99 protein-coding genes (1 of these 99 running past the window's edge) are annotated in these 115343 nt (G+C 40.4%); 53 read left to right on the top strand and 46 right to left on the bottom strand.

All coding sequences use genetic code 11. The features are described from left to right. From ABDW32_RS22095 to rsmA, 3 genes are all read right to left on the bottom strand, one after another. On the bottom strand, nucleotides 1–777 hold the 5' portion of the coding sequence (locus ABDW32_RS22095; protein WP_343565992.1) for an NAD(P)-dependent oxidoreductase. The gene continues 168 nt to the left of window position 1, outside the view; only the first 777 of its 945 coding nucleotides appear in the window; it begins with the start codon at nucleotides 775–777; its stop codon lies off the left edge, out of view. 127 nt (nucleotides 778–904) lie between these two features. Further along, on the bottom strand, nucleotides 905–2074 hold the full coding sequence (locus ABDW32_RS22090; RefSeq protein WP_343565991.1) for an FAD-dependent monooxygenase: 1170 nt from the start codon (nucleotides 2072–2074) through the stop codon (nucleotides 905–907). A gap of 1 nt (nucleotide 2075) precedes the next feature. Further along, on the bottom strand, nucleotides 2076–2855 hold the full coding sequence (gene rsmA, locus ABDW32_RS22085; protein ID WP_343565990.1) for a 16S rRNA (adenine(1518)-N(6)/adenine(1519)-N(6))-dimethyltransferase RsmA: 780 nt from the start codon (nucleotides 2853–2855) through the stop codon (nucleotides 2076–2078). Nucleotides 2856–3021: 166 nt separating this feature from the next. Here rsmA and pdxA point away from each other — a divergent pair, with 166 nt between their 5' ends. From pdxA to miaA, 4 genes are all read left to right on the top strand, one after another. Next, nucleotides 3022–4077, top strand: a complete 1056-nt coding sequence (gene pdxA / locus ABDW32_RS22080; RefSeq protein ID WP_343565989.1) for a 4-hydroxythreonine-4-phosphate dehydrogenase PdxA — start codon at nucleotides 3022–3024, stop codon at nucleotides 4075–4077. Between the two features lie 236 nt (nucleotides 4078–4313). Then, on the top strand, nucleotides 4314–5747 hold the full coding sequence (locus tag ABDW32_RS22075) for an HD domain-containing protein (protein WP_343565988.1): 1434 nt from the start codon (nucleotides 4314–4316) through the stop codon (nucleotides 5745–5747). A gap of 46 nt (nucleotides 5748–5793) precedes the next feature. Further along, nucleotides 5794–6384, top strand: a complete 591-nt coding sequence (locus ABDW32_RS22070; RefSeq protein WP_343565987.1) for a hypothetical protein — start codon at nucleotides 5794–5796, stop codon at nucleotides 6382–6384. A 46-nt stretch (nucleotides 6385–6430) separates the two neighbouring features. Beyond that, nucleotides 6431–7357 (top strand): tRNA (adenosine(37)-N6)-dimethylallyltransferase MiaA, encoded by a 927-nt coding sequence (miaA, locus tag ABDW32_RS22065; protein ID WP_343565986.1) that lies wholly within the window; start codon nucleotides 6431–6433, stop codon nucleotides 7355–7357. A gap of 160 nt (nucleotides 7358–7517) precedes the next feature. Here miaA and ABDW32_RS22060 read toward each other — a convergent pair whose 3' ends face one another. Next, on the bottom strand, nucleotides 7518–8588 hold the full coding sequence (locus tag ABDW32_RS22060; protein WP_077438819.1) for a branched-chain amino acid aminotransferase: 1071 nt from the start codon (nucleotides 8586–8588) through the stop codon (nucleotides 7518–7520). Nucleotides 8589–8906: 318 nt separating this feature from the next. Here ABDW32_RS22060 and ABDW32_RS22055 point away from each other — a divergent pair, with 318 nt between their 5' ends. Further along, a complete protein-coding gene (locus ABDW32_RS22055; RefSeq protein ID WP_167457296.1) occupies nucleotides 8907–9065 on the top strand; it encodes a hypothetical protein in 159 nt (52 codons plus the stop codon). A gap of 68 nt (nucleotides 9066–9133) precedes the next feature. On the opposite strand, the gene ABDW32_RS22050 is transcribed toward ABDW32_RS22055, so the two are convergent. The 3 genes from ABDW32_RS22050 to recJ form a co-directional block, all read right to left on the bottom strand. Next, nucleotides 9134–10648: a GH3 auxin-responsive promoter family protein gene (locus ABDW32_RS22050; RefSeq protein ID WP_343565985.1), complete on the bottom strand. Its 1515-nt coding sequence runs from the start codon at nucleotides 10646–10648 to the stop codon at nucleotides 9134–9136. 19 nt (nucleotides 10649–10667) lie between these two features. Beyond that, the gene (gene lptB, locus ABDW32_RS22045; RefSeq protein WP_104383903.1) at nucleotides 10668–11402 is read right to left on the bottom strand and encodes an LPS export ABC transporter ATP-binding protein; all 735 of its coding nucleotides are present in this window, start codon (nucleotides 11400–11402) and stop codon (nucleotides 10668–10670) included. A 239-nt stretch (nucleotides 11403–11641) separates the two neighbouring features. Beyond that, nucleotides 11642–13342 carry a single-stranded-DNA-specific exonuclease RecJ gene (gene recJ, locus ABDW32_RS22040; protein WP_343565984.1) on the bottom strand — a complete coding sequence of 567 codons (1701 nt, stop codon included), beginning with the start codon at nucleotides 13340–13342 and terminating at the stop codon, nucleotides 11642–11644. 114 nt (nucleotides 13343–13456) lie between these two features. On the opposite strand from recJ, the gene ABDW32_RS22035 reads away from it, so the two are divergent. The 3 genes from ABDW32_RS22035 (at nucleotide 13457) to ABDW32_RS22025 (ending at nucleotide 16136) form a co-directional block, all read left to right on the top strand. Next, on the top strand, nucleotides 13457–14236 hold the full coding sequence (locus ABDW32_RS22035) for an MBL fold metallo-hydrolase (RefSeq protein ID WP_343565983.1): 780 nt from the start codon (nucleotides 13457–13459) through the stop codon (nucleotides 14234–14236). A 175-nt stretch (nucleotides 14237–14411) separates the two neighbouring features. Then, nucleotides 14412–14891, top strand: a complete 480-nt coding sequence (locus ABDW32_RS22030; protein WP_077438826.1) for a cation:proton antiporter regulatory subunit — start codon at nucleotides 14412–14414, stop codon at nucleotides 14889–14891. 3 nt (nucleotides 14892–14894) lie between these two features. Then, nucleotides 14895–16136, top strand: coding sequence for a cation:proton antiporter (locus ABDW32_RS22025; RefSeq protein ID WP_343565982.1), 1242 nt, complete (start codon nucleotides 14895–14897; stop codon nucleotides 16134–16136). Nucleotides 16137–16250: 114 nt separating this feature from the next. Here the strand turns inward: ABDW32_RS22025 and ABDW32_RS22020 are convergent, their stop codons facing one another. Next, on the bottom strand, nucleotides 16251–16580 hold the full coding sequence (locus ABDW32_RS22020) for an iron-sulfur cluster assembly protein (protein WP_343565981.1): 330 nt from the start codon (nucleotides 16578–16580) through the stop codon (nucleotides 16251–16253). Beyond that, nucleotides 16577–17746, bottom strand: a complete 1170-nt coding sequence (locus ABDW32_RS22015) for a glycosyltransferase family 4 protein (protein ID WP_343565980.1) — start codon at nucleotides 17744–17746, stop codon at nucleotides 16577–16579. Before ABDW32_RS22015 ends, ABDW32_RS22020 begins: the two co-directional genes overlap by 4 nt. A gap of 111 nt (nucleotides 17747–17857) precedes the next feature. Here ABDW32_RS22015 and ABDW32_RS22010 point away from each other — a divergent pair, with 111 nt between their 5' ends. The 3 genes from ABDW32_RS22010 to ABDW32_RS22000 all read left to right on the top strand — a co-directional run bounded on the left by ABDW32_RS22010 (nucleotide 17858) and on the right by ABDW32_RS22000 (nucleotide 20411). After that, nucleotides 17858–18826 (top strand): polyprenyl synthetase family protein, encoded by a 969-nt coding sequence (locus ABDW32_RS22010; RefSeq protein ID WP_077438830.1) that lies wholly within the window; start codon nucleotides 17858–17860, stop codon nucleotides 18824–18826. Between the two features lie 82 nt (nucleotides 18827–18908). Beyond that, nucleotides 18909–19685 carry an amidohydrolase gene (locus tag ABDW32_RS22005; protein ID WP_343565979.1) on the top strand — a complete coding sequence of 259 codons (777 nt, stop codon included), beginning with the start codon at nucleotides 18909–18911 and terminating at the stop codon, nucleotides 19683–19685. Nucleotides 19686–19967: 282 nt separating this feature from the next. Beyond that, nucleotides 19968–20411, top strand: a complete 444-nt coding sequence (locus tag ABDW32_RS22000) for a MarR family transcriptional regulator (RefSeq protein WP_343565978.1) — start codon at nucleotides 19968–19970, stop codon at nucleotides 20409–20411. A 136-nt stretch (nucleotides 20412–20547) separates the two neighbouring features. Here ABDW32_RS22000 and ABDW32_RS21995 read toward each other — a convergent pair whose 3' ends face one another. The 4 genes from ABDW32_RS21995 to ABDW32_RS21980 form a co-directional block, all read right to left on the bottom strand. Further along, nucleotides 20548–22104: an FMN-binding glutamate synthase family protein gene (locus tag ABDW32_RS21995; protein WP_343565977.1), complete on the bottom strand. Its 1557-nt coding sequence runs from the start codon at nucleotides 22102–22104 to the stop codon at nucleotides 20548–20550. A gap of 186 nt (nucleotides 22105–22290) precedes the next feature. Continuing rightward, nucleotides 22291–23052 carry a Rossmann-like and DUF2520 domain-containing protein gene (locus ABDW32_RS21990; protein WP_343565976.1) on the bottom strand — a complete coding sequence of 254 codons (762 nt, stop codon included), beginning with the start codon at nucleotides 23050–23052 and terminating at the stop codon, nucleotides 22291–22293. Next, nucleotides 23052–25511, bottom strand: a complete 2460-nt coding sequence (gene ccsA, locus ABDW32_RS21985) for a cytochrome c biogenesis protein CcsA (RefSeq protein WP_343565975.1) — start codon at nucleotides 25509–25511, stop codon at nucleotides 23052–23054. Before ccsA ends, ABDW32_RS21990 begins: the two co-directional genes overlap by 1 nt. Nucleotides 25512–25531: 20 nt before the next feature. Then, nucleotides 25532–25939 carry a cytochrome c maturation protein CcmE gene (locus ABDW32_RS21980; RefSeq protein ID WP_077438836.1) on the bottom strand — a complete coding sequence of 136 codons (408 nt, stop codon included), beginning with the start codon at nucleotides 25937–25939 and terminating at the stop codon, nucleotides 25532–25534. A gap of 408 nt (nucleotides 25940–26347) precedes the next feature. Between ABDW32_RS21980 and ABDW32_RS21975 the strand changes: the two genes are divergently transcribed. Further along, nucleotides 26348–27307: a lipid A deacylase LpxR family protein gene (locus ABDW32_RS21975; RefSeq protein ID WP_343565974.1), complete on the top strand. Its 960-nt coding sequence runs from the start codon at nucleotides 26348–26350 to the stop codon at nucleotides 27305–27307. On the opposite strand, the gene ABDW32_RS21970 is transcribed toward ABDW32_RS21975, so the two are convergent. After that, the gene (locus tag ABDW32_RS21970) at nucleotides 27304–28563 is read right to left on the bottom strand and encodes a dicarboxylate/amino acid:cation symporter (protein WP_343565973.1); all 1260 of its coding nucleotides are present in this window, start codon (nucleotides 28561–28563) and stop codon (nucleotides 27304–27306) included. The genes ABDW32_RS21975 and ABDW32_RS21970 overlap by 4 nt on opposite strands. Nucleotides 28564–28825: 262 nt before the next feature. Between ABDW32_RS21970 and mnmD the strand changes: the two genes are divergently transcribed. Further along, nucleotides 28826–29494, top strand: coding sequence for a tRNA (5-methylaminomethyl-2-thiouridine)(34)-methyltransferase MnmD (gene mnmD / locus ABDW32_RS21965; protein WP_343565972.1), 669 nt, complete (start codon nucleotides 28826–28828; stop codon nucleotides 29492–29494). A 35-nt stretch (nucleotides 29495–29529) separates the two neighbouring features. Here the strand turns inward: mnmD and ABDW32_RS21960 are convergent, their stop codons facing one another. The 4 genes from ABDW32_RS21960 to ABDW32_RS21945 form a co-directional block, all read right to left on the bottom strand. Further along, nucleotides 29530–30264: a hypothetical protein gene (locus tag ABDW32_RS21960; RefSeq protein WP_343565971.1), complete on the bottom strand. Its 735-nt coding sequence runs from the start codon at nucleotides 30262–30264 to the stop codon at nucleotides 29530–29532. 644 nt (nucleotides 30265–30908) lie between these two features. Next, nucleotides 30909–31598, bottom strand: a complete 690-nt coding sequence (locus ABDW32_RS21955) for an SMUG2 DNA glycosylase family protein (RefSeq protein WP_343565970.1) — start codon at nucleotides 31596–31598, stop codon at nucleotides 30909–30911. Between the two features lie 92 nt (nucleotides 31599–31690). Then, entirely contained in the window at nucleotides 31691–32188 is a 498-nt protein-coding gene (locus ABDW32_RS21950) for a peptidylprolyl isomerase (RefSeq protein WP_077438840.1), read from the bottom strand. A 37-nt stretch (nucleotides 32189–32225) separates the two neighbouring features. Then, on the bottom strand, nucleotides 32226–34226 hold the full coding sequence (locus ABDW32_RS21945) for a thioredoxin domain-containing protein (protein WP_343565969.1): 2001 nt from the start codon (nucleotides 34224–34226) through the stop codon (nucleotides 32226–32228). Between the two features lie 235 nt (nucleotides 34227–34461). Between ABDW32_RS21945 and ABDW32_RS21940 the strand changes: the two genes are divergently transcribed. From ABDW32_RS21940 to ABDW32_RS21925, 4 genes are read left to right on the top strand one after another with little or no spacing between them, the layout of a single operon-like run. Next, nucleotides 34462–35076 (top strand): RNA polymerase sigma-70 factor, encoded by a 615-nt coding sequence (locus tag ABDW32_RS21940; RefSeq protein WP_343565968.1) that lies wholly within the window; start codon nucleotides 34462–34464, stop codon nucleotides 35074–35076. 2 nt (nucleotides 35077–35078) lie between these two features. Further along, on the top strand, nucleotides 35079–36092 hold the full coding sequence (locus ABDW32_RS21935; protein WP_343565967.1) for a FecR domain-containing protein: 1014 nt from the start codon (nucleotides 35079–35081) through the stop codon (nucleotides 36090–36092). A 30-nt stretch (nucleotides 36093–36122) separates the two neighbouring features. Continuing rightward, a complete protein-coding gene (locus ABDW32_RS21930) occupies nucleotides 36123–38681 on the top strand; it encodes a TonB-dependent receptor (RefSeq protein WP_343565966.1) in 2559 nt (852 codons plus the stop codon). Between the two features lies 1 nt (nucleotide 38682). Next, on the top strand, nucleotides 38683–39501 hold the full coding sequence (locus ABDW32_RS21925) for a DUF4249 family protein (RefSeq protein WP_343565965.1): 819 nt from the start codon (nucleotides 38683–38685) through the stop codon (nucleotides 39499–39501). A 293-nt stretch (nucleotides 39502–39794) separates the two neighbouring features. Here the strand turns inward: ABDW32_RS21925 and ABDW32_RS21920 are convergent, their stop codons facing one another. After that, nucleotides 39795–40286, bottom strand: coding sequence for a histidine phosphatase family protein (locus ABDW32_RS21920; protein ID WP_343565964.1), 492 nt, complete (start codon nucleotides 40284–40286; stop codon nucleotides 39795–39797). A 132-nt stretch (nucleotides 40287–40418) separates the two neighbouring features. On the opposite strand from ABDW32_RS21920, the gene ABDW32_RS21915 reads away from it, so the two are divergent. Genes ABDW32_RS21915 through ABDW32_RS21905 form a run of 3 tightly spaced genes read left to right on the top strand, consistent with a single transcriptional unit; the run spans nucleotide 40419 to nucleotide 42863 of the window. After that, entirely contained in the window at nucleotides 40419–41408 is a 990-nt protein-coding gene (locus tag ABDW32_RS21915) for a glycosyl transferase (RefSeq protein WP_343565963.1), read from the top strand. After that, entirely contained in the window at nucleotides 41408–41809 is a 402-nt protein-coding gene (locus ABDW32_RS21910) for an FdtA/QdtA family cupin domain-containing protein (protein WP_343565962.1), read from the top strand. The genes ABDW32_RS21915 and ABDW32_RS21910 overlap by 1 nt, the downstream gene beginning before the upstream one ends. Then, entirely contained in the window at nucleotides 41775–42863 is a 1089-nt protein-coding gene (locus tag ABDW32_RS21905; RefSeq protein WP_343565961.1) for a DegT/DnrJ/EryC1/StrS family aminotransferase, read from the top strand. Before ABDW32_RS21910 ends, ABDW32_RS21905 begins: the two co-directional genes overlap by 35 nt. Before the next feature lie 140 nt (nucleotides 42864–43003). On the opposite strand, the gene ABDW32_RS21900 is transcribed toward ABDW32_RS21905, so the two are convergent. Continuing rightward, nucleotides 43004–43267, bottom strand: coding sequence for a hypothetical protein (locus ABDW32_RS21900; protein ID WP_343565960.1), 264 nt, complete (start codon nucleotides 43265–43267; stop codon nucleotides 43004–43006). Nucleotides 43268–43647: 380 nt separating this feature from the next. On the opposite strand from ABDW32_RS21900, the gene ABDW32_RS21895 reads away from it, so the two are divergent. Then, nucleotides 43648–45081: an MAC/perforin domain-containing protein gene (locus ABDW32_RS21895; protein ID WP_343565959.1), complete on the top strand. Its 1434-nt coding sequence runs from the start codon at nucleotides 43648–43650 to the stop codon at nucleotides 45079–45081. Nucleotides 45082–45617: 536 nt separating this feature from the next. Continuing rightward, nucleotides 45618–46475 carry a glycosyltransferase family 2 protein gene (locus ABDW32_RS21890; protein ID WP_343565958.1) on the top strand — a complete coding sequence of 286 codons (858 nt, stop codon included), beginning with the start codon at nucleotides 45618–45620 and terminating at the stop codon, nucleotides 46473–46475. Here the strand turns inward: ABDW32_RS21890 and ABDW32_RS21885 are convergent, their stop codons facing one another. Continuing rightward, a complete protein-coding gene (locus ABDW32_RS21885; RefSeq protein ID WP_343565957.1) occupies nucleotides 46476–47486 on the bottom strand; it encodes a glycosyltransferase in 1011 nt (336 codons plus the stop codon). A gap of 123 nt (nucleotides 47487–47609) precedes the next feature. Beyond that, nucleotides 47610–48785, bottom strand: coding sequence for a glycosyltransferase family 4 protein (locus ABDW32_RS21880; protein ID WP_343565956.1), 1176 nt, complete (start codon nucleotides 48783–48785; stop codon nucleotides 47610–47612). A 473-nt stretch (nucleotides 48786–49258) separates the two neighbouring features. On the opposite strand from ABDW32_RS21880, the gene ABDW32_RS21875 reads away from it, so the two are divergent. The 4 genes from ABDW32_RS21875 to ABDW32_RS21860 all read left to right on the top strand — a co-directional run bounded on the left by ABDW32_RS21875 (nucleotide 49259) and on the right by ABDW32_RS21860 (nucleotide 53370). Continuing rightward, a complete protein-coding gene (locus tag ABDW32_RS21875) occupies nucleotides 49259–50074 on the top strand; it encodes a glycosyltransferase family A protein (protein ID WP_343565955.1) in 816 nt (271 codons plus the stop codon). Between the two features lie 277 nt (nucleotides 50075–50351). Further along, nucleotides 50352–51530 (top strand): glycosyltransferase, encoded by a 1179-nt coding sequence (locus ABDW32_RS21870; protein ID WP_343565954.1) that lies wholly within the window; start codon nucleotides 50352–50354, stop codon nucleotides 51528–51530. 102 nt (nucleotides 51531–51632) lie between these two features. Next, entirely contained in the window at nucleotides 51633–52700 is a 1068-nt protein-coding gene (locus ABDW32_RS21865; RefSeq protein ID WP_343565953.1) for a glycosyltransferase family 1 protein, read from the top strand. 4 nt (nucleotides 52701–52704) lie between these two features. Next, nucleotides 52705–53370, top strand: a complete 666-nt coding sequence (locus tag ABDW32_RS21860) for a glycosyltransferase (protein ID WP_343565952.1) — start codon at nucleotides 52705–52707, stop codon at nucleotides 53368–53370. Here the strand turns inward: ABDW32_RS21860 and ABDW32_RS21855 are convergent. From ABDW32_RS21855 to ABDW32_RS21790, 14 genes are all read right to left on the bottom strand, one after another. Then, entirely contained in the window at nucleotides 53367–54476 is a 1110-nt protein-coding gene (locus ABDW32_RS21855; protein ID WP_343565951.1) for a glycosyltransferase family 1 protein, read from the bottom strand. The two genes, ABDW32_RS21860 and ABDW32_RS21855, sit on opposite strands and share 4 nt — an antisense overlap. Continuing rightward, a complete protein-coding gene (locus ABDW32_RS21850) occupies nucleotides 54473–55498 on the bottom strand; it encodes a glycosyltransferase family 9 protein (RefSeq protein WP_343565950.1) in 1026 nt (341 codons plus the stop codon). Before ABDW32_RS21850 ends, ABDW32_RS21855 begins: the two co-directional genes overlap by 4 nt. A 4-nt stretch (nucleotides 55499–55502) precedes the next feature. Continuing rightward, nucleotides 55503–56108, bottom strand: coding sequence for a DUF4254 domain-containing protein (locus ABDW32_RS21845; protein WP_343565949.1), 606 nt, complete (start codon nucleotides 56106–56108; stop codon nucleotides 55503–55505). A gap of 109 nt (nucleotides 56109–56217) precedes the next feature. Then, the gene (locus ABDW32_RS21840; RefSeq protein ID WP_343565948.1) at nucleotides 56218–57699 is read right to left on the bottom strand and encodes an NADH-quinone oxidoreductase subunit N; all 1482 of its coding nucleotides are present in this window, start codon (nucleotides 57697–57699) and stop codon (nucleotides 56218–56220) included. A gap of 5 nt (nucleotides 57700–57704) precedes the next feature. Next, on the bottom strand, nucleotides 57705–59306 hold the full coding sequence (locus ABDW32_RS21835; RefSeq protein WP_343565947.1) for an NADH-quinone oxidoreductase subunit M: 1602 nt from the start codon (nucleotides 59304–59306) through the stop codon (nucleotides 57705–57707). Nucleotides 59307–59309: 3 nt separating this feature from the next. Next, the gene (locus ABDW32_RS21830) at nucleotides 59310–61364 is read right to left on the bottom strand and encodes an NADH-quinone oxidoreductase subunit L (protein ID WP_343565946.1); all 2055 of its coding nucleotides are present in this window, start codon (nucleotides 61362–61364) and stop codon (nucleotides 59310–59312) included. 3 nt (nucleotides 61365–61367) lie between these two features. After that, on the bottom strand, nucleotides 61368–61676 hold the full coding sequence (gene nuoK / locus ABDW32_RS21825; protein ID WP_343565945.1) for an NADH-quinone oxidoreductase subunit NuoK: 309 nt from the start codon (nucleotides 61674–61676) through the stop codon (nucleotides 61368–61370). Further along, nucleotides 61673–62215 (bottom strand): NADH-quinone oxidoreductase subunit J, encoded by a 543-nt coding sequence (locus ABDW32_RS21820; protein WP_343565944.1) that lies wholly within the window; start codon nucleotides 62213–62215, stop codon nucleotides 61673–61675. Before ABDW32_RS21820 ends, nuoK begins: the two co-directional genes overlap by 4 nt. Before the next feature lie 4 nt (nucleotides 62216–62219). Beyond that, complete coding sequence (locus tag ABDW32_RS21815) at nucleotides 62220–62783, bottom strand: NADH-quinone oxidoreductase subunit I (RefSeq protein WP_343565943.1); 564 nt, start codon at nucleotides 62781–62783, stop codon at nucleotides 62220–62222. A gap of 3 nt (nucleotides 62784–62786) precedes the next feature. Beyond that, the gene (nuoH, locus tag ABDW32_RS21810) at nucleotides 62787–63860 is read right to left on the bottom strand and encodes an NADH-quinone oxidoreductase subunit NuoH (RefSeq protein ID WP_343565942.1); all 1074 of its coding nucleotides are present in this window, start codon (nucleotides 63858–63860) and stop codon (nucleotides 62787–62789) included. 314 nt (nucleotides 63861–64174) lie between these two features. After that, the gene (locus tag ABDW32_RS21805; protein ID WP_343565941.1) at nucleotides 64175–65461 is read right to left on the bottom strand and encodes a citrate synthase; all 1287 of its coding nucleotides are present in this window, start codon (nucleotides 65459–65461) and stop codon (nucleotides 64175–64177) included. 191 nt (nucleotides 65462–65652) lie between these two features. Further along, nucleotides 65653–65898, bottom strand: a complete 246-nt coding sequence (locus ABDW32_RS21800) for a hypothetical protein (protein WP_343565940.1) — start codon at nucleotides 65896–65898, stop codon at nucleotides 65653–65655. Between the two features lie 6 nt (nucleotides 65899–65904). Further along, nucleotides 65905–66912, bottom strand: a complete 1008-nt coding sequence (locus ABDW32_RS21795) for an SPFH domain-containing protein (RefSeq protein ID WP_343565939.1) — start codon at nucleotides 66910–66912, stop codon at nucleotides 65905–65907. Between the two features lie 5 nt (nucleotides 66913–66917). Beyond that, entirely contained in the window at nucleotides 66918–68288 is a 1371-nt protein-coding gene (locus ABDW32_RS21790; RefSeq protein ID WP_343565938.1) for a hypothetical protein, read from the bottom strand. A 317-nt stretch (nucleotides 68289–68605) separates the two neighbouring features. Here ABDW32_RS21790 and ABDW32_RS21785 point away from each other — a divergent pair, with 317 nt between their 5' ends. Next, nucleotides 68606–68968, top strand: a complete 363-nt coding sequence (locus ABDW32_RS21785; RefSeq protein WP_343565937.1) for a BlaI/MecI/CopY family transcriptional regulator — start codon at nucleotides 68606–68608, stop codon at nucleotides 68966–68968. Between the two features lie 4 nt (nucleotides 68969–68972). Continuing rightward, nucleotides 68973–71210, top strand: coding sequence for a TonB-dependent receptor plug domain-containing protein (locus tag ABDW32_RS21780; RefSeq protein WP_343565936.1), 2238 nt, complete (start codon nucleotides 68973–68975; stop codon nucleotides 71208–71210). 47 nt (nucleotides 71211–71257) lie between these two features. Here the strand turns inward: ABDW32_RS21780 and pth are convergent, their stop codons facing one another. The 4 genes from pth to ABDW32_RS21760 form a co-directional block, all read right to left on the bottom strand. Continuing rightward, nucleotides 71258–71821: an aminoacyl-tRNA hydrolase gene (gene pth, locus ABDW32_RS21775; RefSeq protein WP_343565935.1), complete on the bottom strand. Its 564-nt coding sequence runs from the start codon at nucleotides 71819–71821 to the stop codon at nucleotides 71258–71260. An 81-nt stretch (nucleotides 71822–71902) separates the two neighbouring features. Then, nucleotides 71903–72499 carry a 50S ribosomal protein L25/general stress protein Ctc gene (locus ABDW32_RS21770; protein ID WP_077438866.1) on the bottom strand — a complete coding sequence of 199 codons (597 nt, stop codon included), beginning with the start codon at nucleotides 72497–72499 and terminating at the stop codon, nucleotides 71903–71905. Between the two features lie 101 nt (nucleotides 72500–72600). Further along, complete coding sequence (locus ABDW32_RS21765; RefSeq protein WP_343565934.1) at nucleotides 72601–73182, bottom strand: outer membrane beta-barrel protein; 582 nt, start codon at nucleotides 73180–73182, stop codon at nucleotides 72601–72603. A 253-nt stretch (nucleotides 73183–73435) separates the two neighbouring features. Beyond that, a complete protein-coding gene (locus ABDW32_RS21760) occupies nucleotides 73436–74392 on the bottom strand; it encodes a ribose-phosphate pyrophosphokinase (protein ID WP_108635065.1) in 957 nt (318 codons plus the stop codon). An 801-nt stretch (nucleotides 74393–75193) separates the two neighbouring features. Between ABDW32_RS21760 and ABDW32_RS21755 the strand changes: the two genes are divergently transcribed. From ABDW32_RS21755 to ABDW32_RS21705, 11 genes are all read left to right on the top strand, one after another. Continuing rightward, nucleotides 75194–78205 carry a DUF2723 domain-containing protein gene (locus ABDW32_RS21755; RefSeq protein ID WP_343565933.1) on the top strand — a complete coding sequence of 1004 codons (3012 nt, stop codon included), beginning with the start codon at nucleotides 75194–75196 and terminating at the stop codon, nucleotides 78203–78205. A gap of 143 nt (nucleotides 78206–78348) precedes the next feature. Further along, nucleotides 78349–79743 (top strand): amino acid permease, encoded by a 1395-nt coding sequence (locus ABDW32_RS21750; protein ID WP_343565932.1) that lies wholly within the window; start codon nucleotides 78349–78351, stop codon nucleotides 79741–79743. A gap of 354 nt (nucleotides 79744–80097) precedes the next feature. Further along, entirely contained in the window at nucleotides 80098–80661 is a 564-nt protein-coding gene (gene pyrR, locus ABDW32_RS21745) for a bifunctional pyr operon transcriptional regulator/uracil phosphoribosyltransferase PyrR (RefSeq protein WP_343565931.1), read from the top strand. A 97-nt stretch (nucleotides 80662–80758) separates the two neighbouring features. After that, complete coding sequence (locus ABDW32_RS21740) at nucleotides 80759–81697, top strand: aspartate carbamoyltransferase catalytic subunit (protein WP_077438871.1); 939 nt, start codon at nucleotides 80759–80761, stop codon at nucleotides 81695–81697. Between the two features lie 392 nt (nucleotides 81698–82089). Continuing rightward, the gene (locus ABDW32_RS21735; RefSeq protein WP_343565930.1) at nucleotides 82090–85128 is read left to right on the top strand and encodes a tetratricopeptide repeat protein; all 3039 of its coding nucleotides are present in this window, start codon (nucleotides 82090–82092) and stop codon (nucleotides 85126–85128) included. A gap of 6 nt (nucleotides 85129–85134) precedes the next feature. Further along, nucleotides 85135–86886 carry a hypothetical protein gene (locus ABDW32_RS21730; protein WP_343565929.1) on the top strand — a complete coding sequence of 584 codons (1752 nt, stop codon included), beginning with the start codon at nucleotides 85135–85137 and terminating at the stop codon, nucleotides 86884–86886. 40 nt (nucleotides 86887–86926) lie between these two features. Continuing rightward, the gene (locus ABDW32_RS21725; protein ID WP_343565928.1) at nucleotides 86927–88330 is read left to right on the top strand and encodes a hypothetical protein; all 1404 of its coding nucleotides are present in this window, start codon (nucleotides 86927–86929) and stop codon (nucleotides 88328–88330) included. 25 nt (nucleotides 88331–88355) lie between these two features. Next, on the top strand, nucleotides 88356–89063 hold the full coding sequence (locus ABDW32_RS21720; protein ID WP_077438875.1) for a MotA/TolQ/ExbB proton channel family protein: 708 nt from the start codon (nucleotides 88356–88358) through the stop codon (nucleotides 89061–89063). Further along, a complete protein-coding gene (locus ABDW32_RS21715) occupies nucleotides 89063–89473 on the top strand; it encodes a biopolymer transporter ExbD (protein WP_343565927.1) in 411 nt (136 codons plus the stop codon). Before ABDW32_RS21720 ends, ABDW32_RS21715 begins: the two co-directional genes overlap by 1 nt. Nucleotides 89474–89531: 58 nt before the next feature. Continuing rightward, nucleotides 89532–90359 carry an energy transducer TonB gene (locus tag ABDW32_RS21710; protein WP_077438877.1) on the top strand — a complete coding sequence of 276 codons (828 nt, stop codon included), beginning with the start codon at nucleotides 89532–89534 and terminating at the stop codon, nucleotides 90357–90359. Nucleotides 90360–90370: 11 nt separating this feature from the next. Next, entirely contained in the window at nucleotides 90371–91678 is a 1308-nt protein-coding gene (locus tag ABDW32_RS21705) for a folylpolyglutamate synthase/dihydrofolate synthase family protein (protein WP_343565926.1), read from the top strand. Nucleotides 91679–91794: 116 nt separating this feature from the next. On the opposite strand, the gene ABDW32_RS21700 is transcribed toward ABDW32_RS21705, so the two are convergent. Both ABDW32_RS21700 and ABDW32_RS21695 read right to left on the bottom strand, forming a co-directional pair. Continuing rightward, nucleotides 91795–92814, bottom strand: a complete 1020-nt coding sequence (locus tag ABDW32_RS21700; RefSeq protein ID WP_343565925.1) for a type I asparaginase — start codon at nucleotides 92812–92814, stop codon at nucleotides 91795–91797. A gap of 12 nt (nucleotides 92815–92826) precedes the next feature. Further along, nucleotides 92827–93594 carry a TatD family hydrolase gene (locus tag ABDW32_RS21695; RefSeq protein WP_343565924.1) on the bottom strand — a complete coding sequence of 256 codons (768 nt, stop codon included), beginning with the start codon at nucleotides 93592–93594 and terminating at the stop codon, nucleotides 92827–92829. Between the two features lie 319 nt (nucleotides 93595–93913). On the opposite strand from ABDW32_RS21695, the gene ABDW32_RS21690 reads away from it, so the two are divergent. The 3 genes from ABDW32_RS21690 to ABDW32_RS21680 are packed head-to-tail and all read left to right on the top strand — an operon-like array spanning nucleotide 93914 to nucleotide 97456. Next, entirely contained in the window at nucleotides 93914–95308 is a 1395-nt protein-coding gene (locus ABDW32_RS21690; protein ID WP_343565923.1) for a TolC family protein, read from the top strand. 1 nt (nucleotide 95309) lies between these two features. Further along, nucleotides 95310–96266, top strand: a complete 957-nt coding sequence (locus tag ABDW32_RS21685; protein WP_343565922.1) for an efflux RND transporter periplasmic adaptor subunit — start codon at nucleotides 95310–95312, stop codon at nucleotides 96264–96266. Nucleotides 96267–96271: 5 nt separating this feature from the next. Further along, nucleotides 96272–97456, top strand: coding sequence for an ABC transporter permease (locus ABDW32_RS21680; protein ID WP_343565921.1), 1185 nt, complete (start codon nucleotides 96272–96274; stop codon nucleotides 97454–97456). A gap of 81 nt (nucleotides 97457–97537) precedes the next feature. Here the strand turns inward: ABDW32_RS21680 and ABDW32_RS21675 are convergent, their stop codons facing one another. The 3 genes from ABDW32_RS21675 to ABDW32_RS21665 all read right to left on the bottom strand — a co-directional run bounded on the left by ABDW32_RS21675 (nucleotide 97538) and on the right by ABDW32_RS21665 (nucleotide 102333). Next, nucleotides 97538–98542, bottom strand: a complete 1005-nt coding sequence (locus tag ABDW32_RS21675) for an FKBP-type peptidyl-prolyl cis-trans isomerase (protein ID WP_077438883.1) — start codon at nucleotides 98540–98542, stop codon at nucleotides 97538–97540. A gap of 23 nt (nucleotides 98543–98565) precedes the next feature. After that, entirely contained in the window at nucleotides 98566–99576 is a 1011-nt protein-coding gene (locus tag ABDW32_RS21670) for a DHH family phosphoesterase (protein WP_343566016.1), read from the bottom strand. Between the two features lie 117 nt (nucleotides 99577–99693). Next, nucleotides 99694–102333 carry a hypothetical protein gene (locus ABDW32_RS21665; RefSeq protein ID WP_343565920.1) on the bottom strand — a complete coding sequence of 880 codons (2640 nt, stop codon included), beginning with the start codon at nucleotides 102331–102333 and terminating at the stop codon, nucleotides 99694–99696. Between the two features lie 268 nt (nucleotides 102334–102601). On the opposite strand from ABDW32_RS21665, the gene ABDW32_RS21660 reads away from it, so the two are divergent. The 5 genes from ABDW32_RS21660 to ABDW32_RS21640 all read left to right on the top strand — a co-directional run bounded on the left by ABDW32_RS21660 (nucleotide 102602) and on the right by ABDW32_RS21640 (nucleotide 108996). Beyond that, nucleotides 102602–102991 carry a DUF423 domain-containing protein gene (locus tag ABDW32_RS21660; RefSeq protein WP_077438886.1) on the top strand — a complete coding sequence of 130 codons (390 nt, stop codon included), beginning with the start codon at nucleotides 102602–102604 and terminating at the stop codon, nucleotides 102989–102991. Between the two features lie 150 nt (nucleotides 102992–103141). Then, nucleotides 103142–105625: a primosomal protein N' gene (priA, locus tag ABDW32_RS21655; protein WP_343565918.1), complete on the top strand. Its 2484-nt coding sequence runs from the start codon at nucleotides 103142–103144 to the stop codon at nucleotides 105623–105625. A 226-nt stretch (nucleotides 105626–105851) separates the two neighbouring features. Next, complete coding sequence (locus tag ABDW32_RS21650; RefSeq protein WP_343565917.1) at nucleotides 105852–106508, top strand: protein-L-isoaspartate(D-aspartate) O-methyltransferase; 657 nt, start codon at nucleotides 105852–105854, stop codon at nucleotides 106506–106508. A 196-nt stretch (nucleotides 106509–106704) separates the two neighbouring features. Next, nucleotides 106705–108528 (top strand): DNA mismatch repair protein MutS, encoded by a 1824-nt coding sequence (locus ABDW32_RS21645; RefSeq protein ID WP_343565916.1) that lies wholly within the window; start codon nucleotides 106705–106707, stop codon nucleotides 108526–108528. Between the two features lie 66 nt (nucleotides 108529–108594). Continuing rightward, entirely contained in the window at nucleotides 108595–108996 is a 402-nt protein-coding gene (locus ABDW32_RS21640) for an acyl-CoA thioesterase (protein WP_104383990.1), read from the top strand. 272 nt (nucleotides 108997–109268) lie between these two features. Here the strand turns inward: ABDW32_RS21640 and smpB are convergent, their stop codons facing one another. Next, on the bottom strand, nucleotides 109269–109724 hold the full coding sequence (gene smpB / locus ABDW32_RS21635; protein ID WP_077438891.1) for an SsrA-binding protein SmpB: 456 nt from the start codon (nucleotides 109722–109724) through the stop codon (nucleotides 109269–109271). Between the two features lie 410 nt (nucleotides 109725–110134). Between smpB and ABDW32_RS21630 the strand changes: the two genes are divergently transcribed. The 6 genes from ABDW32_RS21630 (at nucleotide 110135) to ABDW32_RS21605 (ending at nucleotide 115334) form a co-directional block, all read left to right on the top strand. Then, the gene (locus ABDW32_RS21630; protein ID WP_077438892.1) at nucleotides 110135–111334 is read left to right on the top strand and encodes a pyridoxal phosphate-dependent aminotransferase family protein; all 1200 of its coding nucleotides are present in this window, start codon (nucleotides 110135–110137) and stop codon (nucleotides 111332–111334) included. 13 nt (nucleotides 111335–111347) lie between these two features. Beyond that, nucleotides 111348–112469, top strand: coding sequence for a hypothetical protein (locus tag ABDW32_RS21625; RefSeq protein ID WP_343565915.1), 1122 nt, complete (start codon nucleotides 111348–111350; stop codon nucleotides 112467–112469). Continuing rightward, nucleotides 112466–113458, top strand: a complete 993-nt coding sequence (locus ABDW32_RS21620) for an NAD-dependent epimerase/dehydratase family protein (RefSeq protein WP_343565914.1) — start codon at nucleotides 112466–112468, stop codon at nucleotides 113456–113458. Before ABDW32_RS21625 ends, ABDW32_RS21620 begins: the two co-directional genes overlap by 4 nt. Nucleotides 113459–113467: 9 nt before the next feature. Beyond that, a complete protein-coding gene (locus tag ABDW32_RS21615; RefSeq protein WP_343565913.1) occupies nucleotides 113468–114160 on the top strand; it encodes a CDP-alcohol phosphatidyltransferase in 693 nt (230 codons plus the stop codon). Between the two features lie 2 nt (nucleotides 114161–114162). Next, complete coding sequence (locus ABDW32_RS21610) at nucleotides 114163–114558, top strand: GtrA family protein (RefSeq protein ID WP_343565912.1); 396 nt, start codon at nucleotides 114163–114165, stop codon at nucleotides 114556–114558. Nucleotides 114559–115082: 524 nt separating this feature from the next. After that, nucleotides 115083–115334, top strand: coding sequence for a hypothetical protein (locus tag ABDW32_RS21605; RefSeq protein ID WP_343565911.1), 252 nt, complete (start codon nucleotides 115083–115085; stop codon nucleotides 115332–115334). The last annotated feature ends 9 nt before the right edge of the window (nucleotides 115335–115343 follow it).

Here is a 115343-nt window from a genome sequence, read left to right as displayed (position 1 = left end):
TTCAATAGGAAGTACATCAAAGGCTGCCCCTAGGATGCTGCCCTTGTCAAGACCATTCAATACAGCGGGAACCTGTACAATACCACCCCTGGCCCCCAAGAGGAAAAAGATAGCTTTGTTAAACTTCGATAAATAGATGTCATCGATCATTCCTGTTGTCTCTGCGGTCAAGGGGATATGGAAACTAATAATATCAGCTCGCTCGTAAATAGTTTCCATACTGGCTTCAACGGCATATTGATCCGTATAGTTTGTCCGGTATTTATCATAAGCCAGTACCTCCACCTCAAAACCAGAAAGCTTTTTGGCCATTGCCATACCATTATGACCATAACCCACCAAACCAACTGTACGGCCTTTAAGTTCATAGCCACGGTTGGCTTCACGCAACCATTGGCCAGTCCTTACTTGTCGATCGCCACGGTTGAGATTGTTCATTAGGCTCAGTAACATTCCGATCATGTGTTCTCCTACGGCATCCCGGTTTCCTTCATTGGCAGGAATTAATGCAATCCCTTTCTGGGCCGCAATTTCATCATCGATATTATCCATTCCGGCTCCTGCACGTGCGATAAAGCGCAGATTCGGTGCTAGGTCAAAAAATGCTTTGTCTACCTGAAATTTGGAACGGATGACCATGCCTGAATAGTTTGCAATAATCTTTTCAGATTCCGCACGGTCAATATCTGGGCGGTAATCATAAGTGATGCCCGCCTGCTCAAATTTCTCCAACATAATTTCGTGGATGTCATCGACAATCAAAATATTAGTTTTCATTCCTTTAAATTTGCTTTTTTTTGTAATGAAGCGATCAGATTTATTTTTACCTCCTGTTATTTCCAAGAACTCAGCCGAATACTTCTGGCTCTGATCACCCTCGATTGATGGAATAGATCAGGATCGTTCAATTACGGTTTATTTGCATAAAATCTACTGACAATAGTTTGTTTAGCCGTTGTTGCTTGAGACTATTGGGTAGTATTCTCATCATAAAATTGCGCATACCGATCAAAAGAGGATTTTGCCATTGAGCGACTTTCCCGATCTGCCAGGACGTGTTACAGATATAGTTGACACGGTCCAGGCGACGTCTTTCAAATCGGGCAAATGCTTGTTGGATAGATGTGCTTGTTTTCAGTTCATCCAGTAATACAGCAATATCCTCAATCGCCTGACAGGCGCCTTGCCCTAAATTGGGCGTTGTAGCGTGGCCCGCATCTCCGATCAACAGAATATTATCAAAAGCGAGCTGTCTTAATGGCGCAATATCGATAATGTCATTCCTGATCAGTTCCGTATCCTTAGTCTCCGATAGAATCGTTGGAATTGGATCATGGTATTCTTTGAAGTTGTCTAATAGTTCTGCTGTCGTCCAGTTTTTTAGCGTCGGGTTCTGCTGTGTGCTATTGATGCAGGCGTACCAATAAATACGGTTGCCAACAAGCGGAGTCATGCCAAACCGTCCTTTTGCCCCCCAGGTTTCAGTGCCTTTTTTGAGCTGGATACTGCTATTATCTATTGTTGCCCGCCAGCAGGTATAACCTGAGTAACGGGGAGAAGACGCTGGGATTAGCTGTTGACGTAGCAATGAATGTACACCATCAGCAATAAGTAATGCTGCGCCAACAACTTGGCTTCCATCCGTAAAATGAATGCAGACTTTTTCCCCTAACCGTTCAAAAGAGGTCGCACGTTTGCCAAGGTGAACATGGCTTTCGGGGATTTTTGATAAAAGAAATCGGTGTAGGTCAGCTCGGTGTATGGCGAAGTTGTCCTGTTTGTATTTTTGGCTGATTGATCTGGTATTCGGCTCGACCAAAATATTTCCCTTTTGATCCAAGACATTATAAGAACCTAAATAATGTCCGATTTGACTGATTTCATCCTTTAATCCCAAGTGATCTAAAGCCTGCATGGCGTTGGCTGCAAGTCCAAAACCCGCTCCAATACCTTTAAGTTCAGCAACACTTTCGTAGACATGGGCTTCAATTCCTAATTTTTGGAGGCCTATTGCTGCGCACAGTCCGGCGATCCCACCGCCAATAATAATAAAAGTGTTATCTGTGAAATTCATGTCAGAGGCAATTTGCGATCTCGTCGGTCAGGCTGACAAAATCGTCGACCGTTAAACGTTCTGCCCTTAATTCATAAAGTGGATTATCGGACATCTTATCTTTCGGAACTACACCTGAAAGGGAGTTGCGTAAAGTTTTCCGGCGCTGGTTGAATCCCGCTTTAACGACCCGCCAAAATAACTTTTCATCGCATGCCAGTTGTTCGCGGTCATTTCGAGTCATGCGGATGACACCTGATAATACCTTGGGTGGAGGGTTAAATGCGCCGGCCTTTACCGTAAAGAGGTATTCAACCTTATAGTAGGCCTGTAAGAACACGCTCAGGATACCATATTCCTTGCTGCCCGCCTTCGCTGTACAGCGCTCAGCGACTTCTTTTTGAAACATACCGGCCATCTGAACAACACGTTGACGTTCGTCCAGAATTTTAAAGAGAATCTGAGAGGAAATATTGTAGGGGAAGTTGCCGATAACAGCCATCTTTTCACCGAAATAGTGTGAAAAATCAAGATTTAGAAAGTCGCCATGGATCAATCTTTTTCCCAATTGCGGGTATTTGTCGTCCAAATAGGCAATCGACTCATCATCGACATCGATCAGATAGGTCTCATATTCTTCTTTCTGTAATAAAAAATCAGAAAGGACACCCATTCCCGGACCAACTTCGAGTACCTGGCTGAAGCCCAATTTAGGATCCAATGCTTCTACTATACGTTGGGCCGCATTCTTATCGTTTAAGAAATGCTGTCCTAAATGTTTTTTTGCTCTAACTGTACTCATAGTGCAAAATTAGAAATTTAAAAGCTTTATAAAGTAAAAAGTCAAAATTAAAAAGCGGAGACAGTTTGTAAGCCATGGGCTTGTCTGACCAAAATCTCAATACTCAGATCTAACTGCGCAATACTAAAAAAAAATCCCTATTTTTGATTCAAAGCATTTAAAAAGGATGAGTGATAAACTAAAAATCGGAATTACCGTAGGGGATATTAACGGCATTGGACTTGAAGTAATTATTAAATCATTGGTAGATCAACGTATGTGTGATTTTTTCACGCCAATTGTTTATGGGAATACAAAAGTAGCCTCGTTTCACCGAAAAGCGATAGGAATTAACGATTTTAGTTTCAATGTCATCAATGATGCTGAACAGGCTCATCCAAAAAGGGCGAATATGATCAACTGCTGGCAGGAAGATGTCAAGATTTCTTTGGGCGAGGAGAACGAAATTGGCGGAAAATATGCTTTTCTGTCACTCGAGCGAGCGATTGAAGATTTGAAAGCCGGTAAAATTGACGCGTTGGTAACCGCCCCGATCAACAAGCACAATATTCAACAGGAAGGATTTCAATTTCCTGGTCATACCGAATATTTACAAGCCAAAGTTGAAGCTGACGAAGTGCTGATGTTTATGGTCTGTGACGAACTGCGCATTGGTGTGGTGACCGGGCATATTCCTTTACACGAAGTAGCTGCAAATATCACGGAAGAGGCAATACTGAAAAAACTGGTCCTCATGAACGAGTCTCTAAAAAAGGATTTCTGGATAGAGAAACCCACAATAGCCATTCTAGGATTAAATCCGCATGCTGGAGATCACGGAATTATCGGGACTGAAGACGACCAGATTATTCGACCAACAATAGAAAAAGCAAATGAGCAGGGCATTTTCTGTTTTGGTCCCTATCCAGCTGATGGTTTTTTTGCCAAAGGAGCTTATGAAAAATTTGATGCGGTATTGGCCATGTACCATGATCAGGGATTAATTCCATTTAAGCATATAGCCAAAGGTGGCGGAGTAAATTATACTGCCGGACTACCAATTGTGCGTACTTCACCGGATCACGGTACCGGCTACGATATCGCTGGTAAAAATATAGCCTCCCCAGGCTCATTTATGGAAGCAATTTTTACTGCAGTGCATATTGTCAAACGCCGTCGGGAACAAGCTGAGTTATTAAAAAATCCATTAGCCTTTCGCAAATTGTCCAAGGATCGGGATTAGGAGTCCAAGGATTGCTGATTTTTTAATGTATAGCTTATATAGGCCAAGTTGGGCAGCTAAGGTGAATCATATCCGTTATTAAGGATGATAATGAATCCAGAGTGACAAGATAAAACACGAATTGTATCTGCGTATAGCAGGTACGACCAAGGTCTCAATTCTAATATCTCCATACTTATTACTAAAAAAAGTATTACTTTTGCAAACTGTTTGGTTTTTTACCTGCTGTTCTAACTATGTGCGATAATTTACAACATCCAATATTTTCTATAATCAAAGAGCTCGCCGAGCAGACAAATACCGAGTGTTATGTCATTGGGGGGTATGTACGCGACTACATGATGAAGCGTCCATTTAAAAATGATGTAGATATTGTTGTTGTGGGAAGCGGTATTGAATTTGCAACCTTGTTGGGCGAAAGACTGCATACGAAAGTTGCTGTTTACAAAAATTTTGGAACAGCAATGCTCGTGTTTGAGGGGATAAATGTAGAGTTTGTGGGGGCGCGTCGCGAATCTTACCGCGCCAATTCGCGGAAACCAATTGTAGAGGATGGTACCTTGACCGACGATCAAAACCGCCGTGATTTTACCATCAATGCCATGGCTTTTTCATTGAATAAGACTGACTATGGGGCTTTGGTAGATCCATTTGATGGCCTAAGTGATCTTGAACATCGTATTATCCGAACACCGCTCGATCCAATTGAAACTTTCTCGGATGATCCCTTACGCATGATGCGGGCGATCCGTTTTGCGACCCAACTAAATTTTAAGATTGATATTGAGGCCATTAAAGCAATAACAGAGACAAAAGAACGCATCAAGATCATTTCGAAAGAGCGGATTATCGATGAAATCAATAAAATCATTCTTTCACCGAAACCCTCGCTAGGTTTTAAATATCTTTTTGATACAGGTTTATTGGAACTGATTTTCCCTGCCATGTACAACTTGCATGGCGTGGACATTATTGATGGAAAGGGGCACAAGGATAATTTCTACCATACATTGGAAGTATTGGATAACGTGTGTGAACTGTCCGGTGACCTGTGGTTGCGCTGGGCGGCTATTATGCACGATATCGCCAAACCGGCGACAAAACGTTTTGATAAGAAGATAGGCTGGACATTTCACGGGCATGAAGACCGTGGTGCACGTATGGTGCCGAAGCTTTTTGGCGAATTGAAACTGCCGCTGAATGAGAAGATGAAATTTGTACAGAAACTCGTGCAACTGCATCTTCGTCCGATAGTTTTGGCACAGGATATTGTGACGGATTCAGCTGTCAGACGTTTGTTGTTTGAAGCAGGTGATGACATTGATGCCCTGATGATGTTATGTCATGCCGATGTGACAACGAAGAATGAGTTTAAAAAGAAAAAGTACCGCCAGAATTTTGAGCTTGTCAAGCAGAAACTAAAAGATGTAGAGGAACGTGACAAGATCCGAAACTGGCAGCCTCCGATCAGTGGCGAAGATATTATGACACTTTTTGGATTAACACCGGGGCGTGTCGTCGGACAGTTGAAAAATCTGATCCGTGAAGCTATTCTGGAAGGTGAAATTCCAAATTCCAGGGTCGAAGCTTATCAATATCTGGTAAAAAAAGCTGGAGACATGGGCTTGGCGGTCAAACAAGAAATCCCGTTGGAAATTTCCAATTCTTAAAATATAGTATTAATTTTAAACTGCTAAAAAGAAGAATACATAGAAGATGGCAATTTATAGATTTAGAGTTACTTTTGAAGATTATGAAGATGTGTATCGTGAAATCGATATGCCTTCCAAAAGTACATTTTTAGACATGCACGAGGAAATCCATAAAACGACAGGTTATGCTGCGGATGCTTCTTCCTCTTTTTACGTGAGCAATGACCAATGGAAAAAAGGGACAGAAATCGCATTTAAGCCAATACAGCGAAAAAAAGATGCTGAGGTCCTGTTAATGGAGAATATTCGCCTGAGTAAGTTTATTGATGATCCACACCAAAAGTTTTATTATATCTATAATTTTGACCGTCCTTATGATTTTCAGGTTGAACTGATCAAGATCCTAAAAGAAGAAGCAGGCAAGGAGTACCCGGCATTATTTAAATCTGTTGGTCAGGTACCTAAAACAATGACTGCGGCTAATTTCCCTGTGTCGGATTCGGTCGAAGAAGATGAATATATTGAAGAAGATGACACGCAATATGGTGTGGATGACGAGGACGAATTAGATGGCTTTGACAGTGAAGACGAAGATGAGGAGGGCGAAGGCGAAGAAGAACGTGAAGGGTCCAACGGCTACGAAGACGAATATTAATTGAAAAATGCTTTCAATGCATCTTTGCGCATTTGAAGCAGATATTATGGCAAAAAAGAAAACACTGATAGCCATTGTAGGTCCGACTGCTGTTGGAAAAACTGCAATGGCTATTTCATTGGCTCAATATTTCAATACCGAAATTATTTCTGCCGATTCACGGCAGTTCTACCGGGAGATGAGCATTGGTACAGCAAAGCCAGATCCGGAAGAGCTGGCTAGTGCTCCGCACCATTTTATAAATTCACATTCCATTACCCAAGATTATTCCGCGGGGGATTTTGAACGGGAGGCTTTGCTCAAGTTGGACGAACTTTTCAAGCAACATGATGTGGTTATCATGGTTGGCGGGTCTGGGCTTTTTGTGCGTGCACTCTGTGAGGGACTGGATGACCTTCCGAAAGCTGGGGATGAGGTCCGTGAAAGGCTCAACAACGAAATGATCCAATTGGGACTTGAACAGATGAAGGAGCGGTTAAAAACAATTGATCCGGCCTATTATCAGATCGCCGATGTAGATAACCCACAGCGGGTGGTTCGTGCTTTGGAAGTATTTGAGGCAACAGGCAAACCCATGTCATTCTATCATAAAAAAGACATGGAGAAAAGACCATTTGATATCCTGACAATAGGCTTAAATATGGATCGTTCCCAATTGTATGCCCGGATCAATCTTCGGGTAGACCGGATGATGGAAACAGGATTGCTGGCCGAAGTAAAGTCATTGGCTCCTTATAGGAGTAAACCGGCTTTGTTGACGGTAGGGTATGCGGAGTTGTTCGACTACCTTGACGGAAATATCACCTTGGAAGAAGCTGTGGATAAGATCAAGCAAAATTCAAGGCGTTACGCAAAGCGGCAGATTACCTGGTTTAAAAAATATGGAGATACCTGTTGGTTTCAACCTACTGAGACTGCTGCGATTATTGAGTTTATAAACAGCAAGTTAGCTGATGACAAGGAAAAGAGCTAGTTGTATCTAATGACAATTTATCAAAGGACTTAAAGCCAATAAACTGGGATGGGATTGTGCGCTGATCCCTTAACGAAAAATGAGTCAATAAAAGACAAACAAGCGTAAAAAAAGGCAATTGGTGATTACCAACTGCCTTTTTTTATTGCGGATAACCTGTTTATTTTACCAGGTAGTTCCATCCAAATGGATCATCTACTTTGCCGTAGCGTAATTCATTCAGGTAATTTAATACTTTATTGGAGAACTCGCGGCCTTCTACTGGCGGCAGGTTATAATCTTGTCCTTCAAATCCAATGCGGCTAATGTGCGTAATCGTTGCAGCTGTTCCCGCAGCAAATGCTTCAGTCACTGTTCCTGCTTTGATGCCATCGATAAGCTCTTGTACGGATACCTTACGTTGTTCGGTTTTATAACCCCATTTCTCCGCCAATTCCATAATTGTACGACGGGTTACACCATGTAAGATGGTATCACCGTGAGGCGTAATGATCGTATCACCGATACGGAAAATTAAGTTTGCGGTACCGGCTTCTTCGATATACTTGTGTTCAGCGGCATCCGTCCACATGATTTGATCGTAGCCTTCATCGTTAGCCAATTGCGTTGGATAAAGCGATAATGCATAATTACCCGCATTTTTCGAGAAACCAACACCACCTTCAGCTGCACGGGTATAGTAAGTTTCAACTTTTAAACTGATTGGTTTACTATAGTAAGCACCTACCGGGCCAGTGATAATGATAAATTTGTATGATTTGGACGGATGCACACCTAAGGCACCTTCAGTACCAAACATAAATGGACGTATATATAAAGAAGAACCTTCTTTAGCCGGAACCCAATTGCGGTCAATATCCAATAGTTTGTTTAGACCATCCATAAAAATTTCCTCAGGAACCTCTGGCATCTGTAGACGAGCTGCAGATTTGTTAAATCTTTCCCAGTTTCTGTCGGGACGAAAGATACTCACTGTACCATCGGCAAATTTATAGGCCTTAATGCCTTCAAAGATTGCTTGACCATAATGTAAAGCAGACATCGAAGGACTGATGCTGATATCTCCGTAAGGGACGATGCTGACATCTTTCCATTCACCATCATCATAGTCTGCGACCAGCATGTGGTCGGATAATATCTTTCCGAATTTTAGATTGTCGAAATCTACTTGCGAGAGTCTTGAATTTTGAGTTGGCTCTACGCGAATTGAATAGTTCTCTGTCGCGTTCATCTTATTTTTTATATTACTTAGGCTAAGTTAGGAAAAATTGAAATATAAAACGCACTTTGCTATGATAATTTCCCGTTCAGAAAAATGCCTTTTATTTCGGACAGTCATTCTCCAATTTACTACACTTCTGCTATGAAATTGAAAAATAAATGGGGGGAATTTCCAAAAGAGGGCTGCTGTTGATTAAATGTATTAATTTTATGTTAATTAACGCTGTTTCTTTATTTATGGCATAAAGTTTGGCAATAAAGACTGCGATCATAGATGGGCAAAGGATCGCTAACGCTATAAAATCACTTATCATAAAATAAACTTAGTATGGAATTGACTCACCGTCTTAACAAAAGCAATGAAGTAACATCGGGTGAAACTCGCGAATTGTTACAGCGGGATGTTGAAATTCAAAAGAAAGGTATTTCTGTGAATTTTATCCTTGGTTTTTTTGTGTTTTTGTATAAAACTGCAATCAAACCCTAAAACAAAAAGAGATTAGCCAGGATGGTATTGTAAAATCCTGGCTAATCTCCCAAAGTATGACCTTCCGGTCAGCTCTCCAAAATTTTTAAAAGTGGGTCCAGATATTCTCTGTTATTGCTCAATCGAGGAACCTTATTCTGTCCACCTAATTTGCCTCTAGATTTCATCCACTTATAAAAAGTATCTGTCGGTGCATTATGAACGATTGGCGGTCGCAGTGCCATGTTCTTAAATCGTTTTGCATCGTAATCCGAATTGATTTCCCGTAGCTTAGCATCCAATATTTCACAAAAACGCTTAAAATCGTTGGGTTGCTGTTCAAATTCAATGACCCATTCGTGTGCTCCGGCTTCGGCATCTTTAAAATATACCGGACCTGCAGTATAATCTTTTATACGTGCATGTGTTAATTTGCTTGCTTCGGCCAATGCTTGTTCGGCATTGTCAACGATTACTTCTTCACCAAATGTATTGATAAATTGTTTTGTACGTCCGGATATCTGAAAACGATAGGGGGATAGGGAGGTGAATTTGATCGTATCACCTATTTTATAGCGCCATAGGCCAGCATTCGTAGAAATGATCAAAGCATAATTCTTGCCGATTTCTACCTGATCCAGGCGTAGCGTAGTCGGGTTTTCCTCATGCATGCGTTCCGTGGGAAGAAATTCGTAATAGATCCCATAATCCAACATGAGCAGGAGATCTTCAGAATCCGATTCATCCTGTAAACCAAAATACCCTTCAGAGGCGTTATAGTTTTCTAGATAGTACATCCTATCCGAAGGAATCAGCTTATGGAACTGCTCGCGGTAGGGTTTAAAGCTCACACCACCATGACCATAAAATTCCAGATTTGGCCATACTTCCAGGAGATTGTCCTTACCTGTGATTTCCAATATGCGTTTGGCCATCACGATATTCCAGGTGGGTACACCGGCCAGGCTGGTGACATTTTCTTTGATGGTGATCTGTGCGATTTGCTCTATTTTCTCTTCAAAATTCGGATTTAAAGTGACCTCCATATTGGGAGTCCGTTTGAATTCCGCCCAAAAAGGAAGATTGCGGATCAAGATTGAAGATAAATCGCCATAATAGGAGTCCGGACTAAAGTTGTTGATCTGCGAGGAACCGCCAATGACAACAGATTTTCCTGTAAAAACGCGGTTTTCAGGCCTATTGTGGCAGTATATTGTCAACATATCCTTGCCGCCTTGAAAGTGGCATTCTTCCAAGGCCTCCTCACTCACCGGTATAAATTTGCTGCGGTCAGAAGTTGTTCCAGAAGATTTTGCAAACCATTTGATGTCCGAAGGCCACAAAATATTCTGCTCCCCCTTGATCATTCGGTCGACATAACCTTTAATATCTTCATAGTCCTGTATAGGTACACGCTCTTTGAAGATTTCGGGTGTAAGTATACTGGTATAATCGTATTTTTTTCCCCATTCCGTAGCCTCGGCAGTGGAAATTAAACTCTGGAACCATTCTTCTTGTACATCGTGGGGATATTTCATGAAAAGCTCGATCTGATGAATCCTTTTTTTCATGAACCAAGTAAAAATGGAGTTTAATAGGGCCATAGAGGGTATTCGTTATGCTTTAAAATTTTTTCCTTCTTAATTCAAAATGACGACCGAGGTAGAATTTGCGTGCCAGCTCATTATCGGCAATTTCTTCCGGTGTGCCCGTAAGCATGATCTTTCCTTCGGTCAAAAGATAAGCTCTGTCCGTAATGGACAAGGTTTCCTGTACGTTGTGGTCGGTGATGAGAATACCAATATTACGTGTTTTGAGTTTCGCAACGATCGTTTGTATTTCCTCTACGGCAATCGGGTCAACCCCTGCAAAAGGCTCATCCAATAAGATAAACGATGGATTTGCCGCTAGGGCCCTGGCGATTTCCGTACGGCGGCGCTCCCCCCCGGACAAAAGATCACCCCTATTTTTACGGACACGGTGCAGACTGAATTCGGATAGCAGTTCTTCCAGCTTGGCCATGCGTTCTTCTTTGTTCGGGTAGTGGATCTCCAATACCGCAAGGATATTATTCTCCACAGATAATTTTCGGAAGACAGACGCCTCCTGAGCCAGATAGCCTATTCCACGTTGCGCACGCTGATACATCGCATCTTGTGTGATCTCTTGGTCATCCAGGAATACTTTACCCTCATTGGGCTTGATCAGTCCAACAATCATATAGAAGGATGTTGTCTTTCCGGCCCCATTTGGCCCCAATAATCCGACAATTTCTCCTTGCTCCACATGAAAGGAAACGTTGTTGACAACTGTACGTTGCTTATATTTTTTTATGAGATGTTCTGCCTTTAAAATCATCTTCTTGATTTATCTTTTCGCTATATTGTTCTTTCCTTGAGCATCTGTTCCCTCTCAGCTATCAAAAAATAGCTCACACTCACTCCGATAAGAGAATTGCTGTTGGAACATTTTCGTACAAATCTATGGTAAATATATTTAATATCTTTTTAGAATTAAGTATTTAGATGTTAGTATTTAGATCTGAAGAGTGCAGCTATTTTAAGAATCTCTCATATGCATTATCCAGATTAAAAAAACTAATATTGGATTCCTTTGATATTTAGCTGCAAGTTTCTTTTATTGCGCCACACGTTCTCTTCGATGCTATAACAGATATCGAAACTCTGTCCCGAATTGATATGGTCGATATGTTCTGCTAATCCAAAACCGATGCAATCAAAAGATGCGGAATCTTCCTGGACAACGGTCATTTTTAAATGATTTGTACCTACCGGGAAAGCCGGCCCCACTGAACTCACCTTTTTGCTCAGGAAAATTGGTGATTCATTTTGCGGACCGAAAGGTTCAAATTGTTGAAGTATACGGAAAAACTTGGCGTCTATATCTTTCAGATGAAGCTTAGCATCGATCTGAATTTCCTGTGTCAGCATTTCGGGGCTAATCCGTCGGGCGACAACCTCTTCAAAGCGATCCTGAAACAGACTGACATTGTCGAGTGACATCGTCAGTCCAGCCGCATATTTGTGGCCTCCAAACTGCTCGAGCAGGTCAGCGCATTCGCTCAGTGCTTCATACAAATCAAATCCGATCACCGATCGGCAGGAACCCGCGATATGACCATTTGTTTCCGTCAATATAATTGTGGGACGGTAATATTTTTCGGTCAATCGGGAAGCGACAATACCGATGACACCCTTATGCCAGTCGGATTTGTATAATACGGTAGATTTACGGCTCTTGAGAACTACGTTATCCTCAATCAGTGCCAGCGCCTCTTCGGTTATTTTGAGGTCAAAATCCTTGCGGACATTGTTTTGGTCATCAATGCTCGAACTAAAGTCTTTTGCTTCCTGTAAGGATTTTGAAATTAATAATTTGACAGCATCCTTGGCATGGTCAATGCGGCCGGCAGCGTTGATCCGTGGGCCGATCTGGAAGACAATATCATTGACCGTAAAGATCTTGGTTCTATTGTTGGATAAGTCAATCAAGGCTTTTAATCCCACACAGGGATTAGAGTTGAGCTTGATCAGTCCGAAATGGCTTAAGATCCTATTTTCCCCCGTAATTGGGACAATATCTGACGCAATACTGACGGCAACCAGATCCAAAAACTGATAACAGGCATTGATATCCATGCCATTGATCAGAATAAAAGCCTGGATGATCTTGAAGCCAATGCCACAGCCCGAAAGTTCCTTATAGGGATAATCACAATCTGCGCGTTTTGGATCCAATACGGCAAAAGCCTTCGGAAGTTCGTCGCCAGGGAGATGGTGGTCGCCAATGATAAAGTCTATTCCCTTTGTGTTGGCATAGTCGATTTTATCAATAGCCTTAATCCCGCAGTCCAATGCGATAATTAAAGAAAAACCATTGGCAGCGGCGTAATCAATGCCCTGGGTGGATATGCCATAACCTTCCGCGTAACGGTCGGGAATATAAAATTCCAATTGACTATGAAATTCTCTGAAAAAGCTATAGACTACGGCGACAGCGGTGGTACCATCCACATCGTAATCGCCATAGATCAGAATCTTTTCTTTGTTGCCGATAGCCTGAATGATTCTGGCAATGGCCTTTTCCATATCCTTCATCAAAAAAGGATCGTGCAGATCGGACAATTGAGGTCTAAAAAACTGTTTGGCTTCGTCAAAACTTCCAATTCCCCTGTTGACGAGCAACTCTGCTAACACAGCGTTGATATTTAATTCCTCGCGCAGTTTGTTGGTTATTTTGACATCAGTTTTAGATTTTAGTACCCACCTTTTTTGCATATCTTTGCACAATATTTTAAGTGTAAATATACGTTTTAAGGCTGGACTTACCTAATTCCTAAACCCGGTATTGGCCACCCGTCGCTTAACGTGCATATTCCCAATGTTTTAAATATGGTACAGGCATATTCTTTATATGAAGGTTCTTTTTCCGTTGATAAAAGTAGAAAATTTGTTCCCTTTGATCCTTCTGTGGATGACCCAAAAGATAGACCGGGTTCCATGTTTATTCATGTCCATCCTTTTTTGATCAAAACTGCCTCAGGTATTGTGCTCTGTGATACCGGCTTGGGGCATACCGATGACCGCGGTGTGCTGAAGTTGCACAACAATATCCGCAAATTGGGTTATGAACCCGATGATGTAAAATATGTGTTGATGTCACATTTGCATAAAGATCATGCCGGTGGTATGGTAAGTATGGAAAGTGGCTCCCCTCGCATTGCATTTCCAGAGGCTGAATATATTGTGCAGCGGGGAGAATGGGAGGATGCTTACTCCGGAATTTCCGCGTCATACCGTACCGAGATTTTTGATGTTGTCCAACGGAGTGGAAATCTGGTGTTGGTCGAAGGTGAGGGCCAGGTAAACGCAGAGATCAGCTATTCGCATAATGGCGGACACACGGCACATCATCAGGCCTTTCATATCTGTAGCGACGGACAGCATTATTTTTTCGGAGGTGACGTACTGCCTGAGCCAGAAGAAATTGTTCATAACTACGTTGCCAAATACGATTTTGACGGAAGACGCTCCAAAGAGCTGCGGCAAGCGTACTGGGAAGCGGGAGCTCCAGCGGGCTGGATCTTTCTGTTTTACCATTCGAAAGGGATTACTCTTGGACAGGGGCAGCAACGTCCAGATGGTAGCTACAAACTGATCGAGGCAAAGTAAGATCGCTTTAAGCTCGTTTTTCTGATCTTTTTTTAGTATTTTGGGGATATCTGCTTGTTCAATATCCTGATGCTACGTGTGGAGGATTCGTTTAAGATTAAATTTTTGGTTAAATTTGTTTTTGGTAAAACGGCGTTTTTGCCGTTATTATTGGTATTTATTTAAATAGAAGATTATGTCTATTGTAAGAGAGTCCGATCTGATTGGAATTGGTAAGAAATTTCAAATTGAAACCGATGCGGGAGACAATATGGTTGTTGTGATCCACGATGATGGTCGGCGGGAACTGTATCGCTATGATGACGAAGAGCATGAATCACGTTGCGTAATGACACTCAATGATGATGAATCCCGTCAGATAGCGGGTATTATAGGCGGTTTGTCCTATAAGCCGAAGGCTTTGGAAACAATTGAAGTCGCATTGGATGACTTACGTATTGAGTGGTACAAGCTGGAAGGCAAATGGGAAGGAGCAGGGAAAACAATCGGAGAGCTGGAGGTACGACAACGTACTGGAGCTTCCATTATTGCTGGGATTAGAGACGATGAAACGGTCATCAATCCAGGGCCTTCTTATCTGATTACGCCGGGCACCACCTTGGTCATTGCCGGAAAGAAAAACAACATCAAACTTTTAAAGGAAATTTTACTGTAATCTATGCTATCACATACCTTAATACTGGAAATTGGAATCGCTGTCGGACTTGTCGCTATTGTTGGATTGATTGCCAACAAGCTTAAGTTTTCCGTTATTCCCTTTTTCATTATTATTGGGATGGTATTGGGACAGCATGCCCCCCAGATCGGGTTGGTGGATCTGACATTTACCGAAAGCAAGCCCTTTATAGATTTTATGGGCAGGCTAGGGGTATTATTTCTTCTATTTTATCTGGGGCTGGAGTTTTCAGTCAATCGGCTTATTAAGTCTGGTAAAGCCATCGTAACGGGAGGAACAATCTATGTACTGCTCAATTTTACCTCGGGGCTGCTGATTGGCTGGCTAATGGATATGCCTTTTAAGGAGATGATGGTGCTTTGTGGTATTATGACCAGTTCTTCGACGGCAATTGTTGCTAAGGTGCTCACAGATCTCAAACGGACCGCAAATCCGGAGACTGAGGTCATCATGGGAATGATCATGTTTGACGATCTGTTTATTGCGATGCATATTTCCTTTTTATCAGGACTGATATTGACGGGGAGCAGCTCCTTTTGGACGGTAGCGGGGACTTCCCTGTTGGCATTGGGTTTTATCCTTGCCTTTTTGGTTTTGGGTCGTAAGCTGGTTCCGGCCATCGACCGTTTGTTGAAGGAGAAAACTTCTGAACTATTTATACTGGTCATTTTTGCGCTGCTTTTTATCGTTGCCGGATTTTCAGAAACCATCCATGTCGCGGAGGCCATTGGTGCATTGATGGCGGGATTGGTACTGGCTGATTCGCAGTATATCAAAAAAATTGAAGCCATGGTATTACCTTATAAAGACTTCTTTGGGGCAATGTTTTTCTTTAGCTTCGGGCTGTCGATAGATATTATGTCATTGGGAGGAGCAGTTTTTTGGGCTTCAATAGCTGCTTTGGTCACAGTGATGGGAAATCTTGCCTCGGGTTATTTTGCGGCTAAATTTTCCGGAATGAAACCGAAAACATCGTTTGACATTGGCTTTACCTTATCCGCACGTGGAGAGTTCTCCATTATTATGGCCAATATCGGTAAAGCAGGGGCTTTACTCCCTGTTATCCAGTCGTTCGTCGTGGTTTACGTGTTGATCCTTTCCATTGTGTCGCCCCTGTTGACCAAAGAGTCCCGTAAGCTATGGAAACTGCTGTTTGGAAGTGATGCCAATACAGCCAAACCGCTGAAGAAATTGAGCGATCTGGAAAATAACAGTACCGGGTAATTCCAATCTTTTTTGCGATACCTCTTTCAGCGTTGCGATATGTTTAAAATGGTATTATAATAAAAAATGCCTCCTAAATTAGTTTTTGGAGGCATTACATATTTTTAAGGATGACTATAAGAACCCAAGCTCAAGTTTTGCTTCTTCGGACATCATTTCTTTGGTCCAGGGTGGATCAAAAGTCAATTCGACCAAGGCTTCTTTGACTCCCTCGACTCCGGCAACTTTTTCCTGTACTTCGTTCATGATCTCTCCTGCCACGGGACAGCCCGGTGCTGTCAGTGTCATGACGATCTTTGCAGTGCCATCTTCCTTGGTGATAATTTCATAAACCAGCCCCAGGTCCACAATGTTGGCAGGCTTTAATTCGGGATCATAGATCGTCTCCAAAACAGCTTGGATTTGTGCTGCCAAACCCAGCTTATCCATTATTATAATGCTCATTTGTTCAGTTTTTTATCTTCGATAGCGTTTTTATAGACCGCTAATAGTTTGCTCTCATTTAGTTCAGGAGTAAAATTACTAAAATAATAGGCTATACAGGTCTTTCTTATCTCATCTTTTTCATCCATTGTTTTGTTATTCCATCGGGCGAGACAGGCTGCAATCTGGTCTTTATTGTGCGGGTCGAATGTCTCACCCGTTTTATTTGGGATAATCATTTCTGGCAGTGGCCCAAGGTTTGAACAGACGACCGGTGTTCCAACGGAATAGGCCTCAAGGATAGTGATCGGCATTCCCTCGAAACAGATGGAGGGAACGACTAGGGCCTGTGCGGCAGCAACCAATGGTAAAATCTCGCTCCGGGACTTAAAGCCTAGATAATGGATGTTGGCATGACCTGTTATCCGCTTTTTGACCTCTTCCTCGAGCGGACCGCCGCCGATAATGTGTAGCTCCAGTTCCTTGCCTTTCAGGGATTCAATCAGATTTAATATTCCCTTTTCGTCAGATAACCGGCCTACATAGATAAAATAAGGTTTTGGCTCTTCCGCCGGTAAAGTTGAAGGGAAAACAAAATTGGCTTTTACTTCAAATTTTTCGGCCGGTACCCCCAATGTGGAATCTACAAATATCGTCTTTGCAAAGCTGCTTAAATTAATATAGCGGTTAACTTTTTGCCAGGTGCCTATCTTGCGGTGAAACCAGTAGTTAAACGCAAGTAGAAATGTTTTGATGGCTGAATCATTAAATGCTTTTTCTTTGATGGCTGTCCAGGGAAAGTCCTCTTGGAGTGAATCAAGAAACAGGTGATTATGGTGGTATAGTGTTGCCGAGGGGCAAAGTAATCTAAAATTGTGCAGGGTCATCACCTGTGGAATACCTTGTTTGGCGATCGTGCGTATTAAAATTGGGCCAGCCGCATAATGTGTATTATGGAGATGGACGATATCCGGTCTAAATTCGCGTATTGCTTTTTTCACTCTATTTGCAGCGAAAATATTCCAGATCGAGCCCAAGGTCTGGAAAGCTCCGCGCCAGCCTTTTTTATTTTGAAAAGTCAGGGTCCTGACCTGATGGTCCTGTGCGAGAAGTGATGATTCCTGTTGAAAGACAGTATCTTCTCCACCCGGTGTTTGATAGTATGTATGGATAATCAGTATGCGCATAACAAAAGACTTATGCAAAGGTACGATTTTGACCGGAATGCTTTGAGCGGTACAAAATTGCCATTTCTATATGATTATTGCTATATTCGCATGATTCGATCGTAAAGATATATGCAACATTTACAACAGCTCGTGATAGCGGCGATAGAGACAAGTCAATTTCCCGAAACTCCAACAAATTTATATGATCCCATACGGTATATATTGACTTTGGGCGGTAAGAGAGTTAGGCCAGTGCTAACATTGATGGCAGCCGAGTTATTCGGTATGCAAGAGATGGACGAAATTATTCCAGCGGCAAAGGCTGTGGAATTTTTTCACAATTTTTCCTTGATACATGACGACCTGATGGATAAGGCACCTTTGCGACGGGGAAAAACCACTGTCCACGAAAAATGGGATGCAAATATTGCTATTCTGTCCGGGGATGGATTATTGGTCAAGGCTTACGAGGAAATATCCAAATGTAATCCGGTTTATCTGCCCGCAACCCTACGGATCCTCAGCAAAGTGGCGATGGAGGTCTGTGAAGGTCAACAGTTGGATATGGACTATGAAAGCCGTGCGTCACTGCTGATGGACGAATATTTGGAGATGATCCGTTTGAAAACATCTGTACTTCTGGGGGGCGCATTGCAGCTTGGTGCTATTCTTTCCGGAGCGAACGAGGAGCAGCAACAATTGATCTATGATTTTGGGGAGAATGTTGGCTTGGCTTTTCAGTTGCAGGATGATATATTGGATGCTTATGGTAATCCCGATACTTTTGGCAAAATCGTTGGCGGCGATATTATGATCAATAAAAAAACTTTTCTACTGGTCAAACTGATGGAGGTCATTGCAGCGGAGGATGTTCCGTTGATGCAGCGTTTGTTAAACGCAACGGTGGATGAGATTCCGACAAAAGTTGAAGCCATGCTTGGCTTATATGATAAGTATCAGGTCAGGAAATCGGCAGACGAATTAAAGGATATATATACACAGCGGGCATTCGAAAAAATGGATGCTTTGGATGTACCAAATGAACGTAAAGAAGCGTTACTACTGTTAGCAAACAATCTTTTGGTGAGACAGCAGTAGAGAGAATTTCTATTAAAATTCGTATTTTGCCAATAAATGGTTATTTTGTACTAAATAATTAAATAAATTTTAAATAACGTTCATGGATCCTTTAAAAATCACGGTATTTCAGGCATATTTATTCTGGGAAAATATTGAGAAAAATCTGAATAATCTGGCGTTGCGACTTTCATCGTTACGCGAGAAAACCGATTTGATCATTTTACCGGAGATGTTTAATACAGGGTTCACGAACAACGTTGAAAAATGTGCCGAACCGGCCAACGGCCCTACAACGAGATGGTTGTTTGAAATGGCAAGTTCATTAAACTGTGTGGTCGCGGGCTCCTTGATCATTGCGGAGGACGGAAAATATTACAACCGCTTTCTTTGGATGTTTCCTGATGGCAAATATGTGAAATACGATAAACGCCATCTTTTTGGCCTATCCAAGGAGAGTGAGTATTTTGAAGCAGGCAACGAACGTATTTTGGTCGATATTAAAGGCTGGAAAATATGCCCCATGATCTGTTATGACCTGCGGTTCCCGGTATGGTCCAAAAATCAAAATGCGGCCTACGATATTCTAGTTTATACGGCAAGCTGGCCGGACAAGCGTTCAGCACATTGGCGAGCACTAATCCCTGCACGTGCCATTGAAAACCAAGCTTATGTTATTGGCGTAAACCGTGTCGGACACGACGGCAATGACATCTATTACTCCGGGGGATCAATGTGTATATCACCTCTTGGGGATGTGGTTTATTATAAGCCTGAAGATGAAGATTTATATACCTTCACGTTAAATCCCAATGACTTACTGGAGGCCCGGGAGAAATTCCCATTTTTAAAAGATTCGGATTCATTTACAATCGGATAACACTTTCTTTCTAGGGGATTCCCGCTAGAATTAGGTATAAAGACAAGCAATTTATTTTGTTTGTCTCCTTTTTTATGCTTAAATTCAGTTTACTATAAATCGCTTATGATGATTTATTAACATCTATTTATTGCATGTTGATAAAATTTGTTTGACACAACTGTAGAAAAACGTAATTTAGGCTAAGTATTAGCCAAAATAAGTTTAGTTTTTTTTGTCTTGATTTGAGCATAATATTTATCAGCAACTTAAGTTGCGTAAACAACCATAACCATTATTTATATGTTAGACCAAGATTTAATATCGCAAGAGTATTTTTATAATTTCCTGACCGGAAAATATTCAATTGCTGTTATGCGGAGATTGCAGCGCAATCTCAAGGAGGCGGGGCTCAGTATTACTTCAGAGCAATGGAGTATTATGTACAATCTGTGGGTAGAGGAGGGGCTGACCCAACAGGAGCTGGCGATTCGGACATTCCGGGATAAACCCAGTGTCACACGCCTGATCAACAACCTGGAGCGGCTTAATCTGGTGATCCGTGTCAACGATAAAAACGATAGACGGTCGAATTTGATCTACTTGACCAAAATCGGAAGAAAGATGAAAGAAGAAGGTATGAAGCAAGCCAACAATACGATCGAACAGGCTTTGGGGGGATTGACCGAAGATCAGATTGCACTTTCGCATACCACGCTACATCGCGTATTATTCAATTTGAAATAGTACAGTGCGGTGGTTGTGAATCACACGTATTAAGAAATTATCTGGACCTAAAGTCCAATAGGGGAAAAGAAAAAAACAAGAAGCCCTCAGTCTTAGCAACGACTGAGGGCTTCTTGTTTTTTCTGCTATTAAGGAATTAATCTTCGAATAGCTTGCTTTCAAAGTCCGTATGGCTATTGACCAATTTTCCTTCTGTACCAAAATAGATTTCCTGGAAACTTAATGTGCGTATCGCATCTACTTTGCGGTAAAATTTATCTGCCGAAACATCGGATAAGGTTTTGAATCCACAGGCTTCCATAATCTCTACTGTAGCCCGTAACGTATTGCGGTGAAATTGCGCGACACGGACATACTTATCGTTTACATCCAGTCCTTTGTACAGGTGCGGTTGCTGTGTTGCAACACCTACAGGACAAACGTCTTCATTACATTTCAGGGCCTGAATACAACCTAAGGCGAACATCATTCCACGTGCACTATAACATGCGTCAGCACCCAATGCGATAACTTTTAGGATGTCGAAACCCGTAACAATACGGCTTGATACAATGACTTTAATGTGTTTTTTCAAACCAAATGCAATCAGGGTTTTGGTTACAAATGCCAATGCATCATATAGCGGCATTCCCAGGTTATCCGTAAATTCCAGCGGTGCAGCACCCGTACCGCCTTCAGATCCGTCGACCGAAATAAAGTCTGGGAAGATCTGTGTATTTTGCATGGCGTGACAGATGTCCATAAACTCGTTTTTGTCGCCGATACATATTTTAAATCCGATCGGTTTTCCACCTGACAGATCACGCATTTGTTGGATGAAATGCATCATTTCTGTTGGCGAAGAGAAAGCACTATGTGCTGGTGGGGACATAACATCCGTTCCGGGGATGACGTGACGTATCGCGGCAACTTCAGGTGTATTTTTGGCTGCCGGTAGGATACCACCGTGACCAGGTTTCGCACCCTGAGAGAGCTTGAGCTCGATCATTTTTACGTTCTCACGGTTTGATTTTTCACGGAAAAGTTCAGGGTCAAATTTACCTTCTGAATTACGGCATCCAAAATAACCGGTACCGACCTGCCAGATCAAATCACCGCCGTTGTTATGGTAATCACTGATACCACCTTCACCGGTATTGTGGGCAAAATTCTGCAGTGCGGCTCCCTTATTTAAGGCTGTAATCGCTGTTTTGCTCAATGCACCGTAACTCATTGCGGAGATATTGAAGACACTTAAGCTATAGGGTTTTTTACAGGCTTCATTTCCAACTTTCGTTCGTAAGTCGTGATTCTCAATATGACAGGGAAAAACAGAATGCGCAGCCCACTCATTACCCACGGCCTGCGGATCTGTTTGCATACCAAATGCAACTGTCTCGCGTTGGTTTTTTGCCCGTTGATAAACAATGGAACGCTGTCTTCGATTGAATGGGCGACCATCCATATCCGATTCCCAGAAGTATTGCCTTAATTCGGGACGAATGGATTCGAAAATATAACGAAAGTAGCCAACCAAAGGATAATTGCGTAGAATCGCATGTTTGGTTTGGAAACTGTGGTATAAGGCGATTAATAATAAAGGAAATGGAATGATCAATAACCAAAACCAGCTTGATGTAAATATAAAGCCAAATGATACAATGATTAAATTAATCACAATCATTATTGAAATAATGAGTTTTCTAACTTCCATAGAAAATACGATTGTTTAGTTTTAATTCGCTATTTTAATGTTTAGTCCAATTGAATAGATTACTGCTCAATTAGCATTCCAAAATGCGCTTTTGGACACAGCAAATGTACTAAAGTTCCCTAAGTAAATAGTTATATTTACTATGCCCGAATAAGTTTTGATAAGTTTATAAATGTTTCTAACAAACTATTTTCTTTTAGTAATCTGATGCGACAAAAGTTGATAGATTTGCTGTAAATCTGGTTTATTGCTAATAAATTTCAAATGTTTTTGCTGTGTGGTCTCGTCTCCCCGAATTGCCGGACCTGTCTGAACTGTTATTGGAATGTGGTTTTGAACCTTTTCTGCCGTTTCCAAAATAATAGGTTTGACCAGGTCAAAGGGAAGATTGTGCTCCGCTAACAGTTCATAGGCAAACTGGTATAGGATATTCGAGAAATTATTGACCAGCACGGAAGACAGATGGATGGCTAGCCGTTGCTGTGAATCGCAGTGGATACTTCGGGAGGAAAAGGTACGTGCTAGTCCAAGTAAAGCCTCCGTTGTGTTTGCATCATTGCCTTCTACACAAAATGGAATAAGCGAAAAGTCCACAATCTTGTTTTTGGAAAGCGATTGTGGTGGATAGACCACGCCATACTTCTTAAAACGGCTCAATATAGCCATATCGCTCGCGCCAGAACAATGTACAACAATTCCGTTAATGTCCTGTGGCATCCCGTCTACCACGGTAGGAATAGCCTGATCAGCTACCGCAATCAGATAGAGGTCAGCATGCGGTAGCAGTTGGGATAGATCGTCTGTACCTGGACATTGAAGTGCAAAGGCCAATGCATCCGCATTGGCCTTTGTTTTACTATAGATTTGAACGATCTGATGTCCTAGCTGTTGAAACGCTTTCCCGAAATGTGTTGCGGCATTTCCGCTTCCTAAGATAACAATGTTCATTATTTTGCTAGTTTTCGTTTTTCCTCTTTATTTCTTCTGACAATAGACATGATGAAACCAATGGTCATGACAATCGTTCCGCACCAAAAGAAGTTGATGTATGGGAATTTGATCGCCTTAAAGACCACCCATTTTTTCTCAGGCAAAGGTTTTTGATAAACCATGATTTCGAGTTTATCTTTATCCGGTTTGATACCTGTAAACCTAAATTTAAGACCTTGATCTGTGACATCTTTATTGAAATCATAAACTCCACCGTCTTTGATCAAATAAATAGGTTGTACTTCATATTGTTTGTTATCCGCTGAAAAAACCTTGATTTTTAGCCCCACCATCACATCATTAGGGCCTTTCGGGATTTTTTCCAGATGTGCATCCCTGTTAAGTCCTTCGATTACATAGTAACCATTGCGGTAACGTAGTGTATCGCCAATATTGACTTCGTATGTTGCAGGTTCTTCATAATCTTCAAAGCCTGTTTTCTCCTCGGCGGCCACTTTTGCATGTTGCGCCTGGCTTTCCGCTGCCGCTGCCGTGATCAGGGTATATACATCATGGGTAATGTAATGTTTGGTCGCCGGAGTACCGATCAAACCGCCCATTTTGGCGTTGTTTTGTGCGAAAGGCTGAAGGATAAATTCTTCTTTCACTTTACCCGTTTCCTCATCGACACGTTCGTATTTGATCTTGTAATAGGTATTCGGGGCAACGATACTATCACCGATGTAGGTGATTTTATATTCCCCCATCTGTACGGGCTGGCCTTCAGTTAAGAATAAGTTTTCCCCCGGTTTTTCAACTTTGTCAAAACCCGATACGGCAATGTATCCGGTATTGTTGACCGAGATAACCTCATTTGTCGCGGCGGCAACCATTGCGCCGATCAACAATAGGCCGAAGCCTATATGGGCTACCGAAGAACCTGCCAGTTTCCATTTACCTTTGACTGCGTCACCAAGCACCCGGATATTGGCCAGAATACAGAAGATACTGGCAAAGGTGATCAGGATGTAGATCAGGTTGCTGTAGGTTTTGGTAAAATAAGAAATAATTGCTGTCAGGATAATGGCAATAACCAGGGAAGCGACGGTAGACGCTAAAAACTTGCGGCTATCAGTGCGCTTGTATTTTAGAAACTGTGTAAATCCGGTCATGATCATGACAATAACCGCGAATCCGGATTGCCATTTATTATAATGTTGGATCGGTTCTAAAGGCGGAGCAACCTTGGTTCCAAAGATTTTGTTAAATACAGGAATAGAAGTAGAGGCAATAATCTGTGCGCAGGCAACAGTCAGCACCAACGCACCGATAAATAACCAGAATTCTCTGGAATAGATATCTTCATCTTTTTCTGTAATCGGCATTTCCTTCTTTTTTACAGCAAGAAAGACCACCATAATTGCCAAAAATGCGACATTGAAAAAGATCAATTGTCCGCTCATCCCCAAATCGGTGAAGGAGTGTACGGAGGTCTCGCCAAGGATACCACTACGCGTTAGGTAAGACGCATAGATGACCAGCACAAAGCTGATCATGGCTAGGAATGTAGCCGTAAAATACGAATGCCCAGAGTTTTTATAGGCAATCATAACGTGTACCGCTGCGATTAAGGTAAACCAAGGAATAATAGATGCATTTTCCACTGGATCCCAGGCCCAGAAACCACCGAAGTTGAGCGCTTCATAAGCCCAGAATGAACCCATAATGATACCGGCACCTAGAATCATGACCGCAAATAGGGCCCAAGGCAAAGCGGCATTGATCCATTCTTTATAACGTTTGGTCCATAATGCCCCGGTAGCGTAAGCGAAAGGTACAATCATGGAAGCAAAACCAAGGAATAGGGTTGGTGGGTGAATCACCATCCAATAATTTTGCAGGAGTGGATTTAAACCGTTACCGTCTGTAATCAACGAGAGGTAATTGGCTTGTTTTAAGATCGGAATATCCATCGCATCACGTAATAGGATAAATGGAGAACTGCCGATACGTAACCCAAAAAGTTCTACCCCCACGATCATAGATGCCAAAAATGCCTGACATAACATCACGAAGGTCATCACGGAATTTTCCCAGCTTTTGGCTTTGAATAGCAATATCGCGCCCAATACCGTTTGCCAGAACATCCAGAGCCAGAAACTTCCTTCCTGTCCCTCCCAAAAGCTGGAAATGATATAATATGTTGGTAAAGTCTTGGACGAGTGTGCCCAAGCATAGTTATACTCAAATAAATGATTGTAGATGATATAAAATAAGGTTGAACCAATGGCTACAACAGAAATCGCATTAATCCAGAATCCAATGCGGGCGATTTTTTTCCATGAAGTCTCTTCAGGGTTTTTAGTCGCGAAAAAATAGGCGATACAAGATAAAAGTGCGGCACCAAAGGAAAGAACAATAAAAAATTGTCCGATCTGCCCAGGAAGCAGGTGCTCACCAACGTAATTAACGTCCATTGAAAAATTGATTTTACAGATTAATTATTGAAAGCTGTGGCATTGATTTCCGTCACGACCGATTTATCGTTGTATTTCGATGGACACTTCATCAATATTTTACTTGCTCTAAACACATTCCCGTCCATTTTGCCAGTCAATACAATCTGTTCTGAACGCTCGATGTCCTGCGGTTTCGCGCCTCTGAATATAACTTCACATTCTGTACCGTCATTGTCGTACATGAAAAAGCTGAATTTGTTGGCATCTGTTTTCGGATCATAGTGAAGTGCCTTATCCTTATTGAGCTGGCCGACCACATATAGTTCTGTTTTCTTTTCTTTTGCCTCGGTAAATGTCGAGTAGGTACTTGAATCTGTATAGATCACAAGTATCATGGCAATAGCCACTGCAATAATAGCGATTAGAATGATGGAACTTTTTTTCATTAGTATTATTTGTTTTTATTCGGCGAAGAAACTATCCTAAGGAATTGCTCGATTATGATCTGAACAGGCTATGCCTTATGACAATTTCATTCGTATGATTTACTTTACGCTTTTGTGGCGACCTTCAATGCCACCTTTAAGTTTCCCTTCAAGGATTACGTATTCAACAACAACTAGTGCATTACTTACCACCGTTTGGCAATCACTGACACTTAATCGAATGCAAAATTACAAATAGATTTGCGAAGAAAGGAATAATGCAAGTTTTCGACATTATTTATATTTGTTCTAAATAGCTGGTTGTCCCCAAAAAAATAAGGGATATTTGGATGCTTTTGAATAATTTAAGTTGAGATTTAATATTTTATTGCAGTTTATATCGCATGAATTTTACAATTGCCTGTTAGTATGAAAGTTGCGTTGCGGTCTTTACTGCTCCTATATGGAGTTATATTTCCATTTTTTTTGGTTTTTGGCCAACTGCGCTTGCGCAACCAAGAAGTTTCCCTTCAAAATGACAATGATGTCTATCTATTGATCGGCCAGGATCGATATTATACCAACGGGATCAATGTCAATTACCGTATTGCATTACCCGCCGGTGGAGCATCAGCGATTTCGAATACTGTATTGGACTTTGAGGTTGGACAGCGCATCTACAATGGAATCAGTATAATAGATTATCGTAAACAGTATAAGAAATATGACCGGCCATTTGCAGGCTATCTGTATTTGAGTGCATCGGGAACGCGCTTTTTGAAAGCCGATCAAGTGCTTGAACTTAAGGTCGAATTGGGGCAGATCGGCTCCCGGTCTTATGGAGAGGAAGCGCAAAAGTTTATCCACCATCTTTTTGGAATGTATGAGGCAACAGGTTGGGATACCGCATTGCGCAATGCCTTTGGTGTGGATCTACAGGCGAAATACCTGAAAGGAATTTATCGGGATCAGGCTCGCACATTCGATCTCGGCATCATGGGTAGGGGAGCATTGGGAATGAACAATACCAATATCGAGGTTGGAGTTCCAATCCGTGCCGGTAAACTTAAGGCTTATCGAACCTCGACCTTCACCCATGGGCATTTAACAGAAGCTAGAGGGGAAGACGATAAAGAATGGTATTTTGTTTATCAACCCAGCCTGGCCCGGATATTTTATAACTCAACAATAGAGGGCGGACTGGGGAAAGACGATCCCGTTGCCGATTTATACCGTATAGAGCCCTGGATGATCAGTCATCGCGTAGGTTTCAGTTGGTCAAACCACAAGATCAATTACGGTATTAATTATATTTTCAATTCCAAAGAACTTAAGTCGGTATTTCATCGACACCAATATGGACAGTTATTTTTTGCGTATCGGTTTTAACCAAGGTCGGGAATATTTTCCGCTAAGGGATCCGAAAGTTTCTGTCCCATGAGCCTGGCGGTCAACATGGCTGCAACGGTATCGCCGGTTGCGTTGAGCATGGTGGCTAGGGGGTCTACCAATGTTGCGATGATCATAATGGAAGGAACGACTTCTGTAGGCATCTGATAAACGGAGATGATCAGCATTTCGCCGATATAGCCACCATTTGGAATGCCACCGGCCACGATACTGACCAAAAGGGTGATTCCAACAGCCATGACCAGATTGGTCGGATCAAAGAAATCTTTTCCACTTAGCAACAAAGCAATATAGATCTTAAAAATGCAAGAGATGGCGGAGCCATGTTTGTGCAGGGTCGTGCCCAGGGGGATGACTACGCTCGCGACGGTATCGGGTATGCCAATTTGTTTGGCGGCCAGTAAGTTGGCTGGCATAGTGGCGAGGCTGCTGCAGCTGCTAAGTGCGGTCAACGAAGGTAATATATTATTTTTCCAATAGCGTTTGACTCCTTTTAGCCCAAAGGCAAGAAAAGCAAATAAGCTAAACAGTGTAAAGAAATAGAAAAGGCCGAAGATATAATACAGACCAATGGGTTTTGCGTAAAAGCCAAAGAGCTGTGGGCCAAGTGTGCCAACCTGATAGGCAAAATAAGCCCCTAATCCAACAGGTGCCAGCTTCATCACCATTACCAATAAATTGCCCATGACAGCATTTCCAGCGTTGATAAATTTTCGGAACATATCCGCGGAGCTGCCAGATCTGCGCGTGGCGATACCCACTAAAAACGAGAATATAACAAAAGCCAACATATTCTGGCGCGACAATAAGCTTGAAAATTCACTAACGGTCAGGAAGCGGACCATTTTTTCACCCCAGGAATCCTGTGTAGCCGTGTCGATGATGTCCTTTGCTTGTTCGATAGGGAGGTCCGAGCTGACGGGGAACAGATAGAGGAAGATAATGCTTGTAACTCCGGCAACCACGATACCGACTACAAATACAAAGGACATCATGCCAATGATACGTCCCAGTACACTGTCACCTTCGATATTGGCGACAGACGAGGCTATTGCAAAAAAGACCAATGGAATGACACTCACAAAGAGCAGGTTCAGGAAGATATCCCCAATCGGTTTCAGGTTGTTCACCACATGTGGAAAAAATACTCCTATTAAACTTCCGATACTGATGCCAAGAAGCAGTAACAAGATGCTGCCATAGTTCCGTATAAAAGTTTTTGCTGAGTATTCCATTAGGTTTTCTGATTGTTTCGTGTTTATGACGCTAAAATAATCTATTTATCTATTATTTCCATTTAACCTTGGCATAAAGATTAATTGACATTTATTCAAGCTAGCTTTTTATCTTTGAGCGGATATGCGTACAAGTCCATCGCTATAGCTGAGGGTAGTTGAAATGTGCGCATCGTTTGTATCGCGGGAATCCATTATATTGTTTTATGCATCAGGTGCAGCGTAAAGCATATTTATTTTATCAGAATTTATTATGACGGAGATGGAATTTGTAACAACCGGAGATGGCTCGAAGACATTGTACAATGCGCAGATAGGAGAATGTTACCATTCTAAGCATGGTGCTGTTCAGGAAAGCAGGCATGTATTTATCAAAACGGGTCTAGATCATTACCTGCAGAAGTCAGGAGCTTCGGAAGTAGCTATATTGGAAATAGGATTTGGTACAGGGCTTAACTTTCTGCAGACAGCTGATTTCATTCGGGACAAGTCATTTCAGGTCGACTATGTTGGTATCGAGGGATTTCCGTTGCCCTTGGCAACTATAGCAGCAACAGGCTATCAGGAGAACGTGGATGCACGTGTTTGGGCGGCATATTTGCAGCATTACGAAACCGCATTGCGAGAGGAAGTTCAGATTCACGAGCGTTTACAGCTTAGCATTGCCCATACGCTATTGATGGATTTTCGAACTGAAAAACAATTTGATGTTGTTTATTTTGATGCATTTGCCGCTATACATCAACCTGAGATGTGGAGCGATGCTGCTTTGGCGCATGTCGCCCAGTTCGTTAAACCGGGTGGTGTTTTTGTGACTTATGCGATTACCGGCAATCTCAAACGCAGTATGAAATCTTTGGGCTTCTCTATTGAAAAGGCGCCCGGTGCACCTGGAAAAAGGGAAATGTTGCGGGCTACAAAACTATTGTAATTGCTATATATAACGTATCTTTTAATTCAATGGCATTAAATAATAAAAGCACTAACAATTGCGGCCGGATGAAAACTTTTATTATTTAATAATAGACGTTTCTGGCGATGGAAGCCATAATATTCGATGTTCATGCCAACAAGGATGCTTGTCGCATCTTTATAGTTTACATCAAAAGATAGCTGTTCTAATTCGACGATTTTGGGTCGCGTGTGCAGGTTGATGGGGACCTGGGGACTATGGACATGAATGTATTGTTGCTGTTCAAAGTTGAGCATGGCAATAGAGAGGTTAATGACGAGCAGGTCGCAATTTTTTGGCTGCCGGATCTCCTTTTGTTTATCAAATTTTGGAAACTGGATGGTAAGTTGTTTATTATCCAATAATCGGATCTCCGGATCGAAATGCATAAAGTCCTGCAGATGACATTTTTCGTTGAATTGAAAATTGACCAAGCGGTTTATCTTATTGCTGTGTATGGATTTTTCATTCGCTATATGTCCACCTGGGCCGCTTACTCGCTGCAGCTGAGTGACTAAGCGATTGTGCATGTCGCTATCATACAAACCTATATGCACTTCTGCCATCATACGCCGGATATAAGCACCTATTGCACTGGTCACTCCAAAGCCTGCTGAGGCAGCCTTTGTTCCTTTGGTCTGTTTTGGTTTCCGTCCTGCTTTTGTTTGGACGATTGTTGTTTCGTTCGATTGTCGAAAGACTACGTTTCCAACTAAGCCTTTCAGATTGCCATTTTCTATCCTTGCCATGTCGTAAATTTATGTATTTAATTTACTGAAAAACAAATAGTTGTTAACTTTTAATAGATTTGAAATTGGGCTTTGCCTCCCATTTTAAATATGGTAATCGTTGTCGAAGGCCAATTATTAAACTCATAACGAAAAAGTACTGCAGCATGTGCTGAACGATATTAGGTTGCGGGGAACCTCATTCGTATCTCGGTCGGGAAAGCTTCGTCATAGCGTCGGGTTGTGAGCACACTGTGAGCAGCATGAGTCCGTGGTGAGTCCGAGTCAAACTCGGAAATAGGGCGGTAACAGGTTGGTTGGAATATGCACTTACCTGCTTCCTGGTGCGAATAAGGGACGAAATTGACCCGAAGCAGTTCCGAAGGATTGTCAAATTGCTTGTTAACTCGGACTACGTTCTGAAAAACGATTCGTATATGTAGTATTAATTTATAAATGATTGAATATTATACTTATTTGTATTTAATTTCTATTAATTTAATTTGAATTATTTCGATAATTCTATTCTTTTGTTTAGATTTTAAATACACGTAGTTTGAGGCGTTTTATTTGTCTTGTTAGCGTAGTGTATACTATTGTTTGTAATTCATCTTATTAACATCATTGATGTTGGTTTTAAGTTAATTAACATGATTTTCCACATTTTACAAGCCGCTAAGTAACCGAATATAATTATCAATATACGATAGCTTATCTTTTGATTTATATTGCTGGATATACCGGGGGTGATCCAAAATGGTCATTTTTCCGAATAGTTTCTCTTTCTGATTGATTTTGGCCAAAAAGGAGGCATTCTTTTTTCCTAACACAAATACTTCCTCAGTTTCTAGTCCCATTGAAATATGCTGTTTTAGCGATTCGACCATAAATGGCTTTACCATGTCAAAAAGCTGTTTATCGTCGTAATAGTTTGCATTGATCCAGCTGTTGGGTTTAGTCTCCCGAACGATAGCGAGTGGAAAAGGAGAATTAATGTAAAATTGTTTGTAGAAGAGTTCGGCGCCACCAAAAGCCAGGATCATGTCATACATAAAGACGGAGGAGATTTCATGCGTATGGGCAGATTGCATTTTTATATCGCAGACACTGTATAGCCGTTTGGTATCTGTAAAAGGGACGCCCGTCACACCGGCGCCATGTCTACTTGGATTGATACCGATGATAAATTTACGTTTGAGATTGTCATTATAATACTTATTGTAAAATTGTTGCATAACGACCAATGTCTCAGGGTTGTCGAGGTAGGGGTTGATGACATTAAAATCGGAAGGAAGATTTCCCTGATATTGAAGTTGTTTGTTAAATGCGATTACTTTTTCAGCAAAGGTGGTCATAATGGAACTTTTGAGAGAAAGGTACAGATTGTAAATAGCTAGGAACAGAAAAAGGGCGTTAATTGACGCCCTTTTCTTGTTTTATATCCTGATTAGTGACCTTGTGTGCCATCTACCCCATGAGAATGTCCGTGAGACAATTCTTCTTCAGTAGCAGGGCGTACTGTTAAGATCTCAATATCAAAATTCAATGTTTTACCAGCCATTGGGTGGTTTAAGTCTGCGATAACAATCTCTGGAGTTACTTCTGCAACTACAGCACGGAATTGATTTCCTTGGTTATCTTGCAAAGGCAATACTTCTCCAACTGGAGGAAGGCCTGTTTCTTTGAACATGTCCACAGGTAGTTGAGCGAATGCTCTTTCGTCTTTTTCACCGTAAGCATCTTCCGGTGCCAATTCGAAAGAAATTTTGTCACCTACGTTTAAGTCAGCGATGTTCTCTTCAAATTTAGGCAACATCATACCTACACCATATAAGAAGTCTAAAGGTTGTTCTGCAGTTGTTTCTTCAACGAAAACTTTTTCACCGTTTTCTACTGTGTGAAGTCTGTACGTCAATGCTACGACGTCGTTTGCTTTTATAGCCATCTGATTTTGATTTTTGGGAGCCTAAGGCTACCGTTTATTAAATATAATTTATTAACGCTGTTATGGAATCTTGTGGAAGACTGCAGGTCTTATTCTTGCAAAGATATGCTTTTGTTTCCGTTCCGATTCTGTTCTCTAAGAGTGGAAGACTTTCTTCTGTACCGCCGAGAACAAGTTTGTTGGGGATATAATGTTGATCCAGTTCCTTACGGAAAGCAATTGCTCCCGAACCTGTCAACGCGATTTCATTGATCCCATATATTTCTTCTAGCAATAATATTGCCCAATTTGAATAGGCCGAGCCATAAGTTTTGATTTGAGGAAAAACATTCGCCAGTAATTGGTCGGCAATCGCGGTATAATTTTCATCATCAAAAAGTAAACCCAGGCGCTTCAGCTGACGAACCATTGTTGAGGAAGAGGAGGGAATGACGTTATCCATGATCTCACTTTTTCGGGCGATCAGCTCTTCTGCTTCAACCGAGGTATAATAAAATGTTTTTTGCTCGCCATCATAAAATAAGGCAATGGCTTTGTCAGCCAGCTGCCGGGCAATGGTAAGCCATTTTTGGTCAAATGTGGCTTCATAGAGGGCTATAAAGGCCTCTATGGTAAAAGCATAGTCATCTAAGAAACCTAATATTGCGCGGTTTCTATCCTGGGGCTGATGTAATATAGTACTGTTTTCCTGGATCAGTTCCGCACAAATAAACGCAGCATTGTTTAATGCGAGATCTAAAAAGTGTGCTGTCCCAAGGCTACGGTATGCGTCTACTAGCCCTTTCAACAGGAGCGCATTCCAGGTGGTCAATTGTTTGTGATCAAGGCCCGGTCGAACACGTTGCTCCCGATAATCAAATAGTTTTCTTTTGGAAGTTTTTAAAAACTCTGCCCATTCGTCAGCTGACATATTGACCTTTGTCGCCAATTGATCGGCATTAATGGCGCAAATGGGAATATTTGTATGTTCTTCTTCCCAATTGCCGCTGTCAGTAATGTTAAAATATTGATTGAATATGGCCGCATCTTCACCCAGAATTTCGTCAAATTCAGCTTTTGAAAACGAATAGTATTTTCCCTCGATGCCTTCACTATCGGCGTCCAAAGCACTGTAAAAACCATGATTGGGAGCAAGCATTTCACGTTCAGCCCAGGCAATAGTTTCCTCGATTATTCTTTTATAGAATGGATCTTTATTGTGTTGATAGGCTTCGGCATAGAGTGAAAGCAGCTGCCCATTGTCGTATAACATTTTTTCGAAATGGGGGATATGCCAGTAATGATCTACTGAATAGCGCGCAAAACCGCCGCCAATCTGATCATAGATTCCTCCGGAGCCTATTTTTTTTAAGGTAAAATGTACATGATCCAATATGGCTTGATCGCCAGAGAGTACAGCATATTTTAAAAAGAAAGACCAGTTGTTGGGAAGCGGAAATTTGGGTGCTCTTGTATAACCGCCTTCTTTCTTATCGAAGGTTTCGCTCCAGGGAATAATAATTTCTTCGAGATCTTTGTGTGTGTATTGTTCGGGAATGGGGTGGATAGGAAGTTTCTCGGCCCGCTGGATACCATTATTCAATTTATTGGCATAATCCAGCGCTACTTCAGGTTTTTCTTCCCACATCTGCGCAACCTGTAACAGGATATTTTGCCAGTCGTGTGGCTTGAAATAGGTACCTCCATAAATCGGGCGACCATCCGGCAGACAGATGCAGTTCAAAGGCCAGCCCCCCGAATTGGTCATCAACTGAACCGCAAGCATATAGACTTGATCGATATCTGGGCGTTCTTCGCGGTCAATTTTGATGGACACGAAAAATTTGTTCATGGTTTGGGCGATAGCTGTGTTTTCAAAACTCTCCCGCTCCATCACATGACACCAATGGCAGGCTGAATAGCCGATGCTGACAATAATAAGTTTATTTTCGTCTTTTGCCTTGTTTAAGGCTGCGGTCCCCCACGGCATCCAATCCACGGGATTGTGTGCGTGCTGTTTAAGGTAAGGGGAATTTTCAAACTGCAGTTGATTCGCCATAAGGCGAAGGTAGTGAAAAAGGAGGAAAGATAGCTGTTGTAGCGTAGCTTTCAGTTTTTTCGTTTAAGAAGTTAGTGTTCAGGGGAAGAAAACTTGTTGTAATTTAGTCTGTTGCCTGTAGAAAACCTTATTTCGATGGGTGAAGAACTTTATTTTTTCATGACCATATAAACAGGTTAATTTGAAGGAATTCATTACTTTTACATGCGATTATTATTAGCTTTACCGAAGTCCTATGTCAAACGACGTTGACCTGCTCAAAAAGATAGTTCAAAAAGATAGAGATGCTTTTGAAACTATCTATAAAGCCTATTTCCGTAAATTGTATACATTGTCTTTTCGGTACGTGAGAAATGAAGCGATCGCCGAAGAGCTGACCAACGATGTATTTATGATGTTATGGGAAAGTGCGGATAAGCTGGCTATTAATCAATCCCTTGGAGCTTATCTATCGCGTAGTATCATCAATCTTTCACTGACTTACCTTAAGAAGAATCAACGTCTGTTGGATCAAAGTAATGACTATGTCAGGGATTTGGACCTGGCAGAGGATGATGATCAAGCTGATCTAGCCGCACGATACGAGTCTAAACTGTTGTTGATCGAAAATATACTTGCTGGGCTGCCTCCACAATGTCGGAAAATTGTGCTGATGAGCAAGTATGATAGGATGAAACAGCAGGAAATCGCAGATCAATTGGGACTGTCAATCAAGACCGTTAAGAATCATTTGACCATCGCCTATGATAAAATCCGGGTTGCCTTAGCCAAACAAAAAGAAAATCTATTGTTCTTAATCGGCTTTTTATTTTTTTCATTGGGACTTTTTGTTCAGTTTATTATCTTATAGATATGGAAGAAAACAATACTTCAAGATTTATTCCTTATGACCTGATCCAGAAAGAATTGGATGGGGTTATTTCCGTAGCGGAAGGGCTGTTGCTTGAACGTTGGCTTTCTGAACATCCGGAGAACCGTAAGCTATACGATGAAGTCCGTATGATATCCGACGATCTTGTTGTCTTACAGCAGTACAAAAATGTAGATACCGATAGCCAATGGCAAAGATTCAGTCAACGGTTGGATAAAAAGACTACCGATAAAGCAGGGCAGCGGCCAGCTGTGGTAAAAACGATCTGGCCCTCCTGGGTGAAGCTTGTCGCGGCGGCGGTGTTGCTGTTTGCCGGGGCTATTAGCTATTTGAACTTTGACCGTTGGATGGGCTTTGAAATCCGATTATATGGTTCAACAGTACAGGAACGTATTGTATTGCCGGATAGTTCTGTGATGGTGCTACATGCAGGTGCCGAAGCTGTGTTCAATACACGTACGTTTGATCAGCAACGTGTCGTGAAACTAAAAAAAGGAAAAGCATTTTTTGATGTCAGGCATACGACGGCATCGCCCTTTATTGTCGATCTGGAAAATAATTATGTACGCGATATAGGAACTGCTTTTGAAGTCAATTTGATTGCCCAAGATGTAGAGGTTCTGGTGAAAGAAGGGCAGGTGGCCCTGAGTGGTGGAAAAGGACCTTCAGCAGCGGAACTAATTCTGCAAAAGAATGAAAAGGGGGTTTTTAGATCTCAGACCGGATCCCTGTCAAAAATTGATCTTGGAGCTGAGGGCAATGATCATAAGGTAGCGCAGAAACTGAGTTACTCCAATGAGCGGCTCGATAAAATCTGTTTGGATTTGGAGAAGCGTTTTCAGACCAATATCGTTGTGGTCGGCACGGATCTAAAAGCGCGGAAACTGAGTATGTATTTTGACGGGCAGACGCTCAATGAAATTGTACAGATTCTTTCCAAGACGTTAAATGTGAAATGGAAAGCTGGTAAAAAAGGATACAGTATCTACGAATAGCGGCTGGGGATTATTAATATGAAGGGTATTATGCAGTATCGTTTCCTCATCCTTTTTGGGCTGATTATTCTTTCGGGATCAAAATTGCTGGCGCAAAATAATCTATCTGATATTCAGGTCTCCATTGATACAAAAAATAAGGAGATTATTCAGATTTTGACGGAAATCCATAAAAACTATGGACTGTCAATGTCTTATGATGAACAGATCTTCAATAGAAATACAATTTATAGCCAAAATTTCTATAAGTCCAGTCTGGAAGATATTTTACATTATTTACTAAAGGATTCGAAAATCGGATTTACGATGATCAACCGGGCATTGATTTTCTATAGGGAAGATAAGGATTTTACCATCAAAGGAAGGGTTGTTGATAGTTTGAGTGGCGAAAGTTTGATTGGTGCCACCTTAATGATTCCGGAGAAAAATAAAAGTAGCCTAAGCAATAAATATGGATTTTATTCGCTTACACTCCCATGGGGAGATTACAGTTGTTTTGTCAGCTATCTGGGGTATAAAACCCGGGTGGTCCGATTAAATTCACAATTGGAGGATGGCTATTTACTTATTAAGCTTGCTCCTGCTGATTTAAGTCTCAATGAGGTTGTGGTCGATATAGACTCTTCCCTGACCGTGCAATATACAGGTCATTTTACCGATAAAATAAACTGGCACCGGGCGCGCAGGAATACATTTTATAAAGGTGAGGCTGATATTATGAAGGTCTTACAGATGCAAAATGGCATCAATGGATTGACGGAAGGTGGCAGCAATCTATTTGTCCGCGGGAGTGGCAAGGATCAGAACCTCATTCTTCTTGATGAGGCCGTAGTCTATAATCCCGCCCATCTCTTTGGTTTGACCTCTGTTTTTAATTCGGATATCTTAAAAAATACACAGGTGTATAAAGATGCAATTCCTGCAAATTTAGGTGGACGTCTTTCTTCGATTATGGATATGAGCAGCAGGGATGGGGATGCCAATAATTTCCATGTTTTTGGCGGAGCCAGTTTGCTCGTCGCACGGCTGGGAGCAGAGGGGCCATTCGTTAAAAAAGGGAAAGGCGCTTTTATAGCTACCGCAAGGACTAGCTTATCCAGTGCGCTGAATAATGATTATAGGCTGTTTAATGTGAAAGGAAACTATAGTGACTATAATGTGAAACTGAATTATACCCTTGACAATAGAAATCGCATCTATTTATCGGGGTATTATGGTCGGGACAAAGTTACCTCTCCCACTAAAAACACCAATCGCTGGGGCAATTGGACCTCTACCTTACGCTGGAACCACGTGCATAGCTCGCGATTGTTTATGAACCTTTCCGCAATATTCAGCGATTACCACAATAAATTGGATATCAGCAAGCCCGAATCTCCGGATACGCAAACTTGGCTGACGCGAATACGTGATATCAGTTTGAAGTCAGATTTCACCTATTTTATGGGTTTGGACCGCACCTTGGATTTTGGTCTTCAGGGAACATTACACCGTTTTAAACCGGGTGAGATATCGCCTATAACGAATAATAATGAGGATAATATTTTTAGAGCGCAGGCCTATGATTATGCAGGTTATATTTCATTCAACTGGAAGGTGGATTCTGCATTCCGTGTTATTGTAGGCACGCGGGTGAATGCTTTCTTTAATACATCTTTTGGCCGTTATTATCTACTTGGCGTCGGCCAGTCAAAACCATTGGCAAGTGATGCCGAAAAAAAGAAATCGTATTATGGGCTTGAGCCCCGTCTTTCGCTGCAATATAAGTTTGGAATAGACTATGCGTTGCGGTTGGGCTATAGTCGGAGTTATCAATATTTGCAGCTTCTGCAAAATGATGAACTTGCATTTTCATCTTTGGAGGCGTGGGTGCCGGCCGGGCCAAATATAAAACCGCAGTATGCGGATGTACTTTCTTTCCGCCTCAATCGATTATTGTATAAAGGAAATATTGGGCTGGAGGGCTATTGGAAAAAAATGGGAAACCAGGTCGAGCTGGTTGACCATGCGCAACTCATTCTCAATCCCTTTATCGAAACGCAGTTGCGCCAGGGCAGTGGTAGGGCATATGGACTGGAGCTGTCGGTCAACCAACGTTTTGGAGATTTATCAGCCACTTTACTATACAGTTGGTCTAGATCTTTCCGTAAGATAAATGGGATCAATAAGGGAAGGGAGTATGTGGCTAACTTTGATATCCCACATGTACTTAAGAGTAATTTGTCTTATGATCTGGGGCGCAATATCCATTTAAGTGCCTTCTATACGATTCACACAGGAAGGCCCCTGACTTATCCAATCGGATTTATGGAATATGAAGGAATTTATGTGCCGGTTTATTCCAGTCGTAACTCACAGCGTATGCCTACATTTAGCCGATTGGATCTGAATTGTTCAGTAGATTTGGAAACCAGAAAGCAAAGGCAAGCTGGTATACGGCATACATTGAATTTTGGTCTGTATAATGTTTTTGATCGGCGGAATCCGCTTTATTATAGTTTTTCGGAGGATGAAAATGGGAACTTGGCCATCACGAAAAATTCGTTCTCTGGAAGGGTACCATCGATCAGTTACGCAATGAGATTTTAATATGAGGCTATTTTTGATTTTTATCGGTTGTTGCCTGCTGCTTTCCTGCGAGAAGTCAGCGGTAGATGTAGGCCAATCCTATGATATGATTGTTGAAGGTGGAATCAATACGATGTATAAAGAGCAGTATATCCAACTGAAAAAACTAGATGGCCTGCAATCCAATGGGATGACTGTCGGGGTTACCGGGGCTACTGTTCGGATAGCTAATGGTCCAAATACGATCGAGTTCAAAGAATTGGGGGAAGGTTTGTATATGGGAGAGCTATTTGATCTGAAGGATACAGTAGGGAACATTTTTCAGTTGCGGATAACATTGAATGGTAAGGTTTATGAAGCACAGGACCAATTGGTGCCAACTGTACCCATTGAAAAGGCTTTTCTGCCGGTAGAAAAGCGTAGTTTTAATAGCAATTGGGAAGTCAAGGTCAGCAAACATCTATTTGGGATGAAAACTTCCAATAAATGGTTAATTGTGCCCCAGAAAAATTTTTCAAATGAAGATATCTCTACTTTTCGGTTGCCTTTTAGTTATAGTTACCGCTTAGGTGCTCCTAACGTACTGAATACATTGCTTGGACGTACTTATAACTATGAAATGTCAAAAAAGGACAGCTTGATGGTAGTTAAGTTATCCGTGTCACCACGTTATGCCCGATTTCTTTACAACCTCTTTCAGGAGACAGAATGGAAAGGCTTACTGTCTGCGGTTCCGGCCAATGTAGAAGGAAATGTCTCGGGTAATACGCTCGGTTTTTTCTATGTCATGGATGGTGTTCATAAGACAATCCCAGTAAAAGATATTAGAAACAGCAGGTAGACCGGATTATTATCTTTTATCTTGTTGACTATACTTTCGCAGCAGGAGATCACTTCTGCTTAAAACACTTCGACCTTCTCTATTATTTAATGATCTGAATAGCCTCTACTCCCCGTTTGAAGCTATTGTTACGACCATTATAGCCTATAAAAAAAATAAAAATTTCTAAAAAAAGTATTGGGACTATTTCCGCAAAAGGATGTCATTATTGAAACGTCTTATCAACTTCGCTGAATATCGTGAAGAGATAAGACGATTATCCTTTGGAGCTTATTTGTTCTTTGAATAGAATTTTAATCAACGATCTGTACAAGATCCGCACAATTGCCGCTGAGCATTTGAAAGGTAAAGCCGGCATCAAGTTTAATCTCTGCAAATGATGAAGTGCGGAGGTAAGCCGACTTTCGGGTTAGAAATTCAACCAGATCGGTCAAGGTTGGGTTGTGTCCAAATAGTAAAACATGATCGATATGATCGGGGATGGTATTGATGACTGAGAGTAAGTGCTTATAGGTGCATTCATAAATGGATTCTTCGATCTGAATATCAAATGAAGGGGATCCCATCACATCCAAAAAGACCCGGGCGGTTTGTAAGGCTCTATTGGCAGGAGAGCTGATAACGATACTGTTGTCGTTGAGCGTCAGTTTCGCTGCCAGCTTTTCTGCAACCTGTTTTGCATGCTGGATGCCTTCGGATGTCAATGCCCGGTCAAAGTCGTTTATCCCCGGAATGGTTTCAGCTTTGGCGTGTCGGATGATATAAAGTTTTTTAGTGTTGTCCATGATTAAAATTTTTGATTCTATACTAATAACGCTTTTGTGCCATGTTCATTGTGTTTTTTTGACATGAGGCACCTAACTATTGAATATGAATACAAATAATAGTAAACGAAGTTTTGAAAAAGCATATAATATATGAATAATTTTTGCACCTTATTTAATTCAATGTATCTGTCGAGGGGACTGGCCATGTACCGTTCTCTTGAAAAGTGTGCGCGGGACTTTCACCTTTATATTTTTGCATTTGATGATGAGTGCTACAGGATATTGACAAGATTACAACTCGCCAAAGCAACGATTATTTCATTGTCGGATTTTGAAGATGAGCATTTATTGGCCGTAAAACCTACTCGTACAGCAGGGGAATATTGCTGGACCTGTACACCTTCAATTATTTTATACAGCATTCGAAAGTTTGGCTTATCCAATTGTACATATTTGGATGCGGATTTATTTTTCTATGCTGATCCTGCAGTTCTGATCGAGGAGGCTAAAGGTGCATCAGTGATTATTACACCACATCGGTATACGCCAATGTACGAAGATAGTGAATCGGGTGGAACATACTGTGTTCAGTTTGTCTACTTTAAAAATTCGCCTGAAGGGATTGCCGTCTTGGAGTGGTGGCGCTCGGCGTGCATTGAGTGGTGTTATAATCGGAGGGAACCCGGAAGATTTGGGGATCAAAAATATCTGGATGTGTGGACATCGAAGTTTACTGGGATACATGTATTGGAGCACCTTGGTGGCGGAGTTGCGCCCTGGAATGTTCAGCAATATGAATTCGAACATAAGATTGGGCAAGTTTGGGGAAGGGAGCTTTCGAGTCAACAGTTGTTTCCGGTGATATTTTATCACTTTCATGCACTTAAATACGCTGAAAAGCACTCCTTCATACCTGCTGGAACTTACGTCATGACCGATAATGATATTGAAATACTTTACAAACCTTATATAAGAACATTGGTAAGTGCTGGACAAGAAATAAAATCCCTGTCAAGGACTGTTATTCCACATGAAATGAATGAAATTCCACGCATTAGAAAATCATTACGCCGTATGTTCAATTTATATATACTTGGCAAGTTTAGAGAATATTATCATCAATCCTATTTTTTAAGATAATGGCTTACCAGATCGACTTAAAGACTTTTACTGATGATCGTGGACATCTCACGGTAATTGAAAAAGTAATTCCTTTCGATGTGAAACGGATATTTTACATCTATGGGGTAGACGGATCTACCCGCGGCGGACATCGACATCATCAAACGATCCAAGCTGCGATCTGCCTAAAAGGGAGCTGCGCTATTTATAATCAGGACGCAATCGATGAGCGCGTTTTTGAATTGAATTCACCAGATCAATGCCTTATTTTGGAACCTAAAGATTGGCACCAGATGTTCGACTTTTCAGAAGATGCTATCCTGATGGTACTTGCTTCTGAATACTTTGATGCAACAGATTATATTTACGAACCTTATTTTATACATGATCGCTTACGAGAGCTTGCAGCAAGTCAATAAAGAATTTATGGATGAATATACCACGGCATTCCAGGAAGTATTGCATGGAGGTTGGTATATTTTGGGAAAACAGGTAGGGCAATTTGAGCAATCATTTGCAAACTACTGCGGTGTACAGCATTGTATCGGGGTAGCCTCTGGACTGGATGCGCTTGTACTATCCTTACGTTATTTTGGCTTTAAACCGGGGGATGAAGTGATTGTTCCTGCTAATACGTATATTGCATCGATACTCGCTGTTATGCAGGTTGGGTTAAAACCTGTTCTTGTAGAGCCCGATATACATACTTATAATATTGATCCCAAGAAAATTGAGTCGGCTATTACAACACGGACCAAAGCTATTTTAGTTGTCCATCTTTATGGAAAGATGTGTGACATGGATCCTATTCTTCAGTTAGCAACCCAATATGACCTGAAGATTGTTGAGGACTGTGCTCAAGCACATGGAGCTGATTATAAAGGTGGAAAAGCGGGGTCATTTGGTGATTTTGGGGCATTCAGCTTTTATCCGACTAAGAATCTGGGGGCTTTGGGAGATGCGGGAGCAATTACATGTCAGGGAGATGAGCTGAATAGTTCGATCCGTACACTTCGGAATTACGGTTCATCGGCTAAATATGTTTTCGATGAAGTGGGGTATAATTCACGGCTTGATGAAGTACAGGCGGCTTTCCTGTCCGTAAAATTAAAATATCTGGACAAGATTACAGCGCATAAGCAAAAGCTTGCGGGGATTTATCTACGTGAACTTAAATCTGATTTTATACGACCTACTGTGCAAACTGGATTTGAAGATGTTTACCATATTTTTGCGGTACGTCATCCTGAACGGGATAGATTGAAAAAATATCTATTAGAGCATGGGATCGGAACAGAAATTCACTATCCTATCGCCCCACATCAGCAAAAGGCGATGCAGGGAATTTTATCAGGCGTAGGATATCCGATTTCGGAGGAAATCCATCGGACGATATTGAGCCTTCCGATTTCGTATGGACATACCGAAGCGGATATCACTAAGGTTGTTGAGGTAATGAATAAGTTTTCCTAAAGTTTTTAGGAGTAATTTACGCAGAGATCCTGTCAATGGAAATTTTTTCAAGGAAAAAAATAAGGTAATACGTCTTTTGTTGGCTTTAATTTTTTTAGGATTGATATTTTCCCAGATTTCGAATGTTGCAAAGTGTAAACCTAGAGCCTCCAAAAATTGAGGTCTTTTGCATTTGGTAGCGTGCCCAAAATCATGCTGCCATTTCGAGTTGTATTTAATAATTCCGATTGTAAGCTTCGTAACCGAAAGTTGCTGGAACAGATTGAATTAAGGAAATTACCATAAGTTTCATATTCTGAGAATCCCGAAAGTGCCATATCTTTTGTCGCTATATTTTCAAGGACATAATATGGCCAAGCCTGATTGCCTGCTTTTTTGTTAAGCTCAATTAGCATTTTTTGCATCAGTTTTGTCTGGACCATGAAATGTTCAGATATAAACGAGTAATCAACTGTTTTTTTTAAACCGAGTATATTTTCCAATGTTTCAAAATAGGGGCGGTGATTTTCATCGCTCCTGTGAATTAAACCCTTGTTATCTTGGTCAAAGAAACGAATAGGTTTTAATGATATAGCCTCCTTTTTATCAATGTAGAAGTATTAAGTGCGTGTTTTCTGTATATGATGGTTTTGTTAAAAAAATCGTAAAAACAATGTTGTATTTAAATTTTCTAGTAATTTAAGTGTCTTTTATAATTAAAATTGAATAGTCATTTCCGTTTAGTTGAAAAAACAATTTATTCTGTGTGTTTTTTTATATTTTTGTGCAAAGTAAAATATTTTATATGAAAGTAATTAACCTATTTATTTTTTTTATTGTAACAGTCTTTTTTGTGGGATGTAAAAAAGAAGCAATAGAGTCAGATTTTGATCTTAGTGAGAAAATACAAAGCAAATCACAAAATTTACAAGCATTTAGTGCGGGAGACGGCCAATGGGATTTGCTTGGTTATGGTTACAATATATTGGGTGATTATGCCCATTCTAATTCGGCAACATTTCCGATTATTGATGTTGAGCGAATGAAAAGCGAACATCCAACTTATGTTATTCCATCCGGCGCAGAAACAGCTACATCTTTTTATGAAGCAGGACAAAATGCATTGGAATTTTCAAAAAAAATCACTGGTAAAATAGTTGCTAATGGTGGAGTCGACTTTCTATTTAAAGGAAATATTGACCTTCATTTCAATTCGACAGATAAGTGGTCTTCTAAATATATTTATGGTTCGTACAGTGCAATAGCTATCAAAAGACGTGTTAAAATAATAAATGACATAGCTTTGATGAGAAATTATCTTCACCAGGGATTTTTGAACCACCTAAATACATTGAGCCCAGCTGGATTGGTGAGCCTGTATGGTACTCACGTGCTAATCGATATCAAATTAGGCGGACGTATGGATGTTATATATAGAGCGGAAACTTATAATTCAGATAGAACCAAAGCTGCAACTGCGGGAGCTAAGTTTAGTTTCCTTAAGATATTTGGAACTGAAACTGAGGGTAGTTATGATGTTAACGAAGCGAAAACTAATTTTAATGAAAGTGCTTACGTCAGGACTGTAGGAGGTAGTTCAGCAGGCGCGCTATCAACTAATTTGACATATAACTCTAACTTAAATCCTGGATTTACATTTAATGCTTCCGCATGGGCCTCAGGTTTGACTGATGAAAATGCTGAGTTAATGGATATAGCTCCAAACGGGATTATTCCTCTTTATGAACTCATTTCTGACGCGACTAAACGCCAGCAATTAAAGGTTTACATCGATAATTACTTAGCGCAGAATAAAGTGGTTATTTCTTATGACAGGTTACCAGTATATCAGTATTATAATTCATCAGCAACAGGATATTTATTTTTTACAGATGTGAACAGGGGGAGTGCTTATTGGTCGCTTGAAGGAGAACAATTCAAAGCACCTTCACCGGGTACACCATTGGCTAGCCCAATACATGAATATTGGAATGAAGCTGAGTTAGATTGGATTTGGTCTTCAGAGGATATCCCTGAGATTAATGTTTCTTATGTGCCGAATAAAATTTACAAGAATGAAGGTTTGAGATTTTATGGGTTTAAGACTCAACAACCTGGTACAATTCCTATTTATTTGCATTGCAGATCCTCTAATGTCCATTTTCTTTCAACAACTAAACAATTTGCAACACCTATGAAATCAACAAAAATAGCTTTTTATGCATATCCAAAGGGATAGTTCAAATTGTTTGTTTTTGTCTATTCGATGAAATAGTGATGTTAGCATAATGTTAATCCATATATTCTGGCTAAAGTAGCAATGTGAATGAAACTCATTCACATTGCTACTTTAGCCAGAATGATTTTAGAATTAGTTCTTTGATGTCTACAGTGTTGTCGTCAGTACTTTTTTAGTGAATAACTGTTTTAGAATTATCTATTGAGAAACACCCAGCCAGTTAAAGCTGTTATCTGAAATAATAGGATGTTTTACATAGGATACCATTGAAGATCTTCAAAAACTATTACTATCACTGTTGTGCTCAATAAAGATGGTATCTAGGACTTGACATCTTGATTTGCCCAAGTTTATGTCATTCGAGACTACTATATTATAAATAGAGGTAATGAAAAAGTTTTCAGTTCATGCCTACTTAGACTATAAAGAGCTTGACTTTTATGTTTATATCTATTGTAATAAATAGATATTCTTTATTTTTGCTATAAATCTTATTGCAAGGGTTGCAGTATGGCATAAAAAGAAGAATAACGAGTTTGGATAAGAAATGTAAGAATATTAAATTTTCAGTAATTACAATTAATTATAATAATCGAAAAGGACTGGATTCGACTGTTCAAAGTGTTATAAATCAAACATACCAGGGATTTGAATTTATTGTTATTGATGGGGAAAGTGATGATGGATCTCAGGAGATTCTTGCAGCATATCATGGTCAAATAGATAAAGTTGTTTCTGAACCCGATGAGGGAGTTTATGATGCCATGAATAAAGGTATTATGCTTGCTACAGGGGACTATTTGATATTTATGAATAGTGGTGATACTTTTTATGATGATAGTACGCTCGCTATTTATGACGAGTGGGTTGATGGTAAAGGAGACGTTTACTATGGCAATACATTGGGTTTGTATGATTCGGGGAAAAGCTTGAATTTGATTCAACCTGCACAATTGACATTATCATTTTGGTTGTTTAGTTCCTTAAATCATCAGTCTACAGCTATTAGGAGGACCTTATTTTCTCAATATGGTTTTTATGCTCATCATTTTAAAATTACTTCGGACTGGCAATTTTTCATGAATTTATTTTTTCAGCATCAGCTTTCATTTATCTATATTGATAAGTTTTTGGCTAAATACGATTTACATGGAATCTCCTCCGACAGTTCGTACGCTGAGACACATACTCTTGAAAGGGAGGATTTTATTGAAAACTCCTATCCTCATTTTTGGCATGAATATATCGCTTTAAAAAAAATTAAATACCCGGAAAATAAATCTAAACGATTAATCCATTTTGAACATTTACAACAGTCTAAGATTTCGTTCCGCCTATTAAAATCCTTTATGGATGTACTATTGCTGTTTAATCCTTTAAAAAAGAAAAAGTGATTATTTTTGTTTAAATAGATTTTTAACAGAATTTTTAAACGCCCTTCGAAATTGTTTTACTGTAAAATACTTCCAGCCAAAAAATGGAGCGTTAAAGAAATAGAAGATAGTCATTTTTCCGCCGTTGTTCATAATTACTTCATACCATCGTTGGAAAATAAAACGCTTAGCACGGAGTGAAGGGGTAGAATGGGCTGGGTAAATTCGATTGAAAAGGTTAATATGGAGCTGTCTATATGAAGCGATATTGACTTCGCTCCAATTGATGGGATAAGTGATCATTTTTTGATAACTGATATCACAAGGTAGGCGGAGACTCCGTAGAATATTTTCTTTAATTGGTAAGATTTGATTTTCGAGCTCCTGTGCATATCTCTTTGATAATCCTAAAGTATGGTCACGGTAAAAAAGAAGGACTTTGTTGAGATTGGCAACAGGATATTTCGTTGAAATTCGTAAAAATAAATCATAATCCTCCGCAAGGGGAATGCGATACCCTTTAAATTCTCTAAATACTTCAGTTCTCATCATAACAGATGAATGGTTGAAATTGTTCTCTAAAAGCATACAATATCGGAGTAAACTTGGGTCTGTTTCGCTCGTAAATTGTCGTCCGGTTGGAACGTCTGCGGAATCTATGAGGTCAGCATGGCCGCCTATTAAAACATACTCTGGATGAGCTTCAAATTCATTTAATAAGGATTCCAGTCTATCATGGACAGCAATATCATCGCTGTCCATGATAGCGATAAATGTTCCCTTGGCCTCCTCTAATGCTCTATTTCTTGTGAAGACAACGCCTTGATTACGATCGTTTTGTAGTAATCTGATTCTGCTGTCCTCTATTTTTTTGATTTCATCCAAAGTGTTGTCTGTCGAACAATCGTCAATAATTAGCAGCTCAAAGTGTGGGTAAGTTTGGTTCAGAATGCTTTGTATTGCTGAGTAGATGTATTTTTCTGTATTATATGCGGCCATCAAGACCGTTACTAAAGGGCGTTGTGAATTCATTGTATGTTTACCTGATGAGGGAGGTATAGTAAAAATAATTTTGTAATTAGGAAACGTAAGTTTTGTTAAAAACGATACAATACTCCTTTTAGTAAGCTAAACTCGAGTATTTTGCAATACCGATTAATCCATTATTTTTTTTATCAATGATTGATAGTTATATTGAAAAGTTTCTTTGTTGAAATGTCTTCTAACCAATCTCTGTCCACATTCGGAGAATGTGGGTAGTATTGTACGATCTGCATCAATAGATTTTAACTTATCTATAAACTGATTTACTAATTTACTTTCGTCAATTGAATTATTTATTAAAAAACCTGTCTGAAAATCTTCGTTTATATAGCTTGGTATTTCTCCTACATTGGTAGTTAAAGGAATGGCACCTTGAGCCAATCCTTCCAGTAAAACCAAAGGCAATCCTTCAAATAATGATGTTAGCATAACGAAATGAGCTTTTGAATAAAATTCATTTAAAACGTGCTTATCTAAAATTTTCCCTATTAGTTCCACATTATCTCTAACTGAATCTTTATATTTTTCAAATTCACCAATCATAAAAAACTTAAAAGGTAATTTCAACTCATAACAGATTTTGGTGATTTCTATAAATAGTAGCGGTCTCTTTTCTTCAGAATCTCTACTAACGAACAGTATAGTCAAATCATTTTTATAATCTTTTTTGACAAATTCTGTTGGATAATCTACTTTATTTGGAATAACTTTTATACGATCCGCATAAACTGTTGGAATCCCCTTTTGACCATAAAATTCAATTTGTTTTTTGCGTTGAGATTCGCCCAAAACTACCCTAGCATCTAGTTTCGGAATATGTTCTAGTGAATAATTATCCATAGAGTAGTCATATTCTCCTAAGAAGGTGTGAATAAGGTCAATACATTTTACGCTTGTTGATAATAATGGAATTAAGTCATAAAAAAAACGTGAGTTACAGCCGAAAAGTATAACATTGTTCATGGCATTAATTTTTTTCGCAATGATTGGTAAGAATTTTTTTCGATATTTTGGTCTCGATCCCCAGATATACAATTCTACCAGCGTAGAAATCTGCTCAAATTCTTTTTTTAGATCAGTGTCTTGCGATTGCTCTGTAATATAACATGTCATATTGTACTCAGATAGCGACTTCATAATATCTAAATGCACGCGCTCGGCACCGCCAGTATTATAATGCGGAAAAAAGAAAATTATATCACTTGATAGATTTTTTGTTATTAATCTAATTTTAGGATAATTTATTAAAGATGTTAATTTTGTTTTCCATTTTTTTTGTTTCTTCATCAATTTTATTTGTTTAAAAAAGCACGGTCTTAGTATATTCGATTGTAAGATTGGCAGTTTTAAAGAAAAACACTATCTCTGCTAGACCTTAGCTTATATTAAATTTTACTAGCTATAACACCTAAATTTATGAGACTTTAAATTTATAAAAAAGAAATGAGTAATTTATCGAGTGGGCCTGCGACCTACTCTATGATACGATTTTTAGTTTGTAATATCTGTTTTCGTTTTAGGAAGTATGATTCGATAGTCATTGAAGGTGCTTGCTTGTCTTATGGTGTTGTCTAGTTGTCTATTTGCTCATAATTTTTCGGTTGGCATGATCAGGGGGCTATTGGGATTTTGTATTCATTGATAATGAAATATCAAGTTCTTTATCTAAATGTTTTATATTTACAGAATAGATACGCATCGTTATTTGTTAACAATAATAAGGTGGATTCTGTATTTTCATAAAAGTATATAAAAGTATAATGAGTCATTTAGTAAGTATTATAATACCATGTTATAATAATGCAGATACAATTCGAGAAACTTTAGATTCGGTTTATAATCAATCTTATAAAAATATAGAAGTTATTGTTGTGGATGATGGATCATTGGATAATTCTGGAGAGAGGATAAGGGAACGTCAAATACAGAATCCCAATTTGATTCTCCTTACTCAAGAAAATAGCGGGCCAGCGGCAGCAAGAAATTATGGTGCATCTATTTCTACGGGACATTACCTCGTTTTTTTGGATGGTGATGACAAAATACATACGGATTATATTTCGACTTGTGTAGGCTGTTTCGAGCAAGATCCCACATTAGATCTAGTATATCCTGTAACTGAATTGTTTGAAAATGAGGAGGGAATATTTAATTTGGCGGATTTTGATCCTCAAACCATATTAACACAAAATTGTTTTCCGATCGTCGCGATGATACGTAAAAAAGATTTCCTTGAAAATGGGCAATTTGATGAGAAGTTGAGAATTGCAGAGGATTGGGAAATGTGGATCAGGCATACGAGAAAGTTTCCCAACGTGAAAAAAATACAAAAAACATTATTTTTTTATCGGAAAAGGGCTACTATGAATTCGATTTCTGACCTCAATAAAATCAATAACATTATTGATGATGCTCATTTGTATGTTTACAATAAACACTATGCGCTATATCGGGAAGTTGGCTGGGATATCATCGATTTATTGTCTTCCAGAAGGGAATATTTGAAATACAAAAATAAATATTACAATCAATGGTTTAAGAAATTATTTCTTTTTTTTACTGGAAAAATGAAGTAATTCAAGTCATTAAAATCCAATCATAATCACAATATATGAATTATTCTGTATTTTCTTTTTAGTAGTCTTGTTGCATTTTTTATCTTATTTTCGTTTATATAACTGGTGTTAAATCGGACAAAAAAGCTTTTGTAAATGGTATTAAATGCTAGATTTTACTAAACACTACAATGATTTTAGGTACTATAATCGCATTTGATACTTTAGGAAAAGTAGTTTAATAATAATTTCGAAGATAAAAACCAGTATAACGTATTGATTTTTTAATACATTTTAAATGTCTAATAAAAAAAAGATCCTTTATTTTGTGCCAGATAATCCTTATCAAGGGCGGGCGGGTAATATCACTCGCTTCACTCAGATGCTTGATTATTTTAATCACAATAGCCAAGAATTTACAGTAGATTATGTGACAGAGCGACTCTGGGGAAATTGGGATGATGCCTCTATTGAAAAATTTAGGGTCGCTTATCCAGCAATCAACCTTAAAATAATTGACCGTAAAGTTCCGCGGTCAACTTTTCTTCAATACTTATTCAAATATAAAATACCCGAGGTATTATTCAACTACTTTAGACATAAAATAGATTTTACAACATGGTACCTGAAGAAAAATTTCAGGTCGATGACAAAGGATGAAACCTATGACTTTGCGATAATCAGCTATGTTCATTGGGGAAATCTGGTCAAAGAGCTGAAAAACTACAAAAAGGCGATTATTGACACGCACGATTTTATCACCGGCCAATATGCCACCTGCCATAAAGGAAATCATTTGAGAATATCCAATATTTTCAAAAACGAACTCAAGATTCTCAATCAATTTGATGAGATATGGACCTATTCGGTTGAGGAAAAATATATTTTTGAGCAATTTACCAGTCGTTCCGTACAGCAGCTTCCCATCTCATTTAAGCAAAATGTTTTGGAAGGACAAAAGGACAGTATCTCTTCTAAACTTATCTATATCGCCAGTAATAATCCACATAATGTTAGAGGAGCAGATTGGTTCCTGAAAAACGCTTTACCATATATCGACCCCAATATAAGGATAGTTGTTATTGGTAAAATATGTGAGCATTTTCCGGATACGGAGCAAATTGTAAAATTGGGAATGGTAGATGACTTGGATGCACAGTATCGTGATGCCAAAGTAGCAATATGTCCGATGATCAGCGGTACTGGAATAAAAATCAAGGTCGTTGAAGCGTTGTCCTATGGCTTGCCTGTCGTTACTAACCCGAGAGGAATAGATGGTTTATTTAATAAAAAACAAAACGGTTGTATTGTAACCGAATCTGGGAAAGAATTTGCTTCAGCGGTCAATCGTCTCTTTTTGGATGAGCCTTATTATCATACCATCCGTCAGGAAGGATTGGCATACTTTGCCGCCAATCACACCATAGCACAGGAAGAAGAGTTTTTAAACAGAACGTTTCTATCCAACAATGAATAAAATGATTCGCTAGGCAATTCGGCCTAGAAATTTCAATCATGATTTGGGGATAAAAAATATGAAAAACAAGCTGAACAGCCTATCTTTGTTTAACGATAGCGAATGAAGAAAAAACAGATCATATTTGATGCCGAACGGATGAAATATCCTCATACAGGTTTATTTCATTTTTGTAAGCAATTAGGTCAAGCTTTATTAAAGAAGACAACGGATCCCTATGAGATGGTGTTTTATACAAATAACCCCGCTAATGAGGATTTTGGAACAGAAGCAAACTATTATCAGCAAAAATCATTGCAGAAATTCTGGATGCCCCGATTTTCCAACAGTGATCTTTGGCATTCTACCTTCCAGCTTAGTTCATATTTTCCACGTAATCATAAAATCAAGGTTCTTTCTACCATTCATGACCTGAACTTCTTGAAAGAAAAGAAGTCAGTCGAAAAAGAAAAGAAGTATCTGAAAAACTTACAGACAAATTTAGATAAGGCGGATATTATTGTTGCCATATCAAATTATGTAAAGAAAGACCTCGAAGATTATTGTAATTTAAGGGGAAAACCACTTCACGTGATCTATAATGGAAATAATATTGATCAGAAATATTTAGATCAGCTAGATAAATCGCAGGATAATACCCTTAAACCCTTTATTTATTCTATCGGTACCATTAATCGTAAGAAAAATTTTCATACGTTGCTTTATTTATTGGTTGGGAATGATTTGGAATTGATTATTAGCGGTATTATCGCAGAACCGGATTATAATCAATATATTCTTGATTTAGCGGTTGAACTTGGAGTTGCGGGAAGAGTAAGGCTCACCGGGCCGATAACAGAAACAGAGAAATATAATTATTTAAAGAATTGTGCTTTATTTGCTTTCCCTTCGATAGCAGAGGGCTTTGGATTACCTGTTATTGAGGGGATGTCATTCGGTAAGAAGGTTCTGTTATCCACTTATACTTGTCTTCCTGAAATTGGAGGACCCGAAGCTTTCTTTTTAGAATCCACAGACCCGGAATATTTGATCGAATTTGGGAAATCCAACCTGATGGATATTATCCATGGGGAGGACCGTACTCCTGAAATTAAATCCTGGGCTGCCCAGTTTTCATGGGATAAAGCGGCAGGTGAATATTGGGAACTTTATAAGAAACTTTTGAAATAAGGGCATGGCTATACCAAAAGTAATCTACCAGACATTTAAAACGAACCAAATCCCTTGGTTAACAAAATTATATATCAAGCGCTTTAGACGTAAGAATAAGAATTACCGCTATGAGTTTTATGATGACCAGCGTGTAGACGCATTTATAAAGGAATCATTTGACAATGAAGTGTATAAAGCGTATTCTAGGCTGCAGATCGGAGCGGCAAAAGCCGATTTTTTTCGATATGCCGTCTTATATGTATATGGCGGAGTATACCTGGATCTGGACAGCGACATTCTCGTTAATCTTGATAAATACCTGCAAGAAGATGACCATGCTGTCATTACGCGTGAAAAGAACCACCAAAATCTTTTTGCACAATGGGCGCTGGTATTCGAAAAAGGACACCCTTTTCTGGAGCGGACAATAAAGTATATTGTTGAAAATATTCAGCAAAATAAATACCCAAATGACGTGCACGGCATGACCGGGCCAACCGTTTACACAAGGGCCGTCAATGATGTCATCAACGAAGACCCGACAGTCTCTTATCGCATTGTGCCCGATGATTATAAGGGGATAATGAAATTTAAATATAAGCTAGGCAAATTATTGATTTATGGCGATCGGTCACAACACTGGAAAAAACTACAGAAAGTGGTACCTGTTGTGAAATCGGAGGACTAAAGCGTCAAATATTGTTTTTCCCATTGTGCCGCCAGATTGTCATCATTAAACTGCTGTGCGTGGGCTAATCCTTTTACAGACATTTCCTGTTGTAAATTGCTGTCATTTAAAATAGATTCAATGGCATGCTTAATCTGCTCAATATCCTGTGACCGTACATATAGCGAAGCCGGGCCTCCGGCTTCTGGGAAAACTCCTGAATCCGTAGTAATTACAGGTGTACCCGAATATAACGCTTCAATGATAGGAATGCCGAAACCTTCGTAGATAGATGGATAGATAAATGCTAGTGCTGCGGAATAGAGAACTGAAAGTTCCTGCATATTCAGGCCACTAAGAAAGTATACTCTGTTTTCCATCTGATGCTTACGGATAAACTCTTGGAGCTGAAGCTGATATTTTGTGCTTCTGCCAACAATAACCAAGGGGATATCGATATGCTCAATCGCTTTTACGATGGACAGCGCATTTTTACGTTCCTCTATCGTCCCTACATTTAATAGAAATTCATCTGGGAGACCTAAACTATTCTTAAGCTGTTGCTTTTCCACATCGGTTTTTAGAATTTTAAAGGCCTCATGACAACCCTGATAAATGATATCTATTTTTTCTTTCGGAATATCGAAAAACTCAACAATATCATTTTTGGTCTGTTTACTAATCGCGACGATTTTATCTGCCCGTCGGCAGGCATGCGCAAATTTCTTTTTATAGATCCAGCGGTCTATCGGATGATAAAGCTCAGGGTAACGCATAAAGATTAAATCGTGCATACTAACAACGGATTTGATTTTCGCTGGAGCCAAGTCTACCGGAATTTCTCCAGAAAGACCATGAAAAATATTGACCTCATCTCTTTTCAAATCTGACACGATTCTCTTTGTTCGCCAAAGGTTTGGAAAATTTTGATTGATATATCCCTGTGGTTTTTTAATCTGTTCAGGATTGACAAGATTGGCATACCGCTCGAGAGATGTGCTGGGGGTATAAAGGATATAGTCATTTTGCGGAACAAACGTTGATAAAATGCGTATTAGATCCCGGCTGTAATTGCCTAAGCCTGAGGCGTTGTTGAAAAAACGCTTTGCATCAAATCCTATCCTCATCTTACCGCTGTTATTTGTTCGATCACCATTTCTGGCGTAATTAAATCAATTGCTTCTATGCCGTCACAGTCGCAGGGTTGGTTGCCATAGACAGAACTCGGTCGACTGGGATGCTCCACTTGGATACAGTCCCGGGATTCTTGGCCATAACCTGTAAATCCGGCGTAAGGATGTGTCGCCCCCCACAGCGATAGGCATCTTATGCCCATCAATGAAGCCATATGCAAGCCCGAGGAATCCATGCTGATCATCAGATCTAGATTTGATATAATGTCCAGTTCTTCTCTTAACGTAAATTTTCCAATGGTATTGTAGGTGTTTGGAAAACTCTCCGTCCAGTTTTGTGCAATTTGAAACTCTTCCTGTCCGCCGCCAAAAAGCAATACATCATAGCCATGATGTGTCAGATAGTCGATGATTTGGGCCATCTTTGCCAATGGGAGAATCTTATATCGGTGTTGGGCAAAGGCTGCAATGCCAATTTTTTTTCGTTCGAAGTTGCCAAATAGGCTAAAGGCTGTCTTGGGGACATCCTGCAAATTAGACAACAATTTGTGACTTAGTTCAAAGTGAAAGCCTAAAGCCCGGAATACATCTGCATAGCGCTCGACCGTCAGTTTCAACGGATGTTTAACCTTATTTTCCTTACGGGTCAGGGCTTTTTTTTCTGCACGACCTTTGTCCAGTTGTCTGACCTTCATTCCCGAAAGTGAGAATAAGAGAGCTAATACACGCGAACGCAAATTGAAATGCAGATCCGCCACAGCATCGGCATTGTACTGTGCCAGTTCCTTCTTTAGCCTGACTAAGCCCCAAAAACCTTTATGGCTTGTCTTAGGTTCAATTGCATGAAACTTGACATTCTTTATGCCATCAAAGAATGGGGCAAAAAAGGAACGGCTTACCATAATAATCTCGACGGAAGGGTATTGCAGGCAAAATTCCTTCAATACCGAAGCTACCATGGCGACATCGCCCATAGCTGAAAATCGAGTTACTATGATTCGCTGCGGTAAAGACATGGCCTTATTTTCCGGAAGTATAAAGTACTGGGTTTAATTCGGGATCATTGTACATTTTCATCTGTTTATAGACCTTCATGTATTTTTCACCCGATTCAATTGCTGCCAGCAATTCGTCGATGCTCTGTGAAAGATCTGTGCGTTGCTCCAACAAGATGTTCAATTTGTCCTGACAGGCAGAAATATGGGCTGCCGACGCATCTGAACGTAGTGTCTCCTGCTCCATATGATAGATCTTTAAAGCCAGTATCGATAGTCTATCGATGGCCCAGGCTGGACTTTCAGTATTGATTGTTGCTGAAGGCTGGGCCTTGATCGTTTGATATTTCTGTAAAAAATAGCTGTCTATATATTCCACCGTGTCCGTGCGGTACTGGTTAGACTCATCGATGCGCCGCTTCCAGTATAACCCATCCTTGGGATCAATGGAAGGATTACGTACAACATCTTCCATGTGCCATTGTACGGTGTCAATCCAGCACTTTAAGTACAGGAGATGTTCTAGGGATTGTTTATCGTACGGATTCTGGATTGGATGATCAATCTGATCGTATACGTGGTAATCCTGGATAGCACGTTGAAAAATGGGATTTGCTATTGCACTAATCATGTTACAAATATAAAATATATTATGGGGTTATCCTACACTTCAAATCCGGTATCAACAGGATGAAATTAGCGGGATACTGTAGTATGGAGGAAAGAATGGTATTGATTTTTTAAAAAATAGCAAGTAAAACATCCGGAAATAAACCCAGCAAGATGACGGCGATGGTACATAGCAAACCAATGCCCAGAAGTATGGGATTTGATTTGGACGTATACGGTTGCACACTGTCTTTTAAGAATGCGTTCAACGGAATTTTAAAGTAATAGAAAAGGGAAATCACGGATGTAAGCGCCCCTACAATCAATAGCGCAAGTAGGCCGAAGGATTGGAAGTTTTGATATTGTTCGAATACCTTTGAAAATATCAGTAACTTTCCGACAAATCCAGCAGTAGGAGGTAGGCCTATCAACGCAATTAGGACAATTGAAAATGAGGTAAATAACAACGGCGACTGTTTACCTAATCCCTTATAGGAGTCAATTGAAGTACTGCCCAGGCTAGCTTCCAAACTATCGATGAAAATAAAGACCGCTATATTCATCAATGCATAAATCGATAAATAGAACAGTAAAACGTTTGATTCATTGTTTTGATAAACCAGTACTGCCATCAATAATATCCCGGTGTGACCAATAGAAGAATAGGCCATCATCCGTTTGGCATCCTGCTGACGTAATGCGGCCAGATTACCGATCAACATGGTCGCAATGGCAATGATGATAATCACGTACGCTAGGAAATCACTAAAATAAAAGGATACTGCAAGCCAGGCCGCAAGTAGCTTAGACAGTAGTACGACAACAGCAATCTTCGGTACCGTTGCCAGGTAAGTCGTGATTACCGTGGGTGCGCCCTGGTAAACGTCAGGACTCCACACATGGAAAGGGAAGAAACTCAGTTTAAAACCGATACCAGTCAATAAAAATAGGAGGGCAATGCTGATCATCAGCTTAGGCGCCTCCATCAGCCCCGCAATATGGGCTGGCGCATCAAAATTCAAGTTTCCCGTGAAACCGTATAGCAAGGATAAACCATAGAGCATAACAGCAGCACATATCGACCCAAAGAGCACATATTTCATCGCAGCCTCAGATTGTGCTTTATTCGCTGAAAAATAACCGACCATAACATAGGAACTGATGGAAACGGTTTCGACGGAAATAAAGATCATCAGCCAGTTGCTCGACATGGTCAGGAGGTTGAGCCCTAAGGTGGCGGTCAGGATTACAGCATATAAATCGCCCAGAGGGCGCTCATGCTGGTGGCGTTGTTGGATAAAAATCGTAATCAGTAGGGTCGACAGCAGGATAATCATTCGTGCCGATATCGCGAATGTATCAATGTGGATCATGTCGAAGAATCCCGTCATCTCCACATGACTCAATCCCTGTCCTAATAGGTAGCAGCCACTTAATAAGAGTCCAGCGACCGTAAAGGTAAAAGATGCCTTGTCCCAATATCTATCCACGAAAAGACTCGCGATAATAGTGCCTATAAAAGTAATGATCAGTGTTAATTCCGGTTTGAAGTAGGGAATACTAACAATAATTTGATCAATAAATGAACTGATATATGGACTGAATGCGAGCATGCTGATTAGATAAATTGTTGGATAAAGCTGACAAGATTCAATACACTTGCGTTGAGGCTATTGAATACCAAAGATGGCATGACACCTAGTAAAAGCGCAAGAGTTAAGGTCGGAAATAGGATCAGCTGTTCACGGCTGTTTACATCGGTCAGTGCATTGGCCCAAGATTCACCACCTTTTAGTCTGATCTGTCCGAAAAACATCCGTTGAAGTGTCCATAAAAGATAGGCTGCACTTAAAAGAATCCCGATTGAGCCTGCTACTGCCATCCAGCGCGGAAGTCCAGTACCTACGCTAGCTGCATTGAATGAACCGATGATAACAAATGCTTCACCGATAAAAGCAGAGAATCCGGGGAGACCCAAAGAAGCGAAGAACGCAACAGCAACATAGCCTGTATATTTCGGCATAAGCTGCGCCAGTCCTCTGAAACTATAAATATTCCGGTCGTGTACGCGGTCATAGACCACACCCACGAGAAAGAAAAGCGCCGCCGATAGAAACCCATGGGAAATCATTTGGAACATGGCTCCTGAAATTCCCTCAGCTGTCAATGAAGCTATTCCGAGCAAGACAAAACCCATATGCGATACCGATGAATAAGCGATCATCCGTTTTAAATCTTTTTGAGCCAAAGCGTTTAACGCACCATAGATAATGGAGATTACCCCGATCAGCCCAAGCCACCAATTGGATAGCGCCGCCATGTCGGGGAAAATACTATAACAGATACGAATAATGCCATAGCCACCGATTTTCAATAGGATACCTGCTAAAATAATGGATACCGGTGTCGGGGCCTCTACGTGTGCATCAGGTAGCCAGGTGTGCAGTGGCACAATGGGTACTTTGATCGCAAAAGCAAAAAAGAGCACCACAAAGCCAATCAATCTGGCCGAAATACCCAATATTTCCTGATAGCCATCCCAGGCGAAAATCGAGTCTCCTAGATAATTCTGTGGATTCATCATATAGATCATATTGAAGGTATGTGCCCCCGTGACCGGATTAATAACCGAAAAATATAGACCAACAATGATCAATAGCATAAACACTGATCCAAAAAGGGTATAGAGAAAGAATTTTATGGCAGCATATTCACGTCTTGCTCCACCCCAAATACCGATCAGGAAGTAGAGTGGTAGGAGCATGACCTCATAGAATAAATAAAATAAAAAGAAATCCAATGCACAGAAAATGCCCATTACAGCCATGTTCAGTACCATAAGGAGGGCGAAATATCCCTTCGGACTCTTTTGTATATTCCAGGAGGCCCCGATTGCCATCAGCATCACAAAAGCACTGAGCAGTAGTAACGGCATTGAAATACCGTCTATCCCGATTAGGTAATCGATCTCTAATTTTCCAATGGAACCCAAGTCCAGACGGATCCAGGGAAGCTGTTCGACAAATTGGTATCCTGCCAAATCCTGTACACCGGTTTGGCTCGCGTCAAATTTTGCATAACATAGTCCAGCAAGTACAAATTGCACCGCTGTAATTGCTAAGGCAATATATTTGTAACTCGATTTATATCGTGTTGGTAAGGCGAGGATAAACGCCGTCGCCAGAAGCGGTAAAAATATCAGTAAGGATAAAATAGGCATTTCCTAAAAAAATATAAGATAAATTAAACCAAGTAAAACAAATAGAAAAACGGAGAACAATGCAGTCTGTAATTTGCCGTTCTGTACCAGACGAACCTGATTACCGGTCCAGTAGGCCACAGCGGCAACAGTATTGACAAAACCGTCTACAATATATTTGTCTATCCACACACTCAACCGGGAGAGGGACAGAACGATAAACTGAACAAAAGCAACCACCGAATCGACGATATAACGGTCAAACCAATAGCAGAACTGAGCTAGTTTTAGTGTTCCCTTAACAAACACGCGTTGATACAGCTCATTGATATACCCTTGATTGAATGATGCTTTTAGGGCAAAACCAGCTGTGTTGAGCGGATATTTGTTTTGTACGTACCATTTCCAACCGATAACCCAACTGATTGCCGAACCGATCAATAAAAGCAATGGAATAAGCAGATGGGCGCTATGGCTCGGTGCAAAGCTGTATTCATCCAATAATAAACCATCCATCAACCAGGAATCATGATAAGATAGCGGGTTGAGAGAGAATAATGGAAATAGACAGCAAAGCCCCAATAACATCATCGGAATCAACATGGTTTTGGAAGCCTCATGCAAAGGAGCACCATGTAGTTTGTCCTTAATCTGGTCCAGGATTCGAAGTTCACCTAAAAAGGCCTTAAAGATTAAGCGGCCAATGTAGAAGGCGGTCAGTATACTAACGATAATGAGACTCACAGGTATAATGAGGTAAAAATTACCTTTCGATAAAGCCCATTCAAAAGAAGAGATGATGATACTGTCTTTGGAAAGATAGCCTGATGTCAAAGGAAACCCTGCAAGTGCCAATGAAGCAATGCTCATCAGGATAAAGGTTTTGGGCATATACTTTTTCAGTCCACCCATATTCCGCAGATCCTGCGGATCAAAGTCGAGCTGGCTGTGCGCTTTGAGGTGGGCCATCTCATGGATAACAGCTCCTGCTGAGAGGAATAACAGACATTTAAAAAACGCGTGTGTTACCAAATGAAAAAGTGCTGCATCCCAGGTGCCAATTCCAATTCCGACCATCATAAAGCCCAGTTGTGAGATGGTTGAGAAAGCCAGGATGCGCTTAATATCGTATTGACCTAATGCAAAGTAAGCTGCGGAGGCCGCGGTGATTGTGCCTATGACCGCAATAAATAACAATGCACTTTCGTTGAATAACGGAAATACGCTTGCCAGCAAAAATACCCCTGCAGCGACCATAGTGGCGGCGTGAATCAGTGAAGATACCGAGGTCGGTCCTTCCATGGCATCAGGCAACCATACATGTAAAGGGAATTGAGCTGATTTGGCCATCGCAGCAAGGAAAAATGCCAGTCCGGCTACCGTAAGCCAGATCTGATCCATGCTGTTGACTGGAGAAACCCATAACCCACCTGTGATGCTGGATTGGTAAATCAGGCCCCCTTCACCAAAAAGATCGACGAGGTTGAGGGTGTTGAACTGCGTAAATATAATGGCTAGACCAATCAGAAAACCTAAGTCTCCGATGCGGTTGACGATAAAAGCTTTCTTGTTGGCCTGCACAGCCGTTTCCCGTGTGAACCAGAAACCAATAAGTAGATAAGAGGCGAAACCCACCAATTCCCAGAAGATATACATGAGCAGCAGGCTATCCATGACAACCAATCCCAGCATCGCAAAACAGAAGAGGCTTAGGTACATCCAATAGCGATGGATACCCGGATCGCCTTTCATATAAGCCCTGGAATAGATATGTACGGGAAGAGCAACTGTAGGAACCAGGAAAAGCATCAGTACGCTCAGGTTATTCAACAAAATACCCACTTTAAAAGTCGAAGTACCAATGGTGAACCAGTTCAATTGCGCCGATACAACCGGATGATTCCAGATGGCCAGCCAGGTCAGCCCGCCAAATATAAAACTACACACAATGCCAAGGAGGGCAGCGATGCCGGACTGATCACGCTTACCTATCATCGTTTGATATAAAAAGGCAATAAATGGTGCTGCTACTGCAAGCAGCGCGGCGTATATCGGTGATATGGAGGCAAGTGGGTTCAATTCTTACTTATCTTTTAATTCATTGATTTCATCCGGATTGATGGTTTTATAGTGTCTATAGACATTCAATACCAATGCTAATCCAACGGCTACTGCCGCAGCAGCCAGAACGATGGCGAATAAGGCAAAAATCTGCCCACCATAACTGACTTTATCGTATTTACCAAACGCCACAAAGTTCAGTATAGCCGAGTTAATCATCAGTTCGATACCTACCAGAATCATAATGGCATTTTTCTTCGAAAGAACGGTATACAGGCCGATACAGAAGATACAGGCACTGACTACCAAAAAATGCGTCAAGGTAATCATCTATTACGCTCCTTTCTGGATAAATGCGAGGCGCCGATAAGTGCCATCATCAAAAAGATGGAGATGACTTCAAATGGCAATACATAGAATGTCATAAATCGTAAGCCGATCTGTTGAATATTATTATCTGTTGGAACAATCTCCGTATTATTTTCTTTGGCTTGTTGGATCCAGGTAGGAATGGACTGATGCCATTCCCGTATGCCCAAAATCAGCAGTGTTAGAAAACCTAGGGCCAATACAATGGCCTGCCACCTCGGCATACTGAGAAATGAGCCACTGCTGTCTTGAAGATCTTTCAATAGTTCTTTGTTGGAAAGCATAAAGGCAAATAGCATCAGGATCAGCACACCACCTACATAGACCATAATCTGTGTGATGGCAACAAAATCTGCCAGCGCAAATAGGTATAGGCCGGCCATGGCAAACAACACAATAAAAAATAAAAATAGGGCGCGGGCAATATTTTTAAGATTGACCAGTAACAACGCAGATCCGATGGCCAATGTGGCAAAGGCATAAAATAAAATACTTTCCATCTTTTTATTTTTGCTTCGCTGCCTCCTTTTCAGCTTGAAATTGTGTCCATTCGGCCTTTCGTTGTGCAACCTGTTCGTCGGTCATATCTGAAAAACCGTAGATCAGGTCGGTCAATTTCTGTGTGCTACGGTCGTATTCATTGGTCATAACTATGCATTCCGTAGGGCAGACGACCGTACATAAGCCACAGTACATGCATTTGGCCATATCAATATTGAATTTGGCGGGATAGAGTCGTTTGACGCTACCATCTGACGTTTTTCCGATCGCCTCCGGAGATTTGATTGCTTCAATTTCAATGCAATCTACGGGACATGCTTTGGCACAGAGATCACAGACGATGCAATCTTCAATATCTACCTGCAACTGATAACGTGCCACTTCGGGCATCGGCATTTTTTCGGTAGGGTACTGTACCGTGACAATACCTTCCTGACGGTCAAAGTAATTGTCGTTTTTGATATTTAATTCCTGACGCGAGCGTCGGGCGCCAAACAAGTGCTTGACAGTCAAAGATAAGCCTTTGATTGCTGTACGAAATGCGTGGGAAGCCGTTTTAAATATCATATCTTATGCTATAATTAAAATTCTCCAAATGGCAGAAATAGCCATGCAAACAAAAGCCAAAGGGGTTAATACCTTCCAACAGAGACTCATTAATTGATCGGCCCGTAATCGGGGTAATGTCCAGCGTATCCACATTTGCACCCCGACGATCAATAATGATTTGGCCAAGGTCCAAAAAATCCCCCAGGCAAGGCCTGTAGTCCAATCTGCCAGCCGTATCGCACCAATATTTGGGAGCGGCGTGTTCCAGGCACCTAAAAAAAGGACTACGCCCAACATCGCTACCAAAAACATCATGGCATACTCCGCTAAGAAGATAAAGGCAAATTGTATGCCGCCATATTCCGTATGGAAACCACCGACCAATTCGGATTCCGCTTCCGGAATATCAAACGGGGCCCGGTTACATTCGGCAAGTGTAGCGATAAAGAAAATGAGATAAGTTACGATTAAATGTGGGGCCTGGAAAATATTCCAGGCGAAGAATCCACCAATCTCGTTGACTTCCCAAAAGCCTAAAAATTTGATGCTTCCGTTGGTCATAATGCCCTGACCGATGGCAATTTCATTGAGGTTTAACGTCTGAGTTAACATCACTACGGTGATCAACGAGAGCCCCACAGGTATTTCATAGGATACCATTTGGGCTATCGCACGCATGGATCCGAGCAGGGAGTATTTGTTGTTCGAGCCCCAGCCTGCCATCAGAATACCCAAGGCATCAATGGAAATAATGGCCATGATAAAGAATAATCCTGTGTGTGTATTGGCCGGAATAAAGTCTTTGGCCCAGGGAATAACGGCGAAACCGGTAAAAACAGCTACGAAGATAATAATCGGAGCTATTCTAAATAGAATTTTATCGGCTGATGTGGGGGTGATTAATTCCTTTTGAAGTAATTTGAGAATATCGGCTATCGTCTGGAGACTACCGTATTTCCCGGTTTCCATTGGTCCGAGACGATCTTGGACAAATCCGGCAATCTTGCGCTCGGCATATACTGCAAATAAGGTAAATGCTGCTATAAAAGTAAAAATAGCAATGGGAACCAAGATATGTAGTATTGTATCTATCAAGTCTTATTTATAATGATTTTTAATAAGCGTCCAATGAATACGCAAACTTAACGAAAAACAGGGAATTTAGAGAGGGAAAAATTAAAATATACTTAACAAGTAGATTATCGTGACATATTAGAGATGTTAGTATTTAGATTTGAGTATTTAGATTTTGGTGATGAAAGCCGTAAGCTGATGATATTGTCAAAAAGATAATAGGTTTTATGTTTACATAACGTGCTATAAAATAGTGTTTTTGAAAAAGGTGCTGTAACGGTATCTCCATAAAAAAAGCATCCCTTGGGATGCTTTTTTTATGGAGATCAATCGAATTAACGATTTGAAAATTCAACGTAATCGCGTTCTGTATGTCCGACATACACTTGTCTTGGACGGCCGATAGGCTCTTTGTTTTCACGCATTTCTTTCCATTGCGCGATCCATCCCGGAAGACGGCCCAAAGCAAATAATACAGTAAACATATCCGCTTTAAATCCTAAGGCACGGTAAATGATACCTGAATAGAAATCGACGTTTGGATAAAGTTTTCTGTCGATGAAGTATTGATCATTTAATGCTGCTTCTTCTAATTTCTTAGCAATATCCAATACCGGATCCTGAACGCCTAATTTGTCTAAAATATCGTCACATGCTTTTTTGATGATTTTAGCACGTGGATCGAAGTTTTTGTATACGCGGTGACCAAATCCCATTAAACGGAACGGATCATTTTTGTCTTTTGCTTTTGCAAGGTATTTTTCAGCATCACCACCATCATTTTTGATGGCTTCCAACATTTCGATTACCGCTTGATTGGCACCGCCATGTAATGGACCCCATAGTGCATTAATGCCTGAGGCTACAGAAGCGTACAGGTTGGCATTTGATGAGCCTACGATACGGACGGTAGATGTCGAACAATTCTGTTCGTGGTCAGCATGTAAAATAAGCAATTTGTGCATAGCGTCGATAACAACTGGATCGAATGTTTTTTCGTCGTTAACCTCGCCGAATAACATGTTTAAGAAGTTATCAATGTAACCCAGGTTGTTTTTAGGATAAACGACTGGATGACCTAAAGATTTCTTTTGAATCCATGAGACAATGGTAGGCATTTTAGCCAAAAGATTGATGATCGTTTGATCTTCTTCTTCGTCTGTTAAGTTTGGATTTAAAGATTCTGGGTAAAATGCAGATAACGCACCCACTAAACAAGAAAGTTGACCCATTGGGTGGGATTTGGAAGGAAACCCAGCAAAGAAATTCTTCATATCTTCGTGGATCATCATTTGCTTTTTTATGTCAGCTCTGAATTTTTCCAATACCTCTTTTTTGGGAAGCTCTCCGTAGATCAGTAAATAAGCAACTTCCAAGAAAGTGGATTTCTCTGCCAATTGCTCAATTGGATATCCTCTATATCTCAATATACCTGCCTCACCGTCAAGGAAAGTAATCGCACTTTTTGTTGCACCCGTGTTTTTGTATCCTGGGTCTAATGTAATAAATCCGCTTAGATCTCTTAATTTGGAAATATCAACTGCTTTTTCATTTTCGGTACCGACAATAACCGGAAGGTCATAAGAAGTACCGTCTAAATTTATAGATGCTTTATCTGACATGTTTATATGTTATCTTATATCTGATTTTGTATGCTAATCTCACAAATTTAACTATTTGATATTTAAAACTGAAAGTTCTTTTGGAATTTATATGACATCATTGCGTCATTTTGGATAATATTGAATAACTATTTACTCAAATAAGCAAATAGTTTATTCAAATTTAACACTATCTTATTATGCCCGAAATGCTAATCTATTTTTCGCTGGGCGACTTTACCTTTATCTTCGTATTTCCCGTTTTTGCCCGATCCAAAAAAAGGTAAGATAACCAAGCATACCAAAATAATGGATGTGATGGTAAGAATACCGGTTGTCCAAAGGATTTTACTGAAATTTTCAGCATCCAGGAAATGGATACCCCATAGCCCCAATAGAAAATAGGTGGCCACAAATAGAATAACCAAGGTGAATAATATACCAAAGATGTATTTCATAATGGGTTATATTTTGTTGAGAATCTGTTTTTTGAGCGTGTCGAATTCCTCCTGTGTAATAATGTTTTCGCGTAGCAGCAATTGTAATTTTTGCAATTTTTCGACAAAATCACCTTCCGTTTGTATATTGTCTTTGATCTCTTCTTTCTGAAGATCAAATTGCTTACCCAGTTCCATGCCGACACCCAATTGTGCACCGATACCAGCCAATCCGCCTTCATTTTTAGCGGCATCCCGGAGGGCGCGTAATTTTTCTAATTCCACATAGCTCAGACCTGCCTGCTGTGCAGCTTGATTTTGCGTCGTCAAATCAGCAATTTCACCAATTCTGCGTTGCGTGTTTGCGTCAAACTGGGTTCCTAGAATCTTAAAATCTGTAATTTCTAATCCTAGATCCGTAAAATCTTGTTCAACAGCTGTTTTTATATCAGTCGACAGGAATGGGAGCTGGCTGTCGATCTCATTATACCCCAATTTTTTCTGTGCAATCTGCGCAACGATCTGTTGGGGTATACGGTTGTTGATGACATCTTGAATAACTGCTGTACTGACCGTATTTTGATTGGCAACAATGTTTTTATAAAAATGTACCGGTTCCTTGATGATATAGGAAAAAGTACCGTTCAAACCGATTTCTACAGGAAGATTATACTGTGGATCAATGTATTTTATCGGATTTCCAGTTCCCCAAGCCTGATTGACAATAGCCGCTGTACGAAAGAAGTAGATATACAACTTGTGCTCAGACTCGAAGTTTTGCCTCAATCTCGCTAGTGTTGTGAAAAAAGGATGGTTATCCGTCTTTAAATTATAAGTTCCTGCCTCTGTGAGTAGGCTTTCACCTTTTCCTTCATAGATGAGGATACAGCCCTGTCCCGGCGCAAGAATAAGCTTACTGGAATTTTTAATTTCATTTCTTTCGGAAGGAAATTTATACCATAATATGCGGGGGTCTTGATTTGTCCACTCAATGACCTCGGATAGCTGGTTGTTAAAAAGATTGAATAGTCCCATAATGTTTAATTTAATGTGTCGAACTTGGGATTATACCCTTCGAATTTATTGATTTGTTTTCCGCTATTATCGAAATAATAGTAATCGCTTGAACTTTTGACAATGAAGCCGTCATTTAACAGATAACCATTTTTATAGATGGATTTGAGGTCTGTTGTGATCGTTTTTTGTATGGCACCCGTCGCAATATCCAACAGCTGGATTTGTAAAGGATCATCTTCCGCCGGTGTCGGTTTGTAAGCGATCAATAGCGTTTTGTTATTTTGAGCGATCACTACCGGCTGAAAATAGAGCCGTCCTGGGGTAAAGTCTTTAAAACTAATCAAACGGGCCCCTTTAAATTGCCATGAATTGATCAATACCTTTTTGTAAGGATCGCGGTCTGTAAAAATGCCTGACCTGCCATAATCTTTATCCCAGGAAAAGCGTGGACTATCTTTGGGAAATCCATATTGATATTGGTAACTGTATTGGATTAACTGAATTTTTTCCTCGGGGTAATAGCTGGATATACTTGAAAAAGTGAACTCAGTTTTTGTTGTTGGATTAGGAAGTTTTTTCCTTCTTTCATCGTAAAGTTGCTTATCCGGTATAGATTTATTGATTAAAGGGTAATAAGCAAGATTCTGCCCTTCATTATTTATGATTTGATAAGAAGATCCATAATCTTCGTACTTAAACTCAACTTTGGCAATGCCCGTGCTAAGTGAAGGTGCATCTTTGACATAATCTTCAAGGACACTTTTGTAGGTGAGGCTATTTCTGTCCAATTGATAGATATACTTGGATTTTACGATGATGTATAGGTTTTGGTCTTCAAACACCTGTAATTTAACGTCACTACTCGATAATTCGACAGGAGTATCCATCAATGGCTTTATCCATTCCTTTTTGCCCGTTTTGGGATCAAATAATCCGATATAGACTTTATTGTCTTTGGCTTCGTCAAATCTCGCTTTAGAATCCCGGACATTGCCCACCACGACAACGTGGGGGATATTGTTTTTGTCCAAAAATAATTCGTTTGAGGCGTAATTCCATTCCAGCGTAATGGCTTCTTCTTTTTTGTCAGCTGTGTTGGACGAAGTATAAGTCGAATAATTCGGTTCAGGTTTTTTGGAAAAAATGGCACTTAAAGCTCCGATTAAAAACATGAGCGCGATAAAACCAACAATGGCAAATAGTACAATACGTATTGCTTTATATTGATCTGGATTGCTGCGCGGATAGTTGTAATTGTGATTGATATTGATATCGTCGCTATCTAAAAAAAACTCGGTTCCACAACTGTCACATTTATAATAGTCGGGGCGTATGGTGCTGACTTTTATGCTGCCACAGTGGGGACATTTGATCGCTTTGATACTTTTGGCCATTTATCTTATTGTATTTGTTTTTAATCTCTGCTGTCTAAATTTCATTTCTGCCAAAATGGAATTCCTATGTTGGGAGAATATGATCTACAGCCGAAAGTTATAAATAAAAAATAAGGAATAGCAAATTTTTGACAGGTCAACTTATATTCGATGGGATTGATTTTAAATGCGTCGGGAATAGGAAACTATTGTAATGTTACAGAAAATACTGTCCCTATCACCTGTGGAGCAGGGATATAAGATAAATAATAATATATTTTTGGTATTTACGAATTATTCGTAGATTAGTAAAAGAATAGTAAAGAAAGATTTAAGACATGGAAAAGTTAACAGCACAAGAGGAGCAGGCAATGCAATCTATCTGGAGCCTAAACGGAGGTTTTATTAAAGAAATCTTAGATAATATCAAAGGCGAGAAAATGCCATATACGACCTTGGCATCAACAGTTAAGAATTTGGAGCGTAAGGATTTTGTGAAGGCTGTGCGGTATGCAAATGCCAAACGTTATGAACCGATGGTCAGTGAGCAGGATTATAAAGCCAAGTTTATGAACTCCTTTGTTGGCGATTATTTCAGGAATTCCTACAAAGAGATGGTTTCTTTTTTTGTGAAGGAGGAAAAACTGACCGCCGATGAGCTAAAAGAGATCATGGATATGATCAAGAACAATAAATCTTAATACGATGGAAAATCTACTTACCTATATCATACAGGCCAATCTGTTGTTGAGTATCATCTACTTGGGCTATGCGGGACTATTGAAAGGTTTGACATTCTATTCGTTAAATAGAGGTTATTTTTTAATAGGCGGATTATTTGCTTTTATGTATCCTTTTTTGGATTTAAAGTCCTTGTTCGTACAGCGTGGATTGGACATGGGGGTGGTTGGTGAGCAGATTTCATTTTATATGGAGGACCATGCCGCACAGGAAAAGCTTACTTTGGCCGGATTGGTCGGGATGGTTTTTATTTTGGGGGCAGCCTTATTGTTTTTAAAGTTTCTATTTCAGTTGTTGAGTTTACTGCGGATTCATTTTCATTCTACTGCGGATCAATGGAAAACATATTTTTTTCGCAATGTATTTATTCCTATTGTTCCCTTTTCTTTTCTGAACAAAATTTATGTCAACAAAGGACAGCATATGGATGCTGAACTGATCGATATTTTTAAGCATGAGGATATTCATGTGAAAGGCCTTCACAGTTTGGATATTTTATTGTTTGAAATGATATTGGTATGTTGTTGGTACAATCCTTTCGTTTGGTTCATGCGCAGGGCCATTCGCCAAAATTTGGAGTTTCTGACTGATCAACAGGTACTCAATAAAGGAATTGACAGACAGACGTACCAATATAGCCTGTTGAATGTGTCCAAAAAGGGCACTTCAATAGGATTGAGTAATCAATTTAATTTTAAACTATTAAAACGTCGTATCATGATGATGAATAAGAAAAGGTCATCCAAAATAGAACTGAGTAAATATGCCTTTCTTTTGCCTGTTTTCTTGCTTGCGGGCGCAGCATTTACGGTTACTAAAGCGGAGAATAGTATTGAGGGGGTAGTAGAGAAAGCTAAAGAAACGCCTATATTGACTTTGGATAAGCTTGAGAAAGCTGATGGCTCTGTAGCGGTGAAGGTGGCAGGCGAGGCGGGTGAGTTATTGCAGCAGGCTTTTGGAGCAAACGAGATTGCGATTGATACTGTGCCTAAGGTGAAAACTGGCAGGGCCAGTGAGTTTAAAAAAATCAAGAGATCGGATATTGATTTTTCTAAGAATCTGAAATATTTTATTGATAATAAACTTGTGTCTAAAGCAGACTTTTTGGCTTATCCCGAAGAAAAACTAGCGAACTATTGGGCTTCGAATGATAATGAGCTAATTAAATATCGAACCAAGTCATCAATTGATATTTCTCAAGGTGCAATTTTGGCCAACTCGGTTGTAATGCAGCAAAAACAAGATGCTGCACGAGCAAAAATGCGGTATTATGTCGATGGCGTTCTGCAAAGTCCAAGCTTTAATCTAACTGATTTTGATCCAACCTCAATTGCATCAATGACCGTACTAGAAGGGCCAGCTGCACTTGAATATGGTGATGTTGGGAAAGACGGTGTGGTTTTGGTGAAGATGAAGCCTGAGCGCAGGGACGAAATTCGAAAAAAAGGAATTACAATTGGTATTCGAATGGATGGTACTACAGATAGCGTACTATATGTAATTGATGGGGTAAAGATGAGTTCCGAGGATAGGAAGGGTGTTGATCCGAATAATATTGAAAGTATTAATGTCATAAAGGATGCCCTAGCTACGGTAAAACATGGACGCGAAGGGAAAAATGGTGTTATTGAAGTGACCACAAAAAAATGGGCCAGGGAAAATTCGGATAAGATCGGTAGGGGGACTAAAGAACTCAAATCTGGAAATAAAGTAGGGGAGAGGCTACCGGTTCTTTTTTACAAAAAGAACGAAGATAAGCCGACTGCTAAAACGATGACATTCTCGGGTAAATTCGAAACAGATGTGGAACAAGCGAAAGTAGCGCCATTTGGCGCAAGAAGAATGGCAGACGCCGTGAATTTAGAGCCATTAGGCAATAGAAAAACCGTTCGACTCCGTGGTGTATCGAAAGCTCCGTTATATGTCGTGGACGGTCAAGTACAGTCGATAGATCAGAATGATTTGAATGCCGCGGATATTGAATCGATATCAATCCTTAAAAATCAATCTGCAACCGCCTTGTATGGAGCAGCGGGAGAGAATGGTGTTATTATTGTCACCACAAAGAAGAAAGCGGCTGAGTCAAATGATAATGAAAAAAAAGATAATTCTTTTTTGGACGGTAAAATTAAGAAAATAATCAAGACAGAACTTGATGCCGAACGAAAACGTGCTGTAGCTGCTCGTGGCAACAGGGAGTAAAATAATTTGCTGTAGGGAATACAAAATAAGAGGGACTTTAATCCCTCTTATTTTGTATTTAGATTGGTCATGGTCAGCTCAATGCCGATATTGACAAAACTTTGGATCATCTTAACGGACTGGTCGATCAATGCCGGAAGTTCGGCTTGTTCGTCTTTGTCAAATGGGCCAAGGACATAGTCAACTTGTCTGCCTTTGGGGTAATTATCTCCGATACCAAAGCGTAGACGCGGATATACCTGTCCACCGCAAAGCTGCTCGATGGATTTAAGGCCATTATGTCCGGCGCTGCTGCCTTTGGGTTTCATCCGTAAAGAACCAAATGGAATCGCCAGATCATCAACAATCACCAATACGTTCTGAATCGGCACTTTACATTGCTGCATATAATAATTGACCGCTTTGCCGCTGAGGTTCATATAAGTGGTCGGTTTGATGACCGTCACATTATGCCCGCGCTGTTTAAACTCACTGTAGTAAGCTAATTTCAGCAATGAGAAACTTGCACCAGCTTGCTTAACAAGTTCATCAGCAACCATAAAACCAATGTTATGTCGTGTGTCGGCATATTCACTGCCGATATTGCCCAATCCAACGATAAGATAATTCATGACGCAAAAATAGAAATTTTAACAAACAAAAAAGCACCGAATTTCGGTGCTTTCTGTAGTATCTTAAGAATCTTGTTCAGATTATTTTTTACCACCTTTGGCTGCTTTAGCTGCTTCTTGTTCAGCTTGACGCAATGCACGGGACATGATAACTGAAACGATTGTATCGTCAGAGTTATTCAATACTTTTGCATTTTCCAATTGAACCTGAGCTACACGGTATGATTTACCAACTTCTAAAGATTCCATTGGTACTTCAATTTCTTGAGGCAAGTTAGCAGGTAATGCTTTTACGCGTAGTTTGCGTAATTTTTGAACTAATTTACCCCCCATTTTAACACCTGGAGAAGTTCCTGTTAATTTGATAGGGATATTCAATGATACTTCTTTATCATCAAATAACTCTAAAAAGTCAATGTGAGTAACTACGTCAGTCAATGGGTGGAATTGTGCGTCTTGAACGATAGCTCTTTTTGTTTGACCGTCAATGTTTAATTCTACGATTACAACATCTGCAGTGTAAAGAACTGGTTTCAAATCAGCTGCGGATACAGAAAGAGCAGTTTGTTCTTTTCCTCCGTAAAGTACCGCTGGTACTAAACCTTGGTAACGTAATTCTTTTGCATCTCTTTTCCCTACGTTCTGTCTTACAGAACCGCTAATAGCAATTGATTTCATCTTTTAATTTTTTATAAATTTTGAGGTGCAAAGATAATCTAATTTTTGGATTATTCAAATTTATTAATTGTCAATCCTGTTGATTTTGAATGGATAATCAGTTAAAATTTAAGTCCAACACTTAGATTGACCCCTAGGTTTTGTTGGGATTGATAGGAATTGGACGAAAAGGCAATCATCGACTGGCTATGGTAGTAAGGATTGAGCTTAATAATATACCGTTCTTTCTCTAGCTTGGCACCGAATGATGCCCAGAGGCCGACGCCGGATTTATTAATGTTATCTTCATTCTGTACCTGTACACTGACCGTCGGTCCAAGTTGGGCAAAAAGAACTTTTAAGAAATTATACTGCAGCAAGATCGGAAGATGTATATAGGAAGCCTTATAGTCGATGTCAAATTGCTTGCCCTCGCCATTGATGCCACTTTTATTCATGGCATCGAAACTGTAGCGTAGACCTGTTTCCAGTCCAAGATCATAAGAGAGATCTTGGTAGTAAAGCAACCCGATGGAATGACTATGTCCTTCCAGTGAAGCTGCTCCAGCAGATTCATTTGGGATGATCACAGTGCTTAATCCATATTGAATGGCTAAAGCATTGGAGCGCGATGTGCCTTCTTGTGCATGTGCACCAGGACCGATTGCAAGTAAAAATAAGAGGAATGAGAATACAGATTTCATATGACGAGCATGTTTAAGCTACTAATATAAAAGGTTTTTAGAAATACTCCCAATAAAATTTATTTGGCGGTCATCCTGTCTGGTTAGACGATAGTAGCCTGCTTATGGAAGCGATAAGCCCTAGACTAATGCAACCGGGATCTTTTATTTCTACCGCAAAAGACAGTACATAAAAAAGACTCTGGTATGTCAGCCGTCGGCTTAGCATACCAGAGTCTCCATACTACTTTCTCAATACTCAATACTAAAAAGACTATTCTACGTCAAATAGATCAGAGATTGATGTATGTTGGTTTACGCTTGTAATTGCTTTCGCAAATAGATCAGCAGTAGATAATACTTTAATTTTTGTGGATTGTTTTGCTTTTTCAGGATCCAATTGAATGGTGTCTGTTACGATCATTTCTGACAATACCGAGTTTTCAATTGTTTCATATGCTTTGCCTGATAATACTGCGTGTGTACAAACCGCTCTTACAGATCTTGCGCCATTTTCCATGATTAATGCTGCTGCTTTTGAAAGTGTTCCAGCTGTATCACAGATATCGTCGATTAATACAACATCCTGATCTGTTACATCCCCAATGATAGACATTGACTCGATTTCATTCGCACGTTTACGACGTTTGTCACAGATGATCACTTCGGCATTAAAGAATTTAGCGAAAGTACGCGCTCTGTATGATCCACCCATATCTGGTGAAGCAATTGTCAAGTTAGGAAGTTTTAGGGATTTGATGTAAGGAACAAAAATAATGGAGCCATCAAGGTGATCAACCGGGATATCGAAAAAACCTTGAATCTGTGCAGCGTGTAAGTCCATCGTCATGATGCGGTGAATTCCAGCTGCTGTTAACAGATTGGCAATCATTTTCGCGCCTATGGCAACTCTTGGTTTGTCTTTTCGATCTTGTCTTGCGAAACCGAAATAAGGGACAACCGCCGTAATATAATGTGCTGAAGCTCTCTTTGCAGCGTCAGTCATCAACAATAACTCAAAAAGATTGTCGGTAGGCTGGTTGGTAGATTGGATGATAAACACATCGGCTCCACGAACGGATTCATTGTAAAAAGGTTGAATCTCACCGTCGCTGAAACGCGATAATGTTTTGTCTCCTAGTGGTTTCCCGTAAGATTGTGCGATTTTTTCGGCCAGTTCTGTAGTGCCAGAACCTGCAAATAGTTTAACCGTGTTGAATTGCAAAGGCATGGTTTTGTATATTTATGTTGGGTTATTGTATTGTCGATTATTCAATATTTTTATTCCCTAATATTTTTTAAAGTTAAACATTAAAAAAAATGGATTGTTTGCACAATCCATATTCGCTTAACTTTAAAAGTTGTCCGACCTGGATTCGAACCAAGACAAACAGAACCAAAAACTGTCGTACTACCCTTATACTATCGGACAATGTCTCTAAAAAGTCAACGTTTCCGTTTTTTTCTTTTTGACGACGCAAAGATAGAGATTTGTTTTAAAAATCAAAATTCAAATTAAAAAAAATCTAAACCCTTTTAATAAATAATAAGCCTTGCATATAACGCAGAAAAGGCTTGCAATTGCAAGCCTTTTCTATTGTTTGTTGTCCGACCTGGATTCGAACCAAGACAAACAGAACCAAAAACTGTCGTACTACCCTTATACTATCGGACAAACAATTCAATTGTGTTCGTTATCGTGATGATGTCGTTCACATTTGATGATGCAAATATACGGACTATTCTTATTTCTGCAAATAAAAATGTGCTGTAAAGTGCATTGAGCTTGATTTTCAAAGAAATAATTTTTGTTTTGTCCCAAAACTATCTTTATGCATGCTGCTTTTTTGTACAGCTATTGGTCTAATGAAGCGCATGGGAACCTTTATTCGGCTTTCTTTACAGCCAATATTGCATCGCCTAATGAAATTTTTTCAATTAATATGTGTTAAAAAATCAGAATAAAGTTCATTTCTTATTAACTTATCCTTATTTTCGAGCCGTATTATAATACTTTTACAGTTATCATTTTATGAACTACACTAAAATCAACAATCTTTTAGGATGGATATGTGCGCTCATTGCAACAGTAGCATATGTCATGACTGCCGAACGATCGACGAGTTGGTGGGATTGTGGTGAATTTATCGCCTCAGCCTTCAAACTTCAAATTGTGCACCAGCCGGGAGCACCATTATTCTTAATGATTCAGAACATTTTCTCCAATCTTGCCGGAGGTGATGTCACTCGGATCGCTTTTTGGATGAATGTGGGATCTGCTGTATGTAGTGGTCTGACAATCTTATTTTTGTTCTGGACGATCACAGCGCTAGCAAAGAAGGTCGTTGCAAAAGGAGTCGGCGAGTCCTATACTTCAGCAGACTTGATCAAAATATTTGGCTCGGGTGCTGTTGGCGCGTTGGCTTATGCCTTCACGGATACATTTTGGTTTTCCGCTGTTGAATCTGAAGTATATGCCATGTCTTCGCTTTGTACGGCTGTTGTATTTTGGGGGATATTAAAATGGGAAAATCACGCCGATGAGGCCGGGTCTGACCGTTGGTTGATCTTTATCGCTTATGTGATGGGGCTTTCAATTGGGGTACACTTACTGAACTTACTTGTCATTCCGGCTATTGCCCTAGTGATTTATTTTAAACGTTCAAAAACGGTGACTTCTTCGGGTGCGACTAAAGCATTTTTGATTGGTGTGGTTGTGCTGGCCCTGATTTTATGGGGTATTATTCAGTATACCGTCAAAGCAGCCGCTTATTTCGATTTATTCTTTGTGAATAGTTTAGGTATGGGCTTCGGTACCGGATTTAATCTATTCTTGATCTTAGTGGTTGCTCTTTTTGTGTATGGTATCTGGTATTCGATCAAAAAAGCAAAACCGATGTTGAACCTGATCCTGATCAGTACCGCATTTATCATCTTCGGTTATAGCTCCTTCGCGATGATCATGGTACGCGCGAAAGCGAATCCTACCTTAAATAATAGTGATCCGGATAATGCCTTTTCTTTTGTCAGTTATTTGGGCCGTGAGCAATACGCGAGCGAACCGCTTTTAAGCGGACCTACATTTGATGCACAGGTTGTAGATGCCGTGCCAACCTATACTTATCGAAAGGACAAGGATAAATACACGAAAGTAGAAAACGGAATGGATTATAAATACGATAAGACGATGTTCTTCCCGCGTGTTTATAGCAACCGTGATGGGCATGATGGATATTATCGAGATTACCTAAAACTTCCGGAGGGGCAGTCCCCTACATTTGGTGATAACCTGAAATTTTTCTTCAGTTATCAGATCGGGCACATGTATGGCCGTTATTTCTTGTGGAACTTTGCCGGTCGTCAAAACGACCAACAAGGACAAGGATCCTTCACGGAGGGGAACTGGATTTCAGGGGCTAAACCTGTTGACCAGATGCATGTAGGTGGACAGAACGCTATCCCAGATTCATTAAAAACGGATCCTTCAAATAATAAATACTATTTCTTGCCTTTGATCATCGGTTTGATCGGTGCATTCTGGCATTTTGGTAAAAGACAGCGTGATGCCGGAATTGTGGGATTATTATTCTTCTTTACTGGTCTAGCGATTGTATTGTACTTAAATCAAAGTCCATTACAGCCACGTGAGCGTGATTATGCCTATGCAGGCTCATTCTACGCTTTTGCGATATGGATCGGCTTGGGCGTATTCGCTATTGCGGATTATCTAAGCAAAAAGGTTGATGGCAAGATGGCGGCGGGTATTGCTACGGGAGCTTGTTTATTAGGTGCACCCGTATTGCTCGGATTTCAAAACTGGGATGATCACGATCGCTCGGAGAAAACAACAGCCCGTGATTTAGCGAAAAACTACCTGGCTTCCTGTGCGCCAAATGCGATTTTATTTACCTATGGTGATAACGATACTTACCCATTATGGTATGTACAAGAAGTTGAAAACTATCGTCCCGACGTGCGGGTTGTCAACCTGAGCCTTCTAAGCTCTGACTGGTATATGCGCCAGATGAAGCAAAAGGTCAATCAGGCCGATGGATTACCAATCAATATTGATGACGAAAAGTTCAAAAAAGGTGTTCGTGAAGTACTTTATTATCAAGATATGAAGGTGCCGGGGCACGTGGATCTTGATCTGGTCATGCAGATCTTATTGTCTGATGACCAAAAAAATAAACTGGAATTGCGCGGTGGTAAATTTGAAAACTTTTTGCCGACCAAAAACTTTAGCCTTCCGGTGAATAAAGAATCTGTTCTGAAAAACAATGTTGTTCCAAAAGCATGGCAGGAATCCATCGTTGATACCATGACCTGGACGTACAATAGAAATTATATTTCTAGAGCGGAGTTGTCAATCTTAAACGTGTTGCTAAATAATGATTGGAAACGTCCGATTTATTTTGCGGCGACTGTTCCGAATGACAACTACCTTGGATTGGATAAATATCTGGTGCAGGAAGGCTTTGCGCTACGCTTAATGCCGATCGCGGCACCTGCGGGAGCTGAAGGGACTTTAGTGGATACACAGTCGGCCTTTAAAGATATTACCACCAAGTATCAATGGGGTAATATGGCGAATGCTTCTTATTTGGACCCTGAATCCTACCGCATGATCACCATGATCACCAATACCGTGATGGGCGGAACGGCGACACAGTTAATGATGGAAGGTCATAAAGATGAAGCCCGTAAAGTGGCTGTTGAAACGTACGAGAAGATGCCAAAACGTGTGTACCTGATGCGCGACGTGTTAGGCTATATTCCGATCATCAACGTATTATATGAAACCGGTGAAAATAAACGTGCTAATGAGATTGTCACTCGTAACCTGAAATTTATGACGCAAAATATGCGTTGGTACCAGGATATTGCACAAACGAAAGCGGAACTGGAATATTCCAATATCGGAACTGCCCTACGTGCTTTGGGTGCATATAAGAGTATTTTAGCTTCGACTTCCGAGAAACAATTGCTGCAACAGGTAACTGAACTCGAAAAATCGTATAAACAACAATATGGTGTAGAATAATCAGTCAACCAGTATTTAAAGTATAAGGAGCTGCTCTGGGCTGCACCTATTCAAAAAAAATAATCTTTTGAATAGGATGTCGCTGAGGGCAGCTCTTTTTTTGATTATTTTTTCTTAGCTTAACGGCATAAAACCAACCTGATATGATGATGAAACGTCAACTGAAATTGTGGGATGCGATTATGCTGGTCATGGGCTCGATGATCGGAAGTGGGATCTTTATTGTGTCGAGCGATATGATGCGGCAACTGGGCTCAGGATACTGGCTGGCAATCGTATGGTTGTTGACAGCCATTGCCACGGTAGCAGCTGCAATTTGTTATGGTGAGCTATCTTCCATGTATCCTAAGGCTGGTGGACAATATACCTATCTCACTGAGGTGTTCGGCAAGCCTGTAGGTTTTTTATATGGTTGGAGTTTATTTACCGTTATTCAGACTGGTACGATCGCGGCTGTCGCGGTTGCCTTTGGTAAATTTACCGCCTATCTGATTCCGCAATTGAATGATGCGGCACCGATATTTCAACGTGGAGACTTTAAGATTACCTGGATACAGATACTCGCTATGGGAGTGATCCTCCTGCTGACCTATATCAATACCCGTGGCATCAAGAGCGGCAAGTCGGTACAGTCTTTTTTTACCTCAGCAAAGATTATCGCTTTGGTTTTATTGATCATAGGTGGGTTGTTTCTGATTAAAGAAAATCATTTCTCCGAAAATATGGCTTACAGCTGGGATGCTTTTCAGAACTTGAAAGGCGAGGGCTGGATGGGGATTTCAGACGGCGCTTTAATGGGAGCACTGGCAGCAGCCATGGTAGGCTCGGTCTTTAGTAGTGTTGCCTGGGAAAACGTGACCTTCGTGTCAGGTGAGATTGTGAACCCGCAGCGTAACGTGGTGCGTGCGCTCGTGATCGGAACGAGCCTTGTTATGCTATTGTACATCTCTTGTAACTACATCTATCTTTCTGCTTTGAGCCGCGAAGAGATTGCTTTTGCGACAAATGACCGGGTGGCTATCGCGGCAGCCGAAAAGATGCTGGGGCATACCGGTACGATTGCAATGGCTATCTTAGTCATGATATCTACATTTGGCTGTGTCAATGGTCTCGCGCTGTCTGGAGCACGGGTTTTTCAAACGATGGCCAAAGACGGTCTGTTCTTAAAACAGGCCATCCCGAATAACAAATATGATGTGCCTGCCCGGTCACTATGGTTACAGGGCATTTGGGCTTCCTTACTCTGTTTGAGCGGTCAGTATGGCAATTTGCTGGATATGATCTCTTTCGTTATTGTCATCTTTTATATGATTACGGTATTAGGAGTTATTATTCAACGTGTCCGAAAACCAGAAATAGAACGTTCCTATAAGACGTTTTTATTCCCTATTACACCTATTATCTATCTGCTGATCGGTACTATATTTTGTGTGCTGTTGATCATTTATAAACCTCAGTATACCTGGCCCGGTTTTATACTGGTATTAATCGGAGTGCCGGTGTACTTCTTTGCACGTGGCAACAAGAAGAATGATTGAGGTAGGGATATGGTTGCGTCGATTTGTATCGGTATCAATTGCAATACCTGTTGTGTTTCCGGGTAGGATTCAAAGAGGTAAATAGAAAAGGTATACTGTCGGTCGGGCTTTCATACGGCTGCTGATTGCATAGCGTTTGTTTTATACAGGGTAACAAAAAACAGTGAGTAGGTTCTGCATGGGTGGAGTATATTATTGCTTAAAGGACGCTTCAAGTGTCGTTGAATTGCTTTGATAGCTTGTCGTTCTATACTGTGCTGACCTGTTTACATAGAAGTGAATTGTTGAAATTAATTGGCATACAAGCGGTAGTTTTTGTCAAAAAAAGTGTAGCTTTGCTCAAACATTCCCATAATGAAACAGTCGATTTTATTAGACGGACCAAAATTTCAAATCACCATTCAAAGACTATGTCGTCAATTGATTGAGAATCACGGTGATTTTTCAAATGCTGTCGTCATAGGTATTCAACCAAGAGGAACTTTCTTAGCTAAACGTATTGTCAAAGAACTTGAGCGCATGATCGAAAAACCGATCCTGATCGGTGATTTGGATATTACATTTTACCGCGATGATTTCCGTACGAAAGGTAATGCTGGTCCGTTGTTAGCAAATAGCACAAATATCAATTTTATTGTAGAAGGTAAAGATGTCATTTTTATTGATGATGTCTTGTGGACGGGACGAACCATTCGGGCAGCGATGGATGCTGTGCAGGCATTTGGAAGAGCAAGAAGAATTGAGTTGCTTGTTTTGGTCGATCGTCGGTTCTCCAGACAGATTCCGATTCAACCCGATTATATTGGCATACAGGTCGATTCTATAGATTCTCAGAAAGTGATTGTGAACTGGAAAGAGTCTGACGATCAGGATAGCATTATCCTGGTAACGGACAAAAAAACGTCGGGCAGTGATTAGCATTCAGCAGTTTAGCTAAAAATAGCTGTGGAATCTAAAGGACTGTGGGAACACTTCAATTAAAAAATGATTAGTAAATACTTGAATATACTATAAAATGTCATCTGCTGTAGAACAATTAAGTACTCGCCATTTGTTGGGAATCAAAGATCTAAATGAAAAAGATATCCAATTGATTCTGGATACAGCGAGTAATTTCAAAGAAGTCTTAAATAGACCGATCAAAAAGGTGCCTTCTTTACGCGATATCACCATTGCCAATGTGTTTTTTGAAAATTCAACACGGACGCGGCTTTCTTTTGAACTTGCTGAAAAAAGACTATCTGCAGATATCGTTAATTTCGCGGCTTCATCTTCATCCGTAAGTAAAGGTGAGACATTGATCGATACGGTCAATAATATCCTCGCGATGAAGGTCGATATGATCGTGATGCGTCATCCTTATGCTGGGGCTGGTGTGTTTTTGAGTAAACATGTAGATGCACAAATCGTCAATGCCGGTGATGGTGCACATGAGCATCCTACACAGGCCTTGTTGGATTCTTTTTCCATCCGAGAGCGCTTTGGTGATGTTGCTGGACGTAAAGTAGCCATTGTAGGTGATATAACACACTCCCGGGTTGCGCTATCCAATATTCTGTGCCTTCAAAAACAGGGTGCAGAGGTCATGGTCTGTGGGCCAACGACTCTTATTCCAAAACATATTACTTCCTTAGGGGTGAAGGTGGAGCATGACCTGAGAAAAGCATTGAATTGGTGTGATGTTGCAAATATGCTACGTATCCAACTGGAACGGCAGGATATCGCTTATTTCCCTTCTTTAAGAGAATACTCCATGTTATATGGTTTAAATAAGGAAATCCTGGACTCTTTGGAAAAACCGATCACCATTATGCACCCCGGACCGATCAACCGCGGGGTTGAAATCACTTCGGATGTGGCCGATAGTGAGCACTCCATTATCTTAGATCAGGTTGAAAACGGCGTTGCAGTCCGCATGGCCGTACTGTACCTCTTGGCTGGACAACGCGGTTAATTGGCATTTCCGTAACGGAACGAATAAGGCAGTGTGATCGATACAGGATAACCGAATTACAAGGTTCTTCAATCAACAATAGTATGCCTGACTTTATTTTTGGTCGGGCATATTTTTTGTGCAAAATTTCCGTTATAATACAGGGTTATGCACAGATGTTAATAACTTTTGTGTAAAATAGCTCAATTAAAGTATAATTTAGTAAAATGAATAAAACTATCTTCCAAAAGCGCGGGTATTTGAATTGATTTTCAATAAATTTTGACTTGTTTTAAAATAGTCAATCAGCGAAAAGAAGTCAATGGATTTGTGGTTCAAGGCAAATTTACCTCGGTTTGAAGGGAGATTCATTTACATTTGCAGATAAATAACATATTAAGGTTTCACATATTATGTATAAGAAGATTTACCAGGTGGGAGTTGCACTAACCGTTATAGCGACGCCGGCATTAGCGCAACAGACAGAATGGCAACAAATCAACAAGGCTTACAAAACTGGAATGGAATTGTATGAGCGCGGGAAATTCGGTTCTGCATCAGCACAATTTGATCGTGTTGAAGCCTTGCGAACAAAATCCAACCTACAATTGGATGAGACGGAGGAGCTATCTTTATTAAAGGAAAATGTGCGATATTATCAAGCTGTCTGTGCCTTGGAATTGGGCGAGTCGGATGCCGAGAATCGCTTTCTTAAATATATTAAAGATTTTCCCGTCAGCGCTAATTCTAAAGCTGCTTATTTTCAGATCGGTAAATCGTATTATGCCAAAAAGGATTATGTAAAGGCGATCGAATGGTTCACAAAGATCGATAGCAAAAATCTTGCGGGTAAAGAGAATGTGGAATATCGCTTTAAATTGGGGTATGCTTCTTTCATGACGAAAGATTATAAGACTGCAAAACCATTATTTGAAGGATTGAAAGATCAGAAAACTGAATTTCAGGAAGCGTCCATCTACTATTATGCTTACTTATGTTATTTAGATGCGGAATATAAAACTGCATTAAATGAATTTGAGCGTTTAAATGGCTCAAAACAATTTGAGAACAGCTATCCTTACTATATTACAGCCCTGTATTTCCTGGATAAACGTTACGATGATGTATTGGACTATGCATTGCCAATATTATCCCGCACCAAGCAGGAAAACGAGACCGAGATGTTCCGTATTATCGCGGCAACCTATTTTATCAATGGTGACCTAAAAACATCAAAAGATTACTACGATAAGTTCCAGGCACAGGACCAGGGCAAGACCCAAAATAACCAGGATAGCTATCAGATCGGTTATATTGCTTACAAACTGAAGGATTACGATAAAGCGATCACGGAACTGGAAAAAATGACAGAGCCTGATGCTTACTACCAATCCGCCATGATTACCCTAGGGGACAGCTTTCTGAAAAAAGGAAATAAGCAGTCCGCGCGTAACGCATTCTTCAGGGCATCAAAACTGGATTTTGATCCGGCGATGAAAGAGGAAGGTTTGTTTAACTATGCAAAGCTTTCCTACGAATTAGAGTTCCACCAAGTGGCTTTGGCTTCTACACAGGAGTATTTAAAAACCTATCCGAAATCCAAGCGTCAAGAAGAAGCAAAAACGTTGTTGGCAGAAGTCTTGTTGAGTACCAAAAATTATCGTGACGCGGTTGATATTCTGGAGTCTATTCCAACACGTGGTAAAGAAGCAAACGCCGCTTATCAAAAAGTAACTTACTATAGAGGGCTAGAGTTTTATAATGAGCGTGCTTTTGAAAATGCGATTTCTTTATTTATACGTTCGGAGCAACACCGTTATGATGAAGAAATTTATGCCCTGTCTACATACTGGAAGGCAGAAGCGATGTACGAAGTACGTAAGTACGGTGAAGCGGTAACAAATTTCAATAAATTCTTACGCTTGCCAGGAGCAAGTAAAACCGACGTATATGGCTACGCAAATTATGCCCTGGCCTACGCCGCTTTCCGTAATGGAAACTACAATACGGCGGCGAATTACTTTGAACGTTTCTTGGCTTCAGGTGGTTCAAAAGGTTTGGAGATCAATACCCGGAATGATGCCATCGCCCGTTTGGGAGACTCTTATTTCTCATCAAAAAACTATGGTAGAGCTTTGACCGAATATAATAAGCTGATTTCTTCAAAAGCTCCAAGTCAAGATTACGCCCTGTTTCAACGCGGTATTATTCAAGGTCTACAAGGAGACAATAATGGTAAGATCTCAACCTTAAACGCTGTCATTGCGCAGTTCCCAAATTCAAACTATGCAGATGATATTGCTTTTGAGATTCCATATACACGTTTCTTGATGGGCGAAAGCGATCAGGCAATTTCGGGACTTCAATCGATGGTGGAAAAATATCCACGCAGCAGTTATGTGCCTCGCGCGCTGGTAACCATTGGATTGGTTCAATACAATCAGGACAACAATGATGCGGCTTTAGCGACATTCCAACGTGTCGTTGATCAATATGCTGCTACAGATGAAGCGAGACAAGCCATGCGCTCCATCGAGAACATTTACCTGGATAAAGGGGATGCAACCGGATATATTAAATATGCAACAGGAACCAACTTGGGTGATCTTTCCAAATCGGAACAAGATTCGCGGACATTCTCAACAGCGACAACTTTGTTCTCCCGTGGAAATTACCAAGGTGCTGTAGAAGCTGTAAATGCGTATTTCGATAAATTCCCGAAACCGAACCAAGAAAAATATGCACGTTTTGTACGTGCAGAAAGTAATGCGGCCTTAGGTAATACAGAAGATGCATTGCATGATTATAATATTATCTTGAATGACTGGACATCTCCATATACGGAGCGTACATTGATTTCAGTTTCTAATTTATATTTGAAACAAAAGAAATATAATGAAGCGACGCAACTCTTGAAGAAACTGGAGCTGACTTCTGAATATAAAGCTAACTACGGTTTCGCAATCAATAACCTGATGGTTTCCTATTATGAAATCGGTGATTATAAAGAAGCGTTAAACTATACCAACGCTGTCAAAAACTATGAGAAATCCTCGGAAGAGGAGATCGCCAATGCCTTTTTATATGCTGGTAAGTGTTACGTAAAGCAAAACAAAAAAACGGAGGCAATGAAAGAGTTTAGCTTAGCTGCTTTGAAGAGCCGTACTGTATTTGGAGCTGAAGCAAAATATAATGTTGCGGTTATCCAATTGGAAAACAAACAGTACGATGCCTGTATCAAAACGGCTATGGATCTATCTGACAATTTCTCCTCTTATGAATATTGGGTAGCAAAAAGCTTTATTACAATGGCTGATGCTTATGCAGGTAAGGGGGATACATTCCAGGCGAAAGCGACATTGGAATCAATTGTGGATAACTACGATGCGAAAGATGATATTTTGCCTGCCGCAAAAGAACGTCTAAATAAATTGAACAACAAAAAGAAATAGGATACAATGAAGAAGTTGCAAAATAGAAATGTGAAGAAATATACCTTAGCAGCGCTTTTGATGGGCGTGGGATTGAATTCTTTTGCACAGGAAACAGGCAAGAAAAACGATCCTGAAAAACCGGTCACTATTGATTCTTTTGATGTTGTTCGTGATTACAAACCGATTCTTGCTGATGCTGTAAAAATTCGCCGTAGTCCTGATATGACCAACAAACGGGAATATCAGCCCAAATTAAACTATGGTAATATTATTGATAAAAAGTTGGATATCAACACTGGCCTGAAACAATTGAATGTGCAGGAGATACCATTTGCACAACCTTTTGAACACAGCAGCAACTATGTCAAATTTGGAATAGGTAATTATAACTCGATCCTGGGTGAGGCATACTTGGCCTCGGAGCAATTTGAAAATACGCGTTTTGGCTTATTTGCGAAACACTTGAGCCAAAAAGGAAATATCGATGGGCAGAAATTCAGTACACAGGATGTTGGTATTTTTGGACGCCGTGTGCTGGATGCCGTTACGGTAAAAGGTACCTTAGGCTACAACAGATATGGCACGAATTTCTATGGTCAGACATTTGACCAGCCAGGAACAACCTTACTGAATATTTCGCCGGACAAACAGACATTTACCGATATTTATTTAAACGGTGAACTGGCAAGCAATGTTGACCCAAAGAATGAGCAGGCCCTCAGTTATTCTGCGAAAGTAGATGGTTACCTGTTCAAGGATGCCTATAAAGCAAAGGAAAATTCTTTCGCTTTGTCCGGATACTTAAATAAACGCATGAGCGCGTTTAATGTCGGGGCCAACATGAGTGTGACCATGAACAATGTCAAAAACGAAAATGACACGGCGAATGTGAAAAACAATTTGGTTTTGATCAATCCATATATCCGATTTAAAGGAGATAACTATAACGTAACCTTGGGTGCCAACCTGACTTCGGAATTTGGTGACGAGTCCCGTTTCAATGTTTTTCCATCGGTGGAAGCTGATTTTTCTTTGGCTCCGGAATACATCTCTTTATTTGCCGGTGTTAATGGTAATGTGAGACAAGGTTCATTCCGTAACTTTGCAAAAGAAAATCCTTATTTGGCGCCAAATGTCAGAATCGCCAATTCCATTGAAAAATTGAATGTGTATGGTGGTTTAAAAGGCAACGCGGGTGCTACATTTGGTTATAAAGTAAAGGTGTTTTACAAACAGATCGAAGGATTACCTTTGTTTAAGAATAGCGCCTTTGGCGATAATCAAGGGGGCTATATTCCTTGGGCTTTTGATGTGGTTTATGATGGCCAGATCAATAAAGCGAAACATATGGGATTGGAAGGGGAGATCAATGTACGGCTGTCTCAGTTGGTTAATCTAGGCGGTAAAGTGTATATCGACGATTATAACTTGAGCGATGAAGAAGAGGCTTGGGGCTTACCTAAATTTAGGTTGCAGGCCAATGCACGTTTCAATATCTCAGATAAATTCTTTGTGGATGCCGAGCTTTCCAGCCAAGGCAATACTTATGCATATGTTTACGATTATAACACCGATGGTAGCCGTATAGCGGATAGCGGTCATAAAGTGACTATTGCGTCCTTTGCGGATCTAAATGCTGGTGCCGAATACCGAATTAAAAAACAATTTGGTGTTTTCGTGAAAGCAAATAATATCTTTGGTAAGGAATATCAACGTTACATGTATTACCCAAGATTGGGATTCAATGTAATTGGTGGTCTTAATTATTCGTTTTAACGAATTAAGATTATAAATTTGCACTTTAAATCATAAAACAATGAATCTAGGCAAAAACATCAACAGTTTATTAAGGCGCTATGCGGAAGTATACGTGCCCGGAATAGGTGTGTTCAAAAGAATTCATTCTCCGGCCCAATTTGATAAACAGAACAATGTGTTTTTGCCACCTATATCCTATGTCGAACTGGATTATTCTGCACAACATGGATTCAATATTGTGCATTATATCCAACAACAGGAGAATTTGAGTTTGGGGCAGGCGCAGCAAATTCTTGATGATACTGTCGGGGGATTAAGGAACGACTTAGGACAATTTGGACAGGTGAAACTTGATGATCTCGGTCTATTGATTAGTTATGGTTCGAGTTTGGTATTTAAGCCTTTGGACTTATCGGGTTTTAATTTTCAGCCGGTAGTCAATCTTGTTGGCCCGGAAATCGAAACCGTTATTCCGGTGCGGGAGGATGAGCATAGACTTGCTGAGCCAGATGAATCCATTACTCCAGCGCTTGTCCATGAAGAAAGCGATGAACCGATAGCTGACGCTAACAGCGACATTGAGATCGAGGAGGAAGCTGTGAATGAGCAGCCTGTATCGATACCGGCAGAAACTGAGGGGGGGGATACAAGGGCTGAACCAGTTACTGCACCGGTTGACCCTATTGCTCTGGCGCAAGAGGAACATATGGTGGATGAGGATTCCAGTGTTGAAGCTGAGCCTGAAGATACTACAGCTATATCAGTAGCAAATGACGATCACGATAGCCAGGTAGCCACAGAGACAGAGAAAATTGAGCAAAAAGAAATTGGTGCAATTGCCGCAGCAAATTCTGCTTATGCCCCTAATATTTACGAAGAGGAACCACGCAATTCAAATGCGATCTGGTACTGGCTAACAGCGGCTATTGTATTGGTCATGATTGCAGTGGGCGTCTTGTATACCAACCCGGGCTTGAAAAATTCACTGTTCGGGGGAACACAACCAGCTATAAAAGCTGGCACGGATACCATTGTTCAGAAGAATAATTTGCCGACCAAGGATACAACAGGCAATGCGCTTGCAGCGGATAGTTTAAAAGAGGTGGATTCTCTGGCAAAATCGAAAACAGATTCATTGAAAGGTACAGCAGTAGCTGTTGGTAACAAGACCCCTGAAAAGACGCCGGTTTTGCAGGCTGATCCAGTTATAAAAGAATCTATTCCTGTAGCACAACCAAAGTATCAGGTCGTTATTGGTTCTGCGCGTACAATGCTGCAGGCAGAGGAGGAGGCGAAACGACTCCGCGCGATGGGCTACAAGACTGCGCGCGCTGTGGAAGGAAAGTTTAAAAGGAATAGAAAGAAAATCATCTTGAATACCTACATGACAAAAACGGAGGCTGACCTCGCTAAGAAATCGGTAGAGAAAAAAATTGAAGGTGCTTGGGTAGAAACATTATAGAAACTATATAAAACTATTAATAATTATGTCATTAGTGCAAGATACAGCAAAGGCTGCTGTAGATACGTTTAATCAAGCTGCGCAACAACCATTACCTGCTGCTGCTAGTACAGAAAACATGAGTTTGATCGATATGATGATCAAAGGGGGATGGATAATGATTCCAATCCTATTATTGTTCTTTATTGGATTGGTGATCTTTTTTGAACGCTATCTGACTATTCGAAGAGCGGCCAAATATGATAATAGTTTGATGTCACAAGTGAAAGCAAATGTATTGTCGGGCAATTTGGACTCAGCCTTGGCTGTATGTCGTTCCAGTAATACGGCTTTAGGACGTATGTTGCAAAAGGGCCTATTGCGTGTCGGCAGACCGATCAAAGATATTGAAGGAGCGATTGAAAATGTTGGTAAACTGGAAGTTGCCAAATTGGAGAAAAATATCAATATCCTTGGTATTATCGCGGGTATAGCACCGATGCTTGGTTTCGTTGGTACTATCTTTGGGGTAATCAAGATTTTCCATGAGGTAGAATTGGCGGGTGGTATCGATATCGCGTCCGTATCCGGTGGTCTATATGTGAAAATGGTGTCTTCAGCTTCGGGTCTCGCTGTCGGTATTTTGGCTTATTTAGGCTATCATATTTTAAATATGATGGTTGAACGATTGATTTTACGTATGGAAACCGATGCAGTAGAATTTATTGATTTATTGGATGAACCAGGAAGATAATGAACATACGAAGTAGAAAAAATAGACCTTCTGCCGAAGTACATACTTCAGCGTTAAACGACATCATGTTTTTCCTGATGTTGTTTTTCCTGTTGGCATCGGCCGTTTCGAATCCGCAAGTAGTCAAGCTATTGTTGCCAAAGTCAAGCGCCGGCGAGCAATCTGTTGCGAAAAAAACAATTACCGTATCGATCACCAAGGAATTGGGCTATTTTATCGATAAATCCCCGGTTCCAATTGAAGGTTTGGAAGCGGCAATCCAATCACAGATGGCCAGCGGTGAAGAATTGACAATTATGCTGTATGTAGATAATACCGTTCCTATTCAGAACGTGATTTCGGTCATGGATGTAGCCAATCGTCTAAAAGTGAAAGTGGTATTGGCAACAGAACCCAAAAAAGATAAATAGGGGCAATTAAACTTTTTTGAAGTTTATTGTTCATATGTTAATATAGGAGATTTATACAATGAGATATCATCTTCAGCACGAAGAAAATAACTTCCCCAAAGCCTTGGGGATATCTACATTGGTCATGGCATCACTGCTGTTGATTGGCTTCTTTGTGGTTTTTAAGGCGCAGGCCCCAGATGAGTATGGAATGGGAGGCATGATTGTCAACTATGGTACCTCTCCGGAAGGGATGGGCGATGATTATATGAGTGTGGAAGAACCTTCGGTGGATCCCAATGCCAATAATGAGCGTCCGGATCGTATCGACCCTGTGGAGACCCCGACGCCTACCCCAACACAGCAAGTTGCCGAAAAAGCGGTTGTCACACAAGATCTGGAAGAAGCTCCAGCGGTAACCAAGACGGAGAAGAAAGTGGTGTCAAAAGCTCCCGAAACGACCAAGGAGACAAAGGCCGTAGCACCCCAAGCAAATGCGAAAGCGCTTTTCAAAGGGAATAAAAACAACGGTAAGGGCGCTGGTGATGGTACGGGTACAACGCCAGGAAATCAGGGCTCTAAGCTGGGGGATCCTTTGGCGAGCAATTACGGTGAGGGTGGTTCCGGTAATGGCAACATGATGTTATCCATTGAAAATCGTAGCTTCACCCAACGACCAAGTATCGATGACAATGGACAACAAGCCGGTAAGGTCGCCGTTGAATTCAGAGTCAACAAACAAGGGATTATTACCTATGCGCGTGCGGGCGTAAAAGGTACAACGATTACAGATCCTACATTGTTAGAGAAATGTGAACGTGCCGTCCGCGGTGCGCGGTTAAACCAACTGCCGAATGCGCCGGATTCCCAAACAGGACGGATTGTATTCAATTTTAGATTAAGATAAAAATCATTCAAATGAATGCTTATAAAGAGGCAATCGAGTATTTGTATACTCGATTGCCTATGTTTACAAGGGATGGTGCCTCAGCCTTCAAAAAAGACCTTGACAATACCATCAAACTTTGCAATGCGCTGGATAACCCGCAGCAAAAAATCAAAACCTTACATATCGCTGGAACCAACGGAAAGGGATCGACCTCTCATATGCTGGCGGCGATATTAACCCAGGCCGGTTATAAAACCGGACTCTATACTTCCCCTCATCTGCTGGACTTCAGAGAGCGCATCCGTGTCAATGGTGCCATGTGTGAACAGGAATTCGTGACGGATTTTGTGCAGCAACATAAGGCGCTGATCGAGGATGTGCAACCGTCTTTTTTCGAAATTACCGTAGCGATGGCTTTCGACTATTTTGAAAAAAACAAGGTCGATATTGCTGTTATTGAAGTAGGTCTCGGCGGGCGATTGGATAGTACGAATATTATCCAGCCTTTGCTGTCGGTCATTACCAACATCGGCTTTGACCACATGAATATGCTTGGAAATACATTGGCGGAAATTGCAGGAGAGAAAGCAGGCATTATTAAACGGCATACACCGGTGGTGATTTCGGAATATGCTGCCGAAACCGCAACCGTATTTTTGGACAAGGCCCAGGTAGAACAGGCTCCCATCCAATTTGCTTCCAAGATCTATCAAACGAAAATGCTGCATGTAGATCAGGATTACCTAAGTATCGAAGTGATCGATGCAAATGGTACTGAAGATCTTTATCAACTTGATCTCAAAGGATCTTATCAGGTGAAAAATCTCGCTGGCGTCCTTTTGGCAGTCGATGAATTACGTAAGCAAGGTTTTAAAATTAGCCCGCTTCATGTACATGAAGCGCTGAAGCATGTTCAGGCGAGCACAGGTATCCAGGGGCGTTGGCAACAGCTGTCCAAAGATCCTTTTGTCATATGCGATACGGGACATAATGAGGACGGCATTCATGAGGTTATAAAGAATTTAAATAACACAACTTATACTAAATTGCACTTTGTCATTGGAGCGATGCGTGATAAAGACTTAGCGCACATGTTACCTTATCTACCCAAAGATGCTGTTTATTATTTCTCCGCACCGGATATGCCTAGGGCGCTGCCTTCGGCCCTACTGCGTGAGGAGGCTGCAGCTTTTGATCTGGACGGCAAAGATTATGCTTCTGTACAGGAAGCTTTTGAAGCAGCGAAAGCAGCGTATGAAAATGGCGATCTGATTTTTGTGGGGGGGAGTAACTTTGTGGTGGCTGAAGTCTTGGCGGAGATAGCTGATAAGCCATAATATTAAGCGTTAGGAGTAAAGAAAAAGAACCGAAGACATCAGCGCTGTAAGCCTAAACTTATTCTGCATAGTCCATGATCCTTTTTCTTTATTTCCTATCTTTTGGACAGCTTTTTTTAATCGTTAACTGTCAGTTCCCCACGGATATCCTTTTCTACCCAGTAGGCAACTTCTTTTTGATCTTCGAGCTCGCCTTGAAGATACATTAATTTGGTGACAGCCGCTTCAAACGTAAGATCATACCCGTTGAGCACACCAATGGCTTTCAGACCCTGTGAGGTCTCGTACCGCCCAAGTTCGACCGAGCCAACTTTGCATTGTGAAATATTAAGGATATTCTTGCCCTGTTCTATAGCTTCTTTTAATAAATCCAGAAACCAGCTGTCTGTAGTGGTATTGCCGGATCCGAAAGTTTCCATCACAATAGACCTTACATCCGAATCAAGGACAGATTTGATTGTCTGTGCAGATATTCCCGGGAAAAGCTTTAATACAGCAACCCGGTTATCCAATTTGGTATGTAAGATAAATTCTTTGTCAATATTATTTAATAAGGCATCGGTATTGTATTTAAGATGGATGCCGGCCTCCACGAGTACAGGATAATTGGGAGACCGAAACGCCTCAAATTTAGCTGAGTTATATTTGAAAGAGCGATTTCCACGGAATAATTTGTTATCGAAAAGGATACAAACTTCCTGGATGATGGAAACACCGTCTTGTTTTGCTGAAGCAATTTCCAATGCAGTCATCATATTCTCCCGTGCATCCGTACGGATTTCTCCGATTGGCAGCTGCGAGCCAGAAAGGATCACCGGTTTTTGAAGTCCCTCTAACATAAAACTCAATACCGAAGCTGTAAATGCCATGGTATCTGAGCCATGTAGAATTACAAAGCCATCGTAGCTGGCATAATTATCTTTGATGATCTGGGCCATTTCGATCCAGATTTCCGGTTTCATGTTGGAAGAGTCAATGATCGGTTCGAAAGAATGTACGGTCAGTTTATAATCCAGACGGCTTAAATCGGGAAGGTTACGTTTAATCAGCTCAAAGTCAAAGGGAACAAAAGTACCCGTTTCGTCTTTGACCATTCCGATGGTTCCACCAGTGTAGATAATAAATATATTGTGCATGGGGTTCTATAATTATATACCAAAAATACGTTTTGAATTCGCTGTTGTAATTTCTGCGACCTGTTCAATAGACATCGCATGGAGGTCAGCGACCTTTTGGGCGACATAAATCAGGTAGCTGCTTTCATTTTCTTTACCGCGGTAGGGCACAGGGGCAAGGTAAGGGGCGTCTGTCTCCAATACGATATGTTTTAAATCGATCTCTTTGACGACGTTGTCCAATCCTGCCTTTTTAAAGGTCACAACACCACCGATGCCAAGTGCAAAACCCAGATCAATCGCATGCTGGGCCTGTTCTAATGTTCCTGTGAAACAATGCAGGATACCAAATAGCTTGTCGTCTTTAAGTTCTTCCAATAATTCGAACAATTCGGTGAAGGCCTCACGGCAATGAATGTCTATCGGTAAACCGAGTTCCTTAGCCCATTTCACCTGCGTTCGAAACGCATCTTTTTGGATGTTTAGCGTACTTTTGTCCCAGTAGAGATCCAATCCAATTTCACCTATGGCATGGACTTTGTTGTTCTCCAAGCTCTTTTGGATATTGTTTAATTCCTCCAGATAGTTTTCCTTGACATCGCAGGGATGTAGTCCCAGCATAGGAAAGCAGTACTTTGGGTACGCTGCTACCGTATCGAATACAAGTTGGATGGAAGCACTATTGACATTTGGCAAAAACAGTCTTTCGATATGGTTGTCTAAACAACGTTGTAAGTGTTCTTGTAGTTTATCGGTACCAGCATGGTAGTAAATGTGTGTATGTGTATCAGTAAGCAACATAGTTTTCTGCGTGGAGGCAAAAGCGGATTAGGGTAAAAACTTCTTTTTATTATTATCGAATAAAGAGGTAGGCTTCATTACCAAAATTTCAATTCGTTCTCCAAAGATAACTTATTAATTAACAAAATGAAAATTAATAACGGATTCTCTTATCATGGGATATTTATACTGGAAAAATGAAAAAGAGAATTTGAGTCATATATGGGCTATACATTTTTCTTATCTTGGAAAAAATCATGTGTGGTAAAACATACTTTATGATTTGCTGTTAAACAGTATAACGGTTGTTGCCCTATTTTTTAAAGAATAAATGAATCATATGATGAATAAGAAACTATGCATGGGGTTGTTCACCTTTGCGTCGGTTATATGTTTAAATAAGCTGCAAGCGCAATCGTTGGTGGATCCTTCGGTAAAGGAGGTTATTCAAAAGGCCTTTCAGACAAATAAGGAATTAAAACTGAAGGCCTATGAGGTTGATAAAGCGCGGTTGGAGGCCGAAGGGGTAAAAGCCAACAAACTACCACATGTGTCGGCCTTGGGATTATATGGCTATGTGCATAGTAATGGTAGTGTGGATATTCCTACGGTGAATGTTCCGCTTCTGAATTTAGGGCTTTTTGAAGGAGCGACCGGATTTAGTATGCACGGACAAGCTGCATATGCTGGTGTTTCGGTGAAACAGATTATCTTTTCGGGATTACAGATACCTAATGGAATAAAAGCGCTAAAGGAAAAGGCTGTTGCACAGCAATATCTGGAATCTGCCAGCCGGGAGACGCTGTCAAAAGATATTATTGCTTCTTTCGATCAGTTGATGCTTTTGGATGAAGTGGACAAACTTATCGCAGATTCGGAAAAGAGGTTGAAAAAGGAACAAGAAAAGGTCAACAAAGCCATTCAAAATGGACTGGCTATTCCCTATGATCGGGATAAACTCAAACTGGCGCTGCTTGAACTGGAAGAGAAGAAAGTTGAGGTCGCTGGAAACCGGGATCTCCTTTGTCAGAAAATTGAACAGGAAACAGGTGTTTCTTTTCAGGAGGTGGGTGAGATTCATTATGGGCTGAAGCCGATATTTTTGTCAGAAATACCAAATGATGTCGCACAACGATCGGAACTTAAAGCACTTGAAGCTTCATCAAAAGCGTATGAATACCTCTACAAAAAGGAAAAAGGGGGATCTTTGCCCGCTGTTTTTGCCTTTGGGTCAGCAAATTACTTAAATGTCTTCAATTCAAAATTAAGCATTAAAGACCAACCGTTATTGGGAACGGTCAACCTTCCACTAAATTCAATCAAGGGGAGTCCGAATCTCATGGTCGGGTTGGGCGTCAAATGGGACCTTTTTACCGGTGGAGAGCATCATAACAAAATTAAACAGGTCAAACTTGATCAAACCATTAACGCGACAAAAAAGGAGGATACAGAAGAAAAGCTAAACCTCTTATTGAGTAAAAATAAAGTTGGCTATAGCACCGGAAATCAAAAATTAAAGGTAGGGGAGCAGCAGTTAAAGGTTGCTGAAAACAATTTATCCATGGCCGTAAAACAATATCAGGCGGGATTGATAGACGTGACAGAATTGTTGGCTGCTGAAAACGATTGGTATAAGGTCAATCTGGGCTATTTTAATAACGTTTTGCAACAGCGGAATGCAGCGGTTGAATTATTACACACATCTGGAAAATTATTACAAACTATACATGAGTAACATGAAAAATTTATATGGGATACTATCCTTGTCTATTTTTGTTTCCTGTACAAATCAAGTGAAAGAAAAACCCATTGAGGGGAAGGTGGAGCGCGAGCAAGTGACAGTTGTCACAAAAGTACCTGGTAAAATCGCGAAGATCCTGGTTGCCGAGGGCGATTTTGTACATGCAGGGGACACCTTGGCTATTTTGAGTATTCCTGAGGTGGACGCAAAGGAGGAGCAGGCGAAAGGGGCGTTACAATCTGCCGATGCACAATATAATATGGCTGTCAAGGGAGCGACCAAAGGGCAGCTGGTCCAACTGCAGGCAAAGGTGGATGGGCTGAAGGAGCAATACGAGTTTGCAAAGAAATCAATTGGTAGGCTTGAGGCCTTACTGCAGGATAGTTTGATCCCTCAACAAAAGTATGATGAGACTTATGCAAAGTATCAAGGTGCTAAAAACCAATATCTGGCTGCACAGGCAGAAATGGCAGAAGCAAGAGGCGGAGCGAGACAAGAGCAACAGATTATGGCACTAGGACAAAAAGAAAGAGCACTTGGAGCCGTATCTGAGGTTAATGTTGCTGCACAGGAGAAATATGTGATTGCACCTCAGGATATGAGTGTTGAGACGATCAATCTCAAAGTGGGGGAACTCGCGATGGCAGGCTATCCGATTGTTAACGGTTCCCTGGACCGTTCGACTTATTTTAGATTTACATTACCCGAAAATCAGATTGCGAAGTTCCAAAAAGGGGCGACAGTGACAGTGGAGGTGCCCTATCTGAGCAATAAAAAAGTGTCCGCCAAGATTGCTAGCGTAAAAGCCTTGAATTCTTATGCCAATATCGCTTCTGCTTATCCGGATTTTGATCCGCAGCAAGCAGTTTTTGAATTGAAAGTCGTGCCTGAGGATATTGCCGGAACAAAAGATTTGTTAACAAAAACGCTGGTGGTCCTCCATGCGAATTAAAGGGAATGGTAGTGAAAAGATTTCTAGAATTAATCCAACGGGAGTTTAAGCTCTTTTTTAACAACAAGGTATTGTTGATGCTTTTTTTAGGTGCTCCGGTCTTATATGGTGTGCTGGTTGGTCATGTGTACCAACAGGGAAAGGTGACTGAAATGCCTGTCATTGTGGTAGACGAAGATAATAGCCCCTTAAGCGGTTCCTTTATCGATATGCTTTCAGACAACGAAAGTATACAGGTCGCAAAGGTATTGCCATCCTTGTTTGATTCAAAAGATATCGCCATTCAGCACGATGCAACAACAATAGTTCATATCCCCAAGGGCTTTGCTTCAGGCGTACAACAGAGCCGTTTGCCGGAGGTGACTGTATTTGTTGACGGCGCAAATACCTTGACCTCAAACACCGCTTTAATGGCCGTCAACGTTTGTGCGATGACCATGAAAGCGGGTATTCAGATTCAGGCACAAATGAAACGTGGCGTACCGGCAAAGGTCGCTGCTCAGCAGTATGAACCGTTTAAGACAACGATTGTAAAGCAAAATATCCGAAGTGGAAACTACCTGTACTTTATGTTGCCGGGGGTACTCATTACCGTGTTGCAACAGGTCCTGTTACTCGGCTTGGCCTTATCCTTTTCTTCGGAGTTTGAGGGGAACACATTCCCCGATCTTGTCAGAAAAATTTCGAACCCGGTTGGGCTTATTCTGGTCAAGATATTACCTTATGTTCTAATGTCGGTAGGGATATTGCTACTGTATTGGGGCTTTGGAAAATATTATCGAATGCCACTCCATGCTGACTTTGGCCGTTTTGTACTATGTACATTCGTGTTTTTGCTGGCGGTATGTTTTATAGGCGTGCTGGTGAGTATGCTGTTGCCCTCTCAACTGAAATCAACGGAAGTATTGATGGTGATTGCGACGCCAGCTTTTATCTTGAGTGGTTTTACATGGCCCTCAAGTCTGATGCCTGGTTGGGTGCAGGGTATAGCCAATGTAATTCCTTCAACACATTATCTTCGGATTTTTAGACTGCTATTTATCCAGCATGCGGAAAATTATCATACCAATAAAGCGCTGATGGCCTTGACGATCATTATGATTGTCTGTTTTGTACTTGCGGTTATTGTGTTATGGTGGAAGATCCGAAAATTAAAACAGGCTGATAAGCAAAAGCAGGTTCAGCCTTAATCGATATCTCACAAACAAAAGAGCCATTCCAAATTTTTGGAATGGCTCTTTTGTTTGTGTTAGCTGATTTTATTGGCTAACTTATTTTTTAGCTGCCGGAGCTTTTGTAGCAGGGGCAGTTGCTGTTGGAGCTACTGTACCCGGAGTTGTTGGCGCTGGCGCTGGAACTTTTCCTGGTTTGATATCCAATACCTCTACTTCAAACACCAACGGTGCATAAGGAGGAATCTTTCCGGATGGACGATCGCCATAAGCCAAAGAAGAAGGAATTACTAAAGTTGCTTTCGTACCTTTATTGAACAACTGGAATGCTTCTGTCCAACCTGGGATAACACCGTCAACACCCAATTGGAATTTCAATGCTTCATAAGGGCGTTGTGGCATGAAGATTTTCTCTTTCTTGGCAACATCTGGAAGGTTGGTATCAAATACTTTTCCGGTAGTCAAAGAACCTACATAATTTACATGGATAGAGTCTCCTACTTTAGCATTTGCGCCTGTTCCAGGTTTAGTAATTACATATTGAAGACCTGAAGCTGTTTTTGTTGTTTTCAAGTTTTTGTCCTTGATGTATTTTTCCAATTTTGCAGGTTCAGCAGCTTTGTGCTTGTTCAATTCTTCTTCAAAGTATTTTTGAACTTGCTCACCCAATTGTTGGTCTGTTAATTTTCCTTTTTTGAAGTGCTTTTTAACTCTGATTGAGAAAACTAAAAACTTGTCAGCAAATTCTGGTTTTGGTTGATGTGTTTTTGCGGCCATAGAATCCAAATTAATTTTGAAAACCAAGCTATCACCTTCACCAACATATTTGAATAGGCCTGTAGGATCTCCGGGATTTTTTGCAATAATACTGTCTGGATATAATTGAACGATCTGAGGAATTCCCATTTCGTAAGTGCTGCTCATCACAGAATCTCTGTCTGTTGATTGTACAATGTCAAGTGCTAATAAATCGCCTGATACTGCTTTCTCTTTTGCATTATCATCCACGATTTTATACTCAAGACCGCCTTCAGCCTTTTTGAATTTTTGGCATGACGTCATCAAAAGACCGGCAGCCGCGAAAAATAGAATTGCTTTCTTCATTTTCTAATGTATGTTACGATATCTTATTTTGTTAATATTTCTTTATAATCTGGTAAAATCGATTTGAATTTTGCGATCACAGCTGCAAGGCTATCTTTCGAATTTCCGCCTGAAGCATTGAGATGGCCGCCCCCATTGAAATGCAATTTACAGATTTCATTACAAGGAACTTCTCCAATCGATCGCAAAGATAGTTTAATTTGTTCATTTCTGTCAATAATTAACGCCGCTAATCGAATTCCTTTAATGGAAAGTGCATAATTGACCAAACCTTCGGTGTCTCCGGTGATAACCTGAAACTGATTAAGGTCTTCTTTGGTGACATGAATGACTGCCGTATTGTACTCTTGTATAACTTCAAGGCGATTGAGTAGACAAAATCCCAGAAATTTGAGCCGGCTTTCCGAAGAGCTATTGTATATTTCTTCATGAATCGCCCAATTTTGCGCACCACAATCAATCAAGGTCGCAATGATACGGTGAATTTCGGATGTCGTAGAGCGAAAACGGAAAGAACCTGTATCGGTCATAATCCCTGTATATAGACAAGTCGCCATATCCGCGCTGATATGATCCGCATCTTGCATCTCATTCACTAAAAAGCGATAGATTAATTGCGCAGTTGCCGCAGCAGATGGATCCCAAAATGCATAATCTTCAAACCCTTCCGGATCCAAATGATGATCGATCATACATTTGATCCCTTTTGCCTGACGGATAGGGTCGCCCATCTCATGAATACGAGCCAGCCCATTGAAGTCTAAACAGAATAATAAATCCGCAGCTTCAATCTGTTGATTATGTAAGTTGATATCCAGCGTATAAATCTGTACATTTTCCAAACCGGGCAACCAGTCTAGAAAAGCGGGGAAATCTGAAGGTACGATTAGATTGACCTGGTGTCCTTTTGCGGTTAACCAAAAATATAATCCCAATGATGAACCCAATGCATCGCCGTCCGGTTTGTAATGTGTGGTGATTACAATACGCTTTGGTTCAGCCAATAATTCTTTTAATTCTTCCGATTTTAGCATAGTCATATTAAGTCTGCAAACCTACTATAAAAAATTTGGATTAGACAAATTTTTTATAAACATCTTCTGCATCCTATTTCGTTTTGTTTTGGATTTAAAAATTTGATTTTCAATATTTTAAAATTTATATACATAAACCTTAAAATCCTTTTTCATGCAAATCAGATAATTCGCATTGTCGCCATAGTTAATCGGTCCATAATAGAATTTGGAGAACCCTTCCATCGGGAATCCTTCCTGTACCAGACCATCCGATCCAAAGACATAGATCATGCGATTGTCAGTACCAACTCCCAGTACATCGGATTTACCAATACGTTTAAAGAATAGTGGTCTATTACTCGTTTCCTCAATGAATTTATACTCGAAATAGGAAGATGAGTCCCTTGCGCTATAGGCATTCAATTTATTGTTGGCTAAAATGATAAAATCTCGGTCAGCGCCACCGCTAATATCTTCGAAATTAAAGAACGCATCCTTGCCCCAGGTACCCAATTTTATTTTTTTCGCTTCACCTTCAAAAGGCACCTTGAAAACACTTCCCCTATTGTCCGCTAGATAGACAAATGAATTTTTTTCATCTGAGGCAGCGACTAAACCGATGGGGTTCTTAATACTTTCACCTTCGGTATCCAATGTTTGCTTACGGATAATCTTGCCATTTTCATTGAAAAAATAAACCGAAGCTGTACTGGTACCGGCTATAATGTAATTGGTTTGCCCCAAAGTAGTTGTTTTGAGGTCAAACAGAATACGGCTGTCTACGGTATTATTCTCCATTCCTTCCACTTTCTTACCGTCTAATGTGTAAGCCAAAATGCGATCCGTGGCCGGGATATAGATGCGTTGTTCTTTATTGAAGTTGGTAATTGTAGCGCCATAACTTGCGTTGGAAGGTAACTCGACCGAAAAGCCAGCTATATTTTTCCCGTCGGGCATAATCCGGTAGAGCCGGCTTTTTGTGACCATGACGATACTGAGATCTTGTAATTGAATCGGTTCACCTAAAATCTCGCCTTGGAAAAGATTTTGCCAAAGCTCCTTTCCATCTGGCGAAAATGCATGTACGGTATGATCCTGTTCCTGGATCATAATAAACTTGTTTTTACCGTCCTGGTCCAGAATCCATGGCTTATTGATTATGCGATTTTCAAGTTGGACTGTCCATTCCGGTTTTCCGCCCAGACGTGTATCGCTTTTATAGAGTCCATATAGGCTGGAAGCGAATGTTCCTTGATTGCCACTCAACTGGTAAGACCAGGAATAGAAGTTCTGGAAACCAAATTGCTCTTCATCCTTGAAATTCTTCGCATAATCAGATTTTAGGTTATCCAAAATATTGCTTTTAGCAGCTTTGGGTTCCAAATAAAAGGTGACATTGCTCCGGCTATTTTGTAATGCTGCGTGGTTCTTGAAAATAGCAGTGCCCGATAGGAATTGCTTTTCACGGAATGACTCCCGATAATCCCGTAAAATTCCGGTTCTACTTGCAACTACCATAATATTGTCAACGATAGTAAAATAGGGTCTTGTGAAACTTTTGAACGGTTCCCCAAAGGAGGCATATAAGAGCTGGGAATATTTAAATTGATAAATTGAATCTCCAACAGCGGAACTGAACTTCTTAAAATTATTTGCAAATAGGCTGGAATCCGACAGACTGATTAAGCCCAGTACGTCTTGATTATCTAATTCAGCCAAGGCGAATTCGTCATTAAACAGCGGTGTGATCACACTGTCGAATGACACGTTGCTGTCCTCTTCAAAATTCTTAATACTCTTGCTGATACGCTCATATTCCTTTTGCTGAGTCAATAGTTCTTTTAATCCTGCATGAAAGCTGGCGGCATCTGAAATGCTGAAATCGATATAAGATGCCGCATTTTTAGGTAGATAGTTTCCTAATGCCTGCACTTGAGCAGTTTGGTTGGCAAATAATTGCAGATAGCTATTTTTGCTCCCCGTTAGATCTGTCTCACCCTTAAAGATCAGCGCATCCTGTTTGAAATTCATGTTCCAGGAAGTTTGTCCTTTTAATGAATCAATTAGATTAAGGTAAGTGCCAAACTTGGATTTCATCAATATCCGGGCAATTTGTGCTGACTGTTCATTGAAAAAATATAAACTGAGTGGCGTATTCTTATTGTTGTGATTGACGAAGAACTCAATTTGCTTGTTGTTTATTTTTTTTACGTTCTTATCGAAAATCTGTGCAAGAACCTGTTTTGAATAACTTGCAAAAATAATTTCGTGGGCATAAGCACAATAGAGTGTACTGTCTTTTATTCCTTTATTGAGCCCAAAGAACCGTTGGCCCAGGGTATCGAAGGGTTGAACTTTGTAATTGTTCCCCACCTGTCCCATCAGTTTTTCCAGTGTATTATTATCAAGGCTTTGTCCAACCTGCACACTATAAAGTGCTGTGATCTGATCTTTTTCTTGGTGAAAAGACAGCAATATCTGTTGGCCGGCGACAAAAGGTGTCAATTGTTCGTTTTGCAATAATTCTGCTTTTAACTGCTCTAGATTACTGAAATTTCCCCGACCCAGAACTGCTTTGAATAATTCGTAATCTTTAAATATTGTGTCTACAGCCTCGTTATTGGCAAAGGATGTAATGGCCAGGGTATTTTCTGGTAGGTATTGTAAGGCCTTGGAATCTTGTTTGTTATTTTTATTGAAATCTCCGAAAAGATAAATGGTTGCCACAATGACAGCTATGAACAGTAGAATAGTGATGATTATTGTTTTTTTCATCAGCGTAAATATTTATGAGTGTTCATCTTCAATGGTATAAGTGAACACGTTTCAATCAATTTGTTTTTTATGATAATGAAGCTATCATCAGCTTGTACGCATGATGGTTTCATATGTAAAACAAACCTAATAAAAATATGCGGGAAGCGCTAGAAAATCATGCTAATAATGGGCATTTGTAATATAAATTTAACAAAATATTCCTTATTTTGTTCGGTTTTTAATACATTTATCGAAGAAACACGTTTTCAGCATTCACTTTATAATAATGAATAAGAAAATCATTTTAGCCGCTTCGTTGTTGGGAGCATTAGCTGTAATATTAGGCGCCTTTGGGGCCCACGGTCTGGAAGGAAAGGTAAGTACATATCATCTTGAAACTTGGAAAACTGCAAATCAGTATCATTTCTATCATACCTTTGCGCTGTTATTTTTATCGACTTTCTCACGCGCAAAGACCTACTCGATCAAGGTGTCGTTTATCGCTTTTATCGTAGGCATTTTGTTTTTTTCGGGATCTTTATATTTGCTTAGCGTAAGAGAAATAACCGGTTTTGGAAACCCGGCTATCCTAGGTCCTATAACACCGTTGGGCGGTTTATCATTGATCATCGGTTGGATTGCCCTTTTTGTAGCTGCATTAAAAAATAAATCATAAGCTTCTGCCTAGATACAATAAAGCTTGCCAGCTTTTTAGATAGAGAGCCTTCCTGTGATCGAAAATCCGGGAAGGCTTTCCTTTTGATGGACCTAACTCAGCTATCCTTTGTGGCGCTTTTTTTGTATTTTTATCCCATAATAAAAAAATATGTCCAATCCGCAACCTTCGATTTTTAGTGAAAGAGATACTTTGTTTGTTGATGTGGTTCTGCCACTTGCCCTGGCGAGAACCTATACCTATCGAATTCCGGTTGACTGGAATGACCGGATAAAGATTGGGGTACGCGTTATTGTACAATTTGGAAGAAACAAAATTTATTCGGCTGTCGTCAAATCGGTCAGCAAAGAAGCTCCCCTGAAATACGAAGCAAAGTATATTTTAGATATCATTGATGACAGGCCTATTGTTAATTTGGCTCAATTTAAACTGTGGGATTGGCTGGCGGATTACTATATGTGCAGTTTGGGCGAAGTCATGCAGGCCGCACTTCCGGCGGCGTTGAAACTGGCTAGTGAAACCAAAGTGATCTCTTCTATAACCGAGGAATTTGATCGTTCGACACTTTCTGACAAAGAGTATTTGATCATAGAGGCTCTGGAGGTGGCAGGGGAACTTAAAGTCAATGATATTGTGAAGTTACTGGGGCAGAAAACTGTATTTCCGATATTAAAACAATTATTTGAAAAAGGGATCGTGCTGATCTCCGAGGAAATAACAGAACGGTATAAACCCAAAACAAAAGCATTCCTACGTTTTGCTCCGGATTTTAGAAATGAGGATGCGAAGCGGGAACTTTTGGACAGTCTCAACCGTGCGCCCAAGCAGCAGGATGCGGTTTTGGCATTTATGCAGCTTGTTAAAAAAACCGAGGAGATAACGCGGCCTATGCTTGCAGAGGCTTCCGGCTGCGGTAATGCAGCGATCACCGCATTAATTGACAAGGGGGTGTTTGAGATAAAGGAGAAGGTCGTGTCCAGATTTCAGGGAGAAGATATCGAACTGGATGCTAATTTTCAATTCAATGAAAATCAACAGCGTGCCTATGATGAAATCCAGCAGTCTTTTGAGGAAAAGGAGGTGACCTTATTACACGGCGTAACTGCATCAGGGAAAACGCAGCTCTATATACGTCTTATCGAACAGGCAATCGCTGAAGGAAAATCAGCGTTGTATCTTTTGCCTGAGATCGCATTGACAGCACAGATTACAGCACGATTAAAATTGCACTTTGGCGATAAATTGGGTGTTTATCACTCCAAATTCAATGATAATGAACGTGCTGAGGTGTGGCATAAAGTCATGAAAAATGAATTTCAGGTTGTTATAGGTGCACGTTCCTCAGTGTTTCTTCCATTTCAGGATCTGGGAATTATTATCGTTGATGAGGAGCACGAAAGTTCATATAAACAATTTGATCCAGCCCCCCGTTACCATGCTCGGGATACGGCCATTTACCTAGGATTTTTACATCAGACTAAGGTACTGTTGGGGTCCGCAACACCATCTTTGGAAAGTTATTATAACGCTAAGGCAAAGAAGTATGGGTTTGTGCAGCTGTTGGAACGTTATGGCAATGCACAGCTGCCAAGTATTGAGCTGGTCAATATTCCTGAAGAGGGGCGAAAAGAAAATATGTTTTCCTATTTTTCCGGAACGCTGTTAAAAGCTATTGAAGATGCGGTTAAAAATAAGGAGCAGGTTATTCTGTTTCAGAATCGACGTGGACACACCACGATGATCCAGTGTAATACCTGTGGTTTCGTCGCTAAATGTGTAAATTGTGATGTTAGTTTAACCTATCATAAAAGTTCCAATATGATGCATTGCCACTACTGTGGACATGCGGAGCCTCCGCTCCGGGTCTGTCCGGCCTGTGGAATGCCACATATTGAAAGCAAAGGCTTTGGAACCGAGCGGGTGGAGGAGGAACTGGAACTGCTGATGCCTGAGATTCGCATTGGACGATTGGATCTGGATTCCACCAAGGGAAAGTATGGCTTTGATAAGATTATTACCGCTTTTGATGAACATGAATTTGATGTACTGATCGGTACCCAGATGGTCGCCAAAGGACTGGATTTTGGACGGGTCAGTTTAATTGGTGTTGTGAATGCGGATACTATTATTAATTTTCCTGATTTTAGGGCTTATGAACGCTCTTTTTCTCTATTTTCCCAGGTCGCTGGCCGAGCCGGTCGTCGGGAAGCCGGTGGACGGGTGATTATTCAAAGTTATACGACAAATCATAGGGTATTGGAGCAAGTTGTTAACAATGATTATGAAGGGATGTTTATGACGGAAATCACTGAGCGGAAGAATTACCTGTATCCTCCTTTTTATCGGCTTATTCGTGTTGATATTAAACATATAGATTTTCAAAAATGTTACGATGCAGCGAATCGTTTCGCTGCCGCTTTACGTCCACAGCTCGGAGCCCGGGTATTAGGGCCTGAGCCCCCGCTGGTCTCCCGTGTCCGCAATAATTTTATCCAGACGATTACATTGAAGATCGAACGCACCAATATAAGTATTGCCAAAGTAAAGGAGTTGATTCGTTCGGTTTTATTGGATTTTGAACTGGATAAGGCCAATAGTGGAGTTCGTGTGCAGATCGATGTTGATCCTTATTAAAAAATACTGTGTGTTTGTTTAGTTTCCATACCGAAGGGGGCAATAATAATTGTTCTGAATGCGATATGATCCAGCTAATGTTGAGGTATTTATGATCTTGTGGTTAGTTTTTTTGTGCAGGGATGTTTTTTAATGATCAGTGTGTAATGTCTGTATTGGCTTGATGTTAAATGATTTGTGAATAGTTCGGCTAAATATCCCTTTTTAAAAGTAAATTTGAAACATCATGGCGTATAAGTTTATTGATAATTATCGGGAAAGAGGTGCACGCAAGAAATTGGTCGAGCATCTAAAAGGAAGAGGTATTGAAGATCAAAAAGTATTGGAAGCTATTGGGAAGGTACCACGTCATTTCTTTTTTGATGAAACGTTTTGGAATCAGGCTTATCGCGATATTGCGTTCCCAATAGGTGACGGACAAACGATCTCTCAACCATACACTGTCGCTTATCAATCCGAATTGCTCCACGTGAAAAAAGGGGATAAGGTATTGGAAATCGGAACGGGATCAGGTTACCAAACTTGTATTTTGCTCGAGCTTGGCGCCGATGTATATACGATAGAACGTCAGGAGAACCTTTATCAGCGAACGATCCAAGTATTGCCTTATATGGGATATAAAGCACATTTTTTTCTCGGAGATGGCTCCAAGGGTATTGAAGAACATGCGCCCTATGATAAGATTATTGTAACTGCGGGAGCTCCCTTTGTGCCTGAAATTATGTTGAAGCAGTTGAAAATAGGTGGGATTTTTGTCATTCCGGTGGGGGATGAGAAGTCTCAGAAAATGGTGACAATAATTCGTGTGGGTGAAAATGATTTTGATCGCATTGAATTAGACACTTTCCGTTTTGTGCCATTGGTTGGTGATCAGGCTTGGTAATCCATATTGTTTTGAAAAATTTAAGGGCACTTCGGTCCCTTATTTGTCTTTATGACAACATGTAAATGGAAATATATCGTTTTTTTTATTTTTCCTTGTGAATTCGCTCTATTTAAAAATTATAGTTTCTTACAGTTGTGATTTTGGATGGGGGCGCTTGTTGTCCAACTGATGGAATAAGAAAAAATATGTATCAATGAATCCAATAACGACATTATACGACCAAAAGCATCAAGAAATTGCCGCCACGGTCTTAAAATTAAATAAGCAGGTTAATACGTTAAGTTTAACACGACTCTTCGTCATTCTTGGTGGGGGAGCCTTGTTGTTTTATACTTTTCAGCTGGAAAGTCTTCCATTGGTTTTCTTCTGTTTCTTTGCACTGTTGTTCCTATTTGCCTATTTGGTACGCCGGCAGAGCCAGTTGGAACTTCAGAAGAACTATTTTGAAGCCTATTTGAAGGTACTCTCCAATGAGCAAAATATCGTTGATGGTAAGGCAAATATGTATGCTAATGGAGAAAATTTCGAAGATGGCAGTCATGCTTATAGTTCAGATATGGACGTATTTGGTGCACATTCCTTATTCGCCCAACTGAATCGGTCAACAACAAAACAGGGGATTGACCTATTGGCGTCCTGGTTTAATGCGCCTCTGGATAAAGAACAGATCCAACGGAATCAGGAAGCGTCAAAGGAACTGGAGAGTGAATCGGAATGGATCTGGGATTTTCAGGCTAAATTGCTTGCAAATCTTAATCATAAACTAGATATTAAGACATTTTTGTCCAATTATTTCCAGGACCGGAATTTTAATTTTGGGAATGCTTTCATGCGTATGTATGTCAAAGTTGGTCCAGTTTTATTTGTGCTAGCGCTTGTTGGAAGCTTTTTTATTTCCAAATTTGCTGCGGTTGCCACGATATTAGGTTTGTTTCATATCCTTTGGGCTTTCGCGAAAGCAGGTAGTGTCGGTTTATTTTCTTCAAGGATAGACAAGATTGGTGGAATACTGGCTTCCTATGCCGATGCGATACAAGCTATAGAAAGTCACCCATGGAAATCCGCTTCCTTACAGGAAATGGCTAATGAATTAAAGCAGGGGGGGCATGCTGAGCCTATTTCAAAAGCGTTTAAAAAACTCGCAGCGCTTATCAATAATCTTGATGCGCGAAACAATGTTTTTGTTGGCGTATTTCTGAATCTTTTCTTACTGTGGGATTTTAGACAGGTGCTGGCGATTATCGACTGGAAAAATAAGTATGAACAGGAGATTCTGAATTCGTTTGATACTTTGGCAAAAGTCGAAGCTGTAAATAGTCTTGCAATTTGGAAAAGAAACCATCCGGATTATAGTTACCCTGTCATCTTAAATAATCCTGGTGAGGACAAAATTGATGCGCAAGATGTTTACCATCCACTCATCCCAAGGGAGTTAGTGGTTTCCAATGATTATACCAGTAATGATCATCGGGTCGCATTGGTAACCGGATCCAACATGGCCGGGAAAAGTACGTTCTTGCGTACTATCGGTATCAATGCAGTTTTGGCCTATGCCGGCGCAAGTGTTGCCGCGAAATCATTTCAATTACCGATTTATAAGCTTATATCTTATATGCGTATCCGGGATAATCTGAATGAAAGCACTTCTACTTTCAAGGCAGAGCTCAATCGGATGAAATTTATATTGGATACAGTGGCTTCACACAAAGACAGTTTCTTTCTGATTGATGAGATGTTACGCGGGACAAACTCCGTTGATAAGTATCTAGGGTCACGAGCTATCATTAAGCAGCTGGTTCGCTTGGATGGTAAGGGTATGGTAGCGACACATGATCTCCAGCTGTCCAGTTTAGAACAGGAGTTTCCAAAAGATATTAAAAATTATCATTTTGATATTCAGGTGAATGAAGGGCAGATGCTGTTTGATTATAAGCTGAAAACGGGCGAGTGTAAGATCTTCAATGCTTCTTTATTACTGAAAGGTATAGGGGTAGATATCGAGGAAAATATTGGATAAAAATGACTCAACTGTTTTTGGATAGCCTTACATTTGTGCTCTCTTGAATCCTTAAAAAAACAATAAATGACTTTACAAGAACGTATTGATTTATCGGAAACACATGTATGTACAACTGTATTCCCGTTTTTGACAAATCATCACGATACCTTATTCGGCGGTAAGGCAATGTCTATTATGGACGAAGTGTCTTTTATGGCCGCAACGAGATTCTGCCGCAAGACATTAGTGACGGTATCAACCGACCGTATTGACTTTAATAAAGCAATTCCTTCTGGGAGTATTATTGAGGCAATTGCGCGGGTGCAAAATGTGGGACGTACCAGCCTGAAGGTGAAAGTCGAAATATTTCTGGAGCATATGTATAAAGAAGGAAGAGAACTGGCGATCGAAGGCGTTTTTACTTTTGTGGCTTTGGATGAAAATAAACAGCCAATTCCTGTTTTAGAAGGTTTGGATATAGAATAATTTATCCAGTAGCAAGAGAGAACTCGCATTGATCCTGGTCGGAAACGCAAAGAAGGGGCTGATAATCCACCCCTTTCTCGTAACCATCTCTTTCGTCAGATTATATTCTTTTTAAAATCATCTTTCACGAAAGATGATTTAATCGCTTGATTTCACTAGCAATGCCCAAAAGTTTTTCGCGGAAGATTTGATCAAGCCAATTGCTTTGTTCCGTTGTTTAGGAATAGGGGAAGCATTACACTGGAGATATTGATCCCCTTGCACGGGCAGCGTTAGAACTTCATAACGCGATCGAGCTCGCGTTTGACATCTCTTTCCTTGATATTTTCCCGTTTATCAAAATCTTTTTTACCCTGTGCCAGAGCAATTTCAACTTTTGCAAAACCGCGTGAACTGATAAAAATGCGTAACGGAACAATTGTAAAACCCCGTTCTTCTCCCTTTTCTTTTAATTTTTTCAGTTCTTTTTTTGTCAGGAGGAGTTGACGGTCACGTTTTGCTTCATGGTTGTAAAATGAACCCATGGAATATTCGGCGATATGCATGTTACGAATGTAAAGACCATCGTCAAAGAAACTACAGAAACTATCGTTAATATTTGCCTTTCCCTCACGTATTGATTTGATTTCGGTGCCTAAAAGTCGAATTCCAGCGACGTATTTGTCCAGTAGATGATACTCAAAAGAAGCTTTTTTATTTTTTATATTGATATCTGAAGATAAAGCCATATATTGTTGTATATTAGTAAGTCTATACCATTGCTAGTGCAATGAACCTAAATGTAACTAATTATAGGATAATTTATAGTTCGCAAATATAATTATTAAAATTGTCTTATTTTATAGTAGAATTGTGTGGGGAGATGTTAGCGGAGTATTAAAATAAAATTAACTGTTTTGGGCGATGTGTTAAAAATATGACTAAATTTAAGCGAAAGTCAGATTATGTTTTCGTATGTTTGCAACGTTTTTTGGAATTATTGTGAATATATACAACGTAGAATTTCAACTTACATTGTGGATAGAGCAGATTTTTATTCGAAGACAGAGTTTTTTATATAAAAGTCCAATTCGAGAATTTTGTTTGTTACAATAACATCTAAAAGTTAGAAATAGTTTTAGAAATACCTTTTTATCGCATGAGTAAAGGAAAGTTAGGCGAAAAAATATCGCAATTTAAGATTGTAGAGGAGTTAAAAGCTAAGGGCTTATATGCCTATTTTAGACCTATTCAATCAAAACAAGATACCGAGGTAAAAATCGATGGTAGACGTGTATTGATGTTCGGTTCTAACTCTTATTTAGGGTTGACCACTGATACACGTATTATAAAAGCAGCGCAAGATGCTTTGGAAAAGTATGGTACGGGATGTGCTGGATCACGTTTCTTAAACGGTACATTGGATATTCACGTAGAACTGGAGGAAAAACTATCTGCTTATGTAGGTAAAGAAGCCGCAATTCTTTTTAGTACAGGATTTCAATCAAATCTTGGTCCTTTGTCTTGTCTGATGGGACGTAATGATTATATTTTGCTAGATGAGCGTGATCATGCATCTATTATCGATGGTAGCCGTTTATCATTTGCGAAAGTCATTAAATATGGCCACAACAATATGGACGATCTGCGTGCTAAATTATCCAGATTACCTGAAGAAAGCGCAAAATTAATCTGTACTGACGGTATCTTTAGTATGGAGGGTGATATTGTTAACTTGCCGGAACTTACCACAATTGCGAATGAGTTTGATGCCGCGGTTATGGTGGACGATGCGCATAGTTTGGGTGTTATTGGGCACAAGGGAGCCGGTACGGCATCACATTTTGGGCTTAATGATGACGTAGACTTAATCATGGGTACGTTCAGTAAATCATTAGCTTCCTTAGGTGGATTCGTAGCGGGTGATGCTGATGTGATTGATTTCTTGAAACACAATGCACGTTCGGTTATGTTTAGTGCTTCAATGACGCCAGCATCTGTTGCCTCAACATTGAAAGCGTTGGAGATCATCCAAAATGAACCTGAACATATTGAAAAATTGTGGAAAAATACAGATTATGCCAAAGCACAATTATTGGATCATGGCTTTGATCTAGGTGCCACAGAAAGTCCTATTTTACCAATATTTATTCGTAGCAATGAAAAAACCTTCTGGGTGACTAAAATGCTCCAAGATGATGGTGTATTTGTTAATCCAGTTGTTTCTCCTGCAGTTCCTGCTGAGGAATCTTTGATTCGTTTTTCATTGATGGCGACACATACTTATGACCAAATTGATGAAGCAATCGAGAAGATGGTTAAAGTATTCAAACAAGCTGAAGTTGAAACATTAATATAAAATCTAATCGTATATGATTCAGATTGTACCCGTTGAAACAAAGAAACAAAGACGGTTGTTTATCGATTTCCCTCATAGTCTCTATGAGGGAAATCCTAATTATGTACCGGCCTTATTTCTTGAACAAAACGATTTGCTTTCCCCTGATAAGCATCCCTTTTATAAACATTCCCAAGCACAACCTTTTTTAGCTTATCGTGACGATAAGATCGTTGGCCGAATCTGCGCGATTTGGAATAACAATCACAATGCTTTTAATCATGTGAATGAAGGTCAATGGGGATTTTTTGATTGTATAGATGATCAGGAGGTGGCCAACGCGCTGTTCGAAACTGCTGAAAAATGGGTGAAAGCCAAAGGCGGAGATACCATCGTTGGACCGATCAATTTATCGACCAATGATACCGTTGGGCTTTTGGTGGAAGGTTTTGATAGACCACCAGTGGCAATGATGCCCTACAATTCACCCTATTATATTGATTTAGTTGTCAATGCCGGTTACGGACATAAGGTAGATCTAAGAGCCTATCTGGTCATGGAGCAAACTGCAGATAAGCGGTCTGTAAAGCTGTTGGATAAGCTGGAGGAACGTTTAAAAAGGTCAGGCATTACACTTCGCCAATTTAATGTAAAGGATTTCAAGAACGAAGCTGCAAAGGTTCGCGATATCTATAATAGAGCCTGGGATAAAAATTCAGGATTTGTTCCGATGACGGAAGATGAATTTAACTATACAGCCAAAGATCTGAAAATGATCTTAGACCCACGTTTTGCCATTGTAGCTGAAAAGGATGGTGAGCTTGTTGGTTTTGGTCTTGGTATTCCGGATATCAATCAAATTCTTATCAAAGTAAAAAGAGGCCGTCTGCTTCCTACCGGTATTTTCAAATTGTTGTTCGGAAAGAAAAAGATCAATTTGCTTCGGGTGTTGATGCTGGGCGTATTGGAAGATTATCGCAAGCTGGGTATTGAGGCATGTTTATATGGCCGAATTATTAAAGAATCCAAAGATTCTAATATAAAAGGGGCCGAATGTTCATGGATGTTGGAACATAATTATATGATGAACCATGCCATTGAGCAAATGAATGGAGAATTGTACAAACGTTATCGTTTGTATCAAAAATCATTATGACAGAAAAAATATTGATCACTGGAGCGAGTGGTTTTGTGGGCTATCATTTGACAAGGGCAGCGAAGGAAGCAGGGATGGAGGTTCATGCTGCTGTAAGGAAGTCGAGTGATGTTTCGGAAATTCGTTCTGTTGTGGATAAATTTGTTTATCCTGATTTCGCTGATGAAGCGTCCATCAAAGCTTTATTGGAATCGGAAAACTATACCTATGTTGTGCATGCGGCAGCAATGACGCGGGCCAAACGCGAAGAAGATTTGGAAAAGGTCAATGTGGGTTATACCAAAAACTTGGCATCGGCTTGTTTTTCTCTGAAAAATCCAATCAGCAGATTTGTTTTTGTCAGCAGCCTTGCTGCGATAGGGCCAGTGTCTTATGCATCCAATTTAATTGATGAACATAATCCCTACTGTCCGGTGACAGCTTATGGGCGAAGTAAAAGCAAGGCAGAACTTGCATTGACCGACTTTGTGGATCAACCATTGACAATTTTGCGCCCTACAGCGGTATATGGTCCTAGAGAAAAGGATATCTTTATTCTTTTTAAAACCATGAATGGCGGAATGGATGCCTATGTTGGAAGAGCTCCTCAGAAACTGAGCTTTATCTACGTTACGGATCTGGTTCAGGCTATTTTAAATGCCTGCCGTTTGGATCAAGGCGGGAAAAAGGTATACAATTTGAGTGATGGTCAGGTGTATGACCGATATGAAATGGCAAAAGTTTTCAGCGAGTTTACGCAAAAGAAGATGATCCGCATGCATATTCCATTGGGAGTTGTTAAGGCGGTGGCCATCATCTTTGAGCGGCTATATAAAAATTCAAAAAAGATACCTGTACTATATCCAGAGCGATTGAATGAACTTACGGCTGAAAATTGGGGCTGTGATATTTCATTGGCTCAAAGCCAGATACAATACCAGCCTAAATATGATTTGCGAGCAGGCTTAATGGAGGCGCTAGCTTGGTATAAAGAAAATAAATGGTTATAATCACAGACAATGAGTGAGTTTAAAATAAATAAAAAGCTTTTTCAGGACCGAAAAAGAACAAATATCCTCAGTGAACCCGAACAGAAATTGATTACATATCTGGTGCCAAGGGTTCCGAATTGGATCACTTCGGATGGTCTTACAGCAATCGGTTTTTTTGGTTCATTGATGGTTTTGGGCAGCTTTCTACTTGCAGAATACGTGGATATTCGCTATTTACTATTGGGGATACCCGGCTTTTTTGTGCAATGGTTCGGAGATTCATTAGACGGTCGTATCGCTTTTTATCGGAATAAATCACGCCGTTGGTACGGATTTGCATTGGATATTGTGATGGATTGGATCAGTACTGTCTTTATTGGATTAGGCTATGTACTTTATACCACAGGTGATTATAAGTATCTTGGATTTACATTGGTTTCCTTATATGGTTGGGCAATGATTATATCTCAACTTCGGTATAGGATTACAGATAAGTATACCATAGATGCAGGTATATTGGGGCCGACGGAAATACGGGTAATTATTTCCTTAGTCATGTTATTGGAAGTACTCATGCCGGGTTCCATTAATTGGTGTGTATTTGTGATCTGTATTTTGCTTTTTATTATCAATGCAAACGACACACGTCTCTTGTTGAAATTGGGAGATGCGAAGGATAAGGAAGACAAATTGAAAAAACAGCAAGAGGAGGTTAGCTAAATATGTCTTCAAAGATTATTACTTTTTTAAAAGCACAACTGTCCGCCTTTTTGGGCGGATTGTTTGATTTTGGGGTATATTCTGCTTGTTATAAACTGTTTCATATTAGCGCTCCTTTCTCCAATGCAATCAGTGGGAGCCTGGGGGCGATCGTAAATTTCCTGATCAATCGGTATTGGTCTTTTGGTAGCACCCAAAAATCTGTGGGTAGTCAGTTATGGAAGTTTGTAATCGTTGTCTGTGGTAGCATTCTGCTTAAATCCACTGGTATCCACTTTCTAGTGGATGTATACCATTTTAATTTTTTGTTATCAAAGCTATTTGTCGAGTTGCTTGTTTCTTTAGGTTTTAATTACACGCTTCAGCGTTTTTGGGTTTTTAAAGCGGAGGATAGGTAATTTGCTCTTCCTTCGTTTCAATTGAATGATGCTAGTTTAGCTTAAGCCTGCTTTTTCCTTTCATCACTACTTGGCAGCCTTAATCCTTTTTTTAATTTTAAATTGGTGAACTTGTAATCTTTTGCTGATAACTTCAGGTTATTTGTGAAGAGGCTGATGCCTGTTTTGATTTCGGTTTCCAGCTTCTCCTTTTTAGACTTTCATCAATAAGTGCAGTATGAACAATGATATTCTTTCTGAGTAAGATTAAGAACCGTGTGGTTATAGTAATAATTGTTCCTGGAATGATTATCCTTTAATCTAGGAATAGTTTAGATTTAAGTTAGTATTTAGTTAGGTATTCATTAGCTTTTACCTAAACTATACCTAAACTAAACCTAAACAAACCCTAACTAAACCCTAACTAAACAGTTAATCTTCACACACACTGACCCGGCCTATTGGTACCTGTTTCTGCGGAGCTTATGTATACTCCTGGGCTGTCCGCCTTTATCTATTGTTTGATACCCCAACCGTTCGCCCGGATGCCTGCCGCATCTCCCTACATAACCGGCCTTTTGGCGCTGTCGGGAGTAATTCCCCTGGCCTTACCATTACTTTCCGCCGCGGGGCCAGCGCCAACCCGTCAGCGCAGATCCCGTAGCGGCCCTATGCTGACCGGCCTTTTTTGGCCTTACCGCACACCCTTTGCCGCCACCGTGCCCCGCCGGAGCCCAGGAAATCCCCTGCGGGATCCTGTTTCACAAAAACAATCCCCCAAGGGTACAGCCAGTTAGCGGAAAAAT

It is taken from the genome of Sphingobacterium sp., assembly GCF_039596235.1.
Taxonomy (GTDB): domain Bacteria; phylum Bacteroidota; class Bacteroidia; order Sphingobacteriales; family Sphingobacteriaceae; genus Sphingobacterium.
Note: the sequence above shows the minus strand (reverse complement) of the source record. Positions and strands in the feature narration are given on the sequence as shown.

What these genes read in the sequence shown, in the direction of transcription:
- ABDW32_RS21740 (WP_077438871.1), top strand. Translation starts at nt 80,759, where the DNA reads ATGTCATCTGCTGTAGAACAATTAAGTACTCGCCATTTGTTGGGAATC.
- ABDW32_RS21645 (WP_343565916.1), top strand. Translation starts at nt 106,705, where the DNA reads ATGAATCCAATAACGACATTATACGACCAAAAGCATCAAGAAATTGCC.
- rsmA (WP_343565990.1), bottom strand. Translation starts at nt 2,855, where the DNA reads ATGAGTACAGTTAGAGCAAAAAAACATTTAGGACAGCATTTCTTAAAC.
- ABDW32_RS22050 (WP_343565985.1), bottom strand. Translation starts at nt 10,648, where the DNA reads ATGGCCCTATTAAACTCCATTTTTACTTGGTTCATGAAAAAAAGGATT.
- ABDW32_RS21685 (WP_343565922.1), top strand. Translation starts at nt 95,310, where the DNA reads ATGAAAAATTTATATGGGATACTATCCTTGTCTATTTTTGTTTCCTGT.
- ABDW32_RS21995 (WP_343565977.1), bottom strand. Translation starts at nt 22,104, where the DNA reads ATGGAAGTTAGAAAACTCATTATTTCAATAATGATTGTGATTAATTTA.
- ABDW32_RS21650 (WP_343565917.1), top strand. Translation starts at nt 105,852, where the DNA reads ATGGCGTATAAGTTTATTGATAATTATCGGGAAAGAGGTGCACGCAAG.
- ccsA (WP_343565975.1), bottom strand. Translation starts at nt 25,511, where the DNA reads ATGGACGTTAATTACGTTGGTGAGCACCTGCTTCCTGGGCAGATCGGA.
- ABDW32_RS21875 (WP_343565955.1), top strand. Translation starts at nt 49,259, where the DNA reads ATGAGTCATTTAGTAAGTATTATAATACCATGTTATAATAATGCAGAT.
- miaA (WP_343565986.1), top strand. Translation starts at nt 6,431, where the DNA reads ATGGCAAAAAAGAAAACACTGATAGCCATTGTAGGTCCGACTGCTGTT.
- ABDW32_RS21725 (WP_343565928.1), top strand. Translation starts at nt 86,927, where the DNA reads ATGAATCTAGGCAAAAACATCAACAGTTTATTAAGGCGCTATGCGGAA.
- ABDW32_RS21800 (WP_343565940.1), bottom strand. Translation starts at nt 65,898, where the DNA reads ATGAAATACATCTTTGGTATATTATTCACCTTGGTTATTCTATTTGTG.
- ABDW32_RS22060 (WP_077438819.1), bottom strand. Translation starts at nt 8,588, where the DNA reads ATGAACGCGACAGAGAACTATTCAATTCGCGTAGAGCCAACTCAAAAT.
- pyrR (WP_343565931.1), top strand. Translation starts at nt 80,098, where the DNA reads ATGAAACAGTCGATTTTATTAGACGGACCAAAATTTCAAATCACCATT.
- nuoK (WP_343565945.1), bottom strand. Translation starts at nt 61,676, where the DNA reads ATGATTACCTTGACGCATTTTTTGGTAGTCAGTGCCTGTATCTTCTGT.
- ABDW32_RS21620 (WP_343565914.1), top strand. Translation starts at nt 112,466, where the DNA reads ATGACAGAAAAAATATTGATCACTGGAGCGAGTGGTTTTGTGGGCTAT.
- lptB (WP_104383903.1), bottom strand. Translation starts at nt 11,402, where the DNA reads ATGATTTTAAAGGCAGAACATCTCATAAAAAAATATAAGCAACGTACA.
- ABDW32_RS21885 (WP_343565957.1), bottom strand. Translation starts at nt 47,486, where the DNA reads ATGAATTCACAACGCCCTTTAGTAACGGTCTTGATGGCCGCATATAAT.
- ABDW32_RS22015 (WP_343565980.1), bottom strand. Translation starts at nt 17,746, where the DNA reads ATGCGCATACTGATTATCCATACATACTATCAAACACCGGGTGGAGAA.
- ABDW32_RS21975 (WP_343565974.1), top strand. Translation starts at nt 26,348, where the DNA reads ATGAAAGTTGCGTTGCGGTCTTTACTGCTCCTATATGGAGTTATATTT.
- ABDW32_RS21630 (WP_077438892.1), top strand. Translation starts at nt 110,135, where the DNA reads ATGAGTAAAGGAAAGTTAGGCGAAAAAATATCGCAATTTAAGATTGTA.
- ABDW32_RS22035 (WP_343565983.1), top strand. Translation starts at nt 13,457, where the DNA reads ATGGTACAGGCATATTCTTTATATGAAGGTTCTTTTTCCGTTGATAAA.
- ABDW32_RS21900 (WP_343565960.1), bottom strand. Translation starts at nt 43,267, where the DNA reads ATGCAAAAAATGCTAATTGAGCTTAACAAAAAAGCAGGCAATCAGGCT.
- ABDW32_RS21675 (WP_077438883.1), bottom strand. Translation starts at nt 98,542, where the DNA reads ATGAAGAAAGCAATTCTATTTTTCGCGGCTGCCGGTCTTTTGATGACG.
- ABDW32_RS21700 (WP_343565925.1), bottom strand. Translation starts at nt 92,814, where the DNA reads ATGCACAATATATTTATTATCTACACTGGTGGAACCATCGGAATGGTC.
- ABDW32_RS21625 (WP_343565915.1), top strand. Translation starts at nt 111,348, where the DNA reads ATGATTCAGATTGTACCCGTTGAAACAAAGAAACAAAGACGGTTGTTT.
- ABDW32_RS21730 (WP_343565929.1), top strand. Translation starts at nt 85,135, where the DNA reads ATGAAGAAGTTGCAAAATAGAAATGTGAAGAAATATACCTTAGCAGCG.
- ABDW32_RS21705 (WP_343565926.1), top strand. Translation starts at nt 90,371, where the DNA reads ATGAATGCTTATAAAGAGGCAATCGAGTATTTGTATACTCGATTGCCT.
- ABDW32_RS21765 (WP_343565934.1), bottom strand. Translation starts at nt 73,182, where the DNA reads ATGAAATCTGTATTCTCATTCCTCTTATTTTTACTTGCAATCGGTCCT.
- ABDW32_RS21750 (WP_343565932.1), top strand. Translation starts at nt 78,349, where the DNA reads ATGATGATGAAACGTCAACTGAAATTGTGGGATGCGATTATGCTGGTC.
- ABDW32_RS21615 (WP_343565913.1), top strand. Translation starts at nt 113,468, where the DNA reads ATGAGTGAGTTTAAAATAAATAAAAAGCTTTTTCAGGACCGAAAAAGA.
- ABDW32_RS21640 (WP_104383990.1), top strand. Translation starts at nt 108,595, where the DNA reads ATGACTTTACAAGAACGTATTGATTTATCGGAAACACATGTATGTACA.
- ABDW32_RS21805 (WP_343565941.1), bottom strand. Translation starts at nt 65,461, where the DNA reads ATGTCAGATAAAGCATCTATAAATTTAGACGGTACTTCTTATGACCTT.
- ABDW32_RS21950 (WP_077438840.1), bottom strand. Translation starts at nt 32,188, where the DNA reads ATGGCTATAAAAGCAAACGACGTCGTAGCATTGACGTACAGACTTCAC.
- ABDW32_RS21860 (WP_343565952.1), top strand. Translation starts at nt 52,705, where the DNA reads ATGGCTATACCAAAAGTAATCTACCAGACATTTAAAACGAACCAAATC.
- ABDW32_RS22020 (WP_343565981.1), bottom strand. Translation starts at nt 16,580, where the DNA reads ATGAGCATTATAATAATGGATAAGCTGGGTTTGGCAGCACAAATCCAA.
- ABDW32_RS21845 (WP_343565949.1), bottom strand. Translation starts at nt 56,108, where the DNA reads ATGATTAGTGCAATAGCAAATCCCATTTTTCAACGTGCTATCCAGGAT.
- ABDW32_RS21945 (WP_343565969.1), bottom strand. Translation starts at nt 34,226, where the DNA reads ATGGCGAATCAACTGCAGTTTGAAAATTCCCCTTACCTTAAACAGCAC.
- ABDW32_RS21930 (WP_343565966.1), top strand. Translation starts at nt 36,123, where the DNA reads ATGCAGTATCGTTTCCTCATCCTTTTTGGGCTGATTATTCTTTCGGGA.
- ABDW32_RS21990 (WP_343565976.1), bottom strand. Translation starts at nt 23,052, where the DNA reads ATGAACATTGTTATCTTAGGAAGCGGAAATGCCGCAACACATTTCGGG.
- mnmD (WP_343565972.1), top strand. Translation starts at nt 28,826, where the DNA reads ATGGAATTTGTAACAACCGGAGATGGCTCGAAGACATTGTACAATGCG.
- ABDW32_RS21760 (WP_108635065.1), bottom strand. Translation starts at nt 74,392, where the DNA reads ATGCCTTTGCAATTCAACACGGTTAAACTATTTGCAGGTTCTGGCACT.
- ABDW32_RS21840 (WP_343565948.1), bottom strand. Translation starts at nt 57,699, where the DNA reads ATGCTCGCATTCAGTCCATATATCAGTTCATTTATTGATCAAATTATT.
- priA (WP_343565918.1), top strand. Translation starts at nt 103,142, where the DNA reads ATGTCCAATCCGCAACCTTCGATTTTTAGTGAAAGAGATACTTTGTTT.
- recJ (WP_343565984.1), bottom strand. Translation starts at nt 13,342, where the DNA reads ATGCAAAAAAGGTGGGTACTAAAATCTAAAACTGATGTCAAAATAACC.
- ABDW32_RS21910 (WP_343565962.1), top strand. Translation starts at nt 41,408, where the DNA reads ATGGCTTACCAGATCGACTTAAAGACTTTTACTGATGATCGTGGACAT.
- ABDW32_RS21895 (WP_343565959.1), top strand. Translation starts at nt 43,648, where the DNA reads ATGAAAGTAATTAACCTATTTATTTTTTTTATTGTAACAGTCTTTTTT.
- ABDW32_RS21695 (WP_343565924.1), bottom strand. Translation starts at nt 93,594, where the DNA reads ATGTTGCTTACTGATACACATACACACATTTACTACCATGCTGGTACC.
- ABDW32_RS21715 (WP_343565927.1), top strand. Translation starts at nt 89,063, where the DNA reads ATGAACATACGAAGTAGAAAAAATAGACCTTCTGCCGAAGTACATACT.
- ABDW32_RS21815 (WP_343565943.1), bottom strand. Translation starts at nt 62,783, where the DNA reads ATGATATTTAAAACGGCTTCCCACGCATTTCGTACAGCAATCAAAGGC.
- ABDW32_RS22010 (WP_077438830.1), top strand. Translation starts at nt 17,858, where the DNA reads ATGCAACATTTACAACAGCTCGTGATAGCGGCGATAGAGACAAGTCAA.
- ABDW32_RS21905 (WP_343565961.1), top strand. Translation starts at nt 41,775, where the DNA reads ATGATCGCTTACGAGAGCTTGCAGCAAGTCAATAAAGAATTTATGGAT.
- ABDW32_RS21970 (WP_343565973.1), bottom strand. Translation starts at nt 28,563, where the DNA reads ATGGAATACTCAGCAAAAACTTTTATACGGAACTATGGCAGCATCTTG.
- ABDW32_RS22005 (WP_343565979.1), top strand. Translation starts at nt 18,909, where the DNA reads ATGGATCCTTTAAAAATCACGGTATTTCAGGCATATTTATTCTGGGAA.
- ABDW32_RS21610 (WP_343565912.1), top strand. Translation starts at nt 114,163, where the DNA reads ATGTCTTCAAAGATTATTACTTTTTTAAAAGCACAACTGTCCGCCTTT.
- ABDW32_RS21865 (WP_343565953.1), top strand. Translation starts at nt 51,633, where the DNA reads ATGAAGAAAAAACAGATCATATTTGATGCCGAACGGATGAAATATCCT.
- ABDW32_RS22030 (WP_077438826.1), top strand. Translation starts at nt 14,412, where the DNA reads ATGTCTATTGTAAGAGAGTCCGATCTGATTGGAATTGGTAAGAAATTT.
- ABDW32_RS21605 (WP_343565911.1), top strand. Translation starts at nt 115,083, where the DNA reads ATGCCTGCCGCATCTCCCTACATAACCGGCCTTTTGGCGCTGTCGGGA.
- ABDW32_RS21710 (WP_077438877.1), top strand. Translation starts at nt 89,532, where the DNA reads ATGAGATATCATCTTCAGCACGAAGAAAATAACTTCCCCAAAGCCTTG.
- smpB (WP_077438891.1), bottom strand. Translation starts at nt 109,724, where the DNA reads ATGGCTTTATCTTCAGATATCAATATAAAAAATAAAAAAGCTTCTTTT.
- ABDW32_RS21690 (WP_343565923.1), top strand. Translation starts at nt 93,914, where the DNA reads ATGATGAATAAGAAACTATGCATGGGGTTGTTCACCTTTGCGTCGGTT.
- ABDW32_RS21850 (WP_343565950.1), bottom strand. Translation starts at nt 55,498, where the DNA reads ATGTCTTTACCGCAGCGAATCATAGTAACTCGATTTTCAGCTATGGGC.
- ABDW32_RS22070 (WP_343565987.1), top strand. Translation starts at nt 5,794, where the DNA reads ATGGCAATTTATAGATTTAGAGTTACTTTTGAAGATTATGAAGATGTG.
- ABDW32_RS21980 (WP_077438836.1), bottom strand. Translation starts at nt 25,939, where the DNA reads ATGAAAAAAAGTTCCATCATTCTAATCGCTATTATTGCAGTGGCTATT.
- ABDW32_RS21665 (WP_343565920.1), bottom strand. Translation starts at nt 102,333, where the DNA reads ATGAAAAAAACAATAATCATCACTATTCTACTGTTCATAGCTGTCATT.
- ABDW32_RS22025 (WP_343565982.1), top strand. Translation starts at nt 14,895, where the DNA reads ATGCTATCACATACCTTAATACTGGAAATTGGAATCGCTGTCGGACTT.
- ABDW32_RS21920 (WP_343565964.1), bottom strand. Translation starts at nt 40,286, where the DNA reads ATGGACAACACTAAAAAACTTTATATCATCCGACACGCCAAAGCTGAA.
- ABDW32_RS21935 (WP_343565967.1), top strand. Translation starts at nt 35,079, where the DNA reads ATGGAAGAAAACAATACTTCAAGATTTATTCCTTATGACCTGATCCAG.
- ABDW32_RS22090 (WP_343565991.1), bottom strand. Translation starts at nt 2,074, where the DNA reads ATGAATTTCACAGATAACACTTTTATTATTATTGGCGGTGGGATCGCC.
- ABDW32_RS22055 (WP_167457296.1), top strand. Translation starts at nt 8,907, where the DNA reads ATGGAATTGACTCACCGTCTTAACAAAAGCAATGAAGTAACATCGGGT.
- ABDW32_RS21780 (WP_343565936.1), top strand. Translation starts at nt 68,973, where the DNA reads ATGGAAAATCTACTTACCTATATCATACAGGCCAATCTGTTGTTGAGT.
- ABDW32_RS22075 (WP_343565988.1), top strand. Translation starts at nt 4,314, where the DNA reads ATGTGCGATAATTTACAACATCCAATATTTTCTATAATCAAAGAGCTC.
- ABDW32_RS21770 (WP_077438866.1), bottom strand. Translation starts at nt 72,499, where the DNA reads ATGAAATCAATTGCTATTAGCGGTTCTGTAAGACAGAACGTAGGGAAA.
- ABDW32_RS21735 (WP_343565930.1), top strand. Translation starts at nt 82,090, where the DNA reads ATGTATAAGAAGATTTACCAGGTGGGAGTTGCACTAACCGTTATAGCG.
- ABDW32_RS21755 (WP_343565933.1), top strand. Translation starts at nt 75,194, where the DNA reads ATGAACTACACTAAAATCAACAATCTTTTAGGATGGATATGTGCGCTC.
- ABDW32_RS22000 (WP_343565978.1), top strand. Translation starts at nt 19,968, where the DNA reads ATGTTAGACCAAGATTTAATATCGCAAGAGTATTTTTATAATTTCCTG.
- ABDW32_RS21785 (WP_343565937.1), top strand. Translation starts at nt 68,606, where the DNA reads ATGGAAAAGTTAACAGCACAAGAGGAGCAGGCAATGCAATCTATCTGG.
- ABDW32_RS21795 (WP_343565939.1), bottom strand. Translation starts at nt 66,912, where the DNA reads ATGGGACTATTCAATCTTTTTAACAACCAGCTATCCGAGGTCATTGAG.
- ABDW32_RS21855 (WP_343565951.1), bottom strand. Translation starts at nt 54,476, where the DNA reads ATGAGGATAGGATTTGATGCAAAGCGTTTTTTCAACAACGCCTCAGGC.
- ABDW32_RS21870 (WP_343565954.1), top strand. Translation starts at nt 50,352, where the DNA reads ATGTCTAATAAAAAAAAGATCCTTTATTTTGTGCCAGATAATCCTTAT.
- ABDW32_RS21880 (WP_343565956.1), bottom strand. Translation starts at nt 48,785, where the DNA reads ATGAAGAAACAAAAAAAATGGAAAACAAAATTAACATCTTTAATAAAT.
- ABDW32_RS21925 (WP_343565965.1), top strand. Translation starts at nt 38,683, where the DNA reads ATGAGGCTATTTTTGATTTTTATCGGTTGTTGCCTGCTGCTTTCCTGC.
- ABDW32_RS21835 (WP_343565947.1), bottom strand. Translation starts at nt 59,306, where the DNA reads ATGCCTATTTTATCCTTACTGATATTTTTACCGCTTCTGGCGACGGCG.
- ABDW32_RS21940 (WP_343565968.1), top strand. Translation starts at nt 34,462, where the DNA reads ATGTCAAACGACGTTGACCTGCTCAAAAAGATAGTTCAAAAAGATAGA.
- ABDW32_RS21790 (WP_343565938.1), bottom strand. Translation starts at nt 68,288, where the DNA reads ATGGCCAAAAGTATCAAAGCGATCAAATGTCCCCACTGTGGCAGCATA.
- ABDW32_RS21660 (WP_077438886.1), top strand. Translation starts at nt 102,602, where the DNA reads ATGAATAAGAAAATCATTTTAGCCGCTTCGTTGTTGGGAGCATTAGCT.
- pth (WP_343565935.1), bottom strand. Translation starts at nt 71,821, where the DNA reads ATGAATTATCTTATCGTTGGATTGGGCAATATCGGCAGTGAATATGCC.
- ABDW32_RS21670 (WP_343566016.1), bottom strand. Translation starts at nt 99,576, where the DNA reads ATGCTAAAATCGGAAGAATTAAAAGAATTATTGGCTGAACCAAAGCGT.
- pdxA (WP_343565989.1), top strand. Translation starts at nt 3,022, where the DNA reads ATGAGTGATAAACTAAAAATCGGAATTACCGTAGGGGATATTAACGGC.
- ABDW32_RS21680 (WP_343565921.1), top strand. Translation starts at nt 96,272, where the DNA reads ATGGTAGTGAAAAGATTTCTAGAATTAATCCAACGGGAGTTTAAGCTC.
- ABDW32_RS21955 (WP_343565970.1), bottom strand. Translation starts at nt 31,598, where the DNA reads ATGACCACCTTTGCTGAAAAAGTAATCGCATTTAACAAACAACTTCAA.
- ABDW32_RS21915 (WP_343565963.1), top strand. Translation starts at nt 40,419, where the DNA reads ATGAATAATTTTTGCACCTTATTTAATTCAATGTATCTGTCGAGGGGA.
- ABDW32_RS21720 (WP_077438875.1), top strand. Translation starts at nt 88,356, where the DNA reads ATGTCATTAGTGCAAGATACAGCAAAGGCTGCTGTAGATACGTTTAAT.
- ABDW32_RS21820 (WP_343565944.1), bottom strand. Translation starts at nt 62,215, where the DNA reads ATGGAAAGTATTTTATTTTATGCCTTTGCCACATTGGCCATCGGATCT.
- ABDW32_RS21960 (WP_343565971.1), bottom strand. Translation starts at nt 30,264, where the DNA reads ATGGCAAGGATAGAAAATGGCAATCTGAAAGGCTTAGTTGGAAACGTA.